We start from the raw sequence: 110237 nt of genomic DNA, 5'->3' as shown, positions 1-110237 counted from the left end.
CGTGTACGACATGTACTCCGCCTCCCTCGCGGCCGGGCACTACAACGGTCTCTTCGTATCCGGTTTCGGCTTCGCCGCCTCTTACTACGGGCTTCCCGACATCGGGTTCATCGCGTGGCCGGACATGGTGGCCTTCGCCGAACGTCTGCGCGGCGCGTTTCCGCGGCACCACCTGCTCGTGGACATCGATGACGGCTACGCCGATCCGGAACTGGCCTGCCACGTGGTGCGGCGCCTGGAGCGGGCGGGGATCTCCGGAGTGATCCTTGAGGACCAGAAGCGCCCACGCCGCTGCGGCCACACCGACGGCAAGCAAATCCTGCCGCTGGAGGAGTACCTCGACAAGCTGAACCAGGTCCTCGCGAGCCGGGCCGACCTGGTCGTCGTCGCACGGACTGATGCCACCGACGACGAGGACATCCTGACCCGCGCGAAAGCCCTGGCGGCGACCGGCGCGGACGTGGTGCTGGTCGATGGGGTGCGCAGTGTCGAGGCGATCCACCGGATCCGTGCGGTCATCGGGAACAAGCCGCTCCTGTTCAACCAGATCGCCGGCGGCAAGTCACCACGGTTGGCGCTCTCCGAGCTGGCAGCGCTCGGCGTCGACGTGGCGATCTACAGCACGCCGTGCCTGTTTGCCGCGCACCGCGCGATGGAGGAGGCCATGACCGAACTCAAATCCACGGACGGACGCCTGCCCGCCTCCCAGGACACCGGCGGCATCGGTGTCGGCGAGGCCACCGCGATGCTGACCGAAAACCTCCGTCGGCACAGCACGGCGACGCGAGGGAATCCGTAGTCGGATGCCGTGATGCCGTGCACGGCGCCCGACGCTCCTCTCGGCCCTACCGCCACCGCCGGTTCGTGCCTCTCAGGGCCGGGCTCAGGCTGCGCCGGGCCTCCCACTCGTGGAAGAGCCGCCCGACCAGCGCCCCGCCGTACACCACGAATCCCACCCCCACCAGCCAGGACTGCAGGACCAGCACCGTGCCGAACGGGCCGTACGTCACCGCGTTCGACGCGATCAGCGGCGAGAAGACGTACTGCGAGAAGATCCGCAGCCCCAGCAGTCCCACAGCCGTCAGGGCGGCCCCCGGCGCCAGCGCACGCCAGCGGATCCGGCCGCACAACAGCAGTCGCTGCGACCACCAGAAGAAGAAGAACAGCCCGATGACATCGCCCCCGGCGACCAGCACGGTCACGACGGCGGACGACTGTTCGGGAGCAGGTGTCTTGACGAAGATCAGGAGGGCGGCGACCAGCAGCGCCAGCCAGACCACATGGCGCCACATCGTGTGCCATCGGGCTGTCGGCAGGGACCAGACGCGCTCGTACCCGCTCTGCACGGCGGAACCGAACGTGACGCCGAACGTCGCCAGCGCGGCGAGACCGAATGCCGTGGTTCGCTGCAATGCCTGCCCCGGCCGGCCGAAAAGCTCCTCGACCTCCGCCTGCGACACCTCGGACACGCCGAGCCCCGCCACCAGCCATCGGGCGAAGCCCTGCCCGCTCGCCAGGTCGGCCGCGGCGACGACGATCAGCAGGGGCACCAGGGTGAGGAAACTCAGCGCCGCGAAGCCCATGGCACGGTGCATGAGCTCCACCTCACGCCCACGGTTCCACGTGACCCCGACCACCGAGTCGCGCAGTCGTCGTTGAAGCCGCTCGAACCGATCTCCGTGCTGTGGGCGGCCCTCATGAGGCGTACCGGATTTCAGGGGCATGTCCCGTCGAGTACCCGCAAGCGCTCCCGCTGCCTCCGGCGTGCCGCCGAACGGGTGCCCCGGGTGCCCGCCGGGGTGGGTGCCCCGGTGGCCCGGGGCACCCGTGCCTCACCAGTAGTGACGTCGCCCGCCGACCGCCCGCCCCAGCGATCCCAGGATCCAGAGGAGGACCCCGATGGCGACGAGGATGATCCCGATGGTCCAAAGGATGCCGATGCCGGCCACCAAACCGATGATGAGCAGAATGATTCCGAGGACGATCATGGTGTCCGCCGATCTCGCAGAACGGTTTCTCTACCCAGCTGGTCCCCAGCCGTCACCAGGTCAAACCTGCCTATTCCGCCCAGCTCAGCCGGTCGGAGTTACGGCTTCCACCAGGCGCCGGAGGCATCGCGCAGTGTGTTCGTGCCGCAGTGCACTTCCCCCTGGCCGAGGTGATACGTGTACCAGTCGTCGAGGTACGACACCTTCATGCCGGCCCCGGTGTACGCGGCGTTCACGGCGGACGTGAATATGTCCTTGCCCCCGATCACGGGACCCCATTGGCGCGGGGCCAGGTAGCGGCCCCCGCCCAGCACGATCCCGTTGACCGCACCGGGGACGTAGGCGCTGGTCATGACGGTTTCCGGGGCTGCCCCGGCGCGGTCGGCATGGCGCGCGAGCTCCTGCTGCTGCCCGTACTCGCGGACCACGTCCGGCACCTTGCCCGCGCCCATCCGCGTCAGCCGTGGCATGCGCTCGCCGCGTTCGCCCTCTTCCGTACCGCGGGTGTACAGGGCGGGCACCCGTACGACCTCGGCGTCCGTCGCACCCGTCTCGCGCTGGAGCACCTCCAGGTTCGCCTTGATCCGCTTCGCGGCCATGGTGTTGTCGGACACCAGCCACCTCGAGGAAAGCGCCTGGTCGATGGTCTCCTTGGGAGCGGGCATGCCCGGGCTTCCCGGCACCGAGAACATCCGCGTCCTGCCGTGGCCGGCCTCCTGCGCCTCGCGCAGCAGCCGCAGCCCCGCTTCGGGATCGGCGATTCCGATCTTCCAGCCGCGCGGGGTGTCCGCGGGGAGGAACTGAACGAACTCGTCGACGTGCCCCACATGCAGCCACGAGGTGTCGAGGAGCAGCGGGGCCTGGAAGCCCTGCGCCTTCAGGAGCGTACGCATCGCCTTCGCCGGCTTGGAGCCGTTGTCCTTGCGCTCCCCCATGATGATGCGCCCGGCCGGGAAGGACCGGCCGGCGTGGGTGTACGGGGGGATGGTCTCCAGGTTCCCCATCGAGTTGAGGGTCGCCTCCTCCGAGTCGCGCACCCCGGACACCTGCACCACACCCACGCCGTTGCCGCGCAGCTTCTCGAACAGCTCCCGGCCGGCCTCGCGGTCCGGCTGCGCGGACCGCAGCATGACGCGCATCGCCTGCCTGCTCCCGCCGGGACCGGCCATGCTGACGTAGCCGGGTTCGACGAAGTCCTGCGCCCAGATGTCGTCGTACTTGTCGAAGGTCAGCAGCGGTTTGTTGATGCCGGCCGACTTGACCTCGGCCGCGAGGCCCTTGACGAACGCCTGCTGCCGGCGCGCGTAATCGTCACTCCCCCGCACCTTGGTGACCATCAACTGCTGGGCAGTCTGCAGGTGGTGGTGGGTGAGCAGCGGGGCGACCCGCAGAGTCACGTCGTCCGACGTGCTGTTCCCGCCGGAGGTCACCGTCAGGCGTATCACGGCGCGGCCGTCCCAGACCGCGCTGTCGCGTATCACGTCTGTGCCTTCGACCCCGAACTCCACACCCGAGCGGAGCTCGGCGGCGGACAGGCGGGTCCCGGCCGTCACCCAGGTCCAGCCGGAGGAGCGTTTGACGAAGACCCGCACCTTGTTGCCACCGGCCACGACCTTCAGCGTGCCGGTCGCCGTCGCGGGCAGGTTCGTCATCGGTACGGACCGGACGCGGGCCAGGTCGGCAGCGTCGCCGGAGCCGTTGACCTTGGTGTCGGCCGCGTCGTTGCACGCGGCCAGCTTGGCATCGGGCAGCGGCCTGCCGTTCGGGCCCTTGACCGCGCACCGCTTGGTGTCGTCGTCGATGTTGGGGAGGAAGACCGCCCCTGTGCGCGGGGACCAGCTGTCCTCACCGGCGGTGTCCGTCGCGCCGGTGGCGTCCACCCGTCCGTCCCGGTTGACGTCCGCCCGCAGGTCGGCCCGGGGTGGATCCGCGGCGAACACCGGTGACACGGGCGCCAGTACGGCCCCTATCGCGGTGAGGGCCACTGCCCCATGTCTCACATGGCTCGTACCCAAGATGTGTCCCTTCGTCATGGCCGGCTGTCGGCTTCAGGCCCGAAGAGGCTGGGAACGAGCGGTCCGTTGCCTGTCGGCGCCGGGATCATCCCGGAGGCATCGTGAGGTGCGACCGGTGGAGGAGGCGGTATCGGCCCAGGGCATGACGAAATGTGACGCGGGCTCGGCTAACGGCGTCAGCCGCCACGGCGCCACGGCACAGGATCGATTCACGATGGCCTGAATTCAGAATTTCGTGTACCGTCCGGCGGGTGCTGACTCTCGCTGACGACATCGAGGTGCTGGCGCGGTTCGGCCGCGCGCTCGCCGACCCCATCCGCTGCCGGATCCTGCTCGCCCTGCGCGAGGCCCCGGCCCACCCCTCCGACCTCGCCGACGCCCTGGACATCTCCCGTACAAGGCTGTCGAACCACCTTGCCTGCCTGCGGGACTGCGGCCTGGTCGTGGCTGTGCCCGTCGGCCGCCGCACGCGCTACGAGCTGGCGGACGAGCGGTTGGGGCACGCGCTGGACGCCTTGCGGACCACGGTGCTGGCGGTCGAGGCGGACCGTACGTGCCCGACCGCGGAAGAGCAGGGCTGCTGCTGATGAGCGCGGGGACACCCCTCGACGCGGCTGCGGCCCCCGCTCGCCGTGACGTACTGGCGCGCCGGATACGCCTGTTGGTCGCGGCGACCATCACCTACAACGTCATCGAGGCCGTCGTCGCGATCACCGCGGGTACGATCGCCTCCTCCACCGCACTGGTCGGCTTCGGTCTGGACTCGGTCATCGAGGTCTCCTCCGCCACGGCGGTCGCCTGGCAGTTCTCCGCCCGCGATCACGCCCTCCGCGAGGCCCGCGAGAAGACGACTCTGCGCATCATCGCGCTCTCGTTCTTCGCGCTCGCCGCGTACGTCGGCGTTGACGCCGTCCGCGCACTGGCCGGCACCGGCGAGGCCGACCGCTCCATACCCGGAATCGTGCTGGCGGCCCTGTCCCTGGCCGTGATGCCGTTCCTCTCCGCCGCCCAGCGCAAGGCCGGGCGGCAGCTCGGTTCGGCCTCGGCCGTCGCCGACTCCAAGCAGACCCTGCTGTGCACCTACCTGTCCGCCGTCCTCCTCGTCGGCCTGGTCCTCAATGCCACCCTCGGATGGACATGGGCCGATCCGATCGCCGCCCTCGTCATCGCCGTCATCGCGATCAAGGAGGGCTTCGACGCCTGGCGCGGCAAGGGCTGCTGCGCCGCCCCCGCCACCACCACGGTCCTCAAAGGCGAGGCGGACACCTGCGGTTGCCGATCCGGCGGCGGCTGCTGCGGCTGATCCGGGACGGATCGGAACATTGGGGGGCCGGTCATACGACCTCAGCCTCGATCGGGGCCGGGGCGTTGTCCCGGGACCGCAGGATGCCGGCCGCACAGGCCGCGATGACGCAGAAAGCCACGGGCAGGAGGAACGTGAGGTTGAGCGGGACGAAGTGGGTGAGCGGTCCGATGATCGCGGGTCCGGCGAGCATGCCGAGGTAACCGAGGCCGGCGACCCGGGAAACGTTGGCTCCGGCGGCGTCCGGGTCGGCGTGGCCCGCGGCACTGAAGAGCTGCGGAATGCAGCCGGACAGCCCGGTCCCGAACAGGGTCCAGCCGACGAGCGCCAGCGGAATCCAGGGAGACAGCGCCGCCAGCGTCAGACCGAGTGCGGCCAGGGACGCGCCGTACCGGACGATGGCCACCGGGCCGAAGCGCGCGGCTACCCGGTCGGCGAGCAGACGACCGATGGTCATGGCCGTGGCAAAGGCTCCGTACGCGAGCGCGGCGGTGGCGGCGGACGCGTCCAGGACGTCCCGCAGATGGAGCGCGCTCCAGTCGTTGGCCACCCCTTCGCAGAGCATGAGCATCAGGGCGAGAGCGGCCAGTACCCAGATGCGCCGGGGTGTGCGTCGGCGCGTCTTCGCCACGGTCCCGGAGACTTCCGCGGTGCGGGCGGGTTCGAGGCGCAGCAGCGCGGGGGCGGCCAGCACGGCCACGACGACGCCGAAGAGCGCCACCGCGCCGAGGGATACGGCCGGACTCGAACCCCAGCTGAGTGTGCGGGCGCCGACGAGAGCGGCCAGGACGCCGCCGATGGAGAAGGTGGCGTGGAAGGCGGACATGACGGGGCGCTCGTACCCGCGCTCCACCTGAACGGCATGGGCGTTCATGCTGACGTCCAGGCAGCCGTTGCCGAAGCCGAGCACCAGCAGCGCCGCCCCCAGCGTCCAGGCGTTCGTAGCCAGGCCCGGGAGGACCAGGGCGGCGCTGCACAGTGCCGCGCTGACCGGTACGACGGTGCGGGCGCCGGTCCGGTCGGTGAGCGGGCCGACGATCCGCATACCCGCGAAGGCCCCGGCGCCGAGCAGGAGCAGGAGCCAGCCGAGCACGGCATGGCTCGTCCCGGCACGGTGCTCGATGGCGGGGACATGGATGATCCACATCCCCATGAGAAAGCCGTTCAGGGCGAAGTAGGCAAAGGTGGCCAGCCGGCCTGCCCGCAGCGATGTGTCCATGCCTATGAACATAACGAACAATATGAATGTTTGTAATCTTGCACTTCAAACAAACTCCATGTTCAATGTGGGCCATGGCGAGCACAGACCGATGGAGGCAGATCACCGATGCCGTGCGCGAGGCGGGCCGTATGGGCGTCGCGGAGCTGGCCGAACTCACCGGCGCTTCGGAGATGACCATCCGCCGCGACCTGGAAGCCCTGGCCGACCAGGGAGTCCTGGAGCGCTACCGCGGAGGAGCGAGAAGTCTGCTGCTGTACGGCGATGAACCCCCCTTCGCACTGCGGGCACGGGAGGGGCTGGAGACCAAGCAGCGCATCGCCGCCGAGGTCGCCGCACTCATCTCCGACGGCGAGTCCGTCGTCCTCGACAGCGGCACCACCTGCCTGGAGGTGGCCCGCGCACTGGAGCACCGCCGCCTGACCGTGATGCCGCTGTCCCTCCACGGAGCGAACGCGCTGAGCGCGGCGCCGCACTTGACGCTGCTGGTGCCGGGCGGGCGACCGCGACCGGGCGAGCTGGCGCTGACCGGCCCGCTGACCACGGCGTCGCTGGCCGCCCTGCGTTTCGACACCGCCGTCATCGGCTGCTGCGGGCTGAACGCGACGGACGGCCTGACCGCGTACGACCTGGACGACGCCGCCGTCAAACGCGCCGCGATCGCTTCGGCCCGCCGCGTCATCGCCGTCGCGGAGGCAACCAAGCTCTCCCGTACCGCTCTCGCCTTCGTCGCCCCGGTCTCCGCCCTGCACCTCATCGTCACCGACGAGGCCGCCTCGGATGATGCGACCGACCCACTGACCACCGCCGGCGTGCCCGTACACAAGGTGTGACCGCGCGCCCGGCGTCGGCGCTTCCCCACCCCAAGCGCAGGGGTCCCCGGTTCCTGACGACCGGGGGCCCCTGCTTTCACATCGCGCCCAGGCTGCGCGGCACGGTGTCACGTGCCTAACGTGGAAGGACGGGTAGCAGGCTCCTCTCCTTGGAAGGGAACGACCAGCTATGACCGAAACCGGACAGCAGAACGGTCCCGGCGCCCGGGGGCGGACCACCATCTCCGACGGTGTGGTCGAAAAAATCGCCGGCATGGCAGCCCGCGATGTGACGGGCGTCCACGCGATGGGAAGCGGGATCTCCCGGGCCTTCGGGGCCGCACGCGAACGCGTGCCCGGCACCGGAAAGTCCGTATCGCGTGGAGTCAAGGTCGAAGTGGGCGAGAAGCAGACGGCGATCGATCTGGAGATCGTCGTCGACTACGGCGTCTCGATCACGGATGTCGCCGGCGCCGTGCGAGGGAACGTGGTCTCCGCCGTCGAGTGGATGACGGGCCTGGAAGTCGTCGAAGTCAACATCGCGGTCTCCGACGTGAAGCTTCCGGACGAAGAGGAAGAAGAGGAAGCAGAGCAGCCAAAGCTCCGCTAGCCGGCCTGGTGGCTTGGCTCAGCCCCTGAAGTGGGACTCCAGGCGCGTCCATTGCCGCAAAGTTAGTGAAAATGATTGTCGTTATGGATATGGTCTTACTCATGTCCATGACCCAGTGGAGACTCACAACAATCGGCGTCAGCGCGGTAGTCGCGGCTGCGCTCCTGACCGGGTGCACGTCCACCACCGCCGCGGACCGTGGCGACCGCGAGCCGGCGCAGCGCGCCCAGGACATCAACTCCCGGGCGCCGTCCGCGCTCCGGGACGGTGGTGACCTGCGGATTCCGGTCGACGCGCTGCCGACCAACTACAACCCGGTCCAGGTCAACGGCGCCCGCGTCGTCACCTGGCAGCTCGCCGAAGCGATCTTTCCCGGCGCCTTCAGCGACACGGCCGACGGTGGTCACGTCCTCAACAAGGACTTCTTCGCCGCGGCCGCGCTGACCTCCCGCAAGCCCCAGGTGATCACGTACAAGATCCAGGAAAAGGCCCGGTGGAGCAACGGCCGCCCGATCACCTGGGCCGACCTCTGGTCCCAGTGGAAGGCGCTGAGCGGCAAGGACAAGCGGTTCGAGGGGTACAGCAACGTCGGCTACCAGGACATCGCTTCGGTGGCGCGCGGTACGTCGGACAAAGAGGCGGTGGTCACTCTCACCAGGCCGTTCGCGGAGTGGCACGGGCTGTTCAACCTGCTGGTGCCCAAGGAACTCAGCGCCGACCCCGAGAAGTTCAACAGGGGCTGGCTGGAAGGGCCGGCCATCACCGCCGGTCCGTTCTCGGTCGATGAGATCGACCGGACAGCGAAGACCATCACGCTCGAGCGGAACGCCAACTGGTGGGCGGCGAGACCGCCGTTGCAGCGGGTCATCCTGCGTGTCCTGGACCCGGCCGCGCGAGCCGACGAGCTCGCCAACGACGGCATCGACATCTATCCGATCGGCGCGGACCTGGATCTGTTCACCCGGGCCCGGGGAATCGACGGCGTAGAGATACGGCAGGCGCCCGAGCGGCTCGCCGGACAGCTCACCTTCAACGGCGGCCGGGGCGCCCTCCTCCGCGACGAGCCACTGCGCAAGGCGATCGCTCGGGGCATCGACACGAAGGCGGTCACCACCGCCCTGATGGGGAAGATCGTCCCGGGCGCCGAGCCCGTCGGCAACCACATCCTGCCGCCGAGCGATCCCGGCTACCGGGACAACTCCAAGGCGCTGCCGTTCGACGCGGACGCGGCCCGCTCGCAGCTGGACGCGCTCGGCTGGAAGCAGCAGGGGAACGGCAAGGTACGGGCGAAGGCCGGACGGACGCTGTCGCTGCGCTTCGTCGCGCAGGCCACACCGGTCGGCCGTACCGTATCGGGGCTCATCAAGGACCAGCTGGCCGCGATCGGCGGCGACGCGCGCATCCGGTCCGTACCACTGGAGAAGTTCTACGACAGCTATCTGCTGCCGGGGAACTTCGACCTCATCGCCTTCGAGTGGACCAAGTCCGCATCGCCGTTCGCCCATGACCGGCCGGTCTTCCAGAAGCCCGAGGGTGACGACTTCGGCAGCAACTTCGGGCGGATCCACATCCCCGCGATCGACGCGCTGTACGACCGCGGCCTGGCCGAACTCGACCTGGCGAAGCGGCAGAAGATCGCCAACGAGATCGACGTACTGGCCTGGAAGCACGCGCACCATCTGCCGCTGTACGCCGGTTCCGGGGCGTACGCCGTGCGGTCGGGCCTGGCCAACTACGGGGCTCGCGGGCTCGGTGCGTACGGTTTCTCCCGGGCCGGATTCGAGAAGTGAGCAGGGCCTCCAACCTGGCGGCGTTCCTCTGCGGCCGGCTCGCCGGTCGCGTCGCGCTCTGCCTGGCCGCGACCTTCGTGGCGTACGCCCTGGCCTCGCTCAGCTTCGACCCGCTCGCTGAGCTGCGCGGTCACCAGCCGCCCCCGCCGCAGGCGGTCATCGACGCCAGGGCGGAGCGGCTGGGGCTCGGGAAGCCGATAGCCGAGCGGTTCCTGGGCTGGCTGTCCGGCCTGCCGCGCGGCGATTTCGGCGAGACGGTGAGCGGCAACGCGGTCTCCGGCGAGGTCTGGCGGCGGTCCGGGACCAGCATCCGCCTCTTCCTCGCCGGGAGCGTACTGGCCGTGGTCTTCGGCGTGCTGCTCGGTCTGTGGGGCGCCATGCGCTCCCGGGGCGCCACGGACCAGCTTTCGATGGCCGGCGCGCTGGCGATGATGGCAGTCCCCGTGTTCGTACTCGGCACGCTCCTCAAGCTCGCCTGGCTGCCGGTGAACGAAGCTGCGGGGACTCAACTCCTCTACTTCTCCGGCGAGTCGACGACCGGTGCGGACCTCGGCGGCTGGGCGGCGTTACGGGACCAGCTCCAGCATCTCGCCCTGCCGACCCTCGCCATCGCGCTCCCGCAGATCGCCTTCTACAGCAGATACCAGCGGGCGGCGATGCTCGACGTGCTCGGCAGCGAATTCCTTCGCGCGGCACGGGCGAAGGGCCTGCGGCGGCGCACGGCCGTGCTGCGGCACGGGCTGCGGATGGCGCTGATCCCGATGACCGCCCTCTTCGCCTTCAGCTTCGGTCTGCACATGACGGGCGGGGTGTTCACGGAGCGGATCTTCGGCTGGCACGGGATGGGCGACTGGATGCTGCGCGGCATCCAGGAGGAGGACGCGAACATCGTCGCCACCGTGACCTTGTTCATCGCCGTTCTGGTGGTGCTCGCCGGGTGGGTCGCGGACGCCCTGCTGGCCGCCCTCGACCCGCGGGTACGCAAGGGCGCGGCGTGAGGCGGCTCGTCGGCAGCCCGCTCGCGCTCATCGGTTCGGCGCTGCTCGCGCTGCTGGTGCTGACCGCCTTCGCGGGCCCGCTGCTGTATCCGTACGGCCACACCGAGCAGGACCACACGGCACTGCTCGCCCCGCCGTCGTACGAGCACTGGCTGGGGACCTCCCGGCTGGGTGAGGACCTGCTGGCGCAGAGCATGCGCGGGCTGCAGAAGTCTCTGGTGATCGGCCTGCTGGTGGCGGTCGTCTCGACGCTGCTCGCCGCGCTCGTCGGCACGGTCGCGGGCCTTGCCGGGCGGTGGGCCGACCGTAGCCTGATGTGGCTGGTGGACGTGCTGCTGACGCTGCCGCCCTTCCTCATCGTGGCGGTGCTCTCGCCGGCCCTGCGCGACCGCAGCTGGATCCTGATGGTCCTGATCATCGCCGCGTTCCAGTGGATGCTGACGGCGCGGATGGTCCGGGCCCGCACGATGAGCCTGCGCGGGGCGGACTTCGTACGGGCGGCCGAGTTCATGGGGGCTTCCCGGGCCCGGATCATCGTCACGCATCTGCTGCCCAACATGGCGCCGCTGCTCATCATCGACTGCACCATCAACGTCGGCGCCGCCGTGCTCAGCGAAGCCGGACTGAGTTACTTCGGTTTCGGCATCCAGCCGCCCGACGTCTCGCTCGGCACCCTGGTCGCCACCGGCAGCGGCTCGGCGCTCACCTACCCGTGGGCCTTCTTGGTGCCCGTCGGCTTCCTGGTGACCGCCGTAGTCGCGGTGGGACTGCTCGGCGAGGCGCTGCGCCGGGCACTCGGACAGGAGGAAAACCATGTCGCCTGACCGCCCGCCCGTCCTCGAAATCGAGGACCTCAGCGTGTCCTTCCGGGGACGCGAGGGGCCGCGCACCGCGGTGAGCGCGGTGAATCTGACCGTACGGCGCGGAGAGACCGTGGCGGTCGTCGGCGAGTCCGGATCGGGGAAGTCGGTGACGGCGTCGGCGGTCATGGGGCTGCTGCCCAGGTCGGCGCGGGTGCGGGGATCGGTGCGCTTCGCAGGCGGCGAACTGCTGGGCAGGTCCGACCGGGAGCTGTCCCGTCTCCGGGGCGACCGGCTGGCCATGGTCTTCCAGGACCCGCTCGCCGCGCTGACACCGATCTTCAGCGTCGGAGCCCAGATCGCGGAGGCGATCACCATCCACCGGCCGGTCGGCCGGACCGCCGCGCGCACGCGGGCGGTCGAACTCCTCGATCTGGTGGGGATACCGGACGCGGCGGCGCGCGCCCGGGCCTTTCCGCACGAGTTCTCCGGGGGGATGCGCCAGCGGGTGGCCATCGCCATGGCGATGGCGAACGAGCCGGAGCTGATCATCGCGGACGAGCCGACGAGCGCGCTCGACGTCACTGTCCAGGCTCAGATCCTCGATGTGCTGGCAGAGGTCCAGCGCGCCACGGGAACAGCGCTGCTGCTCATCACCCATGACCTCGGCGTCGTGGCGCGCGTGGCGGACCGCATGGCGGTCATGCACCGCGGCCGGATCGTCGAACAGGGTGCGGTGCAGGAGCTGTACGACTCACCCCGCAGCGCCCACTTGCGTGAACTGCTGAGCGCGTCAGAGCCGTTGACCGCAGGGGAGGACGCCTCCGTACGGGCCGAGGAGGCACCCGTAGTGCTGCGGGTGGACGGTCTGCGACGGGACTTCCCGCTGCGGGCGGGTCGGCTGCGCCCCGGCGGCGGGGCGGTGCTGCGGGCCGTGGACAGGGTGAGCTTCGAGCTGCGCGGCGGTGAGGCGCTCGCCCTGCTCGGCGAGTCGGGCTGCGGCAAGAGCACCACGCTGACGGAGATACTCCGGCTGCGGCCTCCGGAGGCCGGGCGCATCGAAGTCCTCGGCCGTGACCTGGCGGCACTGGACGGCCGTGGGCGCAGGGACATCAGGCGGCGGCTCCAAGTCGTGTTCCAGGACCCGACGGCGTCCCTCGATCCTCGGATGACCGTGGGCGCGATCATCGGCGAGCCGTTGCGGATCCTGCGGGTGCCCGCCGCGATACGTCTCGCGCGGGTCGCGGAGCTGACGGAGCTGGTGGGCCTGCCGGCCGACTGCGCCAGCCGTCACCCGGCGCAGCTGTCAGGTGGCCAGCGGCAACGGGTCGCCATCGCCCGGGCGTTGGCATCGAAGCCGGACGTCGTCCTGCTCGACGAACCGGTCTCGGCCCTGGACACCTCTCTGCGCTCCGGGATCATGGAGCTGCTGGACGGCCTGCGGGCCCGGTTGCGTCTGTCGTATCTCCTCGTGTCGCACGACATTCCGCTGGTACGCCGATCGGCGGACCGGGTCGCCGTCATGTATCTCGGGCGGATCGTCGACACCGGAACGGCCGCCGAGGTGCTGGACGCGCCGGTGCATCCGTACACCCAGGCCCTTGTCTCGGCGGCTCCACTGACCGATCCGCGAGCCGAGCGGGACCGGCAACGCGTCGTCCTCACCGGAGAGTTGCCCCGGCCGACCGAGCGACCGACGGGGTGCGCGTTTCGCACCCGCTGTCTGCTGTACGCCACTCTCAACCCGGCGGGCCAAATGGTCTGCCGCGAGCGGGAACCCCAGCTGGAGCGCCTTTCCCCCGTCCACACGCAGCTCGTCGCATGTCATCACCACCAAAAGGCCGATGGAATGAAGGAATCCGAATTCCCATGGGCCGCGGCACACCCAGAAACAGCTTGATGGGGATGATTTTCATGGTCTAGTGTCATCCGTGTCTGCTTCTCCGACCCGGTTCATCCACCTACGAGAAGATCTGGAGACCGCGTCTCACATGGCGACTCCGCTGTTTCTTGCCCCACGCCTGGAATCCAGGCTCACCTCGCTGCTGGATTCCCCCGGATTCCTGCACGATCTGGTCTCCGCACTCGGCTCACCGCTCAATGTGGTCCTGCCCGATCAAGTCGCGGAGAATCTTGAACAGTTCCGTTCGGTCTACCGGCGTCATCGTCTCGGCGGTGACATCTTCTTCGCACACAAGGCCAATAGGTCGAGTTCACTCGTACGACGGCTGGCGGCCACACCCGCTGCCATCGACATCGCTTCGCTCGGCGAACTCCAGCACGCTCTCGGCTCGGGTTTCGCTCCCGACCGGATCATGGCCACTGGGCCCAAGAACCCGGAATTCCTGTGGCTGGCCGCCCGTAGCGGAATCACCGTCAATATCGACTCGCGGGCGGAGCTGGAAGAACTCGCCGCTCTCGTCGGCAAGTTCGGTCTGCCCCGGGTACGGATCCTGCTGCGGCTCTCGTCCTTCGAGGCGACCGGCACCACGGTGCTGACCCGCAAGAGCCGGTTCGGCACCTCCGTACAAGAGTTGGACAGCCTGCTGAACGCCGTCGAGAGCCACCGCGACACCACAGAGCTCATCGGCGTCGCGTACCACCTCGACACCATCGGCCTGCCCGAGAAGGCCGTCGCCCTCGAAGGCTGCATCAAGGTCATGAACGCGTGCCACAGCCGGGGTCTGCGGCCGCGCGTCATCGACATCGGCGGCGGCTTCGGCGTCAACTACCTGGCCGACGGCGAGCAGTGGGAGCGGTACACCACCGAGCTCACCAACGCCGTACTCGGCAGGCGGTCGCCGCTGACCTGGCAGGGCCACGGTTACGGCCTGCGCAGCGAAGGCGGCACGCTGCGCGGAGCGCTCGGCCTCTACCCCGCGCACCGGCCCGTCGCCGGCCCGCGTTATCTCGACGAACTGCTCTCCCTGCCCGCCCCTTCGCTGGGCGGCCGGCCCCTTGCCACGCTCCTGCTGGAGAATCTCTACGACCTGTACACCGAGCCCGGCCGGGCGCTCGTCGACCAGTGCGGGCTCGCGCTCGCGAAGGTCCTCGAAGTGCGCCGTACGGCGGCGGGCGACTGCTTCGTACGGCTGGAAATGAACGCCGGGGACGTCAGCCTGGAGGAGCACGGCGTCCTGGTCGATCCCGTACTCGTCCCGCGCCCGGGCGGGGCCGCCGCGACGTCCGACAACGACTCGGGTCCCGTCGGCGTACATCTCATCGGAAACCTGTGCCTGGAAGCCGACTTCATCACCCGGCGCACGGTCTTCCTGCCCCGCCTTCCGGTCCCGGGCGATCTGCTCGGATTCGCCAATACGGCGGGCTATTTCATGGACTTCAGCGCCGACCACGCACTGCACCAGCCCATAGCGCGCAAAGTCGCGGCTTTCGAGGACGCGGGCTCATGGCGCTGGTGTCTCGACGATCAGTACTGGCCCAACATCACCACGGGGGAACACATATGAGGTACGACAGCATCACCGAGGTCATAGGCGACACCCCACTGGTCCGTATCGACCCTTCCGTACACGGACTGCGGAACATCGACCTCTACGCGAAGCTCGAAATGCTCAATCCTTTCGGTTCCGTCAAGGACCGGGCCGCCTGGAACATGGCGCGGCCCCATCTGGGCGAGGCGCAGCAAAATGGCCATTCCGTCGTGGAACTGTCCAGTGGCAATACGGCTAAGGCGCTCGCCGTCATCGCCGGAATGCACGGCCTTCCCTTCAAGAGCGTCACGAACCGGATGAAGGTCCCGGAGATCAAGGACCTCCTTCTGCTGCTCGGCGCCGAAATCGAAGAGCTGCCGGGTCAGGCCGAATGCCTCGACCCCACGAATACCGAGGACCCGCTGACCCGGATCCACCAGATGCTCTCCGACTCCGAGAGCGCTTATCTGCACACGGACCAGTACTACAACCCCCTCAACGTCGAGGCGCACACCTCCGGCACGGGGCCCGAGATCATCAAGGACCTGGGCGGCAGCGCCCCCGACTACTTCGTGGCCTGCGTCGGCACGGCGGGCTCCTCCACGGGAACGGCCCGGGCGCTGCGCGCGCACGATCCCGCGACCGGTGTCATCGGCCTGGTCGCCCACAAGTCGGACTTCATCCCCGGCATCCGCAACATCGACGAGGTCCACGAGGTGGGGCTCTTCGACCCGGCGACGTACGACACCGTCGAGTCGGTGACCGCGGACGAGGCCATCGACGGAATGCTCACGCTGGTACGGCGCTGCGGCATGCTGGCGGGGCCGACGGGCGGAGCCGCCTATTTCGGCGCCGTACGCCATCTCCAGGGTCTGGACGAGCAGTTGACCGACCGAAAGTCCGCGGTCTTCATCGTCTGCGACCGGGTCGAGAGCTATATGAGCTACGTCCGGCAACGGCGTCCCGAGCTGCTGAACCAGCCGGCCCGGCAGAACTCCGTGGCCACCCTGAGCGACTCCGAGCTGGCCGCCGCCACCGTCGCCACCGTCGTCGATGTAGCAGGGGCACAGGCCTGGATCGAGCAGGAGCGTCCGCTGGTCATCGACCTGCGCGGCTCCATCGCCTTCCGCGCCCTCCACATCGAGGGGTCGGTCAACATCGTCGACCAGCTCTTCGACGAACTCCTCCACGGCGGCCTGCCCTTCGGCAGCAAGCAGCCCGTGCTGCTCGCCTGCCCGGTGGGTGAGCAGTCCGTGAAGTACGCCGCGCTGCTCACCCGCATGGGCCACACCGACGTACGCAGCCTGGCCGGCGGGGTCATCGCCTGGCGGGACGCGGGCGCGCCGATGGTGAGGGACTGACATGCCGACCTCATCGACACTCGGCACCGATCTGCACGCCGACCCCGGCCATCTGAGCGATCCGAGCGATCTGGGCGATCTGAGGGACTGGCAGTCCGCGCTGCGCGCCCAGTTCCCCATCGTCACCGGCCATCCCGGGCTGGCCTACCTCGACAGCGCCGCCACCGCGCAGAAGCCGCAGGCGGTCCTGGACGCCGTACAGACGTACCTCACCACCTCCAACGCCAATGCCGGGCGCGGGACATACACCTGGGCGAACGAGACGACCGCGCTGGTCGAGCGGGCCCGCGACCGCGTCAAGCGATTCCTGCGCGACCCGGACCCGGTTTCCGGGCGCTCCACGGTCCACTTCACCAGCGGCACCACCGAAGGGCTGCGGACCGTCGCCCGCGACTGGCTGGTCTCGTGGCTCCGCGACGGCGACGAGATCATCGTCCCGTTCGCCGACCACCAGGCCAACGCCCAGCCCTGGCTGGAGGCGCAGCGGCTGCTGAGCAAGCGGGGAATCCGGATCGTCATCAGGGACATGCCGTACGAGGCGGAGTCACACGACTACGACCAGACGGCGCTCGCCGCGCTCGTCAACGAGCGGACCCGCTTCGTGGCTGCCACCCATGTGCACCATGTGTACGGCGCGAACATGAACGTGCATCGCATCCGCCGTACCGTCGGCCCCGATGTGCCCATCTGCCTGGACGCCGCCCAGAGCATCGGCCACCTTCCGGTCGATGTCGGAGCACTCGACGTCGACTTCGTCGTCTTCTCCGGGCACAAGGCGATGGCCCTGCCCGGTTCGGGAGCCGTCTGGGCGCGCGGCGCACGCGGACCCGAGTTCCGGCCCGGCGGCTGGAACGGCAGCCCGAACACCACCGGCGTGGTGAGCCTGACAGCGGCGCTCGACTGGCTGGAGGAGGCCGGCACCGAGCGGATCGAGCGGTGGACGGTCGGGCTCGGCGCGCGGCTGACCGAGGGCCTGCGCCACCTGCCGTCGTACGAGGTGCTGGGCTGCCCACTGAGTCTGGCCGCGGACTCCGGCGTACAGCGACGGCAGGGCATCGTCACGTTCCGGCACCGCGGCATCAGCTCCAACGACCTCGGATTCATCCTGTCCAGTCATGACGTGATGGTGCGGGCCGACGGGCACTGCCAGGCGCGCTCCGGAGAAGAGGAGAGCTCGGTGCGGGTGAGCCTGCATGTCTACAACACCGTGGAAGAGGTCGACCGCCTGCTCGACGTGCTGGACGGGCTCGACCGGCAGACGCGAGGTGCGGTGACGTGCTGAACGAGCAGAATGAGAAGAACGGGCTGAACGGGCTGAACTCCAAGCCGCCGGTCGCGATGGTCGACGTATACGCGCCGACCATGCGGCTCGCGCAGGCCTTCATGGACGCGGGCCATCCCGTCGTACGTGTCCAGAGCACCCCGGAGGTTCCCCCGGTCTACCGGTCGAGCTTCAGCACGGACCCCTTTCTCGACAACATCGTCCACCTGGGCGACCCGGAGCGGACCGCCAAGGCCGTCGCCGCCCACCAGCCACTGGCCGTACTCACCGGCGGTGAGCTCGGCGTGGAACTGGCGGACCAAGTGAGCGAGTTGCTGGGGCTGGCGACGAACGGGACGGCGCTCAGCGCGGCCCGCCGGGACAAGTTCGTACAGATGGAGACCGTGAAGGCGGCCGGGGTCCCCGGGTCCCGGCAGGTTCTGGCCGGCTCCGAGGAGGAACTCGTCGCGTGGCACCGGGAGCTGGGCGGCCGGGTGGTCGTCAAGCCGGTCCGCAGCGCCGGCAACGACGGGGTGTCGTTCTGCGACACCCCCGAGGAGTCGGCGGCCGCCTACCGCGCGATCGTGGACGCGACGAACATCTTCTCCTTCCGCAATGAGGGAGTGGTGGCCCAGGAGTTCCTGCGGGGCACCGAGTACGTCGTGAACACCGTGAGCCGGGACGGGCACCACCGGGCCACCGACGTCTGGCAGTACACGAAGATCTCCGTCAACGGGGTCAGCAACAGGATCAGCGGGGCCCTGTCGGTGCCCCCGGGCGACCCGGACCGGGCGAGGCTGGTCACGTACGGCTTCGAGGTCCTCGACGCGCTCGGGGTGCTGCACGGCCCGGCCCATCTGGAGATCATGCTGACGCCCGACGGGCCGCGCCTGGTCGAGGCAGGGGTCCGGCTCTGCGGCGCGGACACCGCGTACTACGCCGGGCTGGCGACCGGCGAATCGCAGATCGGGCGAACCGTCGACGCGTATCTGCGGCCGCAGCGCTTCCTGGAGACCTGCCGCGACGCGCACCGGGTGGACCGCCATGTGGCGATGGCGTTCCTGACCTCGCCCGTGGCGGGGACGCTGAAGTCGTACCCGCTGCTGCCCGAGGTGGAGCGGCTGGAGAGCTTCCACAACGTCCAGCTGATCGTCGAGCCGGGCGGCCGGCTGCCGCTCACGGTCGACGACACCACCGAGCCGATGATGATCGGCCTCGCCCATCCCGAGCGGGAGGTCGTGGCGCGCGACTTCGCCACGGTCTGCTATCTGGACGGGCACGGTTTCTACGAGCTGGAGCCGTCGCCGGGAGCGGCCTCATGACCGGCGTCCGCCGGCGCCCGCACGTCGTGGTCATCCACCGCTGGCGGGCCCGCTACGCCCACTATGAGCGCTATCTCGACCACACCGCCCACGCGGTCTCGTACATCACGACGGAGGTGGGAGCCGAGGCCGTGCCCGAGGGCGCCGTGGAGATCGCCGTCGTCGCGGCGACCGACGACCTGGCCCACGTACGCAAGCAGCTCGACGCACTGGCCACACGCCACGGGGCGCCCCGGTCGGTCGTCGCCCTGAAGGAGGACGACCTGCTGGTGGCGGCGCAGCTGGCGATGGAGTGGAACTGCCGCGCCCGCCGACCGCAGGAGCTGCTGCCGATGCGCGACAAGCTGCTGATGGCGCGGGCGGTGTCGGGCGCGGGTCTCGCCGCGCCCGCCTTCGCGACCGCGCCGGACCGGCGGGCGGTGCGGGCGTTCGCCGAGCGGCACGGCTGGCCGGTGGTCCTCAAGCCGAGGACGGGCAGCTCCAGCGAGGGCGTCGTGCGGATCGACGACGCGGCCGGGCTGAACCAGGCCTTCGAGGCGTCCGCCGCGGAAGAGCTGCTCGTACAGGCCTACAACCCGCATCCCGTCCATCACGTGGACGGCGTCTTCGACGGGCGCGACCTCGGACCGTGGCGGGTCTCGCGCTATCTGAACACCTGCCTGGGCTTTCGCAGCGGCGACTCGCTCGGTTCGGTCGAGGTGGACCGGCCCGAAGTGCGGGCGGCGATCGGTGACTTCACACGCCGGGTGCTGCGCGCGCTCACCGACAGACCCACGGCGTTCCATCTGGAGGTCTTCGTGGAGAGCCGGGAGGACTCCTCGGTCCGCTGCTCCTTCCTGGAGATCGGGGCACGCGTCGGCGGCAGCGAGATCCCGTTCCTGTGGCGGGAAGTGCACGGCTACGACCTGATGGAGGCGGCCTTCCGCATCGCTCTCGGGCAGCCGCCGCAGCCGTACGAGCCTCCCGGTCCGCCGGCCGCCGGTCCGGAGATCGGCGGCTGGCTCCTCGTACCCGCGCCGGCCGCCCGGCCCTGCCTGATCCAGGAGGTCACACCGATGACCGGGCGTGAACCCGGGCCGTACGCCGAAGCCCTGCTGCGGCCGGGCGAGATCCTTCCGGCGGCCGACGCCTACTACGAACACGTCGGCGGGCGCTTCCGGTTCCGCGGCGCGACCAGCGCGGGCGTCGAAGCCGCCGTCGTCGCCACCGCCCGCGACTTCCGGGTCCGCGGCATCCCCTGCGGGAGCACCCCATGACAGCGTTCGGACAGTACGCGACGGTCTGGCGCGTCCCCGGCGCGCCGCTGCTCCTGGTGGGCGGGGTGGTGGCCCGGCTCGGGCAAGGCGTCACGGTGCTCGCCTGGCTGCTGCTGGTCAAGGAGACCACCGGCAGCTTCGGCCAGGCCGGTCTGGTGGGCGCGTCGACCTCGCTCGCCACGGCGGTGACGGCTCCGGTGGCCGGACGGCTGGCCGACCGTTTCGGCGCGGGCCGGGTGCTTCCGTACTACGCCGCTGTGTACGCCGCACTCCAACTCGGGCTGCTGGCCGCGGTGCTGGTGGAGCTTCCAGTTCCGGTGCTCTGCGTGATCGCGGCGCTGTCCGGCGCCGCGTTCCCCGCGATCAGTCCCGCGCTGCGGGCGGCGTGGACCGTACTGACGAGTGCGGAGAGCGGCCGCGGTGAGGCGCGTACGGCGGCGATGGCGGCCGAGTCGACGCTCTTCGAGCTGGTCTTCGTGGTCGGCCCGCTGCTGTTCTCGGGGTTCATGCTGATCGGCGGGCCGCTCGGCTCCGTCCTCGGCACCGACGCGGGCATCGCGGGTCCGGCGGCCGCGCTGACCGGCGCGGCCCTGTGTACCGGCTTCGGGACTCTGGCGCTGGTCCGCGGCCGCGCGATGCGCGAACTGCGCCCCGCCTCCGCCGGTGCACGGGCGCGCGGGCTCGGGCCGCTGCGGGAGCCGGGGCTGCCCGCGCTGCTGGTGTGCGCGGCGGGCATCGCCTTCTCCTTCGGCGGCGCGCCGGTCGCGATCGCGGCGTTCACCAAGGCCCATGACGGGGCGGCCGCCGGGAGCGTGACGGGGGTGCTGATCGCCGTATGGAGCATCGGCAGTGCCGTCGCCGGGATCTGGTACGGCAGCAGGCAGTTCGCGGCGCCGCTGGTCCGCCGGTTCGTATGGCTGCTGACCGCACTGGCCGCCGGTTACGCGCTGTGGGCCCTGATGCCCGGCTCGGTCGCCCTCGGCGGCATCCTCTTCCTCACCGGAGCGGTCATAGCGCCCGCGCTGACGGTCGAGGCGGAGCTGGTGGGCAAGCTGGTCCCGGAACGGATGCTCAACGAGGCGTACACCTGGCTCACGACGACCAACCTGTCGATGGCCGCTCTGGGTTCGGCCGTCACGGGTGTTGTCGCGGACCAGCCGTCCGGTCCGGTGTGGGGCTTTCTCGCCGCGGCGGCCGCGACGGCGGTGGCGGCGGGCGTGGCCGCCTGGCCGGGTGCGCTGGAGCGGCCGGCGGGCGCGGGGCACGACCAGCCGACGGCAGCCCCGGCCGAACAGCCCTTGGCACCGGACCAGACGGGGTGATGGCCGGCCCCCTGACCCGTACGCCTGCTTGACCCAGATCCGAACACGTACCGAGAACCACCAGCACAGCGAGCAAGGGCACATCGTGACAGAGCAGTTGACATCGTCCGCGGCGGCGGAGTGGATCCGGCGCTGGGACCTCCAGCAGGAACGCTACGCGATCGACCGTGAGGAACGCTTCACCGTCATCGCGGACGTGGTCGAGCACGCCACGGCGGGACAACGGCGGCCTCTGGTGGCCGATCTGGGCTGCGGTCCCGGTTCGCTGACGGCGCGGCTCGCCGCCCGGCGCCCGGAGTGGGAGATCGTCGCCGTGGACACGGATCCGCTGCTGCTGGAGCTGGGACGCAGACACTGCGGTACGGCGGCCCGCTTCGTCGATGTGCCGATCGGCTCGCCGGGCTGGATCGACGCGCTGGCTCTGGGGCGACCGCTGGATGCCGCGGTGTCCGCAACGGCTCTCCACTACTTGCCCGAGCCCGTCCTGCTCGACGTATATGAGCATCTGCACTCCACGCTGCGGCCCGGCGGAGTGATCGTCAATGCGGACCATTTCTTCCACGAGGGGCCGCTGGTGGCCCCGATCGCCCAGCACGTGGGCCGCCGACGCGCCGGTCGGCTGGGGGTTCGCGGCCACGAGGACTGGCAGTCCTGGTGGGCCGCCGCAGACGCGGCCCCGGAGCTGGCCGGCCTCATGGCGGAGCGCCGCCGCAGGCGCCTGGACGGCGACGACAACGGCCTGAGCCTCGACCGCCACACGGACCTGCTGAGGAAGGCGGGGTTCGCGGAGGCGGGCCCGGTCTGGCAGTACGGCCACAGCTGCGTCCTGGTAGCGGTCGCCTGAGCGTTCCCGCTGTCGGGGTCCTCGCGGAGACGGAGCCCAGCTTGAGCGCTGGTACGGCGCTGAAATCTGACCGGCGCGCTGCCGTGGCTGTGGCGAGATCACGGAGCGCGCCCGTCGGCGGGGGCCACTACTCCACGGCGGGAATCAGCCCGGTGAGCGGCGAAACCATGCCGGTGAACTGCTGAAGCTCGCTCAGCTTGTGCAGTTGGCCAAGGCCCTTGAGCTGACCGGTGACGGTCGGCACCTCGTCCCGGCGGTCGGCCGGCACGGCGAGCGCACCGATATTGTCGAGCTCCTTGGGGATGTCCAGCAAGTACTGGCGGTTGGAGGCCTCGGCCGCAGACGCGGCAGGGGCGGCGAGTGCTGAAACGCCGGCAGCGAGGGCTGCGACGGCGAGGACGCTCTTTGCTTTGATCATGCCCGGAGCAACGGCCGAGGCCGTCCCACGGACACGGCTGCCCGCCGCCCATCACCCACAAGCTTTATTTACTCGCTTGCCGCCGTCCGCGAGGAGACCAGCACGCCGATCTTGTCGATGCGATGCTCGGGGTTGCCCTTGTCGTCGCGCCAGAAGTTCCCGGCCGCGTCATCCTCCGGCGTCGCGCAGGTGGAGACGGTGATCATGGCCTTGGTGGGCTGCTTGCCCGGTGATCCCGGTACCGCGGCCCGCTGCTCGGCGAGTGACCGCTCGGAGCGGAACGATGTAGTCCTGGTGTCGGTGATCTCGTACTCGTACACCTTGCCGCCCGACGTGACGAATACGGAGTCGCCCTTGTCGACGGACGGGAGGTCACGCAGCGGTCCTCCGGAGGAGAGGCGGTGTGCCGTGACCAGGTAGTTGCCGACCTCGCCGGGCCCGACACCGCCTTCGTCGCCGTACGGACTGGCGGCCACACCACGGTTCTGGATGCGCGTACCGGGCCAGTCGTCGGTCGTCCCCTCGTACGGGACGACGCGCAGGTTCTTGACGCCGATCGACGGGATGCCCAGCAGAGCCGTCTCCTGGCGCGCCACCGCGGTGGTGTCCGGAGATTGCGCCGCGACGGGGGCCGCTGCGGGCTTGTCGGCTGCACGATCGGGGGCATCGGCGGCACCGGAGGCCCCAGTGGCACAGCCGACCAGCACGGCGATGAGTGCGCTTGCGAGCGCTGCGGGAAGGAGGCGGGGAGTCAGCATGGCATTCCGGATGGCAGAGGAGGCCGGACAACGCCTCTGGAGACGGTGGTCGGCTTTCCCATCAAAACAACGCAAGCTGGCGGGGTGTTCCCGTCCCGTGTCCATACGTACGTTCGATTCAATCTCGGACGCGTGCGCCGCGCGGCATCGACGTATCCCGGCCATGCGGTGTGACACACACCATTCCCGCGAGGAGACGGCAGGATGTGCGTCTCGGCGGAGGCGCCGCGACCCTTCAGCAGTTCCTGCGCGCGGGGCTGGTCGACGAGATGCACGTGGTGATCGTGCCGATGTTCATCGGTGCCGGCGAGCGCCTCTTCGACAACCTGTCCGGGGGCTTGGACGGTTACGAGGCCGTCGAACTGACCACCTTCGCGGTCAGGGGCTCGTGATCCATCGCAGGACGGTCCTGATGGTGGTGTCGTCGAGCTTGCTGAGGACGTCGATGGCTTCAAGGTCCCCGGGCAGTGGTGCGATCCCGGTGGTGGTCAAGGCCGCATAGAGGTCCAGGCGGCGCTTGTCGGAGGCCGCCAGGACGAAAGGCAGCCGCTGTTCGGGGTCCGGGGCGGCATCGAGCTGGTCGAAGTCCTCCGGACCGTGGAAGCGGTACGGGTCGCGCGCCCAACGCGGCGTCTTGAACGGGATTGCGGGAACCTGTGTGCTGCTCATCGGAACCTCCAGGGTGTCGTCTCTGAGCAACAGGAGTCCCGTATGGCGATGCGCAGTTGCATGCGAGGCCACAAACCACCCGAACGTCCCCAATGGCATTTCGTCACACCACGGGGAAGTCAGCAGAAGTCAGTAAAGAATGGAGGGGAGATACGCTCCGGCGGGCTCGTTGTACAGCCCGATCGTCATCAGGCTCATCAGCTGACCCACCTTGAGGCCGTTTCGCAGGCACCACTGGAGCAGCGCGCTGTTGGACGCGGGGACAAGAATGCCGGGGCCGCCGAAGGCGGGCGCCGCAGCGATGAGGGCCCTGATGTCCTCGGTGGTCTCGCCGACCGCGTGGGCGAAGAAGGACAGATCCGTGGCGTAGCCCGTGATCCGTCCGCCGTGCTCGGTCACGCGGGCCGTGCCCGTCTTGAGCGCGTCGGCGAGTTCACCGCCGCGATCGGCCCCGTGGACCTTCCGGCACACCTCGTTGCAGGCCGCCACATCGGCATCCGTGGCCGGGCGCACCTCGTACCCCGGCACGGTCCCTCCGATCGGCCGGCCCTGCAGGCAGGCCACAGTTTCGCGGAACTCGAACCCGAGAGCGGCGTAGAGCGCGAACGACCGTGAGTGGTATCCGCTCTGGAGCAGTCGGATGCCGGGCACACCGCGCTCGGCGGCCCGCCGCATGACGTCCTCCATGAGGCGGCGCCCCACGCCGCCGTTCTGCGCGGCGGGATCCACGGTGACCGGCCCGACGCCGACGACGGGCGACCGCTCGTCGAGGAAGTTGCTGCCGACGATCCGGCCGTCGAGCTCGGCGACAACACTGTAGAACCCTGGGTGGTTCAGCAGCGACTCCGCCATACCGGCGGCCGCCTCCGCCGACGCCGGGGCATCGGAGGGGAATCCGTGCTGACGGGCGATTTCGGAGAAAGCCTCGAAGCAGATCCTGCCGCACTCCGCGGCATCGTCCGCTCTTCCGGGGCGCAGTGCGAGGTCCACGGATCCAACTCCCCTTCTCTCAGGCCAAGGCCCTCCTTCCATCAAACGCGTCGGCCGCGCCAACGGCAATGCAGCCGGCTGCCACGCCCCGGACCGCCGCTCGCAGCCACGGGCTCAGGCCGGACGTACCTGAACCGCCGCCGCGGGGTCCTGATGACCGCCACTGGCGAGCATCCGCACCTCGTCGCGGTCGCTTATCTCGGCCAGGACGATGCCCGTGTCATCCGCGTACACCGGGTGACCACCGGGCCCACTCCGATCCGTGCGGTGCACTTCCACGACATCCGCAGCCTCCGGAACGGCTGCGGTTGCGCCTGGGTGTGTGAAAACCAGCTCGTAGTGATCAGACCTGCCCATGTCGCCTCCTCGGTGAGAAGCCGTTACGCCACACACATGCATCCATAGTCGCGCATTACGGGCAGGGTGGCCGCAGCTCAGATGTGGAGTTCGCGCGGGAAGCCGGTCCAGCGCAGTTCCGCGGGCAGGTGCCGCATGTCGTTGTGGACGAGCACGGAGGACGGTCTGCCGGGCGCATAGCGGATGACCGTCAGAGCCGCGTTGCCGTGGTTGAGACCCATCCAGCGCCACCGCGGCGCGTCGTGGGCGGCCCGGACCAGCCAGCCGATGAGGAAGTTGTGGGTGACGACCAGTTCGTGACGAGGCTCGCCGCCCTCCACCGGTCCCGCGAACGTCGCCAGTGCCTCCCTGGCAAGCGCCGGGCCACGCTCACGCTCGCCTTCCGGGAACTGCGCGAGGAAGGTGAGCATGCGGTCGGCCGAATCCGGCGGCAGCTCCTGCTTCCGCGGCAGGTAGGGGATGTAGTCCCCGGCCGGCTCGGACTGGTGCAGTGGTACGCCGACGAGCTGCTCGCCGATCAGCCGGGCCGTCTGGGCCGCCCGAGGCAGCGGACCGTGATGGATCGCGGACAGGGGCGTCTTCCGGAGCCGTTCACCGAGCAGAACGGCTTGGCGACGCCCGTTTTCGGTCAGAGCCCTCTCGTCCGGTGACGCCTCACCGTGCCGGGCGAGGTAGAGGTACCGAGTGGCCGTGCCGTCCGTCATGTCCGAGGTCCCTCGAGAAGATCTTTGATCTTGCGTATCGGGGACATTGACGCGCGAGTCCTCCCCCTCGGTTCCCGGGGCGCGCGGCCCACAATTCCGTCGACGCCGACGTGTCCCGCCGCCTAGGCTCGACCGTATGAGCAGCAACGGAACGGCACGGAAGCCGCTGGTCGCCGTGCTCAGCGGAGCCGGTATCTCCACGGATTCCGGCATCCCCGACTACCGGGGACCGAACGGCCTGTGGCGACGCGATCCGGAGGCCGAGAAGCTCGTTACGTACGACTTCTACATGGCCGACCCGGACGTCCGCCGCCGTGCCTGGCGCATGCGCGTCGACAGTCCCGCGCTGCGGGCCCGGCCGAACGACGCGCACCGGGCGATCGCCGAGCTGGAACGCTCAGGGGTTCCGGTCAGGGTCCTGACCCAGAACGTCGACGGGCTGCACCAGCTCGCCGGTCTGCCTGCCCGCAAGGTGCTCGAACTGCACGGGACGGCCAGGTCGTCGGTGTGCACCGGCTGCCACAGCCGCTCTCCGATGGAGGAGACGCTGGCGCGGGTGCGGGCAGGCGAGGAAGACCCGCCGTGCCGTGCGTGCGGGGGCATCCTCAAGTCGGCCACGGTGATGTTCGGGCAGCGGCTCGACCCCGCGGTGATGGCTCAGGCTTTGGCGATCGCCAAGGCGAGCGACGTGTTCGTGGCCGTCGGCACCAGCCTCAAGGTGCAGCCGGCAGCCTCACTGGCGGGGATCGCCGCGGAGTACGGCGCACGGCTGGTCGTCGTCAATGCCGAGCCGACGCCTTACGACGAACTGGCCGACGAGGTCGTGCGCGAGCCCATCGGGACGGCACTGCCCGCCCTGCTGAAGGGCCTGGCCGCCTGAGGCCAGGCCCGGCCGTACGGCTCGGGCTACCAGCGCAGCGCCGTCGCGCGCACAGAACTGAAGTCCATCGCCTGCTCGACCTCCCGGAGCGTCTCCTCTGCGGTCCGGCGTACCTCGGCAGGTACATCGCCCCGCTCCTCTATGAGGCCTGCATAGATCGGTGCCTCGGCACGGTTTGCGGAACTCACGTCGAAGAGGGCCCTTCAAGTCGGTACGTGCGGCTTCTGGCGGTAGCCAGAACGGAGGACGAGTGTAGGCGCTCTCGGGAGCGCCGGAGCAGGCCGCCCCCGTGCCCGGTCTCCGTGCCCCGCAGCCTACGGCGTGCCAGTGGCGTGGCTCATGGCAGGTGCCGGGTCGTCTCCGAGCGGAAGCCGTGACCTACTTCGGGGGCAAGGCCGTGGTAGTGACGGAAGTTGTAGATGAGCGGGCTCCACGCCGCGGGGTCGATGTGCTGCGTCCCCGGCACCACGATGCGCTCATCGGCGTGCACGCGTACGACCTCGCACTCGACGGTGAAGAAGAGGCCCGCACCACCGGGCGTCATCGCTGTCACCGTTGCCTCCAACTGCAAGGGGCATTCGGCGACCCGGACCGGCCGCACCGTCTGCGATTCCTGCGGCCGAAGCCCGGCGGCGGCGAACTTGTCGCCCTCGTACCGGTACACCGCACGCTTGCTCACCGGGACCGGATCGGCTCCGGTGAGCGGCGCGAGGCGTTCCACGGAGGCCCACAGCTCGGGCGGGGGCAGATTGATCACCAGTTCCGGCCGTTCGGCGAGATTGCGGACCGTCTGGCTCTCGCTCCCCAGACCGAGGACCACATGCTGCCCCAGCGCCCAGGCCGACGAGATCGGCGCCAGGTTGCAGGAGCCGTCCTCGTTCTGCGAACTCACCAGGACCACAGGAGTCCCGAAGTAAAGAATGCTGGGCCGGATGACTCGGTGTTTCTGGTTGTCGGTCTTCATGGTCCGCAACGCTAGACGCGGGACACTTTGATGCCGGCCGAAGTGACGTCCGGCGAGAATGTCCCGGTGACCAGCCCCGACTCGTACGCCGACAGCCCGGACCTCGCCTCCCTGGCAGCACTCCTCGCGGACCGTACGCGCGCCGCCTTCTGCCTGGCCCTGCTCGACGGCCGCGCCTGGACGGCGACGGAACTGGCCCGCCTCGCGGGCGTCGCACCCTCCACCGCGACAAGTCATCTGCACCAACTGGTCGCAGGCGGGCTACTGACGGAGGAGCGCCGGGGCCGCCACCGCTACGTTCGCCTCGCGGGCCCGGACACGGCCGAGATGATCGAAGGCCTCGCCGCCCACGCACCGCGGCGCCCGACCCCGGTCCGCTCTCTGACGGACGCCCGTCGGCGTCGCGCCCTGGCCCACGCCCGTACCTGCTACGACCACTTGGCAGGCACCCTGGGTGTGGCGATCACCGACGCCATGACCGCCCAGGCGCTGCTCGCCTGGGACTACGGCCCCGCGCTCACGGCCTCCGGCGCGTCCTGGCTGCGCGCCCTGGGGGTCGCCGACGACCACTCCGGCACCTCCCGCCGCCCGCACGTCCGTACCTGTTTCGACTGGACCGAGCGCCGACCGCACCTGGCTGGCGCGGTGGGTGCGGTCCTCTTCCGCCATGCGCTGGATGCCTCCTGGCTCGTACGTCAGGAGAGCACGCGCATCATCACGCTGACGGACGAAGGCCGCGACGCACTGCGTCGTCATCTTGCGCTTGCGGACGAGGTGCTGCTCGCATCCTCTACATAATTTCCAAGATACGGAATATATTTTCCGCTATAGCGTCATCCGGGGGAGGAACCGCATCATGGTCATCGACAGCGCACTGCCACGACGGGCGGCTGCCGAGCTGGTGGGGACCGCCGCTCTGGTGACCGTGATCATTGGTTCCGGCCTTCAGGCCGCCGGCCTCAGCCAGGACACCGGAGTCCAGCTCCTCGCCAACGCACTGGCCTCGGCCGTCGGCCTCGGCCTGCTGATCGTCCTGCTCAGCCCGGTCTCAGGGGCTCACCTCAACCCGGTGATCACACTCTTCGCGTGGTGGTCGCAGCGACGCGGCGAAAACCCCTTCAGCCGCCACGCGGTCGCCCTCTACATCGCCGCGCAGCTGACCGGGGCCGTCGCGGGAGCCCTGCTGGCCGAGGCGATGTTCGGCCGGACGCCCGGCGTCTGGTCCACCCAAGTACGGTCGGCCGGCCATCTGCTGCTCGGTGAAACGGTCGCCACAGCCGGGCTTGTGCTGGTGGTGTACGGGCTGGACCGCATCGGCCGCGCGCAGCTCGCCCCGGTCGCGGTCGCCGCGTACATCGGCGCGGCGATCTGGTTCACCTCGTCGGGATCCTTCGCCAACCCCGCCGCGACGGTGGGCCGGTCGCTCACGGACTCTGCCACCGGCATCGCCCCCGCGTCACTCCCCGGCTTCATCGCCGCCCAGCTCCTCGGCGGCCTTCTCGGAGCGGGCCTGGCGGTCATCCTGTACGGACGGTCCGCAGCCCGCACTGTGTCTCATCGGCCACCGGAGACCCTCACGACCGTGCCGGTGGTGTACGAGGCGTCGGCCGACAGGAGCCAGCCGACGGCGCCGGCGATCTCGGAGGGCTCGCCCGGGCGACCGAGGGGGATCTGAGCGGCCGCCTTGGCGGGACGGTCGGCATCCCCCATGGCGGAATGCATGTCCGTGTTGATGATGCCGGGTGCGACGGCGTTGACCCTGATGCCGTCCGGGCCGAGCTCCTTGGCCAGGCCGACAGTCAGGGCGTCGGTGGCCGCCTTGGTCGCGGCGTAGTGCACATAGTCGCCGGGGCTGCCGAGCGTGGCGGCCGCGGAGGAGATGTTGACGATGGCGCCGGAGCCGGACTGCGCCATGTCCCGGGCGGCTCGGCGGCAGCACAGCAGGTAGCCGAGCAGGTTGACCTCCAGCACCCGTCGCAGATCCTCGGTGCGGGCATCGGCGAGTCTGCCCAGCGGGCCGGTCACACCTGCGTTGTTGACCAGACCGGTCACCTGCCCGAGGTCGGCCGCGGCGGTGTCGAACAGCCGCTCCACGTCCGCCTCGTCGGAGGTGTCCACCCGCACCGTGACGCAGCGCGCCCCCGCCGCCCGCACGGCGGACGCGGTCTCCTCGGCGGCCGCCTCGTTGGTGACGTACCCCAGGGCAAGGTCATGTCCGTCCTCCGCCAGCCGGACGCACGTCGCAGCGCCGATGCCTCGGCTGCCGCCTGTGACGATGGTGACCGGACGTGACATGTACTGCCTCCTGGGATCGCTGGTATGACCATGGTTCGGCCAAGTCATACCTCAACTCCGCCCGCATGTCCCCAGGGGGCGGCCGTCGCCTCAACACCCGTTGTCTGTACGCACCGACAGCCCTCGGCGCAGACACGCGCCGAGGCGGACGGCGATCGTTCCGTCGGGGTCCAGGCGGGGGTTGAAAATCGTGACGTCGAATCCCTGGGGGCGTTCGCCGGCGAGCGCGGTCCGCAGCACACTCTCCAGCTCCAGCCAGGTCAGTCCGCCCGGAAGGCGGTAGTCGACGGCCGGCATGATCGCGTCGTCCAGGATGTCCACGTCGAGGTGAACCCAGTACCCGGCGCTGCTGAGCCGGTCGACCGCCTGGCGCGCCGCCGCGTCGGCTCCGACCGCGCGTACCCCGTCGAGGTCGATCGCGTGCAGCCGTGGCGGCAGCGGCTGCATCCCGGCCTCGCCGGACTCGGCGGCGTCACGGAAGCCGAAGGCGACGACGTCCTCGTCCCGCACGAGCGGCCCGCGGCCTTCAAGGTCGGCGAGCAGCGCGGGGCCGCGCCCCGTCGCCAGGGCGAGTTCCATCGACGCGGCCTCGCCTGTCGGCTCCGCCGACGGCTGGTAGAAGTCGGTGTGGCCGTCGAGGAACAGCAACCCGTAACGCCCGCGCCGTCGCAGAGCGAGGAGGTTGCCCAGCAGAATGCTGCAGTCACCGCCGAGGACTACGGGAAAGCAGCCACGGCCGAGGACGCTGCCGACCATGTCCGCCAGTCGCACCGAGTACTCCGCGATGCCGGCCGGGTTCAGAATCCCGGTGCGGGCGTCGCGCCTCGGATCGTACGCCGGCGCTTCGACCCGGCCGGCCCACACCGCCCCGAGGTCCGCCAGCAGGCCGGCGTCGAGAAGAGCCGTCGGCAAGTCCTCTACGCCGGAAGGCCGCAGGCCGAGCACGGACGGCGCCTCGATGATCGCTGGTTGCCGCACCGCCGAACCCCTTCGGACGGTCTCAGTACTGCCCCTTCAGTACTGCTCCGCCGGCTCGATGTTCTGGTTGGCGTGGAAGAAGTTGTGGGGGTCGTACGTTCGTTTGACCGCCGCCAGTCTGTCGTAATTGCCTCGGTAGGCCGCCCTGACCCGGTCCTGGCTCTCCGCGCCCATGAAGTTCACGTAACCGGCGCCCATGGAATGCGGTCGCAGTTCCTCCCAATAATCCACGCACCACTGTTTGACAGTCGCGGCGTTGGCAGGGTCGGGGTCGACGCCGGCGATGATGCCGGACCAGACGGCGTCCCGGTAGCTCCACGCGGTGTCGTCCGGGCCGACCCGGCTCGCGGCCCCGTCCACCGGGTAGAGGTGCATGATCGACAGCTCGGTCGGGAGGCTCTCGCCGTACTTGGTGTGCACGTCCATGGCCTCGTCCGTGATCCGGTCGAAGAAGTGGCCGCGCCAGTACCACTGCAGGCCTGCGGGAATCAGCTCGTCGAACATGCCGTTCAGCGCGGGGTAGGGCATCGGTGCCGCGAAGTGGAAGGCCGGCGGGCCTGGCTGGTTCACGACCGCGAGGGTCTCCTCCAGGCGGTCCAGGTCCCCTGTCCAGCACCACACGACTCCGCACATCTTGTGGTCGTGGATCTCTTCCGGGAAGGGCGGGCCGGGCGGAACAGTGAGCAACGCGAAAAAGCCGTTCAGATCGTCGGGCGCCTGCGGAATGAAGTCGCGGTACCAGCGCAGCACCTCGCGGGTGCTGTCGACGGGCCACACGGTGACCCCGACGCCCACGGTGTCCACCGGGTGGAGCCGGAAGCTGAACGACGTGACGATGCCGAAGTTCCCGCCGCCGCCGCGCAGGGCCCAGAGGAGGTCCCGGTTCTCGGTCTCGCTCGCGGTGACGAAACTGCCGTCGGCCAGCACGACGTCCGCCGCCAGCAAATTGTCCGCCGTAAGTCCGTACTTGCGGGTGAGGTAGCCGTGACCGCCGCCGAGGGTCAGGCCCCCGACTCCCGTCGTGGACATCACGCCGGCGGGGGTGGCCAGGCCGAAGCCGTGGGCGGCGTGGTCGAGATCGCCGAGCTGACTGCCGCCGCCGACCCGCGCGGCCTTCGCGGTGGGGTCGACGCGCACCCAGCGCATGGGTGACAGGTCGATGGTGACGCCGTCTTCCACCAGGCCGAAGCCGGGGCCGCTGTGCCCACCGCCCCGGACAGCCACTTCGAGGCCGTTGTCCCGGATGAAATTGACCGCCTCCATGACGTCGGCCGCGTCCGAGCAGCGCACTATGGCAGCCGGGCGGCGGTCGATCATGGCGTTGTAAATCTTGCGGGACTCGTTGTACTCCGGGTCCTGCGGACTGATGACCGGGCCGCGCAGGGCGGTCCTCATCGCTTCCAGAGTTGTGCCGTCCATGACCATCTCCCTGCCGAGACACGGAACCGCTGCCCCACCGGCCTCCCTGTCCAGCGTCCCGCCGGTCCATGGGCTTCGCAATTCCTTTCCGGGAGGTGCCCGGGAGGAGCTGGCGCTCGCGGCCCGTAATCACGGCCTGCCGCTGGAGGCTCTGCGCTACGACGTCACCCCGCCCGGACTGCATTACGTTCTCGTCCACTACGACATCCCCGCCGCCCGTTCCGAGGACTGGCGCCTCACCGTGAACGGCCGGGTACGGACACCGCTGACCCTGGACGTGGGGACGCTGCGCTCCTTCCCGGCGGTCACCTGCCGCGTGACCATGGAGTGCGCGGGCAACGGCCGGGCCCGGCTCCTGCCCCGGCCTGTCAGCCAGCCAGCCGTGGCTGGTGGAGGCAGTAGGGACGGCCGAGTGGACCGGGGTGCCACTGAGCCTGCTGCTCGCCGAGGCCGGGGTGGAACCGGACGCCGTCGAGGCCGTGTTCGGCGGAGCCGACCACGGTGTCGAGCGCGGCGTCGAGCAGGACTACCGGCGGAGTCTGCCGGCTGGTACGGCATGGCGCACGTGAAGTGGCTCCGCGAGATCACCCTTACCGACGCCCCGTCCACCGGCTTCCAGCAGACGGTGGCCTACCGCTACCGGCAGGAGGCCGACGACCCGGGCGAGCCGGTCACCCGGATCGAGCCGCGGGCGCTCATGGTCCCGCCGGGATTCCCGGACTTCATGTCGAGGATCCGCGTCGTACGGCCCGGTCAGGTGCGGCTGGAGGGCCGGGCGTGGTCCGGGTACGCCCCGGTCACGAAGGTCGAGGTGAGTACGGACGGCGGCCACTCCTGGAGTGAGGCCGAGCTCGCCCCGCCGGACGAGAACACCTGGGCGTGGCGGCGGTGGCAGACATCCTGGACGGCGGCGCCGGGCAGCCACGTGCTCAGCGCCCGGGCCACCGATGCGCAGGGCAACGCCCAGCCCCTCGACCAGCCGTGGAACCGCGGCGGCTTCGGCAACAACCTCGTGCAACAGATCTCTGTCGTCTGCGTGCAGGAATGACGCGCCGACGCGCCTTGTCCGTACACCGCTGTCTCATCCCGTGCGGTCGAGGAAATCGGCGATGAGCGGTGCGATCTCGGGAAGCTTGTCCTCCAGGGCGAAGTGGCCGGTGTCGAAGACGTGCAGTTCGGCTTCGGGCACGTCGGTCAGATAGGCGTGGGCACCGGTCTCCGGGAAGAACATGTCGTTTCTGCCCCAGAGAATCAGGGTCGGCGGGGTGTGCTCGCGCAGCCAGGCCTGCCACCTCGGGTAGTGAGCCAGATTGCTGTGGTAGTCGAAGGCCAGGGCGACTTGGGCCTCCTTGCGGCCCGGCAGGTCCAGGAAGTGCTGGTCGAGGGTCCAGCCGTCGGGGGCGACGAAGTGCGGCTCGGCGGTGCCGCCCTCGTACTGGCCCCGGGTGGCCGGCAGGGTCAGGAGGTCGCGGACGGTCTTCTCGGCGCCTGGGTCCTGCGGACGCAGCGCGATGAAGCCGCGGGCGACGTCGGAGAGGCCCTCTGCGTACGTGTTGCCGTTCTGCACGACCAGGCCGGCGATCCATTCGGGACGGCGGGTCGCGAGCCGGAAGCCGACGGGAGCTCCGAAGTCGAAGACGTACATCACGAATCGGGTCAGTCCGAGCCGCTGGACGAAGCCTTCGGTGATGTCGGCGAGGCGCTCGAAGGTGTACGTGAAGTCCTCCGGCGCGTCGGTGTGTCCGAAGCCGGGGTAGTCCGGGGCGATCAGCCGGTAGTGCGCGCCCAGTACGTCGATCAGGCGGCGGAACTGGTGCGAGGCGGAGGGGAAGCCGTGCAGGAGCAACAGGACGGGCGCGTCCGGGCGTTGCGGGACCGACTCACGGTAGAAGACCCGGGTCCCGTCGACGTCGACGTGGCGGTGAAGTGTGCGCGGAACGGGCGGAATCGTCATGTCACATGCCTCCGTGGCGAGTTGATGCATTAGTTCTACGGGAGTGCAGGCTAATGCGTCAATGCCTGGATGTACCGTTAGCCGCATGAGTGATACCGGACCACTGACTGGCGAGCCCCTCGCCCTCGACCTCGTCAACACCCGGCCCCGGGGAGCCGACTTGCTGGGTACGCCCGCCCAGCTGCGGGCGTGGATCGACCTCCAGGGCGACCGGCTCGCCGAGCTTCAGTGCGCCGCCACCGAAACCGGCCAGGTCGACCTGGCCGCCGTACGAGCCGTATGCGCCGTACGCGAGCACACCGCGACCGCCATCCGCGGGCACCTGCTGGGGCAACCACCGCCCGCGGCCGCGCTTCGCGCGCTCAATGACGCCCAGGGTGCCGCGCCGGCCGTTCGCGAACTGGGGTGGCAGGACGGCGCGTTCACCGCCGCGTCCCGCCGCACCGGGCCGCTCGCCGTACGGCTGGCCGCCGTGCTCGCGGAGGCCGCCACCGACCTCCTCGCCGGCCCGGCGATCGACCGGGTGCGGGCGTGCGAAGCCGAGGACTGCGTCCTGCTGTTCCTGCCCGCCCACCCCCGCCGCCGCTGGTGCTCCCCGACGCGCTGCGGCAACCGGGCGCGCGTCGCCCGTTACTACCAGCGGCACAAGCCCGCGTGAGCGATGCGCCGCCGTACGGCAGGCCTGCGCGGGTGCGGCCGGGATGCGGCCCGCCGCCGGGCGGCCGACCATTGAAGCCGGAGCGCCGCAGGGCACCGCACCGCTGAAGTGGACGGACGTGTCAATGGACGACCTGGACCGCGACCGCAACCTCGACCTCGACCTCGACTACGGCACCACCGCGGGCGCCGCCGCCGACCCCGCCCGCAGCGGCTTGGTAGCGGCCGCCCGAAAGGCCCTGACCTCGACCGGAGTGCATCTGATGCCGCCGGACGCCGTAACAGCCTGTACGGGAACGGACCGGCAGGCCTGGGAGCGCTTCCGCGCCCATTGGGAAAACCTGTCGCCCGACAGGTACGCGGCCGAGAGCGGCACATGCCGACTTCGTCGGTACGGGCACTTCTCCCTCGCGGCGGCCACGGGGGAACTGGCACTCCTGCCGCACATCCCGTTCGTACAGCCGCAGGACACCAATCCGCTCTACGTCCAGGTCGACCGCCACTTCGACCCGCTGACCGACGCCTTCGCGGCCGATCCCGTTCTGCGGTCCGTGATCAGGCTGCTGGGCGGCCTCGCGGCCTGCCTGGACCAGACGGGCGAATGGAGTGTGAAGGTACATCCCTTCCGTGTCGTCGCCTCGGCCGACGGACAAGGGCAGCCGACCCCCGAAGGGCTTCACCGGGACGGCGTCACGCTCGTCTCCTCGCTCCTGGTCGGCCGGCGCAACGCCGACGGCGGCGAGAGCTCGGTGTTCGACCCGGACGGCAAGCAAGTGCTGGCGACGACGCTCAGCGAGCCGGGAACGCTGCTCCTCGGCGACGACCGCCGCACCCTGCACCAGGTCTCGCCGATCCGCCCGCTCGCCCCTGGCCGACCCGCGCATCGCGACGTACTGGTAACGACCCTCACGCCCCGCTGAGCCGGGCACGCTCCCAGTGGCGCGGGCCTGCCGCGCCTACCGCGCTGCGGCAGTCGCCGCGATGAGGTCGTCCACGACCGCGGCGGGCCCGGCCCCCGTGGCGGCCACCGCACGCTGGCGCTGCGCGCCGCAGCCCCGGCTGCTCAGGCGCCGCAGGAACGCCGCCGCCTCGCCCATCTCCCCGTACTCCTCCAGAACGGGACGCACGTACTCGACGAGACGCTCAGCCTGCACCGAAGCGGGCAGGATCCGTCCGCTCAACGCGTCGACGCCCTTGCCGGACCAGCCGTCCCGTGCCGCGCGCCAGTACGCGGCGCGCAGCAGTTCGCCGGCCGTACGAGGGCCTGGGTCGCCGCGTACGACCTTCGCCTCAGCCGTCACCACGAGCGCCCTGATGAGCACCGTGAGCGCCACCGTGTCGTCGATGTCCGGCAGGACATCCATGGTGCGGATCTCCAGCGTCGGCAGTCGCGGGTTCGGCCGGACGTCCCAGAACGGCATGCCGGCCTCCAGCATGGCCTCCGACTCCGCCATCGCCTCGGCGATCCGCTCGTGCTCTTCCAGCGACTCGGCGTACGGCGGCGGCCCCAGGCACGGGAATCCGCTCCTCATCACGGCACGCCAGCTCGCGTATCCGGTGTCGCGTCCCTGGTGGAAGGGCGAGTTGGCGCTCATCGCCACGAGGAGCGGCAGCCACGGCCTGAGGTGATTGGTGACCAGCACGGCGACTTCACGGTCGGGCAGGTGCACATGGGCGTGGAAGGCGGAGAGGGCGAAGTCGTCGAGCAGGGCACGGTACTGGTCCGCCCCTGCCCGATAGCGCGGGTGGTCACCGATGTCGGCCGGTACTCCGCTTCCCATGACCGGCGTACCGGACGCGCACAGCCGCAGGCCCTCCTCGCGGGCGGCCGCGACGGCCGCGGCGCGTACCCGGGTGAGTTCCTTGCGCAGCTCCTCGGGACCCGAGCACGGGGGTGTCTTGCCCTCGATCTGGTACTGGGTGAATTCACCCGAGACGAGGTCGCCGAGGACCGCGGAGGCCCGCGCCACGACGCGGGTGCCCGCAGGCTGCATCTGACGCGTCCGGGGGTGGATGAGAAAGTACTCCTCCTCCACCCCCACCGTGGGCGCCTCATGAGTGTTCACGCCAACAGCATCACGCGCTTGGCCTGCGTACGCACATCAGCGCTGCCGCGCGCGGTCCTCGACCGGTTGGCCGGTCTCGGCGACGCGACCGGGCCACGACGTGACCGGCCGGTGGCCTCTCGCACGCCTGAGGGCGCGGGGGCAGCCACCGGCCGGTGCCATACGCAGGGGCGGGGCTACTTCGGGGGGTAAATGTCCCCGCCGCCCATGCTGCTCGCCTGCTCGCTCTGCTCCCTGAGGCGGCGGGCCTTGTCCTTGAGCCGCTTGCGCTGCTCCGGGTCAGCGGCACGTTCCGCGGCCTGGTCCATCTCCTGCGCCATCTGGCGCAACTGCTGGGCACGGCCGCCGGACTCACCTGCAGCACTCATGATCACTCCTCGGGTGACAGGACAGAGCGGGCCGAACCAGCGAAACAGCGTCGGCGCATCCGCGCACTCCGAACGGTCACCCAGCGCTATCCCCGCAGGCCAGAGCCTCCGGGTGCCACGGGCAGCAGGCCCGCCTACGGTGGTGTACGTGCGCCTCCTGCTGACGTCCGACACGCATCTGCCCAAACGCGCGAGGGAACTGCCCGCCGAACTCCTCGCGCAGGCACAGGAAGCCGATGTCGTGATCCATGCCGGCGACTGGGTGGACGTGGCCGCCCTGGATCTGCTCGACGCGCACTCACGGCGCCTCATCGGGGTGTACGGCAACAACGACGGTCCGGAGCTGCGCGCCCGGCTGCCCGAAGTGGCGCGGGCCGAGCTCGGCGGGCTGCGCTTCGGCGTCGTACACGAAACCGGAGCCGCTCAAGGGCGGGAGCGCCGGTGCGCGGAGCGCTTCGGGGACCTGGATGTTCTGGTGTTCGGTCACAGTCACATCCCGTGGGACAGCACAGCGCCGGGCGGGCTGCGGTTGCTGAATCCGGGCTCGCCGACCGACCGGCGGCGACAGCCCTACTGCACGTACATGACCGCCGTCGCGGAGGACGGGCGGCTGAGCGAAGTCCGCCTGCACCGCCTCCCACCGCGCCGCTGACACCGCGCCGCTGACAGCGTGGCGCTCGCAGGTGCGGGTGCTTTCTGTCGCTATGTTCCTTGCGGACAGTCGGAGGCGGACTCCCACACGCCTCCGCGAAGCCGCACCGGACGAGAGACGCGATGAGACTTCGTGCCACTGCCAGCCGGCGACTGGCCTTCCTGTTGACGCTGGTCGCCGGGCTGGCCGTGACCCAGGCGCCCGAACCCGCGGCGTACGATCACTCGGCGTCAGATCACGCGGCGTCAGGTCACGCGGCGTCAGATCGCGCGGCGCGGTGCCCGGCATCCGTGCCCTACCGGTCGGGCGCCTCCGGCTATCACACCTTCCGCATCCCCGCCGCCCTCCAGGTACCCGGCGGCGCGCTGCTCGCGTTCGCCGAGGGCCGGCGCGATTCCGCCGCGGACAACGGTGACATCGACCTGGTCCTGCGGCGCTCCCTCGACGGCGGATGCACCTGGCAGCCGCTGCAGTTGGTCGCCGACGCCGGGAAGGACACGGTGGGCAACCCCGTGCCGGTGATCGATCCCCGCAGCGGGGACATCGTGCTGGTGACCTGCCGGACCATCGGCGGCGCCACGAAGCGGCAGGTGACGTCCGGCAGGGCCGCCGCCTCGGTCCGCCGGGTGTACGTCCAGCGAAGTACCGACGGCGGCAGGACGTGGTCGCCGCAGCGGGACATCACCGAGTCGGTCAAGCCCTCCGACTGGCGCTGGTACGCCGTCGGTCCCGGCCATGCGGTCGCCCTGCGCCACGGGCGCCACCGAGGCCGGCTGCTGGTGCCCGCGAACCACAGTGCGGGCACGACCGGGCGCAGCGGCGGGCACTCCCTCTACAGCGACGACGGCGGACACACCTGGCGCGTCGGCTATGTGAGCCGGTCGGTCGGCGGCCCTCTGGCGCTCAACGAGAGCACGCTGGCCGAGCTGCCGGACGGCACGGTCTACATCAACGCCCGTGACCACGACCGCACTGCCGAGGGCACCCGCGCGGACGCCTACAGCGCCGACGGCGGTCTGAGCCTGGCCGTCCCCTTCCGACCGCAGCCCCAGCTGACGGGTCCGACGGTCCAGGGCAGTGTGCTCCAGGTCTCCGGCCGGCCGTGGCGGGGACCGCTGCTGTACTCCGGTCCGTCGGACCCCGGCGAACGGCTCCGGATGCAGGTGCGGGCCAGCGACGACGGCGGGCGTTCGTGGCGGCCGGTCCGGTCCGTGTCGGACGACCGGGCGGGCTATTCGGACTTGGTGCAGACGAGCAGGGCAACGGTTGGCCTGCTCTACGAGACGGGGCTGACGACGTATCACGACACCATCCGCTTCACACGGCTTCCCCTCGGCGCCCTGTCAGCGGCGCGATGAACACGCCCCTCATGCGTGTGACAGCGCGAAGGAAACAAGGAAGCCGCTGACGGTGATCAGGCCGATCGCCAAGTGGGCGTCTTCGAAAGCCTCCGGGATCATGGTGTCGGCGATCATCGCGAGAATCGCGCCGGCTGCCACTGCCGTCACCGCCGCCACCACGGCGGTCGGCAACCCGCCGACGACGGCGTAGCCGACGACCGCGGAAGCCGTGCTCGCGGCAGCGATCGCGCCCCAGATGCCGAAGACGTACTTCTTGCCGCGGCCGGCCCGCCGCATGCCGGCGGAGCTCGAAAGGCCCTCCGGCACGTTGCTGATGAACACCGCCACCACGGTCACCATGCTCACCGCCCCGCCGTCGACGAGGCTGACGCCGATCACCGCCGATTCGGGTACGCCGTCCAGCAGGGCGCCCAGCGCCAACGCCAGCCCCGAGCCCGCCTGCTGAGCCTCCGACGGCTGCGACTGCCGGTGACCGGAACGCTTGCGGTGCCGGGCCCCGCGGCGCGCCAGCCATACGTTGCCCACCGTGTACGCCACCGCCCCCCCCACGGTCCCGATGGCTGCCGGAGCCAGCCCGGCCTGGTCGTACGCCTCCTCGACCAGTTCGAAGGACACCGCTGACAGCAGCACCCCCGCACCGAACGCCATCACCGACGCCACCACCCACTGCGGGATCCGCACCCCGTACCCCAGCACCGCCCCGAGCAGCAGGGCCGACCCGGCCACCAGCCCCCACATCCCTGCCAGCACCACTTGATCCATGGCCCCCATGTACCCCGGAACGGCACATGCACAGCCGCAATGCGCCGCCACGCACACCAACGGGCTCCGCCGGTCCTGTCAAGTGGCGCTGCGTTCGCTCGCGTCCCGCAGGCCGCGTGCGTGCGGTGCGCGTGCCGCTCGGGACGACGCTGTCGCGTCCACCCCACATGAGCATGGTGGGCATCCCCTGCGCCAGGTAACACCGGTCGAGCAGTTCCGTCGCGTCCTGGCCGAGATCGGTGCGAGCAGCCTCATCAGTCTGACGAAGACACGCGTCCGCCACCGCATGCCGGGCAGCAGCAGGGCCGAGAGCATCATGTCGGCTCCGGGCAGGGAGACCGCCCGCAGGACCGGGTTGGCCTCCGCTCCCCTTCCGCCCGTACCGACCAGCACCAGGCGTTCGGTCCGTTCGGGGAACTGATACGCGAACTGCATGGCCACACCACCGCCGAGCGAGTGGCCGATCAGGGTCGCCCGCTCAATGCCCAGCGCCCCCAGCAGGTCGCGCACGCCGTTCGCGTAGGCGGCCACCGCATAGTCGGCGCGCGGCTTGTCCGACTGTCCGTGGCCGAGGAGTCGCCAATGCCGTGGAGGAGTACGACGGCCGGCCCCTCCCCCGCGATCCGGTACGCGCGTCGGTAGCCGTGCACGACGCGGTGGTGCAGCTCGGCGTCCCCGTCCCCCACGGGGCGCAGCCGGCTCCCGCCCCGAGCCCAGGCCTGCCGCCGCGCACAGGGTTTCCGTCGCGTTCCGCTCGCGATACGTCCGCATCCGAGGGGCACGACACGGCTCCACCCGATGGCGTCAGACAGTCCTGACGCGCAGACTTGACGACATGTCGGGCAAGCGAAGCGCGGGTCTCCTCCTGTTCCGGACCTCGGACGACGGGGCCGAGGTGCTCATCGGTCACATGGGTGGTCCATTCTGGGCCGGGCGCGACACCGCGGCCTGGTCGATCCCCAAAGGTGAGTACGAGCCGGACGAGACGCCCGAGGCGGCTGCCCGCCGGGAGTTCACGGAGGAGCTCGGCCTGCCGGTACCTGATGGAGAGCTCATCGCCCTCGGTGAGTCCCGCCAGCCGAGCGGAAAGGTCGTCACGGTCTGGGCACTGGAGGCGGATCTCGACCCCGCTCTGGCGGATTTCGGGACGTTCACCATGGAGTGGCCGAGGGGCTCGGGAGTTCAGCAGGAGTTCCCGGAGATCGACCAGGTCGCATGGTGCGGGCCGGCGAGCGCCCGTGAGCGGCTCGTGTCGGGCCAGCGCGTTTTCCTCGACCGGCTCGCCCGGCACCTCGAGGACCGACTGGGGTAATCGCACCTCGCGCTGACCGGCCGACGGGGGACACGGCTCGCCCAACTTCGCCCAGAGCCGGCCCGGCGCCGTCAGCCCCGACCAGGCGCTGGAGGAGCGGATCAAGTCGTACAGCCAGGAGCGGGACTTGGGTGGCCGTCCGCTGCGGGAGTTCCGGCGCGCCCGGCCGGGCCTATGCCAAGCGGGCCCGTGAACGACGCGGCCGATCCGACCGGTCGGTCATGGTCCTGACCAGTGGCACGACGCTCAATGCGGGCGAGACCTTCGCGCGGGCCCGGCTGTCAGGAGCTCCGCGAGGGGTGGCCCGAAGTGATTCGCACCACAGGGGCGCGAGGCCGCGGAGGCGGGCAAAGAGCCTCCGCCGGGCTGCGGCCCCCTACGGCGTACAGGCCTCAAAATCGCGCCCCCGACGTGGTCACGGGCGTCTGCCGCGGTGCACACGCCCAGCGGAACGTCCCTGACCGGGCAGTACTGTGACAAGGCCGGGGAGGGTGGAAAAGCCCGTTCCGCCCGGGCCGCCGATCGGATGTGGTTTACCGTGGCAAGAGAAGGGTCGTCGCCTACGCCGCCGACAGCCTGGTCGCCCGTATCCACGAGGCCGAAGAAGGTCCCTGGCAGAAGACCCCGAAGGCAAGGTCGCACTGCCACTCAGCCCGCTCCCTCAGCTCCGTCGGCCCGGCCGACCGATTTCTCTACCTTCCCCCCGGCCATCGGCGCCCCCAGACCGACGGTGCGGCGCGAAATCCGCGAATACCTGGCGCCGCGAGCCTCCACCGCGCGCCTGTGACCCCCGTCCGGCCGTCGGCGATTCCGCTGAGTGTCGTCGCCCGGCCGGGGCGCATCCCCGGGATTCCCCCTTACGCCCGCCCACGTGCCTCCACCCCAGAAGGATTCCTCTCCATGACAGTGCAGACTTCGGAACGACCTCCGCCCTCGGCCCCGGCCCCGGCCTCGCAGAAATCCGGCAGTGACTTCGCGAAACTGTCCAAGAAGATCACCGAGGCCGGGCTGATGGGCCGCCGCCCCGGCTATTACACGGCTCGTATCGCCGCGGTGACCGCCCTCTACGTCGGCGGCTGGATCGCCTTCGTACTCGTCGGTGACAGCTGGTGGACGCTGGCGGTCGCCGGTTTCCTCGCCCTGGTCTTCGGCCAGGTCGCCCTGGTGACCCACGACACAGCCCACCGTCAGGTGTTCCGGCTGCGCAAGGCCAGTGAGCGCTCCGGCCGCCTCGCCGGGAACATCGGCATCGGCATGGGCTACGGATGGTGGCAGGACAAGCACACCCGCCACCACGCCAACCCCAACCACGCCGAGCTCGACCCGGACGTCCTCCCCGACGTACTGGTCTGGTCCCAGGACCAGGCGCGCGCGGCCAAGGGACTGCCCCGGCTACTCGGCCGCTCGCAGGCCTTCCTGTTCTTCCCGCTGCTCACGCTGGAAGGCTTCAACCTGCACGTGGCGGGCGTACGGGCGCTGGCCAACCGCACACTCAAGAACCGCACCCTCGAAGGCACGCTGCTCTTCGGCCACTTCGCCGTCTACCTGACCGTGCTGTTCCTGGTGCTGCCGCCCGGCATGGCGATCGCCTTCCTGGCCGTCCACCAGTGCCTGTTCGGCGTCTACCTCGGATCCATCTTCGCCCCGAACCACAAGGGCATGCCGATCCTGACCGGCGACGACCGCCCCGACTTCCTGCGCCGCCAGGTGCTCACCTCCCGCAATGTGCGCGGCGGCTGGTTCACCGACATCATGCTCGGCGGGCTGAACTACCAGATCGAGCACCACCTGTTCCCCAGCATGCCCTCGCCGCACCTGCGGCGGGCCCAGGTCATCGTCCGGGACTACTGCCGGGACCTCGGCATCAGCTACCTGGAGACCAGCCTGATCACCTCGTACCGGCAGGCGCTCACCAGCCTCCACCAGGCAGGCGCCCCGATCCGCGAGGCCCGTGCGGCCGCCGCTCTGTCCAGGGCCCAGGTGTAGGGAGATCCCTGTCTCGGCCGCTGCATGCGCGACCGGAGGGCTGGACCGGGCACGGTCAGCGAGTATCCGTTCTGCCACGATCGGTCCGCCGGGTATTACGGCGGTCCCGCCGGCTACCCTCGGAACTCACCGCAGTATTGACCGCTCCGTGGGTGCCAGCCGTAGCCGTTGCGGGGTCCTGGCCCACCGTTCCGAAAGGGCCGGCAGCACGTCCTCGCGCCAGCGTTCTGAATGCCGCAAGCGATTCAGGTGGTCGTCGATGTGGCCTTCGTCGGTGAAACGTGCGAACCATACGAAGACCTCCTCGTTCATCCGTACCGGTAGCGCCGGGAAGGTGTTCGGGGCGTGTTCCGACCGCAGGTACGCCAGTGGCTCGCCGCCGGTCTCGGCCAGTACGGGCCGCACCCGCCGCTCGAAGAACTCGACGAATGCGGCGTCGAACGGACCGTGGCCGTACCAGATCGTGGCGAGGACCAGCGACGGCGGCAGTGCCGCCGGCTCGCCGGGGACTTGCCGGGCGCCAACCGGCTCTGGGAACCCGCCGCGTGGCGAGGCCGGCCGCAGCAGCAGTACGTCATCAGAGTCGGCCATCGTCGCGTTCGCCTTGTCGCGGTGCGCCTGCCAGACCGGCCCGCCGTAGAAGCTCTCCAGCGCCTCGGCGCGGCGCGGCATGTCGTCGAAGCCGCGGAGCCAGACGAACCGGTCGGGGTCGTCCAGGTCGCGGAATTGCCCCAGGACGGTCATGCCCACTGCCTCTTGGGACTCGACGAACTCCCGGTCGAACAGATCGATCAGTACGTCTCGCTGTCCTGGGTACAGCGTGTACTGTCGCAGCTCGACGACCGGACACCATAAAGCTTTCACCAGTCTTACTCCTCATTCAGTTTCGGCTGGTTCACCAGCGTCTCGCGAAGTACATCGGCGATCGACGTGTCCGCCAGCTCCCGCCGCATGACCTGCTCGACCCGCCCGTAGACGTCACCCAGGGCGGGGCGGATGCCTCGGCCGACCGGACACTCCAGGTTGGGCTCGGTGTGGTGCAGGCCGAACGGTGGCTGCGCACCGACGGCGTCGTACACCTCAAGCAGGGTGATCCCCTGCGGCTCACGGGCCAGGCTCCAGCCCGCACCAGCGCCGTGGCGGACCTCCACCAGGCCGGCTCGCCGCAGGTCACCGAGGCTGCGCCGGATGATCACGGCGTTGGTGTTGACGCTGGCCGCGACCTGCTCCGAAGTGAGAACCTCCTGACCACGGCGGTGCGCCAACGCCAGCCAGGCGAGCGCATGCGTCGCGATGGTCAGTCGACTGTTCGCCGCCATCACTTCCTCCTCACTGCAACAGCTTCTGTTACAGCGTACCCGTAGTCAATTCCCGGCCCACTGGGGTCGCGCCCCGTCGAGTGCGCGGCGGTAGGCGGCGTAGCCGTCCTCGTACACCGCGCGTGACTCCTGCCGCGGCTCCACGGTCCGGAACAACTGCGGTTTCTGCTCCGGCGCTTCGCCCAGGAAGCGACGCGCCACCCGTACCGCGCCGAGCGCCCCCACCTCGTTGTCCCGCGGGATACGGACCGGACGCCCCAGGATGTCGGCGAAGAGCTGCGCCCACGGGCCCGACCGGGTGCCGCCGCCGCACGCGGCGAGGGTGCCGGTGAGGCCGGCGGCCTCCAGGCAGTGCCGGGCGGCGTAACCGATGGCCTCGCACATGGCGCGTACCGCGTCGGCGCGGGTGTGGCCGAGAGTGAGGCCGTCGAGCCGGCCACGGGCGGCCGGGTCCACGAACGGGGCGCGCTCCCCCGCGTCGGAGAGGAAGGGCAGCGCGGTGACGCCGTTCGCGCCCGGCGGGCTCTGCGCGAGCAGGCCGTCGAGGTCGGCCGTGGTCGCGCCGGTGAGAGCGAGGAGCCATTCGAGGGCCGCTGTGCCGACCATCGCGGGCATCGCGCGCAGCCACCGGTCGGTGTCCGGGGTGCACAGCCACATGCCGGCCGGTTCGGTGGAACCGTCCGTCCTGGCGCGGTCGGTGAGGACCTGGCAGGCGAGGGTGGTGCCGACGATCAGCAGTCCGTCGCCCACGTCGCGTACGCCGCTGCCTATCGCGCAGGCCGGAAGGTCGTACGGTCCCGCGGTCAGCGGAAGTCCCATGGGCAGCCCCAGCAGTTCGGCGCCGTGGGCGTCGAGGGCCAGGACGGTTCCGGGCGCGGCGGGGGCGGGCAGCAGACGCGCCTGTTCCTCGATTCCGCAGGCGGCCAGCGCTTCGGGCGAGTACGTACGGCTCACCGGATCGAGGAAGGGCAGGGTGGCGTCGGAGGCGTCCACGCTCACCTCGCCGGTGAGGCGCTGAGCGACGGCGTCGACGCAGTAGCCCGCGGTGACCGCGCGTCGCAGGGTCTGTGGCTCGTGCTGCTGGAGGTGGGCGAGGAGCGGGGCATGGCAGCCGGGGAACATGCCGGATCCGGTGTGCTTGTACACCTCCTGGACCGTGCCGTTTTCCAGCCAGCGCGCGACCAGGTCCGATGCCCGTCCGTCCATCCAGGAGATGGCGGGGCGTACCGCGCGGCCGTCCGCGTCGCGCAGCCACAGGCCGTCGCCCTGGCCGGTGAGGGCGAGCGCGGTGGGCGGTCCTGGCAGGGCGGCGGTGGTCTCCCGTACGACCTCGGCGACCGTACGGACGACGTCGTCGAGGTCTTGTTCGACGCGGCCGCCGGGCAGCCGCACCAGGCCGCTGCGGCGGGCGGCCGAGGCCAGCGGGGTCCCTTCGCTGTCGAAGGCGACGGCTTTGGTGACGGAGGTGCCGATGTCGACTCCGATGATCACGCTCATGGGCGTGCGGCCTCCTGAACCTCTGGGTTGGCCGGGTGCGCGAGCTTCTCGCCGCGTACGAACCGGCCCGCTTCGGCGGCGGTGATGGCGGCGGCGCGGTGCGCGGTCTGCTGGGTGGCGCCGGCCAGGTGCGGGGCGGTGACGACGTTCGGGGCGTGGTGCAACGGCCAGTCGGCGGGCGGCGGTTCGATGTCGTAGACGTCGAGGGCGAGGGCGCCGAGGCGACCGCTCTTCAGCAGATCGGGCAGCGGGGCGTAGTCGAGGAGGCCGCCACGGGCGGAGTTGACGAGGACCGCGCCCTTGGGCAGCAGTTCGAGCTTGGCCGCGTCGATGAGGTGGTGGGTCTCGGGGGTGAGGCGGGCGTGCAGGCTCACCACGCTGCTGCGGCGCAGGAGTTCGTCGAGTTCGACCGGCTCCACGCCGTCGGCGCGGGCGGCCGCCGGGTCGGTGTAGGGGTCGGCGACCAGGACGTGGGAGCCGAAGGCGCGCAGTACGCGGGCGACGATGCGGCCGATCGCGCCGTAGCCGACGAGGCCGACGGTGGCGCCGTCGAGTTCGATGCCGCCCTCGTCGTACGCGTAGAAGTCGCCGCGCCACTTTCCGCGCTTGAGCTCGGCGTCGGCCGTGGTGATGCGGCGCATGGCGGTGAGCATCAGGCCGATGGCGAACTCGGCCGCGGCGGGGGCGTTGCGGCCGGGCGCGAAGGAGACGGCGACGCCGTGGCTGGTGGCGGCGGCGAGGTCGACGTTGACCGGGCCGCCGCGGGAGACGGCGACCATGCGCAGGTCCGGGCAGGCCGTGAAGACCTTCTCGGTGAAAGCGCCCATCTGGGTCACGCAGATCTCGGCGCCGTCCAACGCCTCGATGAGCTCTTCCTCCGTACCGCTCGCCTCGTGGACGTCGCCGACCGGGCCGAACGGCTCGTGGGGCCAGGGCAGGGTGAGTTCGGTGATCTGGTGGTCGCTGCCGAGCTCCTCGCGCAGCGCGGCTCGGAGGAGGTCGGGACGTACGAAATGATCGCCGGCGGCGAGGATGCGCATTGAGCGGGGCCCTTCTTGGGGTCGCGGTGGGGCTGCGCGTCAGCGTTGCCGCAGCGCCACTAACACTGGCGCTGATAGATTTAACATCATTGTTTTGAAGAATCAATGCACCGCAGGGGAGAGATCACCGATGGCGTCACGCCTGTTGCTCGTACGGCACGGGGAGACCGAATGGCACGCGGAGAACCGGTACGCCGGCATCTCCGACGTCGCACTGACGGCGAAGGGGCTGCGGCAGGCCGAGGAGCTCGGGAGCTGGGCCAAGCAGCGCGGCGTCGACGCCGTGGCGTGCTCGCCGGTCAGCCGCGCCCGGCTGACCGCCCGGCCGGCCGCCGAGGCTCTCGGCCTGGAACCGGAGATTGTCGAGGCGCTGCGCGAGGTGGACTTCGGCTGGGGGGAGGGCCGCACCATCGCGGAGATGGCAGCCGAGGACCCCGAGGCCGTACGCCGCTTCCGCGAGGACGCGGAGCTCGGCGCCTTCCCCGGGTCCGAGCCACCGTCCGCCGCCGCGGCCCGCGCCTCGGACGCGCTGCGCGGCCTCGCGCGCGAGCACCCGGGCGGCACGGTTCTGGTGGTGGCGCACAACACGCTGCTGCGCATGGCGCTGTGCTCGATGCTCTCCATCCCGGTCGGCCGTTACCGCCTGGTGTTCCCCCGGCTCGACAACGCGGCCGTGACCGAGATCGAGGTGACGGACGCCGGCACCGCTCTGCGCTCGCTCAACGTCCCCACCTGGGCACCTGTCCATGGCGGTACGCGAAACTTGGACGCATGACGACGACCGGCGCGGAAGCCCGCAGGCAGATGATCACCGAGCACGTGCTGCACCACGGGACGGCGAGTGGGGCCGAGCTCGCGGAACTCACCCGCGTGAGCCTGATGACGGTGCACCGCGACCTGGACGAGCTGGCCAGGCGCGGGGTGCTGCGCCGGTTCCGGGGCGGGGTCTCCGCGCTGCCGTCGACGGTCTTCGAGTCGAATCTCGACTACCGGCTCGGCGTCAACACGGCCGAGAAGGAGGCCATCGCGAAGACGGCCGCCGACCTCGTCGAGCCGGGGATGTCGGTGATGCTGGACGACTCCACGACCGCGCTGGCGCTGGCCAGGCTGCTGGTGGAGCACGCCCCGCTGACCGTGGTGACCAACGCCCGCCGGGTCATCGACCTGTTCGTCGGCCACGAAGACATACGCCTCATTTCGCTCGGCGGGGAGTACTCGCACACCCACGACTCCTTCCTGGGCGTCCCCTGCCTGGAGGCCATCGAGGCGCTCTCCGTGGACATGGTGCTGGTCTCCACCTCGGCGATGGACGCCCGGATGACGTACCACCAGGAGCAGGACGTGGTGCTGGTCAAGCGGGCGATGCTGGCCTCCGGCACACGCAAGGTGCTGCTGATGGACCGTACGAAGCTGGCCAGGACCGCACTGCACCGGCTGGCACCCGTCGAGGACTTCGACCACCTGGTGGTGGACGGAGTCCTCGACGGGCTGAGCGGCGAGCTGCTGACCGCACTCAAGGAGCGCACGGATGTCCGAGTGGCGGTCGGCGGCTGACAACAAGATTTCTTAAACTCTTGCGTGTTAATTTCACAGAGGTCATGATGCATTCCCGGTCGCGGATGTTATGTCCGCGGGCCCGGCCCATGGCACCTCAATGTGGAGGCACGAGCAATGAGCAGCACCGCCGCACCCGCCGCGCGCTCGGGAGGTACGAGAGGAACGGTCTGGGATCGCATCGGGATCCCCAGGCCGCTCCTCTTCGGCTTCATCGGCGTCCTGATCTTCATGATCGGCGACGGCGTCGAGTCGGGCTTCATCGCCCCGTTCATCGAGGGCAACGGCGCCGGCAGCGAAGTCCGGGCGAGCTATGTGATCACGGCGTACGGCGTCACGGTCATGCTCGCCTCCTGGCTCTCGGGCGCCTTGTCCGAACTATGGGGTCCGCGGCGGGTGATGCAGCTGGGCCTCGCCATCTGGATCGTCTTCGACATCCTCTTCCTCACGCTCGGCGCGGCCCAGGACAACTACACGCTGATGCTGCTCTTCTACGGCCTGCGCGGCTTCGGCTACCCGCTCTTCGCCTTCTCCTTCCTGGTGTGGGTCACCGCGACCGCCCCGGTGGCCCGGCTCGGCGCGGCCGTCGGCTGGTTCTACTTCGCCTTCACCGGCGGCCTGCCCACGCTCGGCTCGCTCACCGCGTCCGTCACCAACCCGCTCTTCGGGAAGTTCGGCACGCTCTGGGTCGCGGTCGCCCTGATCGCGATCGGTGGTGCCTTCTGTCTCCTCGGCGTACGCGAACGGACCGGGTACTCCCGGCTCGCGCCGCCCGGAGTCAAGCCGGTGCAGTCGCTGACCCGCAGCCTGTCCATCGCCTGGACCAACCCCAAGGTCGCCGTCGGCTGCGTGGTGCGCATCATCAACACCGCCCCGCAGTTCGGCCTCTGGGTCATCCTCCCCGCCTTCTTCACCGACGAGATGGGCTTCAGCGACGGTGACTGGCTGCGCCTTCTCTCGATCATGTTCGCCACCAACATCTTCTTCAACCTGCTCTTCGGGCTGGTCAGCGACCGGATCGGCTGGCGCACCACCATCGGCTGGTTCGGAGCGGTGGGCTGCGCCGTGAGCGTCCTGGCCCTGTACTTCGTACCGAAGCTGATGACCGACAACTACTGGGTCGCGGTCGGCGTCGGCATGATCTACGGCGCCACGCTCGCCGGATTCGTACCGATCTCCGCGCTGATGCCGTCGCTGGCCCCCGAGAACAAGGGCGGCGCGATGGCGCTGCTCAACCTCGGCGCGGGCGGCGCGGCCTTCGTGGGGCCGGCGATCGTCTCGCTCTTCCTCGGGCCGCTGGGACGGGACGGCGTCGTACTGATCTTCGCCGGGCTGTACGTCGTCGCCGCCGTGCTCACGCTTTTCCTGAAGCTGCCGAGGGCTTCCGAGGAAGCGATCGTGCAGGGGAAGTCCCTTCAGGAAGCCGCCGTACCGGTCGCCGCCCGCGCCACCACCTGATCCGCACACCTCTGTACGCGCGTACGCGAAAGGACCCGTCCCACCCATGAGCAGCACCGCCGACGCACCCCGCTCCCCCGTCCCCGTCGTGGCCGGCATCGATGTGGCCACCGCCGCGGTGAGAGTGGTGTGCGCCGACGCCCGCGGACGGGTCCTCTCCGAGGGGCGGGCGCCGCTCCCCCAGCCGGTACGCGGCGCGGGCGGCCACAGCGAGCAGGACGCCCGGGCCTGGTGGCCCGCCACTGCCGCCGCTCTGCGGCAGGCCACGGCCGCGCTCCCCGGCGGCGGCCGGGAGGTGGTGGCGGTCGCCGTCTCCGCTACCTCCGGGACCCTCGTCCTCGCGAGCCCGGACGGGGAGCCCGTGGGTCCGGCCCTGATGTACGACGACCGGCGGGCCGCCGACATCAACGCCAAGGCACAGGAGCTCGGCGCGGCGCGGTGGCGGGCGCTCGGCCTGACCGTCGGCCCGACGGCCGCGCTCGGCAAGCTCGTCTGGTACGCGAACCGGGCCCGCCCCGGTCAACTCGTGCTGCACACTCCTGACTTGCTCGGCCGCGAACTGACCGGGCACCCGGTCCCCACGGACTGGAGCCACGCCCTGAAGACCGGCTACGACCCGCGCGCGGGCGAGTGGGCCACCGACGTCTTTGACGCCTTCGGTGTCCCCGCCGGCTTCCTCCCCTCCGTACAGGCTCCCGGCACAGAGTCCGGTACGGTCTCGGCCCGGGCGGCGGCCGAGACCGGTCTGCCCGTCGGCTGCCGGGTCCGCCTCGGCATGACCGACGGCTGCGCGGGCCAGATCGCCACGGGCGCCGTGGAGCCGGGACAGTTCGTCGGCGTACTGGGGACCACGTACGTCCTCAAGGGGGTCTCTCGCGCTCTGGTCACCGACCCGGCCGGCGCCCTCTACAGCCACCGTCACCCGGACGGCTGGTGGCTGCCCGGCGGCGCCTCGAACACCGGCGGCGAGGCGCTGGCCGCGGTCGATCCGGCCGACCTGCCCCGACTGGACGCGGCGGCCGACGCCCGCGGTCCGGCCTCCTGCCTGAACTACCCGCTGCGCCGCGAGGGCGAGCGGTTCCCGTTCGTCTCCGGCGCCGCGCGCGGCTTCTGTGCCGGTACGCCGCAGGACGAGGCCGACCGGCACCGGGCCGCACTGGAGGGCGTCGCCTTCCTGGAACGCCTCGCCCTGGAGCGCGTCCAGGCGCTGGGCATCGAGGTGCGGGGCCCCCTGCACGCGGCGGGCGGCGGCAGCCGCAGCGACCTGTGGACCCGTATCCGCGCCACGGTCCTGGGCAGGCCGCTGCGCGTCGCCGAACGGGCGGAGACGGCGTTCGGCGCGGCCCTGCTCGCCGCCGCCGGCACCCTCCACCCCGACCTCTCGGCGAGCGCGGCGGCGATGACGGCGGCGGGGCGCCTGGTCGAGCCGTTGGAGCGGGAGCGGGCGGCGCTGGACGAGTCGTACGGGCGATTCGCCCGGGAACTGCGCGCGCGGGACTGGCTGGACGCGGGCTGACGGCGTCATCGCCGCCTTCAGCCCGCTGCCCGCCGCCTCCCGCGCTCGCAGATGCGGACCGCATGAGGTGCGGGGACCCTGTAGGGGTGGGGGGCAACCAGCGAGGAGGCTGACCCATGTCCATGATGGACAAGCTCAAGCAGATGATGAAGGGCCACGAGTCCCAGGCCGGAAAGGGCATCGACAAGGCGGGCGACGCCGTCGACGACCGGACCCAGGGCAAGTACAGGAGTCAGGTCGACACCGGCCAGGACAAGCTGAGAGACGAGTTCGGCAGGGAGCAGGGCCCGGGCCAGGAGCGGCCGCCCCAGCCCTGACTGAACGAAGTCCTGGTGAGGGCGGGACAACTCCGTCCCGCCCTCACGCGCCCGCACACCACCACGCGGGGCCGCCTGCTCAATCGCCGGGGCGCCGCGGGTCGGAACCGGAACCGGCGCCGGCCGGCAGATGGACGACCACCAGAGTCAGGCCTGCGACAAGGAAATTCCTGGTGGCAGCCTCCAGGCCGTTCCAGTCGTCGGACTGCCACATGGCGAACCACTCGCCTCCGACGGCGATGAAGCCCGCGCCGAAAAGCAGCAGCACCATGAGCAGCCCGAGGGTTGCCACACGCCTCGCGCGGCCGAACTCACCCCCGCGCAGGGCGATCGCCCACTGGGCCGTCGCAACGATCAGTACGAGCGCCGCCACGGTTTCCCACCCGATGATGGCGATGTACGCGATGTTCTGCACCGTGGGCGAATCGATGGACCGCCACATGAGGTCCTCGTCCTTGAAGGTGGTGTCCATCGCCAGGACGTGCCGTACGAATTCCTGGTTTGTGCCGAAGTCGGTGATGTTGCCGAAGGCGACCAGCGCCATGTAGAGCGCGACCGTGGCGACGAGCACGGTGGCGGCGGCGCCAAGAGGCTGCGTAGCGCGTAAGCGTGTGTTCCTGACTGGCATGTGCACCTCGGTGTCATGTAGTGGGGACCGACCCTGTCAATTGTGACCTGTCCACGTCATACTTTGCGGGCCGATCGGGCGGTCGGCGATCCCTGGCCGACCGAGGGGACCGAACGCATGAGCGTGGACCGGCGTGGCTTTCTGACGGGAGCGGCGGCGCTCTCCGCGACCGCTCTGCTCGGGTTACCCAGAGCCGCCGCGGCTCCGCGGACCCTGTCCGTACAGGACTGGATGGCGGGTCTCGACGACTCCACGCCCTTGCAGCGGCTGACCGTCCCCGGCACCCACGACTCGGGCGCGCGCGTCGGCGGCCCCTGGGTGGCGTGTCAGAACACCTCCGTCGCCGAGCAGCTGGCGAGTGGCATCCGCTTCCTGGACGTGCGGTGCCGGGCCATCGGTGACTCCTTCGCCATCCACCACGGCGCGTACTACCAGAACCTGATGTTCGGCGACGTGCTCGTCGCCTGCCAGGACTTCCTGCGGGCCCGCCCGTCGGAGACGGTCCTGATGCGCGTCAAGCAGGAGTACTCGCAGGCGGCCGACACCGAGTTCCGCCGGATCTTCGACCTCTATCTCGACGGGAAGGGCTGGCGGCCGCTCTTCCGGATCGACGCGGGCCTGCCGGTGCTGGGGCAGGCCAGAGGCAAGGTCGTACTGCTCGCCGACAACGGCGGACTGCCCGGCGTCCGGTACGGAACCGCGGCACTCTTCGACATCCAGGACGACTACATGGCCGAGCCGGGTGCCAAGTACCCCCAGATAGAGGCCCACTTCCGCAGGGCCGCCCAGCAGCCCGGCAAGCTGTTCCTCAACTACGTCAGCACGTCGGCGCTGCTGCCGCCCCGCTGGAACTCCGACCGGCTCAACCCCAGAGTGCTCAGCTTCCTCAACGGCACCGAGGCGGGCGGCTGGACGGGCCTCGGCGTGGTGCCGATGGACTTCCCCAACACCCGCGCCGGGCTGGTGGAGTCCCTGATCCGGCACAACGCCGGGCAGGGCATCGTGCGCGCGGCGGCGAAGTAGCCCGCGCCGGCCGACGCGGCAGGCAGATCCCCCGCCACACGGGTGAGACAAGGCACCAGGTGCTGGACTGGGCGCGCGCGGACCGCTAAACCAGCGGCGATGACCATGCCTCTTCCGCGTGGTGGCACCGCGGCCACGTTCACTGATCCGAGCGCCCCGCTGACGCGTGTCGCCCAGACCGCCCGGTTCGGAGCGTCACCATGCAACTGACCCGCAATGCGCCGCTCGGAGTCTCTGGACACCCTGAGCAGCTCCACCGGCCGGCCGGCGGACGGCAGAGGCTGGCGGCGGTCATGCTGACCGGGGCGGCGCTGCTGTACAACGGCTGGCTGCTGGAGCTGTTGCTGCCGACCGGCCTGGACTACCGGCACTCCTACGTGAGCGAGCTCTTCGCAGCCGACCAGCCCTTCAGGGTGCTGTTCGGCCGGATGGAGATCGCATGCGCCGTACTCGTCATGGCCGGCGCGCTCCTGGCGCGCGGCCCGGGGCGTGGCACGGCGGCTCGTACGGGCTGGTGGGCACTGTTCGGATTTGGGATGTCGTCCCTGGCCGACGTCCTGCTGCCCATGGGATGCGCCCCCTCCCTGGAACCGACGTGCCAGGCCGTGCATCCCTGGCACACGGTCACGAGCGGGCTGGTCCACTTCTTCCTCTTCGCCTGCATGGTTCTGTTCTGCCTGGCAGCGGCAGCCGAACCGGCCCGTGCACCGGTGATCCGCCGCTGGGGCCCACGACTGCTCGCCGGCGCGCTGGGGTCCGCCGTCATCACCACCGGCCCGCTGATCGGCCACCCCGGCTGGCACGGTCTCCCGCAGCGGGCCCACTTGCTCCTGGTAGGACTGTGGTTCGCCCTCCTCGCCCGTGAACTCCTCGCATCCGTCGGGCGAGAGCCATGGCCGCGGAACGCGGCGGCCGGGTCGGTGCCGGCGGCCAGGCTCCGGTAGCACCCGGAGAACCGGAGGAAGCGGAGGAACCGCCGCGTGGCATCCGTACTCTCCGTGCTGTTCGCCGTGCTGGCAGCGCTCGGCAACGCGACCGGCACGGTGCTGCAGAGGATCGCCGCGCGACGCGTGCCCCCAGGCGACGCCTTCAGTTTCCGGCTGATCCCGCACTTGGTGCACAGCGCGGCGTGGCTCGGCGGGATCGCCGTCATTGTCGTCGCCGCCGCGTGCCAGGCCCTGGCCCTGACCCTCGGCTCGATGTCGCTCGTCCAGCCCATCCTGGTGAGCGAACTTCCCTTCACCCTCCTGATCGCCTCCATGATCTCCCGGCGACGGCTGCCCGCGGCCGGCTGGACGGCGGCAGCGATGATCGCCGTCGGCCTCGGTCTGGCGCTGGCCGCGGCATCTCCGTACGAACGCCACGGGGAGGTCGCGCCGGGCGTGTGGGTACTGACGCTGCTCACGACGGGCGGCGCCATGACGCTCTGCGTGCTGGCCGCCCTGCCACGGCCGCGCGGGATGGCTCGTGCGGCTCTGTTCAGCTCGGCTTCCGCGATCGGCTACGCCCTGACGGCCACTTTGATGAAGTTCTCCACCACCACATTCGAACAGCACGGCGCCGGGGCCTTCTTGGCCTGCTGGCAGACATACGGCTTCGTGGCAGCCGGGGCGTGCTCCCTCTTCCTCCTGGCCAATGCCATGGAATCCGGCCCCCTGGTGGCCTCCCAGCCCGCCCTCACGCTGGGAGAGGCCCTGGTCAGTGTGGCGCTCGGAATGCTGGTGTACGGAGACCAGGTACGCACCGGGTGGTGGCTGATCCCGGAGGGCATCGGCGCCGTGATGGTCACCTGGGGCGTACTGCTCCTGCCCAGGGTCAAAACAGAGAACCACGACGACCACGAGGACCACGACGACCACGACGACCACGACACCTCCGCGACCTGACTCCGTCAAGAACCCTCTTCTGCCATGCCCGGATGGCGCAATAGATATAAATGCCCCTTTGATAGATCAAAGCGTGCGTCCAGGTGTCGCACGACAACCGAACGGTGTGTGCCACCGGAAGTACGGCGAACGGAGCCGCGCCATGACAACCGACCCGACAATGCCCTCTACGCCCAACAACGACGACCGCTCAAGGCCCCCCGACGACGCGGCCCCCGCGTACATGGTCGACGCCTACGCGGCAGCCGCGAACGAGGCCACAGCGAACGAAGCAGCAGCGAACGAAGCCAACGCGAGAGTGGCCGCCGCCAACGAAGCCGCCGCGAAGGTGGCCGCCGCAAGCGAGGCTGCCACGAAGGTGGCCGCCGCGAACGAGGCCGCCGCGGATCCCGGTCCCCAAGAAGACCCGGACCGGGACTCGAGTGAAGAGCCCATACGCATGCTGCTGTGGACGGCGGCCACTTGCCGGCCGCTGGAGGAAGTCGCCGCGCTGGTGAGCCTGCTCAAGCGGACCGGGGAAGTGCCCAGCCCCGGTGACGAGGCGCTGCGCGCAGCCGCCGTGGCCCGCCCGCTGGACGAGGTCCGGCAGCTGGTCGCCCTGCTCACCGAGCACCCGCACGAAGTCGACGAAGCCGACACGACGCTGCGCGCCGCGGCCCTGGGCAGGCCGATCGAGGACGTGGCACAGCTGGTGAGCATCCTCGGCCACGAGGAGAGCGACCACCGCTCCCCGGCGGGCGACGCGGCCCCCGCCCGCAAGAAGCGGGCCACGCTCGAGGGTGAGAAGACACCGAGCGAGCGCAGCGCCGACAAGAAGGCCGCCGCAGCCGACGAGCGGCCGAGCGGCCGACCCGCGTTGCCCACCATGGGCCCCCGCGGCGTCATCCCGTCCGTCGGCGGCGCGCTCGCCGCCGGAGCCGGCGCGGACACCGCTTCGCCGGCCCTTCGTTCCGTACTGCGATGGCCCGCGGCTGTCCTTCTCTTCGCCTGCGGCGTCATCCACCTGCCGACGGACTTCGCGCACCTGCGCTCCGGTGGATACGCGGACGCGCTAGCCATCGCCGTCACCGTGCTCTGCCTGGTGCTCGGCGTGTGGCTGGCCGTACGCGACACCATGCGCATCTGGGCGGCGAGCGCCGCGACCGCCATCGGCATCGTCGCCCTGCACGCGGTGGCGAGCGTCGGCACGGTGGACCTGCTGGAGAGCAGTCTGGGTGAGTCCTTCGCGTGGGCGGACGCCGCAGCGGTGTCCTGCGCCGCGGTCGGGGCGGTCCTGGCCGGGTCGGCTCTCCTGCGCCGCCAGAAGGAACCAGAGGCGACCAACGGAGCCTGACAGGCGACCACAGACACCGAGGGCGGCCCGTACCCGGGCCGCCCTCACCGGTACCACCCGAATGCGGCGATCAAGGTAATCGCAAAACGGGCATATCACGCGGCATATGAATAGTCATCAGCCCGAGCTGCGCGCCGCTGTCCGACGCCTGGGACGCCGTCATTTCCTCACGCTCACCGCGGCCGCCGCCGCACTCGCCTTCGCCACCGATCTGCCGGCCGCCGGCGCGGCGAGCGTGCCCGAGCTGGATGCCAGGAAGATCGCGGAGAATCCGTTCACGCTGGGCGTCGCCTCGGGGGACCCGCTGCCCGAGAGCGTGCTGCTCTGGACCCGGCTCGCCCCCCGCCCGCTCGAACCCGACGGCGGTCTGCCCGACAAGCGCGTGGTGGTCACCTGGGAACTCGCCCACGACGAGACGTTCCTGCGCACCGTCAGAGGCGGTACCACCACGGCGCATCCCGAGTATGACCACACCGTGCATGTCGAAGTCACCGGGCTCGATCCGGGGCGTCCGTACTACTACCGTTTCCGCACCGGGACGTGGGACAGCCCGGTCGGGCGGACCCGCACCGCTCCCGCGCCCGGCGCGGCGACCTCCCGGCTGAAGCTGGCGGCCGTGGCCTGCCAGGCGTACCACCACGGCTACTTCACCTCGTACAAGCACCTCGCCGGTGAGGACCTGGACCTGGTCGTCCACCTCGGGGACTATCTCTACGAGTACGCCGTCGACAGCGCCGGCGGCTCCCGCGCATACACCGACCGCGTGCTGCCCGCCCACTTCAACCGCGAGGCCATGACGCTCGCGGACTACCGGCTGCGGTACGCCCTCTACAAGTCCGACCCGGATCTCATCGCCGCGCACGCCGCGCATCCGTTCGCCGTCACGTGGGACGACCACGAGACCGAGAACAATTACGCGGGCGAGACACCCGAGAACAGCGTGCCGCCCGAGGAGTTCCTTCTCCGGCGCGCCGGCGCCTACCGCGCGTACTGGGAGAACCAGCCCCTGCGCGCTCCTCAGCAGCCCCGGGGCCCCGACATGCGGCTCTACCGGCGGCTGCATTTCGGGCAGCTCGCCCAGTTCGACATCCTCGACACCCGTCAGTACCGCTCGGAACAGGCCCAGGGGGACGGCTGGCAGAAGGCCCGCCCGGAATCCGAGTCCCCGTCACGCACCATCACCGGCGAGGCGCAGGAGCGCTGGCTGCTCGACGGGTGGAAGGATTCGAGCGCCACGTGGAACGTCGTACCGCAGCAGGTCACCTTCGCGCAGAGACGCGACAAGCCGACCGCCGACTTCAAGCTCTCCATGGACGCCTGGGACGGCTATCCCGCCTCTCGGCAGCGGATCCTCGACGGAGCCGAAGCGGCGGGCATCAAGAATCTGCTGGTGCTGGACGGTGACGCCCACGTCGGTTACGGCTTCGACCTGAAGAAGGACTTCCAGGACCCGGCCTCGCGCACCATCGGCACCGAGATCTCCACCACCTCGGTCTCCAGTGGCAGGGACGGCGCCGACAAGCCCGCCAACTGGGACGACCTCATCCAGGCGAACCCGCACCTGAAGTACTACAACGGCCGCCGCGGATACACCGTCATCACCCTGGGAACAGACCGGGCACGCGTGGACTTCAAGACCGTCTCAGGGGTCACCAGGCCCGGCGGGACGCTCACCACGGCCGCCTCGTTCGTCACCGAAGCGGGCAGGCCCGGCCTCACCTCGGCCTGACAGTTATCACTCCCGCCACAGGGGTACCCCCTAATCAGCGACGACCCGCAGGCATCAAGGGTCAACACCCAGGAACGAGGTGTGCGCAATGAGTGAGAAGGATTCACGCGATCCGGACCGCGAGCCCCGGCCGCGCACAGAAAAGGGTCCGGGCGCCCACTCCGGCGCGGAGCGCCAGGCGCAGGAACGGGTCGTACCCGGGACGGCGAGCGCCCGCGAGGGCTACCAGACCAAGGGCGGAACAGCCAGCGGTGAAAGCCTGGAAGGGGTGGAATCGTCCGGCGAAGAGCGCGGCGCCCAGCGCTCCGCCAAGGGCGACGTCACCCACACCCCCGCCCGCCGCAAGCGCCACAAGTGACCTCGACCTCAGAAAAGGCGGCCGCCGTGATCACTGAGGAACACGTCCGGGATCTCCTGCGCCCGCGTGCGGACGAGCCGACGCTGGTGGTCGTCCAGGGCCGGGCTCGGGTGATCCCCGCGGCCGAGCTGGACACCGGCGACTACCTGGGCGCCATCGAGGTGGTCTCGGCCGAGGAACTCGGCCGACGCATCGGCACCCGGACGCCGTCCGACCAGGACATCACCGCCCTGGCAAGCACGCTGGACGCGACGGTCGCGGAACTGGGCAGCTGAGCGACGACCGGTCCTCTTTCCCTCCACTGTCCCCCGCACGCTGTGCACGCTGTCATCCCGGCTGCCGTCACCCATGTGGAGTGCCTGGGACGGCCCCCGGCCCGTCCCCGCGTTCCACTGGAGGCGGCAGCGCATGTACCGGGAACAGTGCATGGGGTGAAATGACCATGGTCCAGATTTCGATCGTCGTGCCGTGTTTCAACGAGAGCGAGGTGATCGAGGCCTTCCATGACGCTCTGATCACCACGCTCGAGCCGATAGGGGCGACCTTCGAGATCTGCTACGTCGACGACGGCAGCAGCGACGAGACCATAGTGATCCTCAAGGACCTCGCCGGAGCGGACCCACGGGTGCGCTACACGTCCTTCAGCCGGAACTTCGGCAAGGAATCCGCCATGCTGGCCGGCATGCGTATGTCCCGGGGCGCCGCGGTGGTCCTGATGGACGCCGATCTCCAGCACCCTCCCGAGTTCATACCCCGCATGCTGGAGCTTCACCAGCACGGGTACGACCAGGTCATCGCGCAGCGCGACCGTACGAACGAAGGGGCTCTGCGGACGGCGCTCTGCCGCGCCTACTACCGGCTCGTACGCCGCTGCATGAACGTCGAGATCGTCAACGGCGCGGGCGACTTCAGACTCCTGTCGCGTCGTGCCATCGACTCCCTCCTGTCGCTCCCCGAGAGCAACCGCTTCTCCAAGGGGCTCTTCTCCTGGATCGGCTTCGACACTGTCAGTTTCACCTACGAGAACGTCCAGCGGGCCGCCGGGAAGTCCAAGTGGAGCGGCCGGCATCTGCTGAACTACGGCATCGACGGGCTCATCTCCTTCAACAGCCGCCCGCTGCGCCTGGCGATCCACACCGGCCTCTGGCTCTTCCTGTCCGCTCTCGTCTACGCGCTGTGGATCATCGCGAACGTCGCCCTGGACGGGGTCGAGACCCCCGGTTACGCGACTCTGATCACCGCCGTCGTCGCGCTCAGCGGAATCCAGCTCGCCACCCTCGGGGTCATCGGGGAGTACGTGGGGCGGATCTACGACGAGTCGAAGCGCCGACCGCATTATGTGGTCCGTGAGACGGACGAGTCGGCCGCTGTGCTCGACTCAGGCCTCTCGCTCGAGCCCGCCGGACAGGCGCGGCCGGAGGTATGAAAGCTCGGGGCCTGCGCCAGTTCGCCGCCTTCGCCGCGATCGGCGTCGTCAACACAGCGGTCTACTACGCGGTGTACGCCTCGCTGAACATCTGGATGCCGTATCTGGTCGCCCATGGTGTGGGCTGGGCGGTGAGCATCGTCGGATCGTTCCTGCTCAACTCGTATGTCACCCTGCGCACGAAGCCGACCTGGCGTGCCTTCTTCCGGTATCCCCTGTCGGCCGTGGCCAACGTCGTGGGCAGCGGAATCCTGCTGTACGTCGCTGTGAGCAGGCTCGGCATGCCCGAGAACATTTCCGCGCTCGCCGCCGGTGTCCTCGTCACACCCCTGTCGTTCCTGCTCGCCCGGTGGGCCATCACCTCCGGCGCGGCGGCCACGCGGGCCTGCGAAGCGCAGGCACAGCCGCAGCCGCAGGGGCCTGAGCAACAGATCACGGAAGCCGATTCGAGTAAGTGACCTTGTCCAGGTGGTAGTAGTCGGCGACACACCCGGCCGGCCAGACATTGCGCCCCTGACCGCCGAACGGCTCCAGCGTCCCGGCGACCGACAGCGGCGTGTAGGGGCCGCTCTTCGCGCCCTTCGCCGCCTGCGCGCGCAGGTACTGGTCCTGACGGTCCCACTTGTACGCCCGTACGCGCATGTCGTGGCCCAGGTGGGAGAGCGGGACGGCCAGCCCCAGGACGGCCGCGACGCACACCGCCGCGGCGACAGCCTTCGCCACCACACCCGTCCGCCGCTCACGCAGGCGCAGCGCGCGTCCCAGGAAGGCGCCGGCGCCGACGAGGAACAGGACGTACAGCAGCAGGTAGTCGTTCCAGGTCCGCTGGGCGGTCATCACGCGTGCGCCGAAGACGGGATAGGTGATGACCGTGCACAGGTAGCCCGAGACGAGGAAGGCGAGCGCGCCGAAGGATGTCCACAGCACCGGCCGGCACGGCAGCAGCAACGGCGAGGCGCCTGCCCGGCCGCGCGCCAGCAGGCCCAATAGCACTCCGGCCGCGACCGCTCCCACGTACTGCCAGGTCGTGAAGACGGTCTCCAGGATGTGTACGTACCCGCGCAGCGACGCGATCAGCGACTCGGGGGCGAGCATGGAGGTGGTTTCGAGGCCGAACCGCTCGCGCCGTTTGCGCCCTCCCGGGGACGTCATCAGCACGATCATGCCGATGCCGATGCCGGCGATGCCGACCAGAGCCCAGCAGCGGGCGACGGCGAGCGCCCGCTCGGTGAAGACCCAGTGGCCGAGCAGTACGACACCCGCGAGCACCACGACGCAGACCACCGAGGCTTCCTCGGAGAGCGTGCCCATGAAGACGCCGGCCAGGAGCACGACGGCCAGGGCGGTGATCCTGCCCCGCCGGCTTCGCGCCCCCAGGAGCGGCAGGGCCGCCGCGCAGGCCAGCACGGGAGCCAGGGTGTGCGAGACGGAGGCGGCGGGCCAGTAGAAGGTCTTGTAGGTGTTGGGTGTGGCGAAGAGGAACACCGCCGTGATCATGGACGCCACCAGCAGCGGGACTCCACGAGGCACCGACTGGCCGGCCCTGCGCAGCAGCTGGACGGTCAGGGCCCACAGGACGGCCAGCATGAGGGCGCCGGTGATCACGGCGAACCATTGATGGCCGGCGACCGGGAACTTCGCGTACATCCCGACGAGCAGGCCATTGCCGATCCGGCCGTTGTCGGTGGCGTAGAATTTCTCGACCATTCCCCAGACGCCGAGCTCACGCACTTTGGGCAGGAAACACCACTCGTCGGCGGTGGGCCGGACATGGCGGCCCAGCCATGCGGCTGCCGCGAGCAGCCCCAGAGGCAGGAGGCAGAGCCCCGTCGTCCAGACGGTCGTCCACGACGTGAAGAGCCCTCGGACCCCCTTCCCGCTCCCCCGCCCCGGGCCGCCTTTGCCCGGTACGGGTTCGCGCGGGATGGCGACACCCGGTGCAGCCGTCACAAGGTCTCCTCTTCACCGCCGGAATCCGAAGCGGAACCTGTCCACCGCTCGGCATCGTGACCGGCGACGGTTCCTCCCGGCGGAAGCCCACGCCGCCGCACGCCCGTTTGCCGCCCAATGGAGCAACCAGGACGCACCAAGAGCGCGGGCTTCCCGCTGGTCAGTCCCAGTACCAGTACTCCAGTCCCAGAGCGGGCAGCACGAAGTAGCCGTCGTCCCCGCAGCTGATGTCCCGCACCTTGAGATCCGCCGGGCTCTTCGCACCGCGCGCCCGGGCGTCCGCTATGAGAAGCCGGGCGAGCGCCGCCCCGCTCTTTTCGCCCGGCTCGGGGAACTCCGCCTCCCAGTGCCACTTGGTCCGCTTCTGCCAGCCGAGGGCCCGCATGGCCGCAGCGCGTTCCGGGCTCTCTTCGCCGTCCCCCTCGCGGATGTGCGCGAACAGGCCGGTGCCCGGCTCGAAGCCGACGAGTCCGCATCGGTGGTCGTCGGCGGAGTTGTAGAGCTGGAACCCGGCCCAGTCCCCGACCAGCGCGGGCAACTGCTCGCTCCAGGCGGCCAGCAGCATCCCCAGCGACTCCTCGAGGTGGTCCCACCGCGTGACCGGGCTCATCACGGGGAGCATGCCCAGGCAGCGGCAGCCGCCCACGAGCCGCTCTCCCTCGTGGCGGTGCAACAGCCACAGGTACGGCAGATCGTCGTAGGAAGACACCTGCTCGTCACCGTCCCCGACGCCGTAGTCGAAGTACCAGCAGTCCATGCGTTCAAGCTCGCCGCCGGGGTGCACGCTGAGGTCCGCGCCGAAGGTCCGTCCATCCAGCACCAGCGTCCACTGCGCACTCCGCCACCGGACGTGCGGCCCGCCCGCCGAGCCGCCGCACCAAGCCGGCTGCCCGACCCGCCCGGTGATGGCGTCCATCACCTCGCGGAAGGCCTGTCCGCGCTCCTGGGCACTCCACTCGTACGCGAACTCCCTTATCTGTACGGCGTTGTACCCGGTCTCCTCCGGTTCCGGCCGGCTCAGCAGCCGCTCTGCGAGGTCCGCTGCCGCGTCCAGGGTGGACGGCACGCTGCTCATTCCCGTATCGCTCATGAAGATCAGCTTGCCAGGTACCACTGACAATCCGACGTACGCGTGTGCGACGGGGCGCTGGTCGGCGAAGATGTGGGTGCCACTGTTACTCATCCGTCAGAGCGAGCGAGGAGCGTCCGCGCAGATGCCCACTTCCGGTTCCGGTGCACGGCCGCCGACGATCGCCGATGTCGCCAAGGCCGCTTCGGTATCGCGGACGACCGTCTCCCACGCCCTGAACGGGCTCGGCAAGGTCGATCCCCGGACGCGCGAACGCATCAAGAAGGTCGCCGCCGAGCTGGGTTACCGGCCGAATCTGCGGGCACAGCGGCTGCGGCGCGGGCAGGCGAAGGCCATCGCGCTGGCCTCCTCGATGCCGTTCGCGGTGGCCGGCGGGCCGTCCCGGCTCGGCTTCTACATGGAGGTCGCCGCCGCTGCCGCCGAGCGGGCACTCGTACACGACTACGCGCTCGTTCTGGTGCCGCCCGTGCAGTCGGGTTCGGCGCTGTACTCCCTGGACATCGACGGCGCCATCGTCGTGGAGCCCGACGAGCACGACATGGCCGTGGCGCAGCTGCGGGAGCGCCACTTGCCGTACGTGGCGCTCGGCCGGCCCGTGTCGCCCGAGGACGACGCGCCGTACGTCGATCTGCGCGGCGGCCTCGTCGTCGAGCTGCTGCTGGCGCACCTGCGGGAGCAGGGAGCGCGCCGTCCCGCGCTGATCATCGGCGCCGGTGCCCGCCATTCCGCGGTCGACGCCCGCGCCGCGTTCGAGCGCGCCGCCGCCGAGCACGGCTGGCCGCCGGTTGTCGCGACGGCCCCCGAGGAGGGCGGCGAGCAGGCCGGGTACGACCGCTGCGCCGCCCTGCTGGCCGACCACCCGCAGACCGACGCGGTCTGCGCGCTCGTGGACGCCTTCGCGGTGGGCGCCGTACGGGCGATCCGGGACAGCGGCCGCCGGATCCCGGACGACGTCATGGTCGTCACCCGGTACGACGGTCTGCGGGCCCGGACGTGTGAACCCCCGCTGACCGCCGTCGACCTGCACCTGGACCGGGCCGCCGCCGACGCGGTGGAGCTGCTGCTCGGCCGGCTGGGCGGCGGGGCGGACGCTGTGGACACGAGGGTCACGACGGTGCCCGAGCCGCGCGTGATCCCCCGGGCCTCGTCGCTGCGCGTCACGGCGCCAGCATGAGCACCGCCCCGGAGACGAGGGCGAAGACCAGCACGAACAGGCGCATCCTGCGGGCGTCGAAGCGGTGGTGCACCAGGCGGCTCAGCCACGCGCCCAGCGCGAGTGCGGGCAACAGCAGCACCGCCCACCCCAGTTCGTCCGGACTCCCCTGCCCCGTCGCGAACAGCAGCGCCAGCGAGGCCACTTCACCCACGAGGAAGCACACCGCCACGGTGGAGCGCAGCTCCGCCGGCGGCCGGTGCTGGTAGACCAGCGCGAGAGGCGGGCCGCCGACTCCGGTCGCGGTCTCGGTGAGTCCGGTGACGGCCCCGGCGGCGAGGTACGCCCGGCGGCCGGGGGTGAACGCCGGAGCGACCAGGCTCACCACCGCCGCAAGCACGGTCGCCCCTCCGACGAACAGCCCGAGGCTGCGGTCCGGGATGACCCACAGCAGCATGAGCCCGCCCGGTGTGGCGGCCAGCCGCGCCGCGGTGATCCAGCCCGCCCCGCGCAGGTCCAGGGATTCCCGTTCGCGCCAGGCGACGTACAGGTTGAGCGGGATCATCGACGCCAGGACGAACACCGGGACCAGTCCGGGATCGAGCAGTCCCGCCACCGGCGCGACGATCAGCGCGAAGCCCAGACCGCTGCTTCCCTGGACGAACGCCGCGACGGCCACCGTCACCGCGAGGATCGCGATCGTCTCCGTACTCACTGTGCCGTGCTCCGCTCGGCATGAGCGTGCCGTGCGCCGGTGGACGTGGGGTGGACGCGGGTCACCGGGGCCCGCAGCAGCACGTCGCGGCTCATTTCGGCGGCCCGCCGCACCAGCGCCGGACCGTCCCAGTCGAGCGGCCAGCCGCGCCACAGACGCAGCCGGCCGGCGACGAAGACGGCGGTGATCTGGTCGCGGTTGCCGCGCCGTACGAGCTCCCACGGCAGGTCCCAGGACAGCCGCATCTCGGGACCGCTCACGTCGACGAGCAGGAAGTCGGCGGCGGCTCCCTCGGCTATCCGGCCGGTACGGGCGCCCAGCCCGACGGCGTCGGCGCCTCCCCGGCCCGCGTGCTCCAGCCAGGTCCAGCCCGCGCCGCAGGAGGAGTCCCCGGTTGCGAGGCCGTAGGCCAGGCGCTGCGCGAACTCGGCCGCCTCGGCAAGGCGGAACGCGTCACCACGGGTGCCGTCCGTACCCAGTCCGAACCGGATCCCGCGCTCGGCCATGGTGGTCGCCGGGGCCACCGCGTTGCCCTTCCAGGCGCTGGCCACGGGGTTGTAGCTCACCGCGGCTCCGGTGTCGGCGAGCAGGGTCAGTTCGCGCGGGGTGAGCAGGGTGGCGTGGGCGGCCAGCAACTGGGGCCCGAGGGCGCCCACTTCGTGGAGGTACTCCAGCGGCCGCAGCCCGTGCTGGACGAGGGAGCGTTCCACCGCGGCGAGATGCTCGTTGACGTGGATCTGGACGACGGCTCCCGCCGCTGCGGCCAGCCGGGCGGTGTCGTGCAGGGTACGGGCCGTCGCGGCTTCCGGGACGGAGATGGCGAGGGACGGGTGGATCAGCTCCTCGGTGCAGTAACGGACGAGGTGCTTCTCGGCGTTGGCCAGGGTCGTCGAGGTGTCGGTGTCGGCGTCGTTGGCGGTGGCGTCGTTGCAGACGAGGCCGAGTACGCACCGGATCCCGACGTCCCGGGTGGCCGCGGCCACCAGTTCCACGTCCACCGGGGCACGGGTGCCGGCTTCGGCGACGGTGGTGAATCCGCCGCGCAGCGATTCGAGCGCGGCGAGCTTGGCCGAGACGTACACCGCCTCCTCGTCGAGAGCGCCCTCCAGGGGTACCCACAGCCGGCGGAAGATCTCCGAGGGCTCACCGAAGGCGAGGGCCGCGCCGAAGGTCTGGGTGAGGTGGTGGTGGGAGTCGACGAAGCCGGGCATCAGGACGTGTCCGCGCAGCCGTACGGGCGTCAGGTGCGAGTACGTCCGCTCCAGCTGTTCGGCGGGTCCGACCGCGAGGAAGGTGTCGCCGTTGACGACGGCCGCGTAGTGGTCCATCGGCCCGTCGGGCGTCAGCACCACGTCGGGTTCCAGGAGCAGCGCGCCGTCGGCGCGCAGGCGGTCGGGGGTCAGGTCGTGCTGGTCGGTCATCGGGCTCTTTCTGTTACGGGTGGGTCAGGAGTGCTGGGCGGGGGCGGGCTCGCTGCTCTCGGCCTGGGCCGGGACGGCGGCGGTGGCGGCGGGGGCCGGCTTGCGCGAGAGCCGCGGCCGTACGTGGTGGAACAGGATGTTGAGGACCGCGGCGACGAACGCCCCGACGGCGACGCCGCTTTCGAGGAGGATCCGGACGCTGGGTGCGAAGCCGCCGTACACACCCGGGATGAGGATGGGCAGCAGGCCCAGCGCGATGGCGACGGCGCAGATGAAGGTGTTGGTGTGCCGGTCGAGGTCGGCGCGCCCCAGCATCTGCACGCCGAGCACCGTGATCACGGCGAAGACGACCATGGCGGTGCCGCCGACGACGGCTGACGGGACGATGCTGATCGCGCGGGTGATGGGCGCGAGGAAGCCGATGGCGATGAGCACCACGCCGGCGGCTGCCGTGACGTACCGGCTGCGTACGCCGGTGACGCGGACGATGCCGATGTTCTCGCCGCTGGTCACCAGCAGCGGCAGGCCGAAGAAACCGCCGAACAGGGACGTGAGCGCGTCGCCGCGGATGGTCTTGGGGACCTCCTTGCGCTTGTCGATCTCCTTGCCGACGGCTTCCGCGTTGATGACGGTCTGTCCGGTGGCCTCGGCCATGGAGGCGAGGCTGTAGAGCATCAGCGGCAGCGCGGCGAGCAGGTTGAACTGGGGCGAGCCGAAGGGCAGTAGCTCCGGGACGCTCAGGAGTCCGCCCTGGGCCGCCGCGCCGGTGTCGACCGCGCCGAGGGCGAAGGCGAAGACCGTACCGGCGATCAGGCCGAGCATGACGGCGAGTTGCCGCAGCACCCCGGTGAAAAGCCAGTAGAAGGCGACGGTGAAGGCGATCGTCGCGAGGCCCAGCAGCAGGTTGGTGGTGTCGGCGAAACCGGGCTGCCCCGGGCGGCCGGTGACGAGCAGCGCGCCGACCTTCACCAGGTTGACGCCGACGATGACGATCATCGTGCCGATGACCAGGGCGGGGAAGAACCTGAGCAGCCGGGAGAAGACAGGCAGCACGACGAAGTAGAACGCGGCGGTGATGATCACCGCGCCGGTCGCGGTGGGGAGGTCGTGCTGTTCGGCGATCGCCAGGAACAGGATCAGTGGGGCGCCGCCGGGCAGCATGACGAACGGCAGCTTGGGACCGAACTTCCACGGCCCGAGCGACTGGATCAGGGTTCCGATCCCGGAGAGCAGGAAGGCCGCCGAGAGCAGGTTGACGGTCAGACCGGGGTCGAGATGGAGGGTCGCGCTCATCAGGAAGATCGCCGAGATGGGGGTCGCGGCCATGACGAGGACGTGCTGGATGCCGAAGAGCAGAATCCTGCCGATCGGCCGGGATTCGTCCACGGGATGGATCGCCTCGGGGTGAGGGGATGCGGGGTCAAGGGATGCGGGGCGGGGACTGGGCACTTCGAGCTCCGTTCGGCTCGCTCCGGCTTCGACCGTGATCCGGCCCGGGACGGGGGCCAAATCGATTCGGCCAAATCGATTTGGCCGCCAGTATGTGAGGGCCAGGAGGACGCGTCAAGGGATCGCGCACGCCGGATGCCTGATCCGAATCGGCGCTCTGGGGCGAACGGGTGGTTGTACGGCGGCACGGCTGACCCGTCCGACAGGCCGGGCATGCGTTCGTCGAACGGTTTCGAGCCGATGAATGGTGTGGTGATGACCGAATACGAGCGTTCACGCACAATGCCCGCACTGCCCGAGCATGTCTTCGACCAGGCGGCGAATGTCGACCAGCTGGACCAGTGGCTGCCGGAAGCACTGCATGTGCACGCCGAGGAACTGCCTGCCGTCACCGTCCACGAGGACCGCACCGACGAGGACACCTCGGCGCTCCTGCGCGCACAGAAGGACCAGATGCGGCTGGAATGGGGCACCCGGGACCAGGGCAGCTACACCGGGTGGCTCCAGGTGGCAGGCATCGGCAGCGGCGCCACCGAGGTGACGGTGCATCTCTCGTTCTTCGACGAGGACCACGACCCCGGCGAGGAGTCAGTGAACGCCGCCCTGGATCACAGCCTCGAACGCCTGGAGGAACAGGTGCGGCTGCGCGTCGACGGCGGCGGCGCCGGTTGACGTCTTGCGCGGCGTACCCGGATATCTGTCGTGGTGACGATAGACATGCGAGATCTGTCTGGCTAGGCTTCCTGACGTAACCAGGAACTCAGCGATACATGGAAGTCCCTCGGGGCCCCGGTGCCGTACGGCATCGGGGCCCCTCGACGCGTCCCAGAAGAGGTGCAAATGACGCAAGAAGCCCACGCGCACACCACCACCGACCGACTCGACGATGACGACTACCCCGCCTACACCATGGGCCGCGCCGCCGAGATGATCGGAGCCACGCCCGGTTTCCTGCGGGCCATCGGCGAAGCCCGGCTCATCACCCCCTTGCGGTCCGACGGCGGCCATCGCCGCTACTCCCGCTACCAGTTGCGCATCGCGGCCCGCGCCCGCGAGCTCGTCGACAGTGGTACGCCGGTCGAGGCCGCGTGCCGCATCGTCATCCTGGAAGACCAGCTCGAAGAGGCCCTGCGTCTCAACGAGGAACTGCGCGGCGACCCCACAGAGTGAGCCTGACCCGGTAGACCGTTTTCGGGTCCCACCACGGGGAGTCCCCCCGCCGGATCGCAGAAAAGGTGCCGAGCGCCGAAAATGGCGTGTGAACGGCCGAGCGCTTCGACGGCTACCAGGCAGACTCCGAGCAGTGAGGACCGCACCGATGAGCGAGCAGCCACCGGCCCCTTCCCAGGCAGAGGGCGAGCGCGAAGGCGAGATCCACGAGGACCTGCACCAGACGACCCCTTCGCAGGCGGAGGGTGAGCGGGACGACAGCGACGAGCAGGAGTCGCAGGCGCCTGCTCCCGAGTAGTCGCCGCGGCGAATCGCCGCGGCGACTGAGGGTTCGTGAGGTGCCACCGCGGACATGGACACGGCTATGGACTCGGCTGAGGTCATCGGCCGGCTGCGCGCGAGCGACGTCGACCGGGAGACACTGGACGCTCTCGCCCTCACGGTCGACCGGCTGTGCTCGCAGTACGCCCACATGCCGAGCGAGTACCTGCTGTCGGAGGGCCGCGCCTGGTCGCGCCGGCTTGCCGAAGTCCGGTCCCAGCGACTGACCGCGTCTGAGCACCGGGAGGTTCTGGTGCGGTCGGGAATGCTGGCGCTGCTGGTCGGCTGTGTCGCGTACGACTCGGGTTCCCGGGCCGGTGCGGAGGCGGCCCGGCAGCACGCGCTCTCGTTGGCGAGCCAGGTCGGCCACCCCCCGATCGCGGGATGGGGCCACGAGATGCGCGCCTGGTTCGCCCTGACCCGCGGGGACCTGCGCGCAGTGATCGCGGCCGCGGATGAGGGCATCGCGGCCGCGCCGCATTCGGCCGCCGGGGTGCAGTTGCGGGCGCAGCAGGCCAAGGCGTGGGCGCGGATCGGCGACCGCCGCCAGGTCGAGTCCGCCCTTGATTCCGGCCGCCGCCTCCTGGCCGAATTGGGTCCGCCGGAGAACCCGGACCACCACTTCAGCGCCGACCCGGCGAAGTGGGACTTCCACTCGATGGACTGCTACCGCGAGCTCGGCGAGGACCGGCTCGCGGAGAATCTTGCCCGCGAGGTGCTGCGGGCCGGCGTCGATCGCGACGGTACGGTGCGCTCACCGATGCGGAACGCGGAGGCGTACGTAACCCTCGGTGTTGTGGCCGCCCGGCAGGGCGCGCTGGACGAGGCCGTGGCCTTCGGGATGAGGGCCCTCGGCGGGGAACGGCGGTGTCTGCCGTCCCTGTCCATGGTCGCGGAAGGCCTCGGCGCTGCCCTGGCCCGGCAGAATCCACGGCATCCCGGCGTACGCGACTTCCTCGGCCATCTGCGGGCTCTGTCCGATGGACAAAATCCGTAGTCCTCAGGGGGTGTGGGCCTTGATCAGGTCTTCCAGTGACGTGTTCTGCGGGAGCTGGCCTCCCGGTGTCAGCTTGTCCACCGCCTGCGGCAGGACCTGAGCGAGCTGGTTGGCAGCCACATCCGTGGGCAGCCCCGCTTGCTGGGCCACCCCCTGGAGCGTGTCCGGCGGCAGTGCCTGTGCGAGCTGTTCGCCGTCGATCGGCTCGTTGGCACCGGCTGCGACCCATGAGTGGGCCTGATGCCCCAGGCCTCCCTCGCCGAGCGCTGCCAGCAGGCCGTCGAGGGGATTACCGCTGCCCGCTGTACTGCCGCCGAGGGAGCCGAGCAGCGAGCCGAGGAGGTTCGCCTTTCCGTCGCCTCCCCCCAGCAGCCCTCCGAGCAGACGTCCCAGATCCTCTTCCGCCACGGTCAACCCCTTCCTCGTGCCGTCGTGCCGCGCAATCAAGCCGGTGGAGGCGTGAGCAGCCCCGGCCGATGGTGCCATTCGGCCGGCCACACTGCTTCGGGCTACCCGAAAAGTCACCCGTATACCGGCGCCCGCTACGCCGAATCGCCGACCGCCGCGAGCCTCATTCCGCCCGGCGGGACAGACTGGAGAAATCGTGGACCTGGAAAGCATCACCGATGAGCTGTACGGGCTGGCCCCGGCCGACTTCACCGCAGCCAGGAATGAGCGGGCGGCGGCGGCCCGGGCAGCGGGCGACCGTGAGCTGGCCGCGCGGATTCAGGCGCTGCGGCGACCGACGCTGTCGGCCTGGGCCGGCAATCTGCTCGTACGCCGGCAGCCTGAGCAGGTCCAGCCGCTGCTCAGCCTCGGCGAAGGCATGCGCCGGGCCCATCGTGATCTCGACGGCGAGCAGTTGCGCGAGCTCGGCCGGCGCCAGCACGACTTGGTCGGCGCGTTGGGCCGGCAGGCGAAGCAACTGGCCGCCGATGCCGGGCACCCGGTGAGTGAGGACGTACAGCACGAGGTGGAACGCACGCTGCACGCCGTCCTTGCCGACCCCGAGGCCGCGCAGGAGTGGGCCGCGGGCCGGCTCACCAAACCGCTCAGCCCGCCGGTCGGGTTCACCGCTGCCACGACCCCGGACGCCGTGCCGCGGAAGGCTCCTCCCGACACCTCTGCTGCCGAGGAGAAGGCGAAGAAGAAAAGTGAGGCGCGGCGCGCGAAGCTGGCTCAGGCCGAGCAGGACGCGAAGGCGGCCGAGCAAAAGGCGCTGGCCCGCGATGAGGAGCTGGCACAGGCCGGGGCCCGGCTGGAGGAAGCGGAGGGCGAGGTCGCGGCGCTGGCCGAGCAGTTGAAGGAGGCCAAGGAGCGGCAGAAGGCTGCCCGTGAGGACGTCGTGAGGGCGCGGGACCGCGCCCGGGAAGCCGGCACGGCGGCTCGCAAAGCTCGCCGCCGTGCCGAGGACGCGTCCGTGAACGCCGACGGCCGGTGACCATGGGCCGGCGCCAGGTCACCGGCCGGCAGGAGAGCTCAGGCGGCGGCCGGGGCGAGTTCCGCGCGGCCGAAGAGAAGGGCGTAACCCCTGGGCAGGCCCGCGGTGATGCGCCGCGTGAGGTCGTCGCCCACGCAGTCGGCCACGACGCTGAGTACAGAACTCACGCCCCAGCGCGCGGCGGGGGCGGTAAGTCCCCCAAGTCTCGCGGCGACGGTGTCGACGAACGCCGGCGCGGTCAGGGAATGGGCGGCCGGGGTCTGGCGGGCGAGGATGACGGCCGCCTCCACAGGCAGAAGGCGCACCAGTTCGCGACGCTCGTCGCCATTGGTGTGTGTGCCCAGCACAGTCAGTACGGTGCGCAGGACGCGCTCCGCCTCGGCGTCGGTGGCGTACTGCCCTGAGGCGCGGACCTGCTGTACGAGTTCGTTCCACCGCATCACTGTGGCTACCTGCCTCTCTGCTGTTTTTACCCATCCTCACGGAGTTGGAAGGGTGTACTGACGGTGTCCTGACAGTGTCGGGACAGTATTCGGTCGGTGTCTGAGTAGTGTCCGAATTCAGCATGCCCCCTCTGCGGGGCGCCAGCACCTTATGGCTGGGGACGCCCGAAAAGGAGGTCATAACCCGGGGGCAGCTGAAGCAGGACGCGCCGCATCAATTCGTCGTCGGTGGCATCGGCCACCACGCTGAGGACTGCGCTCACGTCCCACTTCGCGGTCTCCTCCGTGGCGCCTTCGATCCAGGCCGCTGTCGCCCGCACGAACCGCTGCGCCGTAAGGGGCTCGGCCGCCGGGAGCGGGTTGAGCAGCAGGAGCGCGCACGTCTCCGGCAGCCGCGCGGCGAGCTCGGCCCGCTCGCTGCCCACGACGTGCGCACCCAGGAGTGCGATCACCACGCGGGCCGCCCGCTCGGCTTCCTGCCGCGAGGAGTACTGGCCACGCTCCTGGACGGCGGCCAGGAACGCATCCCACTTCATCACCATGCCGCCGGCCTTTCCTCGTACGTAACGCGTGCTGTGCGCAGGGGGCGGGACCCGGCCCGGTCCCGCCCCTCACTGGGTCAGCCGCTGATCTGCTTGGGGGCGCTTCCGCCCGAGATGGAGATCTTGCGCGGCTTGGCCTGCTCCGCAACCGGAATGGTCAGCCGCAGCACTCCGGCGTCGTACGACGCGTCGATGCTCTCGGTATCCAGGGTCTCGCCCAGGAACATCTGGCGGCTGAAGGAACCCGTCGGGCGTTCCGCGATCAGGACTTCCGCGTCCTCGCCCGCGTGGGAACGGCGCTCGGCCTTCACGGTCAGCACGTTCCGCTCGACGTCGAGGTCGATCGACTCCGGGTCCACACCGGGCAGGTCCACCTCGACAACGAAGGTGTCACCGTCCCGGAAGGCGTCCATCGGCATGGCCGTCGGCCTCGCGGCGGTGCCGACCAGCTGCTGGGTGAGGCGGTCGAGCTCGCGGAAGGGATCGGTACGCATGAGCATCATCGGTCACTCCTTTCCCGGATACGGGATGCACATGGCGACAACACCTATATAGCTCGCGGCAGCAAAGTTGACAAGCCCGCGCTCAATCCTGGTGTACGGCGACGGCCCTGACGCCGGGCGTCAGGGCCGCTGTCTCGGTACGGGCCGTCAGCCCGGCTTGATGCGGCCGCGCCAGCCCCCGGACTCGCCTCCCTGGTGCTCGATGAACTCCTTGAAGCGCCGCATGTCACCCTTGACGCGCCGGTCGATCATGCCGGTCATATCGGCGGTCTTCTCCGCCGCTCCACTCGCTTCGACGTCCATCACGAGCTCCACCCGTGTATGCGTGTCGTCGACGCGCTGGAACCTGACCATGCCCTTCTGCCGCGTGTCACCACTAGTGGTCCGCCAGGTGATCCGCTCGTCGGGGAGCTGGTCGACGATCTCGGTGTCGAACTCGCGCTTCACTCCCCCGATCTTCGTGGTCCAGTGGTTGTGACGGTCGTCGATCTGCCTGACCTCCTCAACCCCCTCCATGAAGTTCGGGAACTCCGTGAACTGCGTCCACTGGTTGTAGGCGGTGCGGACGGGGACCTCGACCTCTACCGTCTCCTTCACCGTGCTCATCTGCGCCTCCTCCTGGGTGACGCACGGCAGCGTGCCTGCCGCGCGGATCTTGGCACGTTGGTGCGGGTACCCGATGACCGCGTCTCTAGTCGAGGGTCTCTTCGGGCCGCTCGCGCGAGCGGCCGACACGCAGCCGGCCCCGGAGCTTGTCCACCAGCGGGTACTTCTCCCGCTGCTCACGGGACTGCCGGTCCAGCTCCTCCACCAGCCTCATGGACCGCTTCTCCACGTCCAGCTCGTCCAGGATCCGGTCGATCTCGGCCAGCAGCGCTCCGTGCAGCTGCCACTGACGGGGGTGTTCCCGGACGCCGTCGAGGAGGAGGTGAGCGACGATCTCGCGGCTGGCGCGACTGGCGGCAAGCTCCTTGTTGAGCCGTACCTCCGCCTCCTCCGCGTTGGCGCTGACCTGCGTGGTGATCAGTACGGCGAAACTCTCGATCGCCCGGGACATGTGGATGAACAGCTCCCGCAGGGCGGTGGCGATCTCGGTGGGGAAAAGCGGCTCGTCCGTCCGCTCCTTCGCGAGGTCGGTCAGGGTGCGGCACGCCGTGCGGAGCACCACCGCTGAGATCTCCAGGGTGTCCAGGCCGGTGCGCAGGACGATCCGGAAGAGCAGGCCCTCCTTGACTCGGGGGTTCAGGCGCAGGCTGTCCTCCGCCTGCCGCAGGGACGCGTCCACTTCCACGATGTCGTGATCGAGCCGACGTGCCGCGTGCAGCACGTCAGCGGCCTCCGCCACGGTGGTGTGGCCGCGCACCTGGTCGCCGAGCCGCATCAGCAAGTCCCGCATGCGGCCCGCGAGGCCCTCGATGGCCGCACTCGCGGGCTGCACCCACACCGGAGGCGCGAACAGGACGTTGAAGAGCAGCCCGACGACCGCCCCGATCAGCGTCTCCAGCACCCGGTCCCAGGCCGTCGCCGCCACGCGCGTCACACCCAGCACCAGCATGGCGCTGATCGCCACTTCGGGGACGAACTCACCGGCCTTGACGAAACGGCCGATGGTCAGCGAGGCGAGGATGATCAGCCCGAGGCTCCACCAGCTCAGCCCGACCAGGGAGCTGAAACCGATGGCGATGACCACCCCGGCCACCACGGAGTTCATGCGGCGCATGCTGGTCGTGAGGGTCGCGTACAGGGTGACCTGGACGACCAGCAGTGCGGTCAGCGGTGCGGTCAGCGGCGCCGGTTCGCTGCTGAGCATGAGGGCGACGACGTAGGAGATCACCGCGGCTACGGTGGACCGCACGGTCTGTACGACCACGGGTTCTTTGTGCCGCCGGACGAGGTTCAGCAAAGGGTCGGTAACTTCAGGCACCCTTAGCTTGTTCCCGCTCTCCTGTCACACAGGCACCATCGGCCGTCAATCACCCGTGCGCTCAGTCGTCGAGGGTGATGCGCAACTTGGCGTAGTCGCCGTAGAAGACCGCCTCGGCCTGTCCCTCGGCATCCGTGTACTTGCCGGTGCCGCCGGTGATCGCCGCGTCGCCGCCGTACGAACCGGAGCGGCGGTGGTCGACGGTGCCGCTCAGGGTGATGCTGCCGTCGTCGGTGCGCAGCACGCTCTGGCACTGTGCGACGACAGCGTACGGAGTCACCTCGACAGCGCTGCAGTGGGCCGTGGCGTCACCGATCTTCTTGCCGGGCTTGCCCTTCTTGAACTCGTACAGGTAGGCGTACGACGTCCAGTCAGCACCCTTGCGCAGCGAGCTCCCCATGGTGTCCGAGTGCTTGTGGGCGAGCCAGTTGAGCACCTTGGCCTTGGAGTCCGCCTTGGCGTCGGCCCGGTGGGCGGGGGCCGCCTGGGCGGTGAAGGCGAGGACACCCGTGGCGGTCATCGCCATGGCAGCGGTGGTCACGGCGGCGGACAGCTGTCGGGCACGGATACGGAGCATGGAACCTCCAGGAGATGAGAGTGGGTGCGAAAGCGCGAACCCACCTCAACGCCTGGAAGGGGTTTTATGGTGACTGCCACGTGCGAGGGTCACCCACCTGGTTGCGGACTGTCACCTCTTCGGCCTGCCGTCGACAGGTGACACGCACTCATTTCCCGATGCCGTCGGCGAGACCCTTGACGATGTAGCGCTGGCCGAAGAAGAAGAGCAGCACCACCGGTACCGCCGCGATCACCATGCCGGCGAAGACGACGGGGAAGTCGGTGCCGTGCTTGCTCATCAGGCTCGTCAGGCCCACCGGGAGGGTCTGTACGTCGCTGCCGTTGGTGAACACCATGGCGAAGAGGTACTCGTTCCAGGCGAAGAGGACGTGCAGCAGCACCGTGGAGGTGATGATCGGCTTGCACATCGGCAGGATGATCCGCCAGAACGCGGTCCACCGGCTCGCGCCGTCGATCTCGGCCGCCTCGTCGACCTCGCGCGGCAGGTCGATCATGTAGGCGCGGATGAGGAACGTGGTGAAGGGGACGCGGAAGGCGGTGTACAGGATCAGCAGCGCCCAGAAGCTGTTGTAGAGGCCCATCGCCTGGAACATCCGTACCAGCGGTACGAGCGCCACCGTCGGCGTGAGCATGAGCCCGCCGAGGATGACGGCGGTGAGCGCTTTGCTGAGCGGGATGTTCACGCGGGTGAGCCCGTACGCGGCCCAGGCACTGATGAACACGGTCGCGATCGTCGATGTCACCGTGACCAGCACGCTGGCCATCAGGTAGTCGCTCACCCCGCGGTTCCAGGCCTTCTGGTAGTTCGCGAAGCTCCAGTCCACGGGAAGCGCGAAGGGGTTGTCGAAGAGTTCGGCGTTGGTCTTGAACCCGTTGAGCACCATCCACAGCAGCGGGTAGATCACGACCACCGCCAGGCCGAGCAGGAAGGCCCACATGAAGATGCGCGCGATCGCGCCGACGAAGCCGAGGCGGCTCACCATTCCACCCTTCTCTTACGGGTGATCCACAGCTGCGCCATGGCGATGGTCAGCGTGATCACGAAGATGACCGTGCCGATCGCCGCGGCGTAGCCGAAGTCATTGCGTACGAAACCGTTGCGGTACAGCCAGGTGCCCAGCACCTGGGTCGAGTTGTTGGGGCCGCCGCTGGTCATCACCATGACCTCGTTGAACACCTGGAACGCGCCCGAGACGGTGACCATCATCATGAGCCCGGTCATCTCGCGGACCAGCGGCAGCGTGACGTGGAAGAAGCGTCGTACGGGCCCTACGCCGTCGAGGGATGCCGCCTCGTACAGCTCGGAGGGGATGCGCTGGATCGCGACCGCGAACAGCAGGGTGCAGTACCCGAAACCCTGCCACTGGCTCATCGCGATGACCGCGAACATCGCGGTGCTTTCCTGCCCGAGCCACGCCTGGGTGAGCTGCCCGAGCCCCGTCGCTTCCAGCACGTGGTTGAGCAGGCCCAGGTTCGGCTCGTAAACGAAGTAGAAGAGCAGGCCCGCGACAGTGAGGGAGATCGCCGAGGGGATGAAATAGACCGCGCGCAGACCGCGCCTCCATCGTTCGCTGCCCAGGGATTCGACCAGCGCGGCGAGCAGCAGGGCGCCGAATACCTGGAACACGATCGAAAGCACCGCGTACCAGAGGTTGTTGGCGAACGACGACCAGAAGACCGGGTCGTCGAACAGCTTCCGGTAGTTGGCCAGTCCGACGTACTCCTGGCTTCCGCTGTAGATGTCCCACGTCAGCGTGGAGAACCCGAAGTTCTGCACGAGCGGCAGGTAGACGAATACTCCGAGCAGAGCGAGGGCCGGAATGACCCAGGCCAGTCCGATCGCTCTACGGCACATGGCGCGCACCGGCATGCTTCCCTTCTGCCGCGCGGACTACTTGGCCGACTTCGAGGCCCGGCGCACATCAGCGAGTACTTCCTCGGGAGACATGCCGCCGCTGATCAGCGCCTCGCCGCCGGCCAGCCAGGCGTCGGCGACCTCGGGGACCGTCACCATGTCGAGCCAGCCGGCGATGCGGGGAGCCTTGTTGACCGTCTCGATGCCCTCGAAGACGGCTTTGCTGGAGGTCTCGGGGGTGACGGCGCCGACGACCGTGCTGGGCTGGCCGTAGGGAGGCGCGGAAAGCGTCTTCGCACTCCGGCGCTCCGTCACGAACTTCATGAAGTCGACGGCGAGCGCCGCGCGCGGCGACCTGGAGTTGACGAGATACCCCTCCGGCGCTGCCTCGATCGCCTTCGGGTCGCCCTTCGCGCCTTCGGGGACGGGGAGAGGGTGGATGCCCAGGTTCTCGGGCTTGAGCGATCCCGCCCCTGCGGACCCGGCCGCGGCCGTCGTGTCGAACTCCAGGATCTCCTGGTAGTACATGGCCGCCTTGCCGCGCGAGAACGCCTCCTGCGCCGACGTGTACAGCACACCATTGGTGCCGCTGCGGGTGTCGGTGCAGGTGCTGACCATGGTTTTGAACTGCTTGAGCGCGGTGAGGTAGCCGGCGTGGTCGAGCGTGGCCGAGTCGGGGTGGTAGTCGGCTTCACGGATCTCGGTCGGCACGTGGTAGGCGAAGAGCTGCTGCAAGTAGTGCAGAGCGGGCCAGCCGTCCTTGTTGCCGAAGGCGATGGGCTCGTATCCGGCCTTGCGCAGGGCCGGGCAGGTGGCGAGGAGTTCCTCGAAGCTGGTGGGCACGTCAACGCCTGCCTTGGCGAAGGCGGCCTTGTTGTAGCCCATGAACTTGCCGTTGTTGTAGAGCGGTATGCCGTAGTACCGGCCGTCGTAGGCGAAGGCGGACAGCGATGCCTTGCTGAAGGTGCGGCCCCACTGGGTGTCGGGGCCGATGACCTCGGTGAGGTCCGACGCCCGGCCGCCGCGTACGAAGTTCTCGGCCCAGTTGCCCGTCCAGGTGAAGTAGATGTCGGGCAGGGCGTCGGAGGCGGTGAGGGTCTTGGTCTTGTCCTTGATGCTCTGGTCGGTCTCCTGGATGAGCTCGACCTTCACCTCGGGGTGCTTACGCTCGTACGCCGCCGCGAGGTTTTCGAAGTAGGGACTGAGCGGGTCGCCCGCGAACTTGGTGAGGATGCTGAGGGTGCCGGAGTACTCCGGCTTCGCGGTGACGTCGGCCGCCGGCGCTTTCGCCGGCCCGGCGAAACAGCCGGTGAGGGCGAGCACCGAGGCCCCGAAGAGTGCCGCGTACGTCGTCAGTGCACGAGCGCGCATGGGCTTCCTTTCTGACACGGACCGCTGGGTGTGCGGCGACTGTACAGAGATTCTGATACCGGTACCAGAGATGCGGTGAAGATCTTCTTATCGGCACGAGAAGCGTTGCTATTGACGGTGTGCATCCGCTGTGCCAGCGTGAGTCCCGCGTGATACCGGTATCAGGTCGCTCAGCGCCGCCGGCCGCACCCTTTCCTGAAAGGACGCGAAGATGCTCGGATTCAACGAGCCGGAATTCCTCTCCCAGCTGGCGAGCACGGTGGCGTTGCGCCCCCGGATCGAGGAGCTGGCGGACCACCTCGTAGAGGAGGGGGCCGAGGGGGCCGAGGGGTTCGACAACCTCTTCCTCGTCGGCGCCGGCGGCACCTACGCCCAGATGTGGCCGTACGAGCAGCTCGCCCGGCGCTGCTCCACGCTCCCCGTACGGGCCGTGATCGCGGCGGAGCTCGTCGCCTCGGGCGATGCCACACTCGGCGAACGCTCGGTGGCCGTGTTCACCTCGGTGTCAGGTACGACGGAGGACAGCCTCCGCGCCATCGAGTTCTGCAAGTCGAAGGGGGTACGCACGATCGGCTTCACCGGGTACGCCGATTCGCCCGTCGCCCGGAGCGTCGACGTAGCGCTCGTCTCGGAGCCGAAGGCCTGGCCGTTCGACCCGCAGATGCTGCTGTTCATGGGCCGACTGCTCGCGCGCCGGGGCGAGTTCGAGGGTTACGACAAGCTCGCCGACGAGCTCGCGAACCTCCCGGGCGTGCTCGCCGCCGTGGCCAAGCAGGCCGAGGCACCGGCCGCCGCCTTCGCCGAGGCCCACAAGGACACCGACTACCACTTCCTCGTCGGTGGCGGAAACCTGTGGGGGTTCACGTACCTCTACTCCATGTGCATTCTCGAGGAGATGCAGTGGCTGCGCACCACGCGCGTGCACAGCGCCGAGTTCTTCCACGGCTCGCTCGAACTCCTGGAGCAGGACACCAGCGTCATCATTTTCCAGGGGGAGGACGAGACGCGCGCCCTCACCGACCGCGTCGAGGCCTTCGCCAAGCGCGTCTCCCAGGACGTCACCGTCTTCGACACCCGCGATTACGCGCTGGACGGAATCAGCCCCGAGTTCCGCGGCCTCCTGGCGCCGCTCGTACTCGACACCGTGATGGGGCGCGTCAGCAAGCACTTGGAGCGCGTACGGGACCACTCACTCGACCTGCGCCGCTACTACCGGGTCATGGAGTACTGAGCCGACGGGCCTGCCGTCCCCGCCAGGAAGACGACCGGGCGCGGGCGGCAGGTCCGCACGCTCCCCCTCGGCAAGGAGAACCCCTATGAGAGTCCTCGGCTTCGGCGACAACATCGTCGACCGATTCGTCGACCGCGGCATCGACTACCCGGGCGGCAACAGCGTGAACGTGGCCGTCTACGCCCGGCGCCTCGGCCTGGAGGCCGCCTACCTCGGAGTCTTCGGTGACGACGGCCTCGGCCGCTTCCTGCGCGAGTCCGTCGTGGCGCAGGACGTCGCGGTGGATCACTGTGTCGTACGGACCGGCGAGACCGGCCTTTCCACCCTCCGCGTCGACGACGGGGACCGCGTCTTCCTCGGCTGGAACGGCGGCGGCGTAACCGTGCGGGAGCCACTCGCGCTCGACAGTGAACTGCTCGCGTACGTCGCGTCCTTCGACCTCGTGCACTCCAGCGTGTACTCCCGCAGTGAGAGCGAACTGCCCAAGCTCGGCGGGCTCGGCCCGCTCCTGAGCTTCGATCTGTCGAGCGACGACGAGTTCCGCACCCCTGCCTACCTCGACCGCGTATGCCCGTACGCCGACCTGGTCCTGCTGTCCTGCTCGCATCTCGACGAGACCGCCACGCAGGCGCTCCTGGCCGAAGTCGTGGAACGGGGGGCACGGCTCGCGCTCGCCACCCGGGGCGTCGACGGAGCGATCGCCCACGACGGCCGTACGACCGTCGCGGCGCCGGCTCGCCGCGTGGGGGCGGCGAGAGCCCTCGTCGACACCATGGGCTGCGGCGACGCCTTCCTCACCGGCTTCGCGGTCTCCCTGCTGCGCGGCGGATGGTCCCCGGGCACGCCACCCGAACGGCACCTGATCGAGCGCGCGCTTCATGACGGTGCCGGAACCGCCCATGCGCAGTGCTTCGTCGAGGGAGCCTTCGGCCACGGGCGGCCCAGCGGGCAACCGGTTGTGTCTAGCATGTGACGAGCCTTCGACCACGAGAATTGAGGTACGGATCCATGCCGGCTGACCGGGGTCGCACGTCGGGGCCACCGACGATCTCCGACGTGGCCACCGAGGCCGGCGTCGGCCGGGCGACCGCGGCGCGGACGCTCGGCGGGTACGGATACGTGAGCCCCGAGTTGAAGGAACGGGTGCTCGCGGCGGCCGAGAAGCTCGGTTACCGCGCGAACGCGCTGGCGCGCAGCGTGTCGACCGGTGTCAGCCACACCCTCGGAGTCATCGTCGCGGACATCGGCAACCCCTTCTTCGCCGGTGTGGTGCGCGGGATCTGCGACACCTCCCGGGCCAGGGGCTTCGACACCATCGTGCTGAGCACCTATGAAAACCTCGATGAGGAGATCGCGGCGACGAACGTACTCATCGACAAGCGCGTCGACGGTGTCATCATCGCGTCCGCCGCGGTCGGGCGCGGTGAAGTGGCCCATATCCGAACGGCGTTGGACCGGGGCATCCCTGTCGTGCTCGTCGACCGGGCGATCGCGTCGCTCGATCTCGATGCCGTCGTCATCAACAACCGGGACGCGGCGCGCGAGGCGGTCGAGACGCTCATCGCGGCCGGGCACCGCCGTATCGGATTCGTATGGGGCCCGCCCGTGGCGAAGGCACCCCGGACCCGGCGTGAACTGCTCGCTGGCGCGGCGCGCAATCTGTGGACCGACGGGGAGCGTCTGCGCGGCTACCTCGACGCGCTCGACGACGCGCACATCCCCTTCGACCCGGAGCTCGTGATGGTCGGGCCCAAGACCGAGGAGCGGGCCACCGAAGAGGTCGTCCGCATGCTCACACTCCCCCGGCGCATCACCGCGCTCTTCTGCACGGAGACCGACGCGGTGACAGGAGCCCTGCGGGCGGTGCGGAGGCAGAAGCTGTCGTACCCGCGGGACCTGTCCCTGATCGGCTTCGACGACAGTGCCTGGGCGGCGGTCATGGACCCGCCGCTGACGATGATCGAGCAGCCCGTGCACCAACTGGGCGCGAAGGCGGCCGAGGTACTCCTCGATCCCCTCGAAGGAGCCGAACCCCGCCGCGAGACGCACACGCTCCGCACGCGCCTCATCGTGCGCTCTTCGGTAGCCCCGCCACAGCCCTCCTGAAGGGACCGTACCGGCGCGCATCCCGCGCGGCTCGACCGATGACTGGATACCGTAACAAACCGGACCAATCATCGAGCAGGAGAGAGCGAAGCCATGGCGGCGCTACCAGAGGGCACCCCCGTGCTGGGCCGACGCGATGTTCACCGATGTGGAGGGCGCCAAGAGTTTCTACGGCGACGTGCTGGGCTGGACCTTCGGTGAGAGTACGGCGGAGTACGGCAACTACACGCAGGCGTACTCGGACGGCAAGGCGGTGGCGGCCGTCGTCCCGCCGATGCCCGGCCAGGACAGCCAGTCGGCCTGGTGTCTGTACCTCGCTTCGCCGGATGTCGCCGCCACCGCCCGCAAGGTCCGTGACAACGGCGGAGAGGTGGTGATGGAGCCGATGGAGGTCGGCGACTTCGGCTCCATGCTGATCGCGAAGGATCCCAGCGGTGCCACGTTCAGTGTCTGGCAGGCGGGCAAGCACGAGGGCTTCGAGAAGCGCGGCGAGCCGGGGGCGTACGCCTGGGCCGAGGTCTTCACGCGCGCCCCGGAGAAGTCGGACGCCTTCTTCCCCGCCGTCTTCCCCTACAGCGTGCAGCGGATGGAGGACGACGCCATGGACTTCAAGGTGTTCAACGTCGGCGACGACACCGTCCTGGGGAGGATGAAGATGACGGACGAGTTCCCGCCGGAGATCCCGCCGTACATCCAGGTGTACTTCACCGTCGAGGACTGCGACGTGGCGGTGTCGAAGGCGACCGAGCGCGGCGGCGAGCTGCACTTCGGGCCGATGGACAGCCCGTTCGGCCGGTTCGCGGCGCTGACCGATCCGCAGGGCGCCGCGTTCGCCGTGATCGACATGAAGACGACGAAGGGCGAGATGCCGAAGATGTCGGCTGCCTGACTTCAGCCCCTGGCCGCCGGCCCCCTGGACCTCGAACCATGCCCGTGGCCCCGACCGCCGGTACGCGGCGGTCGGGGCCAGGGTTCGCGGTCAGACCGCCGGGGCCGGGTAGGTCGGGTACTCCACCCCGGATACGTGCTGGACGACGCGGATGACCTGGCAGGAGTAGCCGAACTCGTTGTCGTACCACAGGTAGAGGATCGCGTCGTCGCCCTCGACCTTCGTGGCGCCTGCGTCGACGATCGAGGAGTGGCGCGAGCCGATGAAGTCGCTCGAGACCGCGTCGGGGGCGCTGGTGAAGTCGATCTGGCGCTTGAGCGGCGAGGTCAGCGACACGTCGCGGAGGTAGTCGAGGACCTCCTCGCGGGTGGTCTCGCGGCCGAGCCGCAGACTGAGGATCGCGATCGAGACGTCCGGCACCGGGACGCGGATCGAGCTGCCGGTGATCGGCGCCTTGAGATCGGGCAGCGCCTTGGCGACCGCGGAGGCGGCGCCGGTCTCGGTGATGACCATGTTGAGCGGCGCGGAGCGGCCGCGACGGTCGGCCTTGTGGTAGTTGTCCAGCAGGTTCTGGTCATTGGTGAACGAGTGGACGGTCTCCACGTGGCCGCGCAGCACACCGTACTCGTCCGCCATCGCCTTCAGCGGCGGGACGATCGCGTTGGTGGTGCAGGACGCGCAGGACAGGATCTGCTCGTCCGGCTTGATCGTGTCGTGGTTGACACCGTGCACGATGTTGGGGACGTCGCCCTTGCCCGGCGCGGTCAGGACGACCTTGTCGATGCCGGGGCGCAGGTGCTTCGACAGGCCCTCGCGGTCGCGCCACTTGCCGGTGTTGTCGATGAGGATGGCGTCCTTGATGCCGTACGCCGTGTAGTCGACCTCCGACGGGTCGTTGGCGTAGATCACCTTGATCTCGTTGCCGTTGGCGATAATCTTGCTGTTCGCCTCGTCGACGGTGATCGTGCCCTGGAACTGACCGTGGATGGAGTCGCGGCGCAGCAGCGAGGCCCGCTTGACCAGATCCTCGACGGCCCGGCCGCCGCCCCCGCGGACGACGATGGCGCGCAGGCGCAGTCCGTTGCCGGAGCCGGCCTTCTCGATGAGCAGGCGGGCGACGAGGCGGCCGATGCGGCCGAAGCCGTAGAGGACGACGTCGCGCGACTCGCAGCGCTCGATCTTGTTGGCACCCGTGGCGCCGGCGACGGCCTCGGCGGTGAACTCCTCCACCGAGAGACCGCGGTCGTCGGTCTTGTACGTCGCGGCGAGCATGCCGATGTCGATCTGGGAAGGGCCGAGATCGAGCGTGGTGAGAACCTGCAGGAACGGCAGAGTCTCGGTGACCGAGAGTTCCCCGCCGGCCATCTGCCGGGCGAATCGGTGGGTCTTGAGGATGCTGACGACCGACTTGTTCACCAAGGAGCGGCTGTGAAGCAGGACCGTGACGTCCCGCTCCCGGTGCAGCTTCCCGATGATGGGGATCATCGACTCCGCGATCTCCTCGCGGTTTTTCCAGTTGGTGAACGAGTCATCATTGACAGTCACAGGTTTATCTTTCGAGCTAGGCGGCGCTCATATGCTAACCCCCCGCTACTTTGATCATTCAATCGGGGGCATCAGGGCGAGCGCAGGGCGAGCCGCCGGCACGGGCTCCGCGAACACAGCCGCCGCCCGGCCGCGCTCTGAGCGTGGCCGGGCGGCGCGGTGACTACGTGCGGCGCGGTGACTACTTGTAGCGCGGCGACTCCTTGTGGCGCGGTGACTCCTTGTCGATGTTGACGCAGTCGTTGCCGTCGGCCGGGTTGAGCAAGCCGATGATGTTGACGCTGTTACCGCAGATGTTGATCGGGGCGTGGACCGGAATCTGGATGAGGTTGCCCGAGAGGACACCGGGCGAGTGCTTCGCCTTGCCCTCGGCGTAGGCGTCGGCCATGGCGGAGCCCGCGCCGCCGAGGACGGCGGCGGCGGCCAGGGCGGTGGCGGCGATCGCGGTACGGATACGCATGTGGCTCTCCTAGAGAAGGATTGGGCACGCTCGTGCGCGCCCCCAGGACACGTGCCCCCTGACGCATGGTCAGCTACGCGTTCCCACCCGGACGGACGCGGATGTTCACGCACATGCGCGCAAGCAGACGCAGACAGGGGCGCCATGGACGTCGCTCCGGCCGTCAATAGAGTGCTCACATGACCGAGAAGTGGTGCTCGTCCGACGCCGAAGTCATGAAGTTGCCCTCCGGCCTGCTCGTTCGCGGCCGGGGGCTGCGTCATCCGCTTCCCCCGGGGCCGGCCCCGTCCTTCGCCGTGTACCTCCTGGGCAAGCAGCCGCCCCCGACCCCATGGGAAGCCCAATGGCTGCGCTGGCCGGACTTCCGGCTTCCGCACGACCGCCGCCAGGCACGGGACGTACTCCAGGAAGCCTTGCGGCGGGCAGCCGCCGAGCGCGTGGAGATCGCCTGCGGCGGCGGTCGCGGGCGTACGGGGACGGCGCTGGCGTGCCTGGCCGTGCTGGACGGGGTGCCTGCGGACGAGGCTGTGACGTACGCCCGTCAGCACTACCACCCGCGCGCGGTGGAGACGCCCTGGCAGAAGCGCTTCGTCCGGCGCTTCGGCGACGACGGGTAGTCGCACTCTTTGGCGATACGGCCAAAGGGCGGCCGGGGTTTTTGGCGCGTACGGCGAACATCCGTGCCCGCGCCTTCCTCATCATCTGCGCATGCAGACAAGAGCACGCCTCATACGACGCCAACACATATCCGGGACCGCCGACGAGAGCGGTCCCCTGCGCCGCACCATGGGCCTGTGGCAGCTCACCACGCTGAGCATCGGGGCGACGCTCGGCACCGGCATTTTCGTCGTGCTCGGCGAGGCGGTCCCGCTGGCCGGTCCGGCGATCGTCGTGTCCTTCGTCCTCGCCGGGCTCACAGCGCTCTTCTCCGCCCTCTCCTACGCCGAGCTGGCCGGCATGATCCCGAACGCCGGATCGTCGTACAGCTACACCTACGCCACCCTCGGCGAGCTCGTCGCCTGGATCTGCGGCTGGTGTCTGATCCTGGAGTACGGCGTCTCCGTCGCGGCGGTGGCGGTGGGCTGGGGTCAGTACGTCAACGAGCTCCTTGAACTCACCGTCGGCCTGTCCCTCCCCGACACCGGCCCGGTCAACCTCCCCGCCGCCGCGGTGGTCCTCCTCGCCACGGCCGCCCTGCTCGGCGGCGCCCGCGAGAGCGCTCGCGTCAACACGGTCATGGTGGGCATCAAATGCGGCGCCCTGATCCTCTTCTGCGCGGTCGCGTTCACGGCGTTCCGGGCGGGGAACTTCCAGCCGCTCTTCCCGCTCGGCGCGGCCGGCATGAGCGCGGGCGCGGCCACTCTGTTCTTCTCGTACATCGGCTTCGACGCCGCCTCCACGGCCGGTGACGAGGCGAAGAACCCGCAGCGGGACCTGCCGCGCGCGATCATCCTTTCGCTCGTCCTGATCACCGTCCTGTACGTCCTGGTCGCCGTCGCCGCGCTCGGCGCGATGAAGTGGCAGGCGTTCGAGGGTACGGAGGCCACGCTCAGCAAGGTCCTCGTCCAGGCGGTCGGCGGCGGCACGCTGTGGCCGGTCCTGCTGTCGTTCGGCGCGGTCGTCGCGACCACCAGTGTCGTGCTCGCCGTCCTGTACGGGCAGACCCGCATCCTGTACGCCATGTCCCGCGACGGCCTCGTTCCGTCGCTCTTCAGCCGTGTCCACCGGCGGACCGGCGTGCCCCGCGCCAACACCCTCATGGTGTCCGGGTTCATCGCACTGCTCGCCGCGCTCGTCCCGCTCGGCAGCCTCGCCGACGCGACCTCCATCGGCACCCTGTTCGCGTTCGGCCTGGTCAACATCGCCGTCGTCGTGCTGCGCAGGCGCCGGCCGGACATGCCGCGCACGTTCCGCGTTCCGTGGGGGCCGGTCCTTCCGGTCCTCGGCACGGCGTGTTGCGCGTACACGATGGCCAGTCTCGGCGCGGACACCTGGGCCGCTTTCGGCCTGTGGATGGCGGTCGGCCTGGGGATCTACTTCTGTTACGGAATCCGCCGTTCGAAGCTGGAGACGACCATCCTGGAGACTCCAGTCCTGGAGACAACGATCGCGAAGGACGGGCCCCGATGACCACTCTCGACCTGACCGCCGATGTCGTGGCACTGACCCGCTCGTTGGTCGACATCCCCTCCGAGAGCGGCCGCGAGGGCGTGCTCGCGGACGCCGTCGAAGCGTCTCTCCTCGCCCTCGGCCACCTCACCGTCGACCGGATCGGCCACTCGGTCGTGGCGCGTACGACGTGCGGTCGGCCCGAACGGGTCGTCATCGCCGGGCACTTGGACACCGTCCCGGTCAACGGCAATCTCCCGTCGCGGCTGGTGGACGACAAGGTGTACGGCCTCGGGGCGTGTGACATGAAGGGCGGTGTCGCCGTCGCCCTTCGTCTCGCCGCGCGGCTGACCCGGCCCGTACGCGATGTCACCTTCGTCTTCTACGAGTGCGAGGAGATCGTCAGCGACCGCAACGGCCTCGCCCGCATCCTCGCCGAGCGGCCCGAACTCCTCGTCGCCGACTCGGCGGTCCTCATGGAGCCGAGCGACGCGGGCATCGAGGCGGGCTGTCAGGGGACGCTGACGGCCGAGATCACGGTACGGGGAGAGCGGGCGCACACGGCGCGTTCCTGGATGGGCGTCAACGCCGCCCACAAGGCGGCCGCACTGCTGCGGCGGCTCGACGAGCACGTCAGCGCGGAGGTGGTGATCGGGGGCCTGGTGTACCGCGAAGGGCTGAACGCCGTCGCCGTACGCTCCGGGGTCGCCGACAATGTCGTCCCGGACGAGTGCGTGGTCACCGTCAACCACCGCTTCGCGCCGAGCCGTTCGGCTTACCGGGCCGAGGCGTACGTGCGCGGCCTCTTTCCCGAGTACGAGCTGAAGGTGACGGACGTCGCGCCGGGCGCCATGCCCGCCACGACGACCCTGACCGAGGCGCTGGACGTCGAACCCCGCCCCAAGCTGGGCTGGACGGATGTCGCGCGCTTCACCGAGCTGGGCATTCCCGCCCTGAACTACGGCCCCGGCGATCCGACGCTCGCGCACACCGCCGGGGAGTTCGTGCCGGTCGCACAGCTCCGTGCGTGCGAGGCGACGCTCACGCGGTGGCTGAGCCCCTGAGTCCCGCGAGGGTACGGAGCTGAAGCCACAGCACCAGTCGCTCGTCGGGGTCGTCGAGGTCGAGTGCGAGGTGGTCCCTGGCCTGTTTGAGGCGGTAGCGGCAGGTGTTGGGATGGACGGCGAGGAGCGCCGCCGCGCGCGCCATGTCGCAGCCCGCGTCGAGGTAGGCGATGAGCGTACGGGCGTAGTCGGTGCCGTGTTCGCGGTCGTACGCCAGGACGTCCCGCCAGGGGCCCGCGTTCAACTCCTCGCGATCGCGCAGCAGTTCGGTGAGGCGGTGGAGGAGGATGCGGGCGCGAAGCTCGTCGGCGGCGGCGACCGCGTCCTCGGTCACCCGCAGCGCGAGGTCGGCGTCGGACCGTGAGGCGCCGGCCTTCGCGAGCCCGGGGACGGCCGGGCCGAGCGCGGCCCGGACCGCGATCCGCAGAGCCTGCCCGGCCCGGGCGCTCACGTCCTCGGCGAACCGCTTCTGGCCCGGGCCGTCCGGCAGCAGGGCATAGACCGTGCCGCCGAGCAGGACGCACGCGCGCCGCCCGTAGCGGGCCTCGCACTGGAGCCGTACGAGATCGAGGAGCCGCAGCGCGGTCTGCTCCCCGGCGGCCGGGGCGAACTGCCCGGCCGCCGCGAAGGACGCCACCCGTACCGGCTCGCTCTCACCGAACCCAAGGGTGCGGGCCGCGCCCGCCGCGTCGGCCGTGCCGTCGAGGACGCGGCGCAGCAGATCGCCGTACTGGTGACGGGCCAGCTCCTCCGCGGCGCGCGCCCGCAACAGGTGCAGGGCGGCGGTGGCGGCGCCGCGCTCCAGCAACTCCTCGGCGCCCTCGGCGAGTTGTCCGTCGTCCACGACCCAGATCGAGCCGAGTGTCTCGCCGCCGGCGCGTACGGCGAGCGCGAGCCGTCCCGACTGCCCGCGGATGGCCGGCAGTCGCACGGCGCCCGGGGCGGCGAAGACGATCCGGTACTGCTCACTGTTCTCGGGGCTGCCCGGGACCTGCCGGCCGAGGATGCCCTGGCGCCTGTCCTCGTCGACGGGCTGCGTCTGGAGCGCCGAGTACGCGAGGACCCGCTGGGCCGGGTCCTCGATGACGGTCGCGCCGCCGATGGCCGCGGCGAGCGCGCCGGCGAGGGCGAAGAGGTCGCCGTGCGCGGCGCCGCCCGCGGCCGCGCCGAGGGCGGAGGCCAGCTGGAGGTGCAGGCGGTGCCAGGAGACGTTCGGGTCGACGGTCAGTACGCCGATGCCGGGCGCGGGGTGCGCCCGGCCGCGTACGACGACTGCCGTGCAGCCCGCCTCGGCGGCCGCCGCGTACGGCGCGTCCTCGGCCCGCACTCCCACGGCGAGCAGAAGTCCGCCCGGTGTGCGCGGGACCGGGGCCTGGGCGTCGTACAGCAGCACCTCGCTCACGGGCGCCGTGAGCCCGGCGGGCGGCGGGGCGACGACGCTCAGGCTCGACTCGCCGAGTGCGTCGAGCAACTGCCCGAGTGTGCAGTTTTCCATTCTGTACTCCCCCTTCTTGGCCGATCTCACAATACGGGGGCGGGGTCAGGCGTCGAGACTCGGTGGCATGACGATCGAGATCCGGACCGTCGGCACGGCCGATGTGTCCGCCATCAGCGCGGTGAGCCGCTTCTTCGCGGAGGTGTGGCAGACGCCGCCGGCGAATCCCCCGTACCCGGCGGAAGTCCTGCAGAGCATTGTCCACGCGGGCGGCGCCGTGCACGCGGCGTATGACGTCAACGACACGGAACGGCTCGCCGGCGCGACGGCCGCTGTCTTCGGGCCGCCCGCCGAGCGGTCCGTGTACTCCTTCGTGGCGGCGGCCGGCGCCTCCGACCGTGGCACGGGTTTCGCTCTCAAGCAGGCCCAGCGCGAGTGGGCGCTGGGGAGCGGCGCGCACACCATGCGCTGGACCTTCGACCCGCTGATCGGCCGGAACGCCCGCTTCAACCTGGTGAAGCTGGGCGCAGTCGCCCCCGAGTACGAGATCGACTTCTACGGCCCGATGGCGGACGGCGTGAACGACGGCGACGAGAGTGACCGGCTCACCGCCGTCTGGGACCTGCGCGCGCCACGCTCGCACGACGCGGCGACGGCCGAGGAGCGTACGGGAGCGACTGTCCTGCGCGACGCGCCCGACGGCGGGCCACTCGCCGTCCGTACCGGCGACCGGATCTGGTGCCGGGTGCCGGACGACTTCGTGGCGCTGCGCGCCAAAGCGCCGGACGAGGCGCTGGGCTGGCGGCGGGCGGTGCGCGAGGTGTTCACCACGGCCTTCGCCGAGGGCTTCGCGGCGACGGGGATGTCACGCGACGGCTGGTATCAGCTCACCCCCGTGAGCGCCGAGGAGGGCACGACCGCATGAAGATCGAACACGTTGAGCTGCTGCATGTGGCGATTCCGCTGGTCACTCCTTTCCGTACCTCCTTCGGGACGATGACGAGCAAGGAAACCTTTCTCCTCCATGTCGTCACGGACGCGGCGGAGGGCTGGTCGGAGTTCGCGGCCGACCCGGAGCCGCTGTACTGCTCGGAGTTCGTGGCCGGCGCGCAGATCGTGCTGCGCGACTTCCTGATCCCGCGCGTCGCCGCGCTGCCCCGGCTCACGGCGGCCGCGGTGGCGCCCGCGACCGCGAAGATCAAGGGGCACCAGCTGGCCAAGGCCACCCTGGAGACGGCTGTCCTGGACGCCGAGTTGCGCGCCCACGGCATGTCGCTCGCCACGTACCTCGGGGCGGTCCACGACCGGGTGCCGGCGGGGGTCTCGGTCGGCATCAAGGAGTCTGTACCGGCGCTGCTCGACGACGTGGCGAGGTATCTCGGGGAGGGCTATCGCCGTATCAAGCTCAAGATCGAACCTGGTTGGGACGTCGAGCCGGTACGGGCCGTGCGCGAGCGGTTCGGAGACGCTCTCCCGCTCCAGGTCGACGCCAACACCGCCTACTCCCTCGCGGACGCCGAACACCTGCGCGGGCTCGACGAGTTCGGGCTGCTCCTCATCGAGGAGCCACTGGACGAGGACGATCTGTACGCCCACGCCCGCCTCCAGGAGCGCATCGCGACACCGGTCTGCCTCGACGAGTCGATCCACTGCGCGCGCGACGCGGCGGCCGCCATCGCGATGGGCGCGGCGCGGGTCGTGAACGTGAAGCCGGCCAGGGTCGGCGGCTATCTCGAAGCCCGCCGTATCCACGACGTGTCCACCGCGCACGGTGTGCCCGTCTGGTGCGGCGGCATGCTGGAGACCGGAATCGGCCGCTCCGCCAACCTCGCGCTGGCCGCCCTGCCCGGCTTCACCCTTCCCGGGGACACCTCCGCCTCGTCCCGGTACTTCGCCGAGGACATCACCGAGCCGTTCGTCCTCCAGGACGGTTACCTGCCCGTGCCGACGGGGCCCGGCATCGGCATCGAGCCGCTGCCGGACGCCCTGCGGCGCTTCACGCGCGCTCGGCAGACGCTGTGGGGCGGGTGAGGTGACGTGGGCGATCCGCGCGGCCCACTCGCTCAGTCGACCTGGACGGCGAGCAGGCAGGCGTCGTCGTCGTGAGCCGTGCGCGTGTAATCGGTAATGATCCGGTCGAGGGTTTCCTCGGGCGAAAGCCCCGCGTTCCCCGACAGGCTCCGGCTGAGGTTGGTGATGCCCACGGTGATGTCTTCGCCCCGGCGTTCGACCACGCCGTCGGTGTAGAGGAGCAGCAGGTCGCCGCTGTACAGCGGCACCGGCGCGGTCTCGTACGCGTACCCGGGCATCAGGCCGAGCAGGGGGCCCAAGTGGTCCGAGGGGAGAGGGGACACCTCGTCCCCGCGCCGCAGCAGTGGGGGCGGATGACCGGCGCACGCCCAGCGCAGGACATGGTCGTGGTCGATATGTCCGGTGATCATGGTCGCGGTCAGCGCTGTCGGATCACTGCACACGAGCTCGTTCAGCCACGTCGCCATCTCACCGGCCGAGGCGCCCGTCTGGGCGAGGCCGGCGAGAGCGTGGCGCTGCTGGGCCATCCGGGCCACGGCGTCCAGCCCGTGCCCCACCGCGTCTCCGATGGCGACCAGTACCCGCCCGTCCGGCAGGCGCCTGCACTTGTACCAGTCGCCGCCGACAGCCGCGTCGGGCTCGGCGGGCAGGTAGGCGGCGGCCACGGTCAGCCCCAGCTCGGCGAGCTCGGCTGAGTGCGTCGGCAGGAGTGCCTCGCGCATGACGGACGCGATACGCCGCTCCGCCTCGGCCTGCTGGCGCAGCGCCTGCGTCTCGCGCTGGGTCTCGGCGAGGCGGCGCCGGCTGCGCATCTGTGGTGTCAGGTCGCGCGCCACGAGGTGCACGGCCCACGGGCGGCCGTCGGTTCCCGCGACGGGTCTGCCGAGCAGATCCAGGGTGCGTACTTCGCCGAAGACACGGAAGCGGATGCGGGTCCAGGAAGGTTCCTCTCCGGCGAGGACAGCACTGATCAGTTCGGCCAGCGCCGGCACCTCGCCGGGCAGGACCGCGTCGCAGAGTTCCGTCAGGGACCACGGCATGCTCGGGTCCGTACGGAAGATGCGGTGCAGCCCCTCCGACCAGTCGACGGAGCCGGAGAGCAGGTCCCAGTGCCCCCAGCCCATCGAGGCGATGTGCTGGGCGTCGAGGGTCAGGCTCTCGGCCTGGCTGCGGGCGGGGAGCCAGGTGGTCAGCAGTTGGTAGCCGCAGGAGGCGGCGTAGTAGAGGAGTGGGGCCCGGCGCAGTCGGCCGTGCCGCTCCTCGGTGTAGTCCACGGTCAGTCCGTTGAGGGCGCGCCCGGACTTGAACACCGCGGTCAGCGCCGCCAGCAGCCCGCTCGTCGCGGCGCCGGGCCGGGCCTCCAGGAACCGCTGCCCCACCTGGCTGTCCGGTGCTTCGAGCCATTGCGCGGAGCGGACGTGGTTGCCGGCGCGAATGACGAAGTCCGTGATCTCGCCGGTCTCGTCCTGGACCGGGTCGAGCAGCGCCGCCGAGACCGGGATGGCCGACATGCTGGAGCACAGGCAGGCCCACGGGTCGTGGCCGGGCACTCCGTTCGGGCAGCCTTCACCGGAAACTTCGCCCTCCGCGCCCACCTCGGCCCGACTGTCGCTCGCCGGCTCCGGTCTTCCGGAGGTGAAGGTCTCCAGTGACCGGCTGCTGATGGGCGACGCCTGGGTGAGGGCGGTCGAGAGCGGCAGGCATGCCTCCGTTTTACGCCGTACGTCCGCGCGCAACGCCGCGATCTCGCGCTCGATGAGCGACTTGAGTGACTCCACGTCGTGGGGCAGGTCCGGCACACCGGGGAGGCCGGGGCCGGGGCCGGGGAGGTCGGGGAGGTCGGGGAGGTCGGGCAGGTTCACGGTGATGACCTCCCGGCGTCGCACGTCAAGATCCGTTCACCTCGATCGTAGGTTCCGCCCCGGACACACGCGAACGCTCACCGCTACCCGGCCGACTGGTGACGAAGGTCCCTGCCGGGCGGGGCTTTAGTCCCGTGTTGTTCTCTTTTCGGACGGAAATACCCAAATCGGAAGATGACGCTGATGCGACACGGAAGGAAGAGAATGCGCTGGATCGCGCTGGCCAGAGCTCAACTGAAGCGGGCAACCGACACGTTGTTCCCGCCCCGTACCGCCTCACCCGAACCGGCCTCTGAAGCGTTGCTCGTACGGGCGCCCACCGGAGGGGAGTGCTGGAACTGGGTCGAGCGACGGCAGATCAGCTGGCGGATAACGGGAGGCATCGGATATCCGTGCTGCGTCCTGCTGGAGCGCAGGACCGAGCAGGGGAAGTGGTCCGAGGCCGCGGTACTGGCCTCACAGGTGGACCCGCGCGCGCTGCGGGCGTCCGTCGTGGTGCCGGAGCTGCCCGAGGGACCGTACCGCGTACGCATCACCTCGCCCGAGCTGCCGCACGGCGCGTGCAGCCCGCCCCTGACCATCAGCCACAGCGGCACCGTCCACGCCCCCGCGGCGACGCGGTGACGCTGCGGGCCGCAGGTTTATGGCCCCGTGTCCATGGGCACTGCATGCCATGCGGCTGCTCCGCGACCGGCCCCGGATCCCGTTCGGCATCCACCTCACGCTGGTCTGCGACACCGCCGCGCGCCTCGACGAGGTCGAGACCGGTCTGGCCGACGGCGGACGCGACGACATCATGGATCCGACCGTGGCGTTGGCCGGGGAGTACGGCCTGGCGGTCCGGGTCTGGGGCGAACCCGGCCGCCAGATGCTGCGCCGGCGGGGCCTGCCGGTCGGAGGGCCGGCTCGTACGCCGCACCGACTACAGGACCGTCCAGCGGGCCCGGCTCGTGGGAAGGCAGCTCTAGTCAGTGACGGCCCGGTGCGTCGCCGCTTGAGCTGTCCGAGGCGAGTTCCAGCAGTCTGCGCGCCGTCTCGCGGGCATGGTCTGCCGCAGCACTGCCCTCGGAGACGGCGGCGGTGGTGATCGCGCCCTCCACGAGCAGGAGGAGCGCCCCCGCCAGCCAGTCGGCGTGGCCCGCATCGGTCACCAGGCGCGCCAGGTAGTCCTTCAGGGCGTCGACGTGGTCGCGGGCGGCGGCGGCCACTTCGTCCGATGTGGCGCCCAGTTCCCCGAAGGAGTTGACGAAGGCGCAGCCGCGGAAGCCCGGCTCCTGGAACCATGACCGCAGCCAGTCGAAGACCGCCAGGATCTGCTCCTCACCCGGCGGCCGGGTCTCGACGTAACGCGCAAGCGAGGCGCGCCAACGCACGTCGCGGCGACGCAGATACGCCTCCACCAAATGACCCTTGGAAGGGAACAGCTGGTAGAGGCGCTTGAGGGAGGCCCCCGACGCGTCGCGGATCTCGGCCATGCCGACCGCCTGCAGCCCACGCCCGTAGAAGAGCGTCTCGGCTGCGTCGAGGATGCGGGTCTCTTGTGCCGCGGCTTCCATGCCAACTCTCCCCTTGCAAGAGAATCACTGTTCTCTTAGGCTACTGCAGGCCGGGAGAATGCTCATTCTCCCGCCTGCGAAGGGGAGAGCCATGACCGACAAGAGGCCGCCGTTCCCGCCGTTCACCGCCGAGACGGCTCTGCGGAAGGTCCAGGCGGCCGAGGACGGGTGGAACAGCCGGGACCCGGAGCGGGTGTCGCTCGCCTATACGGAGGACTCCGAGTGGCGCAACCGCGACACGTTCCTGCGCGGGCGCGCGGAGATCGTGGAATTCCTCCGCGACAAGTGGCAGCGGGAGCTGGACTACCGCCTGCGCAAGGAGCTGTGGGCCTTCACGGACAACCGCATAGCCGTCCGCTTCGAGTACGAGTGGCACAACGACGAGGACCAGTGGTTCCGCAGCTACGGCAACGAGAACTGGGAGTTCGACGAGAACGGCCTGATGCGACGCCGCTACGCGAGCATCAACGACCTCGCCATCGCGGCGGACGAGCGACGCATCGCCTGAAGCACAAGAGGAAGCCCGATGGACTCCGCCGACGAGCCGGAGCATCGGGCTCCTCCCCCGAAGCGCCGGGCCGGCCGGTCAGCCGATTCAGCCCGGCCAGGTTCCCGTCAGGCGATGTACGGCGGTGGCGCCGCCGCGGTCGACCGCCGCCTTGACCGCCGCGAAAATCGCGCCCTGCACGGCGGCGGCGATCACGACCTCCCGCCAGCCGCGCTCCATGTCAGTGGCGTCGGGGGCGTCTTCGTCGTGACCGATGACCTTCCACACCTGCTTGAAGACCATGCCGGCCAGTGCGCCACTCACGGCGCCCATCACCAGGCCGACCGGCTTGTACGCGACCTTGGACGCTTTCATCAGCACCTCCTGCTGCGTCGCGTGGCTGCGACAACGATTACGGCGGCGAGCGCGGCGAAACCGGCGAACACGAGCAGATCGCGGCCGGGGCGCGTGGCCCTGCCGACGAGCCGGCCCTCTCGCGCACCGGGCTCCGAACTCCTGCCGTGGAGCTTGCGTCCCAGGATGAGAGCGGTGTCCGTCAGCTGCTCGTTGGCAGAGGCGGCCTTGTCCCGTACCGGCCCGGGGGTCTTGTCGTGCGCCGTATGGAGGGCATGCGCGGCCTTGTCATGCATCACGCTCTTGACCTTCGCCGCCTTCTGCTGTGCCTGCGCCTTTACGTCGGCCTTGGCTGCCAGCGCTTCGACCGTGCGGCCCAGCTCCTCGCGGGTCTTCTCCACCTGCGCCCGCAGTTCGTCGGGGTCGGGCGAGGAACCGTTGCCCTTTGCCTTTGTCATCGACGTGCCCTCTCCTTGATCTCGGCCACGTCGGCCTTGACGCTGTGGATGGCCTGCTCCGGAGTGGCCGGCGTGGCTCGGCTGACCTGCTTCTTGCCCACGGCGGCGAGTACCGCCGTCACGACGAGCAGGGCGCCGGTGACGACCAGTGCCGCGAGCCACAACGGCCAGACCAGGTCCAGGGCGATGATCGCGGTGGCCACGATGGCCTGCAGGGCCAGCAGACCCACCACGCCGGCTCCGCCCAGCAGACCGCCGCCGAGGCCGAACCGTTTGCCCTTCTGCTGCATCTCGGCCTGCGCCAGGCGCAACTCCTGCCGCATCAGCTGGGAAATCTGTTCCGACGCGTGCTTGACCAGATCCCCCACCGACTCCTGGGTGTCCGCGTGGGGGCGTTGGTCCACTGACGTGCTCATCGTCGTGACCTGTCCTTTCCTCGACCTGCCCGCTGGTGGCTGTCAATCAAGTCGTAGCCCTTACTTCGTGTGCCCGCCAGCGGACAGCCCACGCGCCGCGGCCAACAGACCCGCCCTACAACAGGGCGCGGAGCACCAGGCGGGGCGCGTGATGCACCAGCAAGGCGCTGCCCACACCGATGGCGGCGCCGGCCACGACGTCACTGGGGTAGTGCGCGCCCGCCTGGACCCGCTCCAGGGCCACCATCACGGTGGGAACCGCGGCTGCCGCCCCCACCCACGGCGAGGTGAAGGCCACCGCGGTGGTGAAACCCACGGCGGCGGCGGTGTGTCCGGACGGGAAGGACGAGGTGTCCGGACGGTTCTCGACATCGTCGTGCGGGATCATGTCCGCGGGGGGCCTTCGCCGCTCGTACAACTGCTTGCACACCGCGTTCGACACCACTTGCGCACAGAGCATGCTGACCACTCCCCCGGCCGCGGCCTTGCGCTGCGACGCGCCTCCCGCCACAGCCATGGCCAGGGCCGCGCCCCACCACAGTTTGGTCCGCTCGGCCGCAGCCTCCACCGCCGGGAGCACCTGGCGCGCCCAGGGCGAGTCCCAGGAGGCGGCGCGCTGGGTGAGCTGCCGGTCGAGGCGGCGCATGTCGTGGAGGAGACGCGTGACGGCCTGTTTCGACCGCCCGACGTCAACCCCGTCCACACCTCTGCTCAGGCGTCCCGGCACAGTCAGTCGCTGCCCATCTGCTTGCGGTCCTGATCAGTCCACTTGCGCGTGTCACGCGGTTCGACGTAGGGCTCCTCCTCGCTGGGGTGGCCGCCGGCGATGGCGCGTTCACGGGCCATCTCGGCGTCGAACTCCAGACCCAGCAGGATCGCCAGGTTCGTGATCCACAGCCACACCAGGAAGATGATCACTCCGGCCAGGGTGCCGTACGTCTTGTTGTACGAGGCGAAGTTCGCCACGTACAGCGCGAAGCCCGCCGAGGCGATCATCCAGATCACCAGGGCCAGGAAGCTGCCAGGGGTGACCCACCTGAAGCCACGGCCCCTGGCGTTCGGTGATGCCCAGTACAGCAGCGCGATCATGATGGTGACCAGCAGGACGAGGACCGGCCACTTCACGATCGACCAGACGTTCAGGGCGCTGTCCCCGATGCCCAGGGTCGTACCCAACTGCCGGGCGAGGCCGCCGGAGAACACCACGATCAGCGCGCTGACGCACGCCAGGATCATCAGCACCAGGGTCAGGACCAGCCGCAACGGCGTGATCTTCCAGACCGGCCGGCCTTCGGGGATGTCGTAGACCGCGTTGGACGTGCGGATGAACGCGGCCACGTAGCCGGACGCCGACCACAGCGCACCCACCAGACCGACGATCGCCAGGATCGATCCCGTGCCGCTGCCACTGGCCTGCAGTTGCTCGACCGCCCCGGTGATGATGTCGCGGGCGGAGCCGGGCGTCAGCTTCGTGATGTTGTCCAGGACGCTCTTGGTCGCCGACTCGCCCGCGATGCCCAGGATCGACACCAGCACCAGCAGTGCGGGGAACAGCGCCAAGATCCCGTAGTACGTCAGCGCCGCGGCGCGGTCGGTCAGCTCGTCGTTCTTGAACTCTGCCGCCGTGCGGCGCAGCACCGCGCCCCATGACTGCTTTCCCATCTGGGTGGGCTTGTCAGGAGCGTTCCGTTCCACCTGCGGGTCCGGTCCCGCACGGCTGCCGGACTCCCCGGCCGACCCGGCGTCATCCTGCCGGCGATCGCGCCCCTGATCGTCGTCTCCATGCTCTTGTCGCCACTTCGATGCCATGACCTACGAGTAACCCCAAAGTCCGGGTTCTGCACGTGGAGCCGACGCTCACCTCGCCGTTTTCTGAAAAACCGCGTGGCATTAGGGTGCCTCGCCCGTCTCGCCCGTCTCGTCCAAAGCCGCGCGCCGGCCTTCCGCGGCAGGGAATGATGTCGTGCATGCCTTCCCTGGTGCCGCCCTGCGTGCCTGCGGGCCGCCTCTCTGAACGCGATCAGCCGTCCTTGCCGGCCGAGGGGGATCTGCTCCTGCGCCCTTGGCGCCGTACGGACGCCGCCGCCCTCGCCGCGGCGTTCCAGGATCCGGGCATTCAGCGCTGGCATGCGCGGCGGGCCGACTCGCAGGACGAGGCCCGTGACTGGATCAGGCGGTGGCAGGAGAGCTGGCACGCCGAGACGGACGCCCAGTGGGCGGTCGTCCGTGCGGACAGCGACGAGTTGCTCGGCCGGGCCTCTCTGCGGTCGATGCTTCTGCCGGTGGGCCAGGCCGAATGCGCGTACTGGACCGTCCACGCGGCCCGCGGATCGGGCGTCGCTCCCCGCGCCGTATCGGCACTGGCGAGGTGGGCGTTCGAGGAGATCGGATTCCACCGGCTCGAGCTGGTCCACTCGGTCGCGAATCAGGCGTCTTGCCGGGTGGCCCTCAAAGCCGGCTTCGCGGCGGAAGGCACTAAGCGCAGTGCGCACCTGCACGCCGATGGATGGCACGACATGCACCTTCACGCGCGCATCAAGGAAGACGAGCACCCGGCTGGACCGCTGTGACAGTACGTCAGGGACGGCGTACAGCACCTGCGGCTCCTGCGGGGCGTAGCCGCAGGCCCGAGGACCACGCCGTCACTGTCCTCCTGCCGTACGACGCTGAATGCTCCCGGAGCACCGACGCACGCACCCTCGCGCTCGCGCACTGTCCAGGCGACGGCGGAGACGTCAGGCATGCACGCGAGCATGGCAAACAGCGCCTCCTGCCAGCGGGAATGTGCGGAAAATTCTCTTTGACTTCATCCATTTCCGACGAAATGATCCGGGTATGTCACGCACTTTTGATGACCTCGTATCGGAGGCCGAAGCCGTCTCGGTGGACGGCTGGGACTTCTCCTGGCTTGACGGCCGCGCCACCGAGCAACGCCCCTCGTGGGGATATCAGCGCACGATGAGCGAGCATTTGGCCCGCGCGTCCGCCGCCCTCGACATCCAGACCGGCGGCGGGGAGGTTCTCGCCGGAGCGCCGAAGCTGCCACCGGTGATGGTGGCCACGGAATCGTGGCCACCCAACGTCGCCAAGGCCACCAGGCTGCTGCACCCGCTCGGCGCCGTCGTCGTCGCGGACGCGGACGAACCCCCGTTGCCGTTCGCCGACGGCGCCTTCGACCTGGTGACCAGCCGTCACCCGGCGACGGTGTGGTGGGAGGAGATCGCCCGCGTGCTCCAGGGCGGTGGCACATACCTCTCCCAGCACGTCGGCCATTCCAGCGTCTTCGAACTCGTCGAGTACTTCCTCGGGCCGCAGCCCGAGGAAGTCCGCCGCGCACGCCATCCCGACGACGAACGCCGGGACGCCGAGGCGGCCGGCCTGGAGGTGGTCGACTTGCGATTCGAGCGGCTGCGGACCGAGTTCTTCGACATCGGCGCGGTGATCTATTTCCTGCGGAAGGTGATCTGGATGGTCCCCGGCTTCACCGTCGACCAGTACCGCGACCGGTTGCGGGAACTGCACGACAAGATCGAGAGTGAGGGGCCGTTCGTGGCCCACTCGACCCGCTTCCTCATCGAGGCCCGTAAGCCCGTCTGACTGGAATCGCGTGTCACGCGCGCGTTGCTGCTGCTACCTGCCGAAGGCTCCGGCGCTGTAGAGGTACAGAGCGACAACGCCGACCACGCAGGCCAGGACGACCCAGGAACTGAAGCTCGTGTGCCTTCCTCGCTGCCGCTGCTTGCCGGACCGTCTGGACCTTCTGGAACGCCTGGAGCCGTCGGCGCCCTTCGCGTGGCCGGCGCTCGACGGGCCCGCCACTCGCGGCGCCGCATCGACAGCGGCCTCCGCGAGCAGGCGGCGGCAGGTCGCGGCGAGCTCGCCCGTCCCGGCGGCGAGCGGCACTATCGCTTCCGAACGCGCCGGAGCCGTGGTGCCGCCGTCGAGGATGCGGCCGGCGCGCACGAGTATCTCGCCCCGGCCCCCCGCCGGGGCGAGACTGATCCAGCGCTGCACGTGCTCGCCCCGGATGACCACGCCCCCCGCCCGGTCCCGGTACACGGTGTGCTCACGCCACAGCACCTCGGCCAACTCACTGGCCGTATCCCTTAGTTGTCCACTCATTTCTCCCCCTTCGCCCCCACGGCAGGTCGATCAAGCAACGCACTCTAGCGGCAGGTTCACACCAAGTCCGTCGGCGGGGCCTGCGTACGCGGAGCGCCGCTGGGCGCCGCTGGGGGCCACGGCGGCGAGGTTCTGAGTCAGGACGCGAACCGGAGACGTCAGCTCCGGAGTCGGCCCATCTCCCGTTCTGCGCAAGCCCGGAAGTCGCGCGGTGGGCGGCCGGTGAGGCGCTGGACGGTGTCGGTGGTGCGGTCCTCGGCGCCTTCGGCGATGGCGCGGTCCATACCGGCGAGCATCGCGGCGAACTCGACGGGCATGTCGGCGGCCAGGCGGTCGCGCATCTGCGCGTAGGTCAGCCGGCGGTGGGTGACGGTCCGGCAGGTGACTTGCGTGAGGATGGCGGCGATGTCGCCGTAACTCAGCGCTTGTGGCCCGGTGATGATCAGGTCGGTGTTCGGGGCCTGCGCCTCGGTCAGCGCGTGCACGGCGACGTCGGCGATGTCGCCGGCGTCAACGAACCCGACGCGACCATCGCCGGCTGCCGTTCGGATGGTCCCGTCCGCCCGAATGGTCCGGGCGTGCGCGTGGTTGCCGGTGAAGTTCTGCATGAACCACGAGGGCCGCAGGACGGCCCACTCGGAGAACAGGCCCGGCAGGGCTTGGTGAACCTGCCCCACAGCCGGGCCGCCGATGGGGATCGCCGACGAGCTGAGCAGCACCGCCCGGCGGACTCCTGCCGTACGGGCCTGCTGGAGGAAGGGCAACATGACGGCTGCTGGGTCCCGAGCGCCGAGCGGCGGGATGAGGTAGACCCGGTCCACGCCTTCGAGGGCGCCTTCGAAGGACGCGGAGTCGTCCCAGTCGAACCGCACGGGACAGGACCCGCCCACGGGGGTGGCGCGCCGACTGGCGGCTTTGACACGCCGGCCTGCGGCGGTCAGTCGGGCGGCGACGCGGCTGCCGGTGGTGCCCGTGGCCCCGATGACCAGCGTGAACTCCTCGGACCCGCTCATCAGTTGTTCCCAGCAAAGTGGGTGGCGGAGGCTACGTGGCCGGGGTACTTCCCGTACAGGTCCATCGATGCGGCGCTCACGCTCATGGGTTGCTCCATCCCGTACGATGCGGACCGTCGGTCCGTTTTATGAGGGACGATACGGACCCACGGTCCGCTTCGCAACCGGAGGAATCGCATGCCCGACCGCAAGCCACGCTCGGACGCCACGCGCAACAGGCAGGCTGTCCTTGCGGCTGCCGATACGCTCTTCGCCCGTTGCGAGAGCCCTGAGACGGTCACCATGGCCGACATCGCGGCAGCGGCCGGCGTCGGCAAGGCAACGCTCTTCCGCGGCTTCGGTGACCGCACGGGCCTGATCCACGCGCTGTACGAGATGCGGCTCGCACCGATCAGGCTCGCCGCCGAAGAGGGACCCCCGCCTCTGGGGCCCGCCACTCCGCCACTCCAGCGCGTACCCGCCCTCCTCGACGCCGTCCTGTGCTTCAAGATTGACAACCGCCACCTTGCCCTGGCGCTGGAGGGAACCGGCGCCGGCAGCCCTTATGCGGCCGAGCACTACACCCGGTGGCACAGCACACTCCAGACCGCGCTGGAGCGAATTCCCGGGCTCACTGACAGCTCTTTCACCGCGCATGCCCTGCTCGCTGCCACCCGCGCCGACCTCGTCGAACACCTCATCGGCCGACAGCGGATGACTCGTGAGCAGATGCGGGCTCAACTGACGGCCTTCACCGCCCGAGTCCTGGACTCCCGTGCACCACTCGATTGACCCGGTTCAGGTTCGCTGCGGCCCCGGGCTCGTGAGGCGTCAGCTGTAGTCGAGTTCGATGTAGTCGATGTCGGTCAGCTCCACCTGGAGGCCGGGGGCTCGGCGGCCGCGGTCCTTGAAGTACTCCTCCTGAAGGCCTTCGGCGGCGATGCGCTGCAATTGCTGTTCGGTGGCGCCCGCGGCCTGCGCGTCGAAGAGGCGGCTCGCGTACGCGGGCGGCAGGTGCTGGGTGATGAGCCGCAGCCGGCTGTCGTCCGTAGTACCCGGCGCCGCGGTGAATCCGAAGCGCGCGCGGGTCTCGATCACGATCCCGGTGGTGCTGGCGGCCTGCTTCTTGGCGCGGTCACGGACCTTGGGCTGCCAGTTCTTGCCCACCTCGGCGACCAGGCGGGCGGCGAGGTCCTTGCGGGGCCGTTTGAACTGGCCCTTGAGGTAGCGCTCCACCGTGCGCTGGGAGGTGCCGAGCCGCTCGGCCACGGCCTTGGTGGAACCCTTTTCGTGCTTCACGAGGAACCGCATCTGTGCCTGCGCGGACTTCGGAAGAGGCCGGGTGAACGTGCTCGCTTCGGCCTTGTCGAGGCTGTCGCCAAGAATGCCCATCGCTGACCCCTGGTCTCCTATTCTCCGTCGGCCGACGCGTCGGTGCCCTTGATGTGCCGGGCGGGGTTGTGGCCTTGATCGAGCATCTGCACAGCCCACATCATCGGCTGGCTGCCCTCGCACTTGACCATCCCCGGTGAGACGCCGAGGCGGAATCCCCCGGGCAGTGGCTTGTCCTCGGGCGTGCGGGGCAGGAAATCCAGCGGTGAGGGGCCGTCGGACAGGTATACGGCGCAGTCGGAGAGCACGGCCACCGGGAAGAGTCCGACACCTGCGAGCTTGAGCATTTTGCGATGCATGTTGATCCGGGCGGCAGAGATGACGGCGGCGCGGATGTCGGGGCGCCAGGTCGGACGCTCCAGGGCCGGCCAGCGTTCGCCCGGCCGGTAACCCACGCCCTGAGGGCGCTCGCGGAGCTTGCCGATGCCGCCCTTGACCGTGGATTTGATCGCGGAAAGGACAGCGGCCTGCCCGACGTCGACCTGCTTGTGCCGGTCCATCGCCGCTAGGAACTCGGCCTCGCCCATTCCGGAGACGACACCGAGCTGTTCCATGGTCGCCATGTACGCGTCGCGCAGCCGCGAGTACCAGGAGTCCAGGTACGGTCCGTGCTCGCGGCGGACGTACGCCCGCTCAGGCTGTACCCGGTGCCCGAGTTCCACGGCGTAGGCGACGGTCGGCGTCGCGTACCAGGCGGGGCCGTCCGGCCGGACGCCGTGCGGGGTGAACGGGTTCGGAAGGCGCCGGTCGATCTCGATGTGGGACAGGTCTACGAGCCAGCTGCCGGGCAGCTTCGGGTCGAACGCCGGATTGTGGATGTGCGCGGCAGGGCCGAGGCCGACGTTCAACCGGTTCGCGGCGGCGGCGAACGCCATGTTGACGTCGATGCCGACGGCGTACGGCTTCGCGCACTCCTCGTCGGTGAGCAGCTCCGGATCGCGGATCCACTCGTACGCCTCTTCGTCGAGGACTTCGTCGGGGGTGCGCCGGTGGCCACGCGGGTACAGGGCGGTGACGACGGGGTGTTCGTCCGGGGCTTCCGGGGGCGCGGGGTCCACCGGGGCGGTGAGTGAACCGGGGTTCGGGCCGGACGACCACGCGCCGGTCGCCGCGTCCTTGACCGCGCGGGTCGGCGGGCGCAGCGCGGTCATCAGCTCCAGGCCGGACACGGCACAGGAACCGCGCGGGGTGATGACTCTGGTGGCGTACGCGCCCAGTACCTGGGCGAGTTCGGCAGCCGGCAGCCCCGCGGCCTCGCCCCAGGCGCGTACGTCGAGCGCGCCCCAGGGCACGATCGCGAACTGGACGCACTGGCGCCGGCCGGCCTGCGCCGGGCGGTACACCCTGGCCCAGGGTCCGAAACCGCGCCTGGTCGTCTTCCAGTTCGCCCGGACGATCTGCTTGTTGACCTTGTGGTCCTCGGGCAGGCGAAGACCTCGCCGGTCCTCCAGGGCAGCCGGGAGGCCGAGCCGCTCGGCGGCCGAGGCGGTGATGACGACCAGCGGGTCGGCGTCCTTGCCGTTGCGGTTCAGCCGGGGCGCTCCCAGCTGCGCCTCGGTAAGGGCCCAGTCGACCAGGGCCGGAACCGTCGTGGCCGGGCAGTCGAGCACCAGGCCGCCTACGCAGTACGCCGATCCGTCACCGTCGAGCACCGCGAGCGGGCCGTTGGCGAAGCGCGGATCGACGGCCACCGCGGTGTTGGCGGGCTCTCTCGTCGCAGGCCTCTTCGCGGCCGGGCGGCGCGACGCCGACGGCGTGCGGGCCGGGGGTGGCATCGCCGGGATCTCCGGCGCCGCAGGGGCGGTTGGCCGTTCTGGCGGAACGGCGGCGACTTGCGCCTCCTGCGCCGCGCGAGCGGTTCCCGGTTCGGGCGCGGCTGCCAGTTGGGTGGCGATGCCTTCCAGGAGCTTGGCGTAGGCGGCTCGGGTGGTTCCCTGAGGTTCGCTGCGGCCTGCTTCCCATCCGGCCACGGTGGTCCGCGTGACGTCGAGTGCGGCGGCGATCTCGCTCTGGGTGAGGCCGTAGTCGGTGCGCAGCCGGGCACGCTCGGCCGGCTCGGGCAGGTGAGTGCGGCGCGGCCCGGACTTCAGGAGGGCGTCGACGGGGTCGGGCTTGCTGGCCATGCGGCGCTTGCTCCTTCGGTGTAGTCGTCGTCAGTCGTTGTCGGGCGCGGACGTGCGGTGCGGGGCGGAGTCCAGGAACTCGCGCAAGTGCCGGCCGGTGAGGATGCGGGCGGGATTGCGGCCCGGGGGCAGCGGGAGTCTGTGACCCAGGGCCCACTGGAAGCGGGCGGCCGGTGCGAGGTCGAAGGCGTACTTGCCGCCCGCGGTGACGTCGGGCCGGGAGCTGACGATCCGGAAGGCCCCGACGCAGACGCCGCCGTCGACGAAGGCCAGCAGGAAGTCGCCGTGTTTCCCGACGGTCTGGGTGGAAAAACGCCACCACCGGGCCGCTCCTTCCGCAACGGTCTGGCCACTGCGAAGCGACTGCCTCACATCCACCGCGAGCATCCGTCCCCCGTCTCCGTCCCATGCCTTTCTCCGCAGAACGATTCGATCTTAGCCCAGAGCAACACCTTTTATCGGCGGATAAAAAGCGCGTCGGCAGTGGCCCCGACTCCCAGGCGGAGTTCAAGGAGAAGGGGGACGTGCCACCGCCGAGCACAGGCCTTCAGACGCCCCACAGGGTCGTACTCCTCGTCTTGCGTGGCCGATCTGTCGTCGGCGTTCAGCACATGGTGCCCGTGCTGGCCCCGCAAGCCGGACTGGCGCACCGTCACTCAAACGTGGTTCACAAGTGGCTCTCGATCTGGCTGCGGGCCTCTCGCAGAGCTCTCACACATGGTCATTTGGGAGAGTCGCCGTGGGCGGCGATCGTCACCCTGCTGTCCCGGGCGGCGGCATTGCGGCCACCCGGGACCAGGGCGTGCTGCATGGTTCAGACGGTTACGGGCCGGGCTGTGGGCAGGTGCCGGTCCGCCTTCGTCGTCTGCCGCCCGTCGCCGTCGACCTCGAAGTACGAGGCGCCGGCCGCGCTGGGGTACTGGCCGGTGACGTAGTAGTCGGTGGTGAAGCCGAGAGCGGCCTGGCTGCCGAGGGTGTCGCCGTTGGCCCGCACCGGCAGGAGCTCGTGGTGCTCCATCCACAGGCAGGCGGAGCTGTGCTCGGGGATGGTCAGGCCCCGGGTCTTTGCCTCCTCGCGCATGGTGGTGATGTTGGTGCGGCGCTCGTAGCCGAGCTCGATGGTGGTGGACACCGAGGTAGTGACGGTGGCCTCCACTCCGATACCGAAGGGCTTGCCGCCGGCGCTCACTCCCGCCGACATCCCGACGGTGATACCGGTGTTCTCGGTGAAAGTCTCCCCCTCCTCCTTGGAGACGCCGGTTTTGACCATCTGCGACTCCTCCTGCGGAACGGTGCCGTTGCGATTGTCGCGGTAGAGGATGAGCTCGAAGTGACGCTTGCGGCGAACCTTATAGAAGGGGGAGTTCTCCAGCTTCCAGTCCTCCTCGCGTCCACGGTCGTCGATCATGAAGTAGGGGACGGTGACGGTGCGGTCGGTGATGACGGTCGTCGCCGGCGGGCGTGCGTGCGAGGTCAGCTCCGGGATCTCCGGGCCGTCACGCTTCTCAATGACCGCCGGCAGGTCCAGGACCCACGTGGTCGGCGTCGGCGCCGGGGTGCCCGAGGAGGTGACGGCGGTGAAGTTCCCGCACGGCAGGAACAGGTGCTCGTCCAGGTCGCCGTCCGGATACGGCGGGTTGACGACCGACCACAGCCGCAGACTGCCGCTGTCGTAGAGCACCGTGCCGCACTCGCCCTGGCGCACATACGGGCGGCCGTTGTGGGTCTTCTTCACGCATGCCGTCCAGCACAGCCAGTCCGGGAACTGTTCAAGCTCATAGTCCCAGCGAAAGACGATGTCGCCGAGCGCGACGTAGCCCTCCGGCGGGATCGGGCGCCACACACCGTAGGGAAACTGTCCGTCCAGCGGCAGCTGGGCGACGCGTTCCCAGGTCACCGGCGGCCGCAGCAGACTGCCGTCGGCGGACACGTCCTTCAGCATCAGCACCCCGCCCTTGGGGTCCCTGTCGATCAGGCCGACTTTGTGCCCACTGGACAGCCGCTCCGTCGGCGTCGTGTGGCCGTCGTAACCAGTGAACGGCATGTGCGTCGATCCGATGCTTCCTCCTGTGCCCTGGGCCGTCCGGAACGACAGCTCAAGGTCTCCGTACCGCTGTGTCGTGGTCATAAGCCCACTCCTCCGAGGTGGCACGGCCGGACAGCAGCTACCCCGCGGCCGCACCGCATGCGACATCAAGCATCACTCTAGGTCACGATATGGACACCAATAGTCACACGCGCTAGGGGGGCGGCCGGTACCGGTGAGATTGATCGGGCTTGGCGCGGACCAGCGGTGCGAGGGAGAGACGAACTCGTCGGCTCCTCGGCGAACTCCCGTTTAGTGGGGCTCGGCACCGGAAGGACAGCACCGGGGTGCCGGCGACTTCCGTCTTGGCGCCGCCGCCGGGCTGACGGCGGCGCGGCGGCCCCGGCCGACGCGCAACGGCTGAGCGCGCCCCGATCCCCGGCCCGCGGCCGTGCCGCCCATCCCGCCTGCCCCTTACTCCTTCACTCCAGCCAAGGGACATGGGCAGAGCGGCCGCAACGGGGATCTCAGCGGTCCGACCACGGCGAAACCGCGTGGTGACCGGCGCGGACACGGGCACGGCTCTCCCGGGCGCGCAACAGTAGGCGCAACCCCAATCGCAACAGATGGCGCAACAAGTAGGCGCAACCCTGTCGCAACCTCGTGCTCCTGGCCGACCGGGACGCCCGGTCACGCGGCCTGGACGACTCCCCGGGCGCGGGCCAGCTGCCGCAACTCGGAGCGCGCCGCCGGCACCGAGGGGACGGTGTCCCAGTGGGGGTGCCACCACAGCCGTCCGGACAGGAGCAGCAGGCGGCGGCGCAGGGCGGTGGTGTCGCGGGGGCGGAGTGCGGCGAGCGCGGCGTAGGTGGCGTTCCAGGCGGCTTGCGTCTGCACCAGGTCGTCGGGGAAGTCGGTCACGTCCATATCGGCATTAGATCGCCTGTTCGAATTCCCTGTCATCTCGGACACACCCCGTCCGACCAGCCGTGGTTGTCCCCTGCCATCGCACCTTGAGCATGTGCCATCGAACTTTGACCAGTCGCCGCGAAGGGTCGAACACAACGACGCTGGCCTTCGGACTACCCGGGTGTCCGGGCAGTCCGAAGATCAGCGGTCGCGGTTCCACCAATCCACGGTCTCCAGCGTCAGCACCTTCTTCTCCAATGCCTCTGCCGCATCGCCGCTCGCGGTGACAGCCCAACAGACATGCAGATCCGCCCATGCCAGCGCGGCCTTGCCCCAATCAGTCGCCCGCTTGGGCCGGCCCGTTTCGACTTCCGCCAGGCGCTCGCGCAACCAGCTGGCATCCGCCAGCGCCCGGTCGAAGACTGCTTCGCCGAGCCCGGAGGCCAACGCCTTGCCACTGGTGTAACGCCGCAACCTACCCCGCAGCCCCTGACCCGACCGCTCCCCAGCCCTGCCCACGTACACCACAGGGCCTGTCGCACCCTGCCGGGCGAGGTAAACACCAGGCAGCAGCGGCACCTCGGCGACACTCAGCGGTACCCAGTCTGACCAGCTAGCCGCATCCGAGAGCTCCTGACCAAGCGGCTTCCCCACCCCGCCCCCCTTACTGACTAACCGCCGGAGGATCACTGAAGCTCCGCCATCTTGAAGTGGCTGGTCCGCGGGGTGGCGTGACCCCGTTTCGGGCTGCTCGTACTGGTCGCGGGCGGCAGTCTGGGG

At 70.0% G+C, this 110237-nt stretch carries 114 protein-coding genes and 6 pseudogenes (1 of these 120 running past the window's edge); 62 read left to right on the top strand and 58 right to left on the bottom strand.

The window, feature by feature from the left end; translation table 11 throughout:
* A protein-coding gene (locus tag ABZX79_RS11155) for an isocitrate lyase/PEP mutase family protein (RefSeq protein ID WP_355254541.1) crosses the window boundary here: on the top strand, positions 1-799 show its 3' portion. The gene continues 62 nt to the left of window position 1, outside the view; only the last 799 of its 861 coding nucleotides appear in the window; its start codon lies off the left edge, out of view; the stop codon is at positions 797-799.
* 46 nt (positions 800-845) lie between these two features.
* Here the strand turns inward: ABZX79_RS11155 and ABZX79_RS11150 are convergent, their stop codons facing one another.
* The 3 genes from ABZX79_RS11150 to ABZX79_RS11140 all read right to left on the bottom strand — a co-directional run bounded on the left by ABZX79_RS11150 (position 846) and on the right by ABZX79_RS11140 (position 4021).
* A complete protein-coding gene (locus tag ABZX79_RS11150; RefSeq protein WP_355254539.1) occupies positions 846-1724 on the bottom strand; it encodes a YhjD/YihY/BrkB family envelope integrity protein in 879 nt (292 codons plus the stop codon).
* 108 nt (positions 1725-1832) lie between these two features.
* Positions 1833-1988, bottom strand: a complete 156-nt coding sequence (locus tag ABZX79_RS11145; protein WP_355254537.1) for a DUF6131 family protein — start codon at positions 1986-1988, stop codon at positions 1833-1835.
* 98 nt (positions 1989-2086) lie between these two features.
* Entirely contained in the window at positions 2087-4021 is a 1935-nt protein-coding gene (locus ABZX79_RS11140) for a protein-arginine deiminase domain-containing protein (protein ID WP_355254535.1), read from the bottom strand.
* Positions 4022-4254: 233 nt separating this feature from the next.
* On the opposite strand from ABZX79_RS11140, the gene ABZX79_RS11135 reads away from it, so the two are divergent.
* Together ABZX79_RS11135 and ABZX79_RS11130 are read left to right on the top strand one after the other, a co-directional pair.
* Positions 4255-4590 (top strand): metalloregulator ArsR/SmtB family transcription factor, encoded by a 336-nt coding sequence (locus tag ABZX79_RS11135; RefSeq protein WP_355254533.1) that lies wholly within the window; start codon positions 4255-4257, stop codon positions 4588-4590.
* A complete protein-coding gene (locus ABZX79_RS11130) occupies positions 4590-5306 on the top strand; it encodes a cation transporter (protein WP_355254909.1) in 717 nt (238 codons plus the stop codon). Before ABZX79_RS11135 ends, ABZX79_RS11130 begins: the two co-directional genes overlap by 1 nt.
* A gap of 31 nt (positions 5307-5337) precedes the next feature.
* On the opposite strand, the gene ABZX79_RS11125 is transcribed toward ABZX79_RS11130, so the two are convergent.
* Entirely contained in the window at positions 5338-6525 is a 1188-nt protein-coding gene (locus tag ABZX79_RS11125) for an MFS transporter (RefSeq protein ID WP_355254531.1), read from the bottom strand.
* A 74-nt stretch (positions 6526-6599) separates the two neighbouring features.
* On the opposite strand from ABZX79_RS11125, the gene ABZX79_RS11120 reads away from it, so the two are divergent.
* From ABZX79_RS11120 to ABZX79_RS11060, 13 genes are all read left to right on the top strand, one after another.
* Positions 6600-7358 carry a DeoR/GlpR family DNA-binding transcription regulator gene (locus ABZX79_RS11120; protein WP_355254529.1) on the top strand — a complete coding sequence of 253 codons (759 nt, stop codon included), beginning with the start codon at positions 6600-6602 and terminating at the stop codon, positions 7356-7358.
* A gap of 169 nt (positions 7359-7527) precedes the next feature.
* The gene (locus tag ABZX79_RS11115) at positions 7528-7947 is read left to right on the top strand and encodes an Asp23/Gls24 family envelope stress response protein (RefSeq protein ID WP_214967783.1); all 420 of its coding nucleotides are present in this window, start codon (positions 7528-7530) and stop codon (positions 7945-7947) included.
* A gap of 101 nt (positions 7948-8048) precedes the next feature.
* Positions 8049-9737 carry an ABC transporter family substrate-binding protein gene (locus tag ABZX79_RS11110; protein WP_355254527.1) on the top strand — a complete coding sequence of 563 codons (1689 nt, stop codon included), beginning with the start codon at positions 8049-8051 and terminating at the stop codon, positions 9735-9737.
* Complete coding sequence (locus ABZX79_RS11105) at positions 9734-10735, top strand: ABC transporter permease (protein ID WP_355254525.1); 1002 nt, start codon at positions 9734-9736, stop codon at positions 10733-10735. The genes ABZX79_RS11110 and ABZX79_RS11105 overlap by 4 nt, the downstream gene beginning before the upstream one ends.
* A complete protein-coding gene (locus ABZX79_RS11100; protein ID WP_355254523.1) occupies positions 10732-11559 on the top strand; it encodes an ABC transporter permease in 828 nt (275 codons plus the stop codon). The genes ABZX79_RS11105 and ABZX79_RS11100 overlap by 4 nt, the downstream gene beginning before the upstream one ends.
* Positions 11549-13435, top strand: coding sequence for an ABC transporter ATP-binding protein (locus tag ABZX79_RS11095; RefSeq protein ID WP_355254521.1), 1887 nt, complete (start codon positions 11549-11551; stop codon positions 13433-13435). The genes ABZX79_RS11100 and ABZX79_RS11095 overlap by 11 nt, the downstream gene beginning before the upstream one ends.
* Before the next feature lie 91 nt (positions 13436-13526).
* Positions 13527-15002, top strand: coding sequence for a Y4yA family PLP-dependent enzyme (locus ABZX79_RS11090; protein WP_355254519.1), 1476 nt, complete (start codon positions 13527-13529; stop codon positions 15000-15002).
* Positions 14999-16327, top strand: a complete 1329-nt coding sequence (locus ABZX79_RS11085) for a pyridoxal-phosphate dependent enzyme (RefSeq protein WP_355254517.1) — start codon at positions 14999-15001, stop codon at positions 16325-16327. The genes ABZX79_RS11090 and ABZX79_RS11085 overlap by 4 nt, the downstream gene beginning before the upstream one ends.
* A gap of 1 nt (position 16328) precedes the next feature.
* A complete protein-coding gene (locus ABZX79_RS11080; RefSeq protein ID WP_355254515.1) occupies positions 16329-17609 on the top strand; it encodes an aminotransferase class V-fold PLP-dependent enzyme in 1281 nt (426 codons plus the stop codon).
* Positions 17603-18910, top strand: a complete 1308-nt coding sequence (locus tag ABZX79_RS11075) for an ATP-grasp domain-containing protein (protein ID WP_355254513.1) — start codon at positions 17603-17605, stop codon at positions 18908-18910. Before ABZX79_RS11080 ends, ABZX79_RS11075 begins: the two co-directional genes overlap by 7 nt.
* Complete coding sequence (locus ABZX79_RS11070; RefSeq protein ID WP_355254511.1) at positions 18907-20166, top strand: biotin carboxylase; 1260 nt, start codon at positions 18907-18909, stop codon at positions 20164-20166. Before ABZX79_RS11075 ends, ABZX79_RS11070 begins: the two co-directional genes overlap by 4 nt.
* Positions 20163-21488 (top strand): MFS transporter, encoded by a 1326-nt coding sequence (locus tag ABZX79_RS11065; RefSeq protein WP_355254509.1) that lies wholly within the window; start codon positions 20163-20165, stop codon positions 21486-21488. Before ABZX79_RS11070 ends, ABZX79_RS11065 begins: the two co-directional genes overlap by 4 nt.
* Before the next feature lie 85 nt (positions 21489-21573).
* Positions 21574-22332, top strand: a complete 759-nt coding sequence (locus ABZX79_RS11060) for a class I SAM-dependent methyltransferase (RefSeq protein WP_355254507.1) — start codon at positions 21574-21576, stop codon at positions 22330-22332.
* Positions 22333-22459: 127 nt separating this feature from the next.
* Here the strand turns inward: ABZX79_RS11060 and ABZX79_RS11055 are convergent, their stop codons facing one another.
* Together ABZX79_RS11055 and ABZX79_RS11050 are read right to left on the bottom strand one after the other, a co-directional pair.
* A complete protein-coding gene (locus tag ABZX79_RS11055; protein ID WP_355254505.1) occupies positions 22460-22750 on the bottom strand; it encodes a hypothetical protein in 291 nt (96 codons plus the stop codon).
* 68 nt (positions 22751-22818) lie between these two features.
* Positions 22819-23508: a class E sortase gene (locus ABZX79_RS11050; RefSeq protein ID WP_355254503.1), complete on the bottom strand. Its 690-nt coding sequence runs from the start codon at positions 23506-23508 to the stop codon at positions 22819-22821.
* A 206-nt stretch (positions 23509-23714) separates the two neighbouring features.
* On the opposite strand from ABZX79_RS11050, the gene ABZX79_RS11045 reads away from it, so the two are divergent.
* Positions 23715-23900, top strand: a complete 186-nt coding sequence (locus tag ABZX79_RS11045) for a dihydrofolate reductase family protein (RefSeq protein ID WP_355254501.1) — start codon at positions 23715-23717, stop codon at positions 23898-23900.
* Here ABZX79_RS11045 and ABZX79_RS11040 read toward each other — a convergent pair.
* From ABZX79_RS11040 to ABZX79_RS11025, 4 genes are all read right to left on the bottom strand, one after another.
* Positions 23887-24177, bottom strand: a complete 291-nt coding sequence (locus ABZX79_RS11040; RefSeq protein WP_355254499.1) for a hypothetical protein — start codon at positions 24175-24177, stop codon at positions 23887-23889. The genes ABZX79_RS11045 and ABZX79_RS11040 overlap by 14 nt on opposite strands.
* A 129-nt stretch (positions 24178-24306) precedes the next feature.
* Complete coding sequence (locus tag ABZX79_RS11035; RefSeq protein ID WP_355254497.1) at positions 24307-25167, bottom strand: GNAT family N-acetyltransferase; 861 nt, start codon at positions 25165-25167, stop codon at positions 24307-24309.
* A 114-nt stretch (positions 25168-25281) separates the two neighbouring features.
* Entirely contained in the window at positions 25282-25524 is a 243-nt protein-coding gene (locus ABZX79_RS11030; protein WP_355254495.1) for a DUF6296 family protein, read from the bottom strand.
* Between the two features lie 77 nt (positions 25525-25601).
* Complete coding sequence (locus ABZX79_RS11025) at positions 25602-26228, bottom strand: histidine phosphatase family protein (protein WP_355254493.1); 627 nt, start codon at positions 26226-26228, stop codon at positions 25602-25604.
* A gap of 136 nt (positions 26229-26364) precedes the next feature.
* Between ABZX79_RS11025 and ABZX79_RS11020 the strand changes: the two genes are divergently transcribed.
* On the top strand, positions 26365-27108 hold the full coding sequence (locus tag ABZX79_RS11020) for a Sir2 family NAD-dependent protein deacetylase (RefSeq protein ID WP_355254491.1): 744 nt from the start codon (positions 26365-26367) through the stop codon (positions 27106-27108).
* 26 nt (positions 27109-27134) lie between these two features.
* Here ABZX79_RS11020 and ABZX79_RS11015 read toward each other — a convergent pair whose 3' ends face one another.
* Together ABZX79_RS11015 and ABZX79_RS11010 are read right to left on the bottom strand one after the other, a co-directional pair.
* On the bottom strand, positions 27135-27296 hold the full coding sequence (locus ABZX79_RS11015; RefSeq protein ID WP_355254489.1) for a hypothetical protein: 162 nt from the start codon (positions 27294-27296) through the stop codon (positions 27135-27137).
* Positions 27297-27445: 149 nt separating this feature from the next.
* Positions 27446-28072, bottom strand: a complete 627-nt coding sequence (locus tag ABZX79_RS11010; RefSeq protein ID WP_355254487.1) for a flavin reductase family protein — start codon at positions 28070-28072, stop codon at positions 27446-27448.
* A 66-nt stretch (positions 28073-28138) separates the two neighbouring features.
* Between ABZX79_RS11010 and ABZX79_RS11005 the strand changes: the two genes are divergently transcribed.
* Both ABZX79_RS11005 and ABZX79_RS11000 read left to right on the top strand, forming a co-directional pair.
* A complete protein-coding gene (locus ABZX79_RS11005) occupies positions 28139-28870 on the top strand; it encodes a helix-turn-helix domain-containing protein (protein ID WP_355254485.1) in 732 nt (243 codons plus the stop codon).
* 58 nt (positions 28871-28928) lie between these two features.
* Positions 28929-29378: pseudogene (locus ABZX79_RS11000) on the top strand (aquaporin); the annotation flags it as partial.
* Positions 29379-29626: 248 nt separating this feature from the next.
* On the opposite strand, the gene ABZX79_RS10995 reads toward ABZX79_RS11000, so the two are convergent.
* The 3 genes from ABZX79_RS10995 to ABZX79_RS10985 all read right to left on the bottom strand — a co-directional run bounded on the left by ABZX79_RS10995 (position 29627) and on the right by ABZX79_RS10985 (position 32764).
* Complete coding sequence (locus ABZX79_RS10995) at positions 29627-30367, bottom strand: SDR family oxidoreductase (protein ID WP_355254483.1); 741 nt, start codon at positions 30365-30367, stop codon at positions 29627-29629.
* A gap of 90 nt (positions 30368-30457) precedes the next feature.
* Complete coding sequence (locus ABZX79_RS10990) at positions 30458-31345, bottom strand: arginase family protein (protein WP_355254481.1); 888 nt, start codon at positions 31343-31345, stop codon at positions 30458-30460.
* Positions 31346-31381: 36 nt separating this feature from the next.
* Entirely contained in the window at positions 31382-32764 is a 1383-nt protein-coding gene (locus tag ABZX79_RS10985; RefSeq protein WP_355254479.1) for an FAD-binding oxidoreductase, read from the bottom strand.
* A 46-nt stretch (positions 32765-32810) separates the two neighbouring features.
* Between ABZX79_RS10985 and ABZX79_RS10980 the strand changes: the two are divergent.
* Positions 32811-33812 (top strand): annotated as a pseudogene (locus ABZX79_RS10980) (molybdopterin-dependent oxidoreductase).
* Positions 33813-33845: 33 nt separating this feature from the next.
* Here the strand turns inward: ABZX79_RS10980 and ABZX79_RS10975 are convergent.
* The gene (locus ABZX79_RS10975; RefSeq protein ID WP_355254477.1) at positions 33846-34718 is read right to left on the bottom strand and encodes an alpha/beta hydrolase; all 873 of its coding nucleotides are present in this window, start codon (positions 34716-34718) and stop codon (positions 33846-33848) included.
* An 85-nt stretch (positions 34719-34803) separates the two neighbouring features.
* On the opposite strand from ABZX79_RS10975, the gene ABZX79_RS10970 reads away from it, so the two are divergent.
* Both ABZX79_RS10970 and ABZX79_RS10965 read left to right on the top strand, forming a co-directional pair.
* On the top strand, positions 34804-35376 hold the full coding sequence (locus ABZX79_RS10970) for an ABATE domain-containing protein (protein WP_355254475.1): 573 nt from the start codon (positions 34804-34806) through the stop codon (positions 35374-35376).
* A gap of 43 nt (positions 35377-35419) precedes the next feature.
* Complete coding sequence (locus ABZX79_RS10965) at positions 35420-36295, top strand: 2OG-Fe dioxygenase family protein (protein WP_355254473.1); 876 nt, start codon at positions 35420-35422, stop codon at positions 36293-36295.
* A gap of 36 nt (positions 36296-36331) precedes the next feature.
* Here ABZX79_RS10965 and ABZX79_RS10960 read toward each other — a convergent pair whose 3' ends face one another.
* Entirely contained in the window at positions 36332-37441 is a 1110-nt protein-coding gene (locus tag ABZX79_RS10960) for a glutamate--cysteine ligase (protein ID WP_355254471.1), read from the bottom strand.
* A gap of 176 nt (positions 37442-37617) precedes the next feature.
* Positions 37618-37809 (bottom strand): DUF6381 family protein, encoded by a 192-nt coding sequence (locus tag ABZX79_RS10955; protein WP_355254469.1) that lies wholly within the window; start codon positions 37807-37809, stop codon positions 37618-37620.
* A gap of 148 nt (positions 37810-37957) precedes the next feature.
* Here ABZX79_RS10955 and ABZX79_RS10950 point away from each other — a divergent pair, with 148 nt between their 5' ends.
* Together ABZX79_RS10950 and ABZX79_RS10945 are read left to right on the top strand one after the other, a co-directional pair.
* Positions 37958-38461 carry a metallophosphoesterase gene (locus ABZX79_RS10950; RefSeq protein ID WP_355254467.1) on the top strand — a complete coding sequence of 168 codons (504 nt, stop codon included), beginning with the start codon at positions 37958-37960 and terminating at the stop codon, positions 38459-38461.
* Positions 38462-38751: 290 nt separating this feature from the next.
* Positions 38752-39819 (top strand): sialidase family protein, encoded by a 1068-nt coding sequence (locus tag ABZX79_RS10945; protein WP_355254465.1) that lies wholly within the window; start codon positions 38752-38754, stop codon positions 39817-39819.
* Between the two features lie 9 nt (positions 39820-39828).
* Here ABZX79_RS10945 and ABZX79_RS10940 read toward each other — a convergent pair whose 3' ends face one another.
* Both ABZX79_RS10940 and ABZX79_RS10935 read right to left on the bottom strand, forming a co-directional pair.
* Positions 39829-40584 carry a ZIP family zinc transporter gene (locus tag ABZX79_RS10940; RefSeq protein WP_355254463.1) on the bottom strand — a complete coding sequence of 252 codons (756 nt, stop codon included), beginning with the start codon at positions 40582-40584 and terminating at the stop codon, positions 39829-39831.
* 98 nt (positions 40585-40682) lie between these two features.
* Positions 40683-41279: pseudogene (locus ABZX79_RS10935) on the bottom strand (alpha/beta fold hydrolase); the annotation flags it as partial.
* Between the two features lie 140 nt (positions 41280-41419).
* Between ABZX79_RS10935 and ABZX79_RS10930 the strand changes: the two are divergent.
* Both ABZX79_RS10930 and ABZX79_RS10925 read left to right on the top strand, forming a co-directional pair.
* Positions 41420-41896 carry an NUDIX domain-containing protein gene (locus ABZX79_RS10930; RefSeq protein WP_355254461.1) on the top strand — a complete coding sequence of 159 codons (477 nt, stop codon included), beginning with the start codon at positions 41420-41422 and terminating at the stop codon, positions 41894-41896.
* Positions 41897-42796: 900 nt separating this feature from the next.
* Complete coding sequence (locus tag ABZX79_RS10925) at positions 42797-43882, top strand: acyl-CoA desaturase (protein ID WP_355254459.1); 1086 nt, start codon at positions 42797-42799, stop codon at positions 43880-43882.
* A gap of 126 nt (positions 43883-44008) precedes the next feature.
* Here ABZX79_RS10925 and ABZX79_RS10920 read toward each other — a convergent pair whose 3' ends face one another.
* From ABZX79_RS10920 to ABZX79_RS10905, 4 genes are read right to left on the bottom strand one after another with little or no spacing between them, the layout of a single operon-like run.
* A complete protein-coding gene (locus ABZX79_RS10920) occupies positions 44009-44746 on the bottom strand; it encodes an NIPSNAP family protein (RefSeq protein WP_355254457.1) in 738 nt (245 codons plus the stop codon).
* 5 nt (positions 44747-44751) lie between these two features.
* Positions 44752-45201 carry an Rrf2 family transcriptional regulator gene (locus tag ABZX79_RS10915; RefSeq protein WP_355254455.1) on the bottom strand — a complete coding sequence of 150 codons (450 nt, stop codon included), beginning with the start codon at positions 45199-45201 and terminating at the stop codon, positions 44752-44754.
* Between the two features lie 45 nt (positions 45202-45246).
* Positions 45247-46698: an FGGY-family carbohydrate kinase gene (locus ABZX79_RS10910; protein WP_355254453.1), complete on the bottom strand. Its 1452-nt coding sequence runs from the start codon at positions 46696-46698 to the stop codon at positions 45247-45249.
* The gene (locus ABZX79_RS10905) at positions 46695-47738 is read right to left on the bottom strand and encodes a 2-hydroxyacid dehydrogenase (protein WP_355254451.1); all 1044 of its coding nucleotides are present in this window, start codon (positions 47736-47738) and stop codon (positions 46695-46697) included. The genes ABZX79_RS10910 and ABZX79_RS10905 overlap by 4 nt, the downstream gene beginning before the upstream one ends.
* A gap of 130 nt (positions 47739-47868) precedes the next feature.
* Here ABZX79_RS10905 and ABZX79_RS10900 point away from each other — a divergent pair, with 130 nt between their 5' ends.
* The 5 genes from ABZX79_RS10900 to ABZX79_RS10880 all read left to right on the top strand — a co-directional run bounded on the left by ABZX79_RS10900 (position 47869) and on the right by ABZX79_RS10880 (position 52583).
* Positions 47869-48513, top strand: coding sequence for a histidine phosphatase family protein (locus ABZX79_RS10900; RefSeq protein ID WP_355254449.1), 645 nt, complete (start codon positions 47869-47871; stop codon positions 48511-48513).
* Positions 48510-49292, top strand: coding sequence for a DeoR/GlpR family DNA-binding transcription regulator (locus ABZX79_RS10895; RefSeq protein ID WP_355254447.1), 783 nt, complete (start codon positions 48510-48512; stop codon positions 49290-49292). Before ABZX79_RS10900 ends, ABZX79_RS10895 begins: the two co-directional genes overlap by 4 nt.
* A gap of 117 nt (positions 49293-49409) precedes the next feature.
* On the top strand, positions 49410-50750 hold the full coding sequence (locus ABZX79_RS10890) for an MFS transporter (protein WP_355254445.1): 1341 nt from the start codon (positions 49410-49412) through the stop codon (positions 50748-50750).
* A 46-nt stretch (positions 50751-50796) separates the two neighbouring features.
* Positions 50797-52266, top strand: a complete 1470-nt coding sequence (locus ABZX79_RS10885) for an FGGY family carbohydrate kinase (protein ID WP_355254443.1) — start codon at positions 50797-50799, stop codon at positions 52264-52266.
* Between the two features lie 116 nt (positions 52267-52382).
* Entirely contained in the window at positions 52383-52583 is a 201-nt protein-coding gene (locus ABZX79_RS10880; RefSeq protein WP_215130963.1) for an antitoxin, read from the top strand.
* A gap of 79 nt (positions 52584-52662) precedes the next feature.
* Here ABZX79_RS10880 and ABZX79_RS10875 read toward each other — a convergent pair whose 3' ends face one another.
* A complete protein-coding gene (locus ABZX79_RS10875; RefSeq protein WP_355254440.1) occupies positions 52663-53211 on the bottom strand; it encodes a DUF2165 domain-containing protein in 549 nt (182 codons plus the stop codon).
* Between the two features lie 117 nt (positions 53212-53328).
* On the opposite strand from ABZX79_RS10875, the gene ABZX79_RS10870 reads away from it, so the two are divergent.
* The 9 genes from ABZX79_RS10870 (at position 53329) to ABZX79_RS10830 (ending at position 61424) form a co-directional block, all read left to right on the top strand.
* Positions 53329-54234, top strand: coding sequence for a phosphatidylinositol-specific phospholipase C (locus ABZX79_RS10870; protein WP_355254438.1), 906 nt, complete (start codon positions 53329-53331; stop codon positions 54232-54234).
* 200 nt (positions 54235-54434) lie between these two features.
* Positions 54435-55178, top strand: a complete 744-nt coding sequence (locus ABZX79_RS10865; RefSeq protein ID WP_355254436.1) for a DUF998 domain-containing protein — start codon at positions 54435-54437, stop codon at positions 55176-55178.
* A gap of 36 nt (positions 55179-55214) precedes the next feature.
* Positions 55215-56120, top strand: a complete 906-nt coding sequence (locus tag ABZX79_RS10860; protein ID WP_355254434.1) for a DMT family transporter — start codon at positions 55215-55217, stop codon at positions 56118-56120.
* 142 nt (positions 56121-56262) lie between these two features.
* On the top strand, positions 56263-57453 hold the full coding sequence (locus ABZX79_RS10855; RefSeq protein ID WP_355254432.1) for a hypothetical protein: 1191 nt from the start codon (positions 56263-56265) through the stop codon (positions 57451-57453).
* 106 nt (positions 57454-57559) lie between these two features.
* The gene (locus ABZX79_RS10850) at positions 57560-59182 is read left to right on the top strand and encodes an alkaline phosphatase D family protein (RefSeq protein WP_355254430.1); all 1623 of its coding nucleotides are present in this window, start codon (positions 57560-57562) and stop codon (positions 59180-59182) included.
* A gap of 88 nt (positions 59183-59270) precedes the next feature.
* Entirely contained in the window at positions 59271-59540 is a 270-nt protein-coding gene (locus ABZX79_RS10845) for a hypothetical protein (RefSeq protein WP_355254428.1), read from the top strand.
* A gap of 26 nt (positions 59541-59566) precedes the next feature.
* Positions 59567-59815: a hypothetical protein gene (locus ABZX79_RS10840; RefSeq protein ID WP_355254426.1), complete on the top strand. Its 249-nt coding sequence runs from the start codon at positions 59567-59569 to the stop codon at positions 59813-59815.
* Between the two features lie 167 nt (positions 59816-59982).
* Positions 59983-60966, top strand: coding sequence for a glycosyltransferase family 2 protein (locus tag ABZX79_RS10835; protein ID WP_355254424.1), 984 nt, complete (start codon positions 59983-59985; stop codon positions 60964-60966).
* The gene (locus ABZX79_RS10830; RefSeq protein WP_355254422.1) at positions 60963-61424 is read left to right on the top strand and encodes a GtrA family protein; all 462 of its coding nucleotides are present in this window, start codon (positions 60963-60965) and stop codon (positions 61422-61424) included. The genes ABZX79_RS10835 and ABZX79_RS10830 overlap by 4 nt, the downstream gene beginning before the upstream one ends.
* Here the strand turns inward: ABZX79_RS10830 and ABZX79_RS10825 are convergent.
* Together ABZX79_RS10825 and ABZX79_RS10820 are read right to left on the bottom strand one after the other, a co-directional pair.
* Positions 61399-62916 carry a DUF6056 family protein gene (locus tag ABZX79_RS10825; protein ID WP_355254420.1) on the bottom strand — a complete coding sequence of 506 codons (1518 nt, stop codon included), beginning with the start codon at positions 62914-62916 and terminating at the stop codon, positions 61399-61401. The genes ABZX79_RS10830 and ABZX79_RS10825 overlap by 26 nt on opposite strands.
* Before the next feature lie 160 nt (positions 62917-63076).
* Positions 63077-64006 (bottom strand): hypothetical protein, encoded by a 930-nt coding sequence (locus ABZX79_RS10820; protein ID WP_355254418.1) that lies wholly within the window; start codon positions 64004-64006, stop codon positions 63077-63079.
* A 124-nt stretch (positions 64007-64130) separates the two neighbouring features.
* Here ABZX79_RS10820 and ABZX79_RS10815 point away from each other — a divergent pair, with 124 nt between their 5' ends.
* Positions 64131-65180, top strand: a complete 1050-nt coding sequence (locus tag ABZX79_RS10815) for a LacI family DNA-binding transcriptional regulator (protein WP_355254416.1) — start codon at positions 64131-64133, stop codon at positions 65178-65180.
* Here the strand turns inward: ABZX79_RS10815 and ABZX79_RS10810 are convergent.
* The 3 genes from ABZX79_RS10810 to ABZX79_RS10800 are packed head-to-tail and all read right to left on the bottom strand — an operon-like array spanning position 65164 to position 68681.
* The gene (locus ABZX79_RS10810) at positions 65164-65874 is read right to left on the bottom strand and encodes a sulfite exporter TauE/SafE family protein (RefSeq protein WP_355254414.1); all 711 of its coding nucleotides are present in this window, start codon (positions 65872-65874) and stop codon (positions 65164-65166) included. The two genes, ABZX79_RS10815 and ABZX79_RS10810, sit on opposite strands and share 17 nt — an antisense overlap.
* Positions 65871-67295, bottom strand: a complete 1425-nt coding sequence (locus tag ABZX79_RS10805; RefSeq protein ID WP_355254412.1) for an amidohydrolase family protein — start codon at positions 67293-67295, stop codon at positions 65871-65873. The genes ABZX79_RS10810 and ABZX79_RS10805 overlap by 4 nt, the downstream gene beginning before the upstream one ends.
* Positions 67296-67319: 24 nt before the next feature.
* On the bottom strand, positions 67320-68681 hold the full coding sequence (locus tag ABZX79_RS10800) for a uracil-xanthine permease family protein (RefSeq protein WP_355254410.1): 1362 nt from the start codon (positions 68679-68681) through the stop codon (positions 67320-67322).
* 318 nt (positions 68682-68999) lie between these two features.
* On the opposite strand from ABZX79_RS10800, the gene ABZX79_RS10795 reads away from it, so the two are divergent.
* The 4 genes from ABZX79_RS10795 to ABZX79_RS10780 all read left to right on the top strand — a co-directional run bounded on the left by ABZX79_RS10795 (position 69000) and on the right by ABZX79_RS10780 (position 71232).
* A complete protein-coding gene (locus ABZX79_RS10795) occupies positions 69000-69416 on the top strand; it encodes an SRPBCC family protein (RefSeq protein ID WP_355254408.1) in 417 nt (138 codons plus the stop codon).
* Positions 69417-69584: 168 nt separating this feature from the next.
* Positions 69585-69914, top strand: coding sequence for a MerR family transcriptional regulator (locus ABZX79_RS10790; protein ID WP_355254406.1), 330 nt, complete (start codon positions 69585-69587; stop codon positions 69912-69914).
* 148 nt (positions 69915-70062) lie between these two features.
* Positions 70063-70212, top strand: coding sequence for a hypothetical protein (locus ABZX79_RS10785; protein WP_355254404.1), 150 nt, complete (start codon positions 70063-70065; stop codon positions 70210-70212).
* Positions 70213-70266: 54 nt separating this feature from the next.
* The gene (locus ABZX79_RS10780; RefSeq protein ID WP_355254402.1) at positions 70267-71232 is read left to right on the top strand and encodes an XRE family transcriptional regulator; all 966 of its coding nucleotides are present in this window, start codon (positions 70267-70269) and stop codon (positions 71230-71232) included.
* 3 nt (positions 71233-71235) lie between these two features.
* On the opposite strand, the gene ABZX79_RS10775 is transcribed toward ABZX79_RS10780, so the two are convergent.
* Entirely contained in the window at positions 71236-71640 is a 405-nt protein-coding gene (locus tag ABZX79_RS10775) for a YidB family protein (RefSeq protein WP_355254400.1), read from the bottom strand.
* Positions 71641-71836: 196 nt separating this feature from the next.
* Between ABZX79_RS10775 and ABZX79_RS10770 the strand changes: the two genes are divergently transcribed.
* A complete protein-coding gene (locus tag ABZX79_RS10770; protein WP_355254398.1) occupies positions 71837-72673 on the top strand; it encodes a hypothetical protein in 837 nt (278 codons plus the stop codon).
* Between the two features lie 38 nt (positions 72674-72711).
* On the opposite strand, the gene ABZX79_RS10765 is transcribed toward ABZX79_RS10770, so the two are convergent.
* The 9 genes from ABZX79_RS10765 to ABZX79_RS10725 form a co-directional block, all read right to left on the bottom strand.
* The gene (locus tag ABZX79_RS10765; protein ID WP_355254396.1) at positions 72712-73113 is read right to left on the bottom strand and encodes a DUF2267 domain-containing protein; all 402 of its coding nucleotides are present in this window, start codon (positions 73111-73113) and stop codon (positions 72712-72714) included.
* A gap of 152 nt (positions 73114-73265) precedes the next feature.
* Positions 73266-73658: a DUF2267 domain-containing protein gene (locus tag ABZX79_RS10760; RefSeq protein WP_355254394.1), complete on the bottom strand. Its 393-nt coding sequence runs from the start codon at positions 73656-73658 to the stop codon at positions 73266-73268.
* A 77-nt stretch (positions 73659-73735) separates the two neighbouring features.
* Entirely contained in the window at positions 73736-74158 is a 423-nt protein-coding gene (locus ABZX79_RS10755) for an Hsp20/alpha crystallin family protein (protein WP_355254907.1), read from the bottom strand.
* Between the two features lie 150 nt (positions 74159-74308).
* Positions 74309-74767, bottom strand: coding sequence for an SRPBCC family protein (locus ABZX79_RS10750; RefSeq protein ID WP_355254392.1), 459 nt, complete (start codon positions 74765-74767; stop codon positions 74309-74311).
* A gap of 85 nt (positions 74768-74852) precedes the next feature.
* On the bottom strand, positions 74853-76085 hold the full coding sequence (locus ABZX79_RS10745) for an aromatic acid exporter family protein (protein ID WP_355254390.1): 1233 nt from the start codon (positions 76083-76085) through the stop codon (positions 74853-74855).
* Between the two features lie 61 nt (positions 76086-76146).
* Positions 76147-76662, bottom strand: coding sequence for a hypothetical protein (locus ABZX79_RS10740; RefSeq protein WP_355254388.1), 516 nt, complete (start codon positions 76660-76662; stop codon positions 76147-76149).
* Between the two features lie 148 nt (positions 76663-76810).
* Positions 76811-77647 (bottom strand): carbohydrate ABC transporter permease, encoded by an 837-nt coding sequence (locus ABZX79_RS10735; protein ID WP_355254386.1) that lies wholly within the window; start codon positions 77645-77647, stop codon positions 76811-76813.
* Positions 77641-78534 carry a sugar ABC transporter permease gene (locus ABZX79_RS10730; RefSeq protein ID WP_355254384.1) on the bottom strand — a complete coding sequence of 298 codons (894 nt, stop codon included), beginning with the start codon at positions 78532-78534 and terminating at the stop codon, positions 77641-77643. The genes ABZX79_RS10735 and ABZX79_RS10730 overlap by 7 nt, the downstream gene beginning before the upstream one ends.
* Positions 78535-78555: 21 nt before the next feature.
* On the bottom strand, positions 78556-79890 hold the full coding sequence (locus ABZX79_RS10725; protein ID WP_355254382.1) for an ABC transporter substrate-binding protein: 1335 nt from the start codon (positions 79888-79890) through the stop codon (positions 78556-78558).
* Positions 79891-80101: 211 nt separating this feature from the next.
* Here ABZX79_RS10725 and ABZX79_RS10720 point away from each other — a divergent pair, with 211 nt between their 5' ends.
* The 4 genes and pseudogenes from ABZX79_RS10720 to ABZX79_RS10705 all read left to right on the top strand — a co-directional run bounded on the left by ABZX79_RS10720 (position 80102) and on the right by ABZX79_RS10705 (position 84116).
* Positions 80102-81121, top strand: a complete 1020-nt coding sequence (locus ABZX79_RS10720; RefSeq protein ID WP_355254380.1) for an SIS domain-containing protein — start codon at positions 80102-80104, stop codon at positions 81119-81121.
* Between the two features lie 85 nt (positions 81122-81206).
* Positions 81207-82094 carry a PfkB family carbohydrate kinase gene (locus ABZX79_RS10715; RefSeq protein ID WP_355254378.1) on the top strand — a complete coding sequence of 296 codons (888 nt, stop codon included), beginning with the start codon at positions 81207-81209 and terminating at the stop codon, positions 82092-82094.
* Between the two features lie 83 nt (positions 82095-82177).
* Entirely contained in the window at positions 82178-83227 is a 1050-nt protein-coding gene (locus ABZX79_RS10710) for a LacI family DNA-binding transcriptional regulator (RefSeq protein WP_355254376.1), read from the top strand.
* A 93-nt stretch (positions 83228-83320) separates the two neighbouring features.
* Positions 83321-84116, top strand: a pseudogene (locus tag ABZX79_RS10705) (VOC family protein).
* 90 nt (positions 84117-84206) lie between these two features.
* Here the strand turns inward: ABZX79_RS10705 and ABZX79_RS10700 are convergent.
* Both ABZX79_RS10700 and ABZX79_RS10695 read right to left on the bottom strand, forming a co-directional pair.
* The gene (locus ABZX79_RS10700) at positions 84207-85661 is read right to left on the bottom strand and encodes a glyceraldehyde-3-phosphate dehydrogenase (protein ID WP_355254374.1); all 1455 of its coding nucleotides are present in this window, start codon (positions 85659-85661) and stop codon (positions 84207-84209) included.
* A 181-nt stretch (positions 85662-85842) separates the two neighbouring features.
* Entirely contained in the window at positions 85843-86121 is a 279-nt protein-coding gene (locus ABZX79_RS10695) for a chaplin (protein ID WP_355254372.1), read from the bottom strand.
* A gap of 179 nt (positions 86122-86300) precedes the next feature.
* Here ABZX79_RS10695 and ABZX79_RS10690 point away from each other — a divergent pair, with 179 nt between their 5' ends.
* From ABZX79_RS10690 to dapE, 3 genes are all read left to right on the top strand, one after another.
* A complete protein-coding gene (locus ABZX79_RS10690; RefSeq protein ID WP_355254370.1) occupies positions 86301-86738 on the top strand; it encodes a protein-tyrosine phosphatase family protein in 438 nt (145 codons plus the stop codon).
* A gap of 91 nt (positions 86739-86829) precedes the next feature.
* The gene (locus tag ABZX79_RS10685; protein WP_355254368.1) at positions 86830-88251 is read left to right on the top strand and encodes an amino acid permease; all 1422 of its coding nucleotides are present in this window, start codon (positions 86830-86832) and stop codon (positions 88249-88251) included.
* Complete coding sequence (gene dapE / locus ABZX79_RS10680) at positions 88248-89294, top strand: succinyl-diaminopimelate desuccinylase (protein WP_355254366.1); 1047 nt, start codon at positions 88248-88250, stop codon at positions 89292-89294. The genes ABZX79_RS10685 and dapE overlap by 4 nt, the downstream gene beginning before the upstream one ends.
* Here dapE and ABZX79_RS10675 read toward each other — a convergent pair.
* Complete coding sequence (locus ABZX79_RS10675; RefSeq protein ID WP_355254364.1) at positions 89272-90789, bottom strand: helix-turn-helix domain-containing protein; 1518 nt, start codon at positions 90787-90789, stop codon at positions 89272-89274. The genes dapE and ABZX79_RS10675 overlap by 23 nt on opposite strands.
* Before the next feature lie 67 nt (positions 90790-90856).
* Here ABZX79_RS10675 and ABZX79_RS10670 point away from each other — a divergent pair, with 67 nt between their 5' ends.
* Both ABZX79_RS10670 and menC read left to right on the top strand, forming a co-directional pair.
* Entirely contained in the window at positions 90857-91654 is a 798-nt protein-coding gene (locus tag ABZX79_RS10670) for a chorismate synthase (RefSeq protein WP_355254362.1), read from the top strand.
* Positions 91651-92760: an o-succinylbenzoate synthase gene (menC, locus tag ABZX79_RS10665; protein ID WP_355254360.1), complete on the top strand. Its 1110-nt coding sequence runs from the start codon at positions 91651-91653 to the stop codon at positions 92758-92760. Before ABZX79_RS10670 ends, menC begins: the two co-directional genes overlap by 4 nt.
* 32 nt (positions 92761-92792) lie before the next feature.
* On the opposite strand, the gene ABZX79_RS10660 is transcribed toward menC, so the two are convergent.
* Positions 92793-94646, bottom strand: a complete 1854-nt coding sequence (locus ABZX79_RS10660; protein WP_355254358.1) for a PP2C family protein-serine/threonine phosphatase — start codon at positions 94644-94646, stop codon at positions 92793-92795.
* A gap of 180 nt (positions 94647-94826) precedes the next feature.
* Here ABZX79_RS10660 and ABZX79_RS10655 point away from each other — a divergent pair, with 180 nt between their 5' ends.
* Positions 94827-95246, top strand: a complete 420-nt coding sequence (locus ABZX79_RS10655; RefSeq protein WP_355254356.1) for a hypothetical protein — start codon at positions 94827-94829, stop codon at positions 95244-95246.
* 19 nt (positions 95247-95265) lie between these two features.
* Positions 95266-95517, top strand: a pseudogene (locus ABZX79_RS10650) (hypothetical protein); the annotation flags it as partial.
* Positions 95518-95590: 73 nt separating this feature from the next.
* Here the strand turns inward: ABZX79_RS10650 and ABZX79_RS10645 are convergent.
* On the bottom strand, positions 95591-96178 hold the full coding sequence (locus ABZX79_RS10645) for a TetR/AcrR family transcriptional regulator (RefSeq protein ID WP_355254354.1): 588 nt from the start codon (positions 96176-96178) through the stop codon (positions 95591-95593).
* 91 nt (positions 96179-96269) lie between these two features.
* Here ABZX79_RS10645 and ABZX79_RS10640 point away from each other — a divergent pair, with 91 nt between their 5' ends.
* Positions 96270-96686 (top strand): nuclear transport factor 2 family protein, encoded by a 417-nt coding sequence (locus ABZX79_RS10640; RefSeq protein WP_355254352.1) that lies wholly within the window; start codon positions 96270-96272, stop codon positions 96684-96686.
* A gap of 87 nt (positions 96687-96773) precedes the next feature.
* On the opposite strand, the gene ABZX79_RS10635 is transcribed toward ABZX79_RS10640, so the two are convergent.
* The 5 genes and pseudogenes from ABZX79_RS10635 to ABZX79_RS10615 all read right to left on the bottom strand — a co-directional run.
* On the bottom strand, positions 96774-97040 hold the full coding sequence (locus ABZX79_RS10635; RefSeq protein WP_355254350.1) for a DUF4235 domain-containing protein: 267 nt from the start codon (positions 97038-97040) through the stop codon (positions 96774-96776).
* Positions 97040-97477, bottom strand: a complete 438-nt coding sequence (locus ABZX79_RS10630) for a DUF3618 domain-containing protein (RefSeq protein WP_355254348.1) — start codon at positions 97475-97477, stop codon at positions 97040-97042. The genes ABZX79_RS10635 and ABZX79_RS10630 overlap by 1 nt, the downstream gene beginning before the upstream one ends.
* The gene (locus tag ABZX79_RS10625) at positions 97474-97893 is read right to left on the bottom strand and encodes a phage holin family protein (RefSeq protein WP_355254346.1); all 420 of its coding nucleotides are present in this window, start codon (positions 97891-97893) and stop codon (positions 97474-97476) included. Before ABZX79_RS10625 ends, ABZX79_RS10630 begins: the two co-directional genes overlap by 4 nt.
* A 115-nt stretch (positions 97894-98008) precedes the next feature.
* Positions 98009-98539 carry a phosphatase PAP2 family protein gene (locus tag ABZX79_RS10620; protein ID WP_355254344.1) on the bottom strand — a complete coding sequence of 177 codons (531 nt, stop codon included), beginning with the start codon at positions 98537-98539 and terminating at the stop codon, positions 98009-98011.
* Between the two features lie 83 nt (positions 98540-98622).
* Positions 98623-99603: pseudogene (locus ABZX79_RS10615) on the bottom strand (YihY/virulence factor BrkB family protein); the annotation flags it as partial.
* Positions 99604-99860: 257 nt separating this feature from the next.
* On the opposite strand from ABZX79_RS10615, the gene ABZX79_RS10610 reads away from it, so the two are divergent.
* Together ABZX79_RS10610 and ABZX79_RS10605 are read left to right on the top strand one after the other, a co-directional pair.
* Positions 99861-100463: a GNAT family N-acetyltransferase gene (locus ABZX79_RS10610; protein ID WP_355254342.1), complete on the top strand. Its 603-nt coding sequence runs from the start codon at positions 99861-99863 to the stop codon at positions 100461-100463.
* A gap of 265 nt (positions 100464-100728) precedes the next feature.
* On the top strand, positions 100729-101490 hold the full coding sequence (locus ABZX79_RS10605; protein WP_355254340.1) for a class I SAM-dependent methyltransferase: 762 nt from the start codon (positions 100729-100731) through the stop codon (positions 101488-101490).
* A gap of 33 nt (positions 101491-101523) precedes the next feature.
* Here ABZX79_RS10605 and ABZX79_RS10600 read toward each other — a convergent pair whose 3' ends face one another.
* Both ABZX79_RS10600 and ABZX79_RS10595 read right to left on the bottom strand, forming a co-directional pair.
* A complete protein-coding gene (locus ABZX79_RS10600) occupies positions 101524-102015 on the bottom strand; it encodes a hypothetical protein (RefSeq protein WP_355254338.1) in 492 nt (163 codons plus the stop codon).
* A 158-nt stretch (positions 102016-102173) separates the two neighbouring features.
* Positions 102174-103028, bottom strand: coding sequence for an NAD(P)H-binding protein (locus ABZX79_RS10595; RefSeq protein WP_355254336.1), 855 nt, complete (start codon positions 103026-103028; stop codon positions 102174-102176).
* Between the two features lie 177 nt (positions 103029-103205).
* Between ABZX79_RS10595 and ABZX79_RS10590 the strand changes: the two genes are divergently transcribed.
* Complete coding sequence (locus ABZX79_RS10590) at positions 103206-103799, top strand: helix-turn-helix domain-containing protein (RefSeq protein ID WP_355254334.1); 594 nt, start codon at positions 103206-103208, stop codon at positions 103797-103799.
* A gap of 39 nt (positions 103800-103838) precedes the next feature.
* Here ABZX79_RS10590 and ABZX79_RS10585 read toward each other — a convergent pair whose 3' ends face one another.
* The 6 genes from ABZX79_RS10585 to ABZX79_RS10560 form a co-directional block, all read right to left on the bottom strand.
* On the bottom strand, positions 103839-104399 hold the full coding sequence (locus ABZX79_RS10585) for an XRE family transcriptional regulator (RefSeq protein WP_355254332.1): 561 nt from the start codon (positions 104397-104399) through the stop codon (positions 103839-103841).
* A 17-nt stretch (positions 104400-104416) separates the two neighbouring features.
* Positions 104417-106522, bottom strand: a complete 2106-nt coding sequence (locus tag ABZX79_RS10580) for a helix-turn-helix domain-containing protein (protein ID WP_355254330.1) — start codon at positions 106520-106522, stop codon at positions 104417-104419.
* Positions 106523-106552: 30 nt separating this feature from the next.
* Positions 106553-106894, bottom strand: coding sequence for a hypothetical protein (locus ABZX79_RS10575; protein ID WP_355254328.1), 342 nt, complete (start codon positions 106892-106894; stop codon positions 106553-106555).
* A 442-nt stretch (positions 106895-107336) separates the two neighbouring features.
* A complete protein-coding gene (locus ABZX79_RS10570; protein ID WP_355254326.1) occupies positions 107337-108650 on the bottom strand; it encodes a hypothetical protein in 1314 nt (437 codons plus the stop codon).
* A gap of 588 nt (positions 108651-109238) precedes the next feature.
* On the bottom strand, positions 109239-109475 hold the full coding sequence (locus ABZX79_RS10565) for a hypothetical protein (RefSeq protein ID WP_355254324.1): 237 nt from the start codon (positions 109473-109475) through the stop codon (positions 109239-109241).
* Between the two features lie 183 nt (positions 109476-109658).
* Positions 109659-109931 carry a hypothetical protein gene (locus ABZX79_RS10560; RefSeq protein ID WP_355254322.1) on the bottom strand — a complete coding sequence of 91 codons (273 nt, stop codon included), beginning with the start codon at positions 109929-109931 and terminating at the stop codon, positions 109659-109661.
* Between the last annotated feature and the right edge of the window lie 306 nt (positions 109932-110237).

It is taken from the genome of Streptomyces sp. NPDC002994, assembly GCF_040611155.1.
In the GTDB taxonomy this organism is placed as follows: Bacteria; Actinomycetota; Actinomycetes; order Streptomycetales; family Streptomycetaceae; genus Streptomyces.
This window is presented reverse-complemented; position numbering and strand designations above follow the sequence as displayed.

Bases quoted from the DNA above. Each gene is read 5' to 3' on its own strand.
- ABZX79_RS10585 (WP_355254332.1), bottom strand. From the start codon at position 104,399: ATGGGCATTCTTGGCGACAGCCTCGACAAGGCCGAAGCGAGCACGTTC.
- ABZX79_RS10655 (WP_355254356.1), top strand. From the start codon at position 94,827: ATGCGCTGGATCGCGCTGGCCAGAGCTCAACTGAAGCGGGCAACCGAC.
- ABZX79_RS10925 (WP_355254459.1), top strand. From the start codon at position 42,797: ATGACAGTGCAGACTTCGGAACGACCTCCGCCCTCGGCCCCGGCCCCG.
- ABZX79_RS10995 (WP_355254483.1), bottom strand. From the start codon at position 30,367: ATGTCACGTCCGGTCACCATCGTCACAGGCGGCAGCCGAGGCATCGGC.
- ABZX79_RS10645 (WP_355254354.1), bottom strand. From the start codon at position 96,178: ATGGAAGCCGCGGCACAAGAGACCCGCATCCTCGACGCAGCCGAGACG.
- ABZX79_RS10580 (WP_355254330.1), bottom strand. From the start codon at position 106,522: ATGGCCAGCAAGCCCGACCCCGTCGACGCCCTCCTGAAGTCCGGGCCG.
- ABZX79_RS10735 (WP_355254386.1), bottom strand. From the start codon at position 77,647: ATGGTGAGCCGCCTCGGCTTCGTCGGCGCGATCGCGCGCATCTTCATG.
- ABZX79_RS11125 (WP_355254531.1), bottom strand. From the start codon at position 6,525: ATGGACACATCGCTGCGGGCAGGCCGGCTGGCCACCTTTGCCTACTTC.
- ABZX79_RS11090 (WP_355254519.1), top strand. From the start codon at position 13,527: ATGGCGACTCCGCTGTTTCTTGCCCCACGCCTGGAATCCAGGCTCACC.
- ABZX79_RS11010 (WP_355254487.1), bottom strand. From the start codon at position 28,072: ATGAAGACCGACAACCAGAAACACCGAGTCATCCGGCCCAGCATTCTT.
- ABZX79_RS11150 (WP_355254539.1), bottom strand. From the start codon at position 1,724: ATGCCCCTGAAATCCGGTACGCCTCATGAGGGCCGCCCACAGCACGGA.
- ABZX79_RS10835 (WP_355254424.1), top strand. From the start codon at position 59,983: ATGGTCCAGATTTCGATCGTCGTGCCGTGTTTCAACGAGAGCGAGGTG.
- ABZX79_RS10955 (WP_355254469.1), bottom strand. From the start codon at position 37,809: ATGAGTGCTGCAGGTGAGTCCGGCGGCCGTGCCCAGCAGTTGCGCCAG.
- ABZX79_RS10850 (WP_355254430.1), top strand. From the start codon at position 57,560: ATGAATAGTCATCAGCCCGAGCTGCGCGCCGCTGTCCGACGCCTGGGA.
- ABZX79_RS10570 (WP_355254326.1), bottom strand. From the start codon at position 108,650: ATGACCACGACACAGCGGTACGGAGACCTTGAGCTGTCGTTCCGGACG.
- ABZX79_RS11145 (WP_355254537.1), bottom strand. From the start codon at position 1,988: ATGATCGTCCTCGGAATCATTCTGCTCATCATCGGTTTGGTGGCCGGC.
- ABZX79_RS10640 (WP_355254352.1), top strand. From the start codon at position 96,270: ATGACCGACAAGAGGCCGCCGTTCCCGCCGTTCACCGCCGAGACGGCT.
- ABZX79_RS10870 (WP_355254438.1), top strand. From the start codon at position 53,329: ATGAGCGTGGACCGGCGTGGCTTTCTGACGGGAGCGGCGGCGCTCTCC.
- ABZX79_RS10740 (WP_355254388.1), bottom strand. From the start codon at position 76,662: ATGCTCCGTATCCGTGCCCGACAGCTGTCCGCCGCCGTGACCACCGCT.
- ABZX79_RS11130 (WP_355254909.1), top strand. From the start codon at position 4,590: ATGAGCGCGGGGACACCCCTCGACGCGGCTGCGGCCCCCGCTCGCCGT.
- ABZX79_RS10965 (WP_355254473.1), top strand. From the start codon at position 35,420: ATGCGGCCCGCCGCCGGGCGGCCGACCATTGAAGCCGGAGCGCCGCAG.
- ABZX79_RS10565 (WP_355254324.1), bottom strand. From the start codon at position 109,475: ATGGACGTGACCGACTTCCCCGACGACCTGGTGCAGACGCAAGCCGCC.
- ABZX79_RS10715 (WP_355254378.1), top strand. From the start codon at position 81,207: ATGAGAGTCCTCGGCTTCGGCGACAACATCGTCGACCGATTCGTCGAC.
- ABZX79_RS10720 (WP_355254380.1), top strand. From the start codon at position 80,102: ATGCTCGGATTCAACGAGCCGGAATTCCTCTCCCAGCTGGCGAGCACG.
- ABZX79_RS10625 (WP_355254346.1), bottom strand. From the start codon at position 97,893: ATGAGCACGTCAGTGGACCAACGCCCCCACGCGGACACCCAGGAGTCG.
- ABZX79_RS11085 (WP_355254517.1), top strand. From the start codon at position 14,999: ATGAGGTACGACAGCATCACCGAGGTCATAGGCGACACCCCACTGGTC.
- ABZX79_RS10975 (WP_355254477.1), bottom strand. From the start codon at position 34,718: ATGACGATTCCGCCCGTTCCGCGCACACTTCACCGCCACGTCGACGTC.
- ABZX79_RS10845 (WP_355254428.1), top strand. From the start codon at position 59,271: ATGAGTGAGAAGGATTCACGCGATCCGGACCGCGAGCCCCGGCCGCGC.
- ABZX79_RS11065 (WP_355254509.1), top strand. From the start codon at position 20,163: ATGACAGCGTTCGGACAGTACGCGACGGTCTGGCGCGTCCCCGGCGCG.
- ABZX79_RS10635 (WP_355254350.1), bottom strand. From the start codon at position 97,040: ATGAAAGCGTCCAAGGTCGCGTACAAGCCGGTCGGCCTGGTGATGGGC.
- ABZX79_RS10830 (WP_355254422.1), top strand. From the start codon at position 60,963: ATGAAAGCTCGGGGCCTGCGCCAGTTCGCCGCCTTCGCCGCGATCGGC.
- ABZX79_RS10805 (WP_355254412.1), bottom strand. From the start codon at position 67,295: ATGACCGACCAGCACGACCTGACCCCCGACCGCCTGCGCGCCGACGGC.
- ABZX79_RS10670 (WP_355254362.1), top strand. From the start codon at position 90,857: ATGACGATCGAGATCCGGACCGTCGGCACGGCCGATGTGTCCGCCATC.
- ABZX79_RS10725 (WP_355254382.1), bottom strand. From the start codon at position 79,890: ATGCGCGCTCGTGCACTGACGACGTACGCGGCACTCTTCGGGGCCTCG.
- ABZX79_RS10790 (WP_355254406.1), top strand. From the start codon at position 69,585: ATGACGCAAGAAGCCCACGCGCACACCACCACCGACCGACTCGACGAT.
- ABZX79_RS10750 (WP_355254392.1), bottom strand. From the start codon at position 74,767: ATGAGCACGGTGAAGGAGACGGTAGAGGTCGAGGTCCCCGTCCGCACC.
- ABZX79_RS10940 (WP_355254463.1), bottom strand. From the start codon at position 40,584: ATGGATCAAGTGGTGCTGGCAGGGATGTGGGGGCTGGTGGCCGGGTCG.
- dapE (WP_355254366.1), top strand. From the start codon at position 88,248: ATGACCACTCTCGACCTGACCGCCGATGTCGTGGCACTGACCCGCTCG.
- ABZX79_RS10820 (WP_355254418.1), bottom strand. From the start codon at position 64,006: ATGAGCGATACGGGAATGAGCAGCGTGCCGTCCACCCTGGACGCGGCA.
- ABZX79_RS10690 (WP_355254370.1), top strand. From the start codon at position 86,301: ATGACCGAGAAGTGGTGCTCGTCCGACGCCGAAGTCATGAAGTTGCCC.
- ABZX79_RS10760 (WP_355254394.1), bottom strand. From the start codon at position 73,658: ATGGTGATGAAGTGGGATGCGTTCCTGGCCGCCGTCCAGGAGCGTGGC.
- ABZX79_RS10930 (WP_355254461.1), top strand. From the start codon at position 41,420: ATGTCGGGCAAGCGAAGCGCGGGTCTCCTCCTGTTCCGGACCTCGGAC.
- ABZX79_RS10885 (WP_355254443.1), top strand. From the start codon at position 50,797: ATGAGCAGCACCGCCGACGCACCCCGCTCCCCCGTCCCCGTCGTGGCC.
- ABZX79_RS11040 (WP_355254499.1), bottom strand. From the start codon at position 24,177: ATGAGCAGCACACAGGTTCCCGCAATCCCGTTCAAGACGCCGCGTTGG.
- ABZX79_RS10610 (WP_355254342.1), top strand. From the start codon at position 99,861: ATGCCTTCCCTGGTGCCGCCCTGCGTGCCTGCGGGCCGCCTCTCTGAA.
- ABZX79_RS10865 (WP_355254436.1), top strand. From the start codon at position 54,435: ATGCAACTGACCCGCAATGCGCCGCTCGGAGTCTCTGGACACCCTGAG.
- ABZX79_RS11115 (WP_214967783.1), top strand. From the start codon at position 7,528: ATGACCGAAACCGGACAGCAGAACGGTCCCGGCGCCCGGGGGCGGACC.
- ABZX79_RS10755 (WP_355254907.1), bottom strand. From the start codon at position 74,158: ATGCTCATGCGTACCGATCCCTTCCGCGAGCTCGACCGCCTCACCCAG.
- ABZX79_RS10900 (WP_355254449.1), top strand. From the start codon at position 47,869: ATGGCGTCACGCCTGTTGCTCGTACGGCACGGGGAGACCGAATGGCAC.
- ABZX79_RS10915 (WP_355254455.1), bottom strand. From the start codon at position 45,201: ATGGCGGCGAACAGTCGACTGACCATCGCGACGCATGCGCTCGCCTGG.
- ABZX79_RS10600 (WP_355254338.1), bottom strand. From the start codon at position 102,015: ATGAGTGGACAACTAAGGGATACGGCCAGTGAGTTGGCCGAGGTGCTG.
- ABZX79_RS10880 (WP_215130963.1), top strand. From the start codon at position 52,383: ATGTCCATGATGGACAAGCTCAAGCAGATGATGAAGGGCCACGAGTCC.
- ABZX79_RS10785 (WP_355254404.1), top strand. From the start codon at position 70,063: ATGAGCGAGCAGCCACCGGCCCCTTCCCAGGCAGAGGGCGAGCGCGAA.
- ABZX79_RS11120 (WP_355254529.1), top strand. From the start codon at position 6,600: ATGGCGAGCACAGACCGATGGAGGCAGATCACCGATGCCGTGCGCGAG.
- ABZX79_RS10730 (WP_355254384.1), bottom strand. From the start codon at position 78,534: ATGCCGGTGCGCGCCATGTGCCGTAGAGCGATCGGACTGGCCTGGGTC.
- ABZX79_RS11030 (WP_355254495.1), bottom strand. From the start codon at position 25,524: ATGGGCAGGTCTGATCACTACGAGCTGGTTTTCACACACCCAGGCGCA.
- ABZX79_RS10985 (WP_355254479.1), bottom strand. From the start codon at position 32,764: ATGGACGGCACAACTCTGGAAGCGATGAGGACCGCCCTGCGCGGCCCG.
- ABZX79_RS11055 (WP_355254505.1), bottom strand. From the start codon at position 22,750: ATGATCAAAGCAAAGAGCGTCCTCGCCGTCGCAGCCCTCGCTGCCGGC.
- ABZX79_RS10855 (WP_355254432.1), top strand. From the start codon at position 56,263: ATGACAACCGACCCGACAATGCCCTCTACGCCCAACAACGACGACCGC.
- ABZX79_RS10630 (WP_355254348.1), bottom strand. From the start codon at position 97,477: ATGACAAAGGCAAAGGGCAACGGTTCCTCGCCCGACCCCGACGAACTG.
- menC (WP_355254360.1), top strand. From the start codon at position 91,651: ATGAAGATCGAACACGTTGAGCTGCTGCATGTGGCGATTCCGCTGGTC.
- ABZX79_RS10595 (WP_355254336.1), bottom strand. From the start codon at position 103,028: ATGAGCGGGTCCGAGGAGTTCACGCTGGTCATCGGGGCCACGGGCACC.
- ABZX79_RS10895 (WP_355254447.1), top strand. From the start codon at position 48,510: ATGACGACGACCGGCGCGGAAGCCCGCAGGCAGATGATCACCGAGCAC.
- ABZX79_RS10675 (WP_355254364.1), bottom strand. From the start codon at position 90,789: ATGGAAAACTGCACACTCGGGCAGTTGCTCGACGCACTCGGCGAGTCG.
- ABZX79_RS11025 (WP_355254493.1), bottom strand. From the start codon at position 26,228: ATGACGGACGGCACGGCCACTCGGTACCTCTACCTCGCCCGGCACGGT.
- ABZX79_RS11080 (WP_355254515.1), top strand. From the start codon at position 16,329: ATGCCGACCTCATCGACACTCGGCACCGATCTGCACGCCGACCCCGGC.
- ABZX79_RS11020 (WP_355254491.1), top strand. From the start codon at position 26,365: ATGAGCAGCAACGGAACGGCACGGAAGCCGCTGGTCGCCGTGCTCAGC.
- ABZX79_RS11070 (WP_355254511.1), top strand. From the start codon at position 18,907: ATGACCGGCGTCCGCCGGCGCCCGCACGTCGTGGTCATCCACCGCTGG.
- ABZX79_RS10815 (WP_355254416.1), top strand. From the start codon at position 64,131: ATGCCCACTTCCGGTTCCGGTGCACGGCCGCCGACGATCGCCGATGTC.
- ABZX79_RS10890 (WP_355254445.1), top strand. From the start codon at position 49,410: ATGAGCAGCACCGCCGCACCCGCCGCGCGCTCGGGAGGTACGAGAGGA.
- ABZX79_RS10695 (WP_355254372.1), bottom strand. From the start codon at position 86,121: ATGCGTATCCGTACCGCGATCGCCGCCACCGCCCTGGCCGCCGCCGCC.
- ABZX79_RS10605 (WP_355254340.1), top strand. From the start codon at position 100,729: ATGTCACGCACTTTTGATGACCTCGTATCGGAGGCCGAAGCCGTCTCG.
- ABZX79_RS11095 (WP_355254521.1), top strand. From the start codon at position 11,549: ATGTCGCCTGACCGCCCGCCCGTCCTCGAAATCGAGGACCTCAGCGTG.
- ABZX79_RS10905 (WP_355254451.1), bottom strand. From the start codon at position 47,738: ATGCGCATCCTCGCCGCCGGCGATCATTTCGTACGTCCCGACCTCCTC.
- ABZX79_RS11050 (WP_355254503.1), bottom strand. From the start codon at position 23,508: ATGCTGACTCCCCGCCTCCTTCCCGCAGCGCTCGCAAGCGCACTCATC.
- ABZX79_RS10620 (WP_355254344.1), bottom strand. From the start codon at position 98,539: ATGCGCCGCCTCGACCGGCAGCTCACCCAGCGCGCCGCCTCCTGGGAC.
- ABZX79_RS10780 (WP_355254402.1), top strand. From the start codon at position 70,267: ATGGACACGGCTATGGACTCGGCTGAGGTCATCGGCCGGCTGCGCGCG.
- ABZX79_RS10970 (WP_355254475.1), top strand. From the start codon at position 34,804: ATGAGTGATACCGGACCACTGACTGGCGAGCCCCTCGCCCTCGACCTC.
- ABZX79_RS11140 (WP_355254535.1), bottom strand. From the start codon at position 4,021: ATGACGAAGGGACACATCTTGGGTACGAGCCATGTGAGACATGGGGCA.
- ABZX79_RS10910 (WP_355254453.1), bottom strand. From the start codon at position 46,698: ATGAGCGTGATCATCGGAGTCGACATCGGCACCTCCGTCACCAAAGCC.
- ABZX79_RS10765 (WP_355254396.1), bottom strand. From the start codon at position 73,113: ATGCGGTGGAACGAACTCGTACAGCAGGTCCGCGCCTCAGGGCAGTAC.
- ABZX79_RS10685 (WP_355254368.1), top strand. From the start codon at position 86,830: ATGCAGACAAGAGCACGCCTCATACGACGCCAACACATATCCGGGACC.
- ABZX79_RS10875 (WP_355254440.1), bottom strand. From the start codon at position 53,211: ATGCCAGTCAGGAACACACGCTTACGCGCTACGCAGCCTCTTGGCGCC.
- ABZX79_RS11110 (WP_355254527.1), top strand. From the start codon at position 8,049: ATGTCCATGACCCAGTGGAGACTCACAACAATCGGCGTCAGCGCGGTA.
- ABZX79_RS10795 (WP_355254408.1), top strand. From the start codon at position 69,000: ATGACCGAATACGAGCGTTCACGCACAATGCCCGCACTGCCCGAGCAT.
- ABZX79_RS10590 (WP_355254334.1), top strand. From the start codon at position 103,206: ATGCCCGACCGCAAGCCACGCTCGGACGCCACGCGCAACAGGCAGGCT.